Raw genomic sequence first — 113,823 nt, 5'->3', positions numbered from 1 at the left:
CTGACCCCGGGGTCGGGGCCGGGGCCGATATCGACACCGGGACCGGGGCCGGGGCCGGATCCGCGGCAGGCAGCTCCTCCACTTACGACCTCGATTCGCTGACTCTCGGTTCGCTCTCTGCCGGTGGCCGCCGGCCCGGCCTCACCGGTCCGCGTTCGCGGCCTTCACCAGCGCGTCCTTGGTGACCGCGCCGGCGTACCCCTTGCCGTCGTCCGTGATCAGCACGTTCACCAGACGTGTCGAGAAGACCGTGCCGGAGCCGAACTTGCCGCTCACCTCGTCGCCGAAGGAGCCCAGGAGGCCGTCGAGGTCGCCGTTGCCGGAGGTCTCCGTCGGCAGGCCCTCGGCGCCGGTGTCGAACGCGGCGATGGAGCTCCAGCCCTCGCCGATCGCCTTCATGCCCTCCAGTCCTCCGCCGAACTCCTCGTCCGGCTCGGACTGCCGCCCGTCGCCGTGGGCCTTGCCGTACCCCGCCTCGATGTCGTCCGCCTCGGTCACCTTCGCGCCCTTGGGGGGCGTGAAGTCGAAGGTGGCGGCGCTCGGCGCGGAGAAGTCGACCTCGGTGAAGCCCGCGTCGACGACGGCCGCGCCGCCACCCGCCGGGGTGAGGGTGAACTTCAGCGGCAGCCCCGTCTCCGCGTCGACGGCGACCGATATCGCGCCGACCGTCGAGTCGGCCTGCTTCGGCTCGATGAGCAGCTTGTACGCGTCGCGCCCGGCGACCTGCGCGGTCCCGTCCACGGTGACGGAGGTCGTGTCGTCGACCGCCTTCAGCGCCTCCTCGGCCAGTTCCTCGGGCGTGGCCGGTACATTCTCGGGCACGGTCCCGGACTTCCGGTCCGCGCCGTCCTCCGCCTCCGCGCCGGTCTCCACGCGGTCCTTCGCGCTGTCTTCCGTGCCGTCCGCCGCACCGGTCGCGTGGAACACCTCGTTCGACCCGCTGTCGTACGCCCACACGTCGTCACCGTTGTGGATCACGCTGTACTCGGCGGCCTCGTCCAGCAGCGACAGCTTCTGCTTGTCGGGCCCGTCGGCCGCGACCCGCAGCGTGTGCGTGCCACTGGCGAGTTCGGTCAGCCGGGCGGACGGATCGGCGGAGGACCCGCCCTCGCCGCCGGTTGCGCCGCCCACCCCGAGGCCGCTCGCCAGGCCGTCCAGGTCCGGCAGTCCCAGATCGGTGCTGATCTTCACCGTGCCGGAGAGCTGCTGGACGTCCGAAGCGGCGATCTTCTCGATGAGCTCCTGGGCGCTGACCGACGGCAGGTCCGGGTCGCCGGATCCGGCGAACGCCGGGACGAGGCCTATGGTCGCGGCCGCCACGCCCACCACCGTGACCGGAACGACGTACCGCGCGGCCTTGCGCCGTCCACCGCGCGCCTTCTCTCCGGCCTCTCCGGTCCCTCCGGCCTCTCCGGTCGTCGCGTTCTCGTCGGATTTGAACGGTGCCATGTGTGCCTTACCTCCGTAGTAGGCGGCGGCCAGGTCGTCGCATTCGCACTCGTCGTCCACGCGTCGTCGCCCACGCGTCGTCGTCCACCCCGAGCCGCCATTCTCACCTGAACCGGTGAGGGGTGGCGTTCTCCATCTGACCAAATCGGCCAGCCGGACGCGTCAGACCGCGGGATCAATTCCACGTACTGCTGAGGGATGACACAGGCAAGCGGCGCCCTCCCCGCCCCGTAGGGGTCGCGGGGAGGACGCCGCGTACGCCGTTCTGGTGGGCATGTCGTAGGCCACGCCCCGTTTCTGCCGTCCGCTCCGGCAGACGTTCTTGACTGTCTGTTCCGAACCGCCTCTTCCGGCCGACCCTCCGGCCGACCCTTCCGCGTGCCTCTTCCGATCAGCGGTCCGGTCAGCGGTCCGGTCAGCGGTCCGGTCAGCGGTCCGGTCAGCGGTCCGGACCCTAACCGGCGCGGTGCACCACCGCGTCGCACAGCTGCACGAGCGCGCCCTTGGCCTCGCAGTCCGGCAGCGGCGCCAGCGTGGCCCGCGCCTCCTCCGCGTACCGCACGGTGTCCTGGCGGGCCTGATCGAGCGCGGGGTGCACCCGCAGCCGGGCCAGCACCTCGGCGTGGCGCTCGTCGTCGGACAGATCGCCGTCCAGCAGCTCGCACAGCTCGACGTCCTCGGCCGCCCCCAGCCGCGCGGCCCGCTCCCGCAGCCGCAGCACCGGCATCGTGGGGACGCCCTCCCGCAGATCGGTGCCCGGGGTCTTCCCGGACTCGTGCGAGTCGGAGGAGATGTCCAGTACGTCGTCCGCCAGCTGGAACGCGATGCCCAACCGTTCCCCGTACTGCGTCAGCACGTCCACGACCGTCTCGTCGGCGCCGGACATCATCGCCCCGAACCGCCCGGAGACGGCCACCAGCGAACCGGTCTTCCCGCCGAGGACGTCCAGGTAGTGCTCGATCGGGTCCCGTCCGTCGCGCGGGCCGGCGGTCTCCAGGATCTGCCCGGTGACCAGCCGCTCGAACGCCTCCGCCTGGACCCGGACCGCCTCGGGCCCCAGGTCGGCCAGGATGTGCGAGGCCCGGGCGAACAGGAAGTCCCCGGTCAGTACGGCGATGGAGTTGCCCCAGCGGGCGTTGGCGCTGGGCACCCCGCGCCGTACGTCGGCCTCGTCCATCACATCGTCGTGGTACAACGTGGCCAGATGGGTCAGCTCGACCACCACGGCGGACGGCACGACACCCGGCGCGTGCGGGTCACCGAACTGCGCCGCGAGCATTACGAGCAGTGGCCGGAACCGCTTCCCGCCCGCCCGCAGCAGGTGCTGCGCGGCCTCCTGAATGAAGGGGACCTCGCTCTTCGTGGCTTCGAGCAAACCTTCCTCGACAGCCGCCAACCCGGCCTGGACATCGGCTTCCAGAGCCTGGTCCCGCACGCTCAGCCCGAACGGCTCGACGACGGTCACGAGGGGTCTCCTGTCTGCTGACGTCTACTGACGGTCACACGGTCGGTCACGGTCTCAAGGTCGATGACATAGTTTGTCGATCTGTCGCTGCCATCACCCGAGTCAGCGTATCCGGTCACCTTTCGATCACCGCGAGCGCCCACCGGTCCACACCGGTCCCCGCCGGGCGGTATCGGGACGGACCCACCATGTTCCTGATCAGCTGATACGTGCGGACATTCCTCGGCCCGCGGGTAGCCGCCCCGCCCACGCCGACCGGACCCGGGTGACCGCCGCCTACCCACCGGGGAGACGGATGAGGAACCCGATTGAGGACCGGACAAGGACGAGATAAGGACCGGACGAGGTACCGGATACGGGTACCCGGCCCGACTCGGGGATCACATCTCTCTCCATTCCCCGTCATCTTCGTCCGGAATTCGCCGCTGAAGCGTTCGCGCGAAACGCATCGAAGGTCATCCGTGAGCCGCACCGCGAAATGCTTCTCGCAGAATGCGCCATGGAATGCCCGCGAGAGATCCAATGCACGAAATCCAGAAGGCAGTACTCACGCAGACGCCACAGGAATCACTGCGCTCATTCGCCTCACCAGCATCAGTCACCGCATGTGAGTCACCGGCATCGGCATCCCTTGATCATTAGTTGCCCGAAATGCCCAATTGGTGTCCATAATTCCCTTCACCCCATACACGCCGTGAAATACGTCACACGACTCCACTCCCGGCCGCTCCCCTCACTGCCGCCATTTCCCCTTTGCGGACGGCAAGTTGAAGGCGCCTGCCCACTTATTCCGACGCCGCACTGCCCCTGAATCACTGCGTCGAACGGACGTCCACCCCGCATTCGGCCTTGTTCCCGGCATGTGCTCTCGCATACGTTCGCGTCGATCCGGACGGAACGCCGAATCCTGCCGCCGACCGGAATCACCATCGACCGACCCACCCATGCAGGCAGGAGCGGGGGACCCAGGTAAGCCGCCGGTCCGCATTACGGACCGGCTCGGGGTGAAGCCGCGTACAGCACTCGTCACTCGTCGTTCATCACTCGTCGAGCGGTGCCATGCACGGCCGGGCACCTTTCCGCCCGAACCCGACAGCTCACCTCGCAGGCGTCGGAGAGGAAATACACCATGCCTGCACGTGGCAAGCACCGCCGCCCCAGAACCAATCCGCTCACCCGAGGCGTCGTCGCCGCCGGAACCGGCACGGCCGCTCTCGCCCTCCCGATCGTGGGCGCGACGAGCGCGAGCGCCGCACAGCCGGCCCAGGCCGCCACCCAGGCCGCGTCCCAGGTCAAGGCCCTCACGTACACCGTGGTCACGGGTGACACGCTCGCCGGGATCGCGGACGAGTACGACACCAGCGGCGGCTGGCGTCAGCTCTACGAGGACAACCGCGAGGCGGTCGGGAACGACCCGGGGCTGATCCGCCCGGGCCTGAAACTCACCGTCACCGCGCCGGAGACTGCGGGAACGAAGACGCAGACAGCGGAGACGGCGACGGCGGAGACGGGAACGGCGGTGACGGAGACGGAGACGGCAGACGCGGCGGCCGAAACGGCCACGCAGCCGTCGGACCAGTCCGCGGCCTCCTCGAGCTCCTCCACCCCCGCTTCCGGTAGCCCCGCTTCCAGTAGCCCCGCTTCCGCCACCGCCGCCTCCGTCACCACATACGCCGACAACCTCGACGGCTGGATCCGCGAAGCCCTGGACATCATGGGACAGAACGGAATTCCGGGGACGTACGACGGCATTCACCGCAACATCATGCGTGAGTCGTCCGGCAACCCGCAGGCCGTCAACAACTGGGACTCCAACGCCGCGGCGGGCACCCCGTCCAAGGGCCTGCTCCAGGTCATCGACCCGACCTTCGCCGCGTACCACGTGCCGGGCACGGCGTACGACCCGTACGACCCGGTCGCGAACATCGTGGCGGCCTGCAACTACGCGGCCGCGCGGTACGGCTCGATCGACAACGTCTTCGGCGCGTACTGATCGCCCTGAACCCCCTGATCGTCCTGATCGTCCGCTGACTGTCGTCCGGCCGGACCGATCGCCAGGAGCGGCGCTCGGCCGACGCTCACCCCGGGAACAGCCTCTCCAGCACCACGGCGATCCCGTCCTCCTCGTTGGACAGGGTCACCTCGTCGGCGACGGCCCTGAGCTCGGAGTGGGCGTTGGCCATGGCCACCCCGTACGCGGACCAGGCGAACATGGGTATGTCGTTCGGCATGTCACCGAAGGCGATGGTCTGCGCCGGGCTCAGTCCGAGCCGCTGCGCGGCCATGTCAAGGCCTGTCGCCTTCGTGACGCCATATGGCTGAAGTTCGACGGTTCCGGGCCCCGACATGGTGACTGTCGCCAGGGAACCGACCACGCGGCGGGCCGCCGCCGCCAACTCGTCGTCGGAGAGCCTGGCGTGGCGGAGCAGCACCTTGCTGATGGGTTCGCGCCACAGGTCGTCGCGTCCCCGCACCGGTACCGAGGGAAGGTGCGGGTGCGGCATCCGGTAGCCCGGCTCTATGAGGGTGCGGCCGTCCACCCCGTCCTGGTCGACGGCCGCGTACACCTGCCCGACCTCCGCTTCTATCTTCTCCAGCGCGGTCCCCGCGAGGTCCCTGTCCAGGGTGACGGACCAGAGCAGCCGGTCCGCGCCGATGTCGTACAGCTGTGCGCCCTGCCCGCACACCGCGAGCCCCGTGCTGCCGAGTGTGCGCAGCAGGGGGCGTACGCGGGGCGCGGGCCGGCCGGTCACGACCAGGTGCCGTGCGCCGGAGGCCATGGCGTCCGCCAGGGCCGAGCGCGTCCTGCCGGAGAGTGAGTCGTCGCCGCGGAGCAGCGTCCCGTCCAGGTCAGTGGCGATGAGGGCGTACACGGTGCGCGGCGTCATGATCAGAGAATACGGACCGGTAGGGCTCAACCGTCCGGCGTGAACCAGACGACGTCGGCCGCCCCGGACACGCCAACGCCCGCGCGCGGGGAGGGCAGTTGTCGTGTCGCCCTCCGTACGTGCCGCCCCTCGTACGTGCCGCCCCTCGTACGTGTCGCCCCTCGTACGTGTCGCCCCTCGTACGTGTCGATCACCCGTGGGCCGCCGCCAGGTGCCCGACCAGCCGCCGCGAGGCGAACTCCGTACCGCACACGAAGCGCATCACCGGCCCGTACGACGCCGCCGCAGGCAGCCCGGTGAAGTACAGCCCGGGTACCGATGAGCGGTACCCGGCCCCGAGCTTCGGCGTCCCCCGGCTCACCGCCAGCTCCGTACGCAGCTCATGGCCGAGGAAGCCCATCGCCGCGAGGTCCACCCGGTAGCCCGTGGCGGCGATCACGTGGTCGGCCGCCAGTTCCTCCGTACGGCCCTCGTGGGTGCGCACCGCCAGCACGGGCCGCCCGTCGATGGCGCCCGCGCGGACGATCCGCTCCACCTCCCGGACCTCCACCATTCCCTCGAAGCGCTCGCGCAGCCACCAGGCGCCGAGCGGCCCGAGCACCCGGCGCACCAGGAAGTGACGGGCGCCGGCGGGCAGCCGGCGGTAGGGGTGCGGGTAGTAGCTGAGCGCCCACAGCGACCAGGCCCGGCCGAACGGCGACTCGGGCCGGAGCCGGGGCTGCCGCCACGGCGGCGCGCCGAAGGCCACCTTGCCGTGCCCGCGCGCCACCACCCGTACCCGCGCCCCGGCCTCCGCCGCCAGCACCGCCGTCTCCAGCGCGGACTGCCCGGCACCGACGACGAGCAGCTCCTTGCCCGCGAATTGGGACAGGTCGTGGTGCTGGGAGCTGTGCGAGAGCGGACCGGTGGGGGTGGGCCCGTCGGGCACCGCGCCCGCGAGTTCGGGCGGAAGGTGGGCGAGTCCGGACAGACCGGTCGCCACGACGACGGCCCGCGCCGTGAACGACTCCCCGGAGTCCAGTTTGAGTTCGAATCCCGCGCCGTCCGCCCCTTTGCCGCCCGCTCCCTTGCCACCCGCCCGCCGGTCCACGGACACGACCCGCACCCGCTCCAGCCCGGGCACCAGCCGCTGCTGGAACCACAGGCCGTAGTCGATGAACGTCTCCACGGGAATGATGTCCTCGTCCGTGACCAGCCGCGCCATGCCCGCCGCGTCGCAGTAGTCGGCGAGGGTGTGGCCGCCCTGCGGCGCGTCGATGCTGGAGGCGGCGGGCGTGGATTTGAGGAGCATTCCGGCGGGCATGTGGTCCCGCCAGCTCACCATGGGTTCACCGAAGACACGGGCCGGAATGCCGCGCCCCCGCAGATGGGCGGCGGTGGACAGCCCGAACGGCCCGGCGCCGATCACTGCAACCGGATGAATCACGAAGTCCCTCCCCGGAACACGATGTACCTACTTCGTGGTCGTACTGTGCTGTTGCTACTGGCGGCCCCGCCCCCGCTTGCCCGCCCCCGCTTCCCCGGTGGCCTTCCCTCTGCCCGCTGACGCGGCTTCGCCCTTTCCCCGACGCGGCCTCGCCCTCTTCCCGACGCGGCCTCGCCCTCTTCCTGACGCGGCCTCGCCTCACGGTGCCGCGGCTTCGCCCTACCGCTGGCGCGACTTCGCCCTCTCGCTAACGCGGCTTCGCGGTCGCGCCACGGCGGTTGGTCCGCCACAGCTGGTACAGATGCTTCACCCCCGGCCGTACGAAGCGCACGAGCATCATGAGGAACGGCCACAGATCGTCCCGCGCGAACCAGGCCAGTTCCGTACCGCTCGCACGAGCCGGAGCGTGCGGTGTCGTGTAGCCGCTGCGCCGGTAGGCGAGCAGCGCGGGCAGATCGATGTTCTCCACGACGTACCGGCGGCCGGTGAGCTGCTCCCCCTCCGGAACCGGCCGGCCGGTCAGATCGAGGTGCAGCGCACGGATGACGTCGATCCCCGACTCGTTCTCGAACAGCCGGAACTGCGCGCCCATCCGCGGATTGAAGTCGAGGAGCTTGTACTGCCCGTCCCTGCGGTCGAACCGCAGGTCGAGATCGACTACCCCGCTGAAGCCGATCTCCTTGATGAACCGCGTCGCGAGGTCCGCGAGTTCCGGATTGTCGACGATGTACGCGTTGGCGGTCATCCCCGCGTGCGGCGGCCACGACCGCACCTTGACCCCGGTGAACATGGCCAGCGGCGCCGACTCCGCGTCGAAGTACGCGTGCACGACCCAGTCCTCGGCGTCCTCCCGCGGCAGATACTCCTGGAGGATCACGCCGGGCCGCTCGCCCCACTCCCGCGCCAGCCGGAGCAGCCCCTCCCGGCACTCGATCCGGGTGGTGCCGTTCACCGCGGGACGCTTCCGCCGTACGAAGGCCTCCCGGTTCTTGGCCACCACCGGGAATCTCGCGGTCGCGGCGAACCGCTCGACATCCTCGTACGCTCTGGGGAAGAAGGCCGCGGGGCTGGCGATGCCGTGTTTCACGCACAGATCGTGCAGTCCCTCCTTGCTGGCGAGGCGGCGCGGCAGTCCGGGTTCCACCCGCGGGAAGAGGAACTGCCCCTCCAGTTCCGCCTGGTGCTCGGCGATGAGCACGGCGGCCTCCTCGTCGGTCGGGATGAGCACCGTCGGGCGCCCGATTCTCCGCCCGATCCGCAGCAGTCCCGCCACCAGCCGTTCGGGCGCCTCCGTGCCGGTGGTCGGCCAGACGAAGGCGCGTTTCAGGTACCGGGAGACGGCGGCGGGCGTCCAGCGGTCCTCGGTGATGGCGTACACCGGCACGCCGAGCCGCCCGAGGCTGCGGATGGCGCCCACTCCGCCGTGGTGCAGCGGATAGTTCCCGAACTTCACGATCAGTCCGGGCACGCCCCGGTCGACGTCGAACGACACACTTGAACCACGCCCACGCACGGGTCCCCCCTACTTGGCCCCCTGAGCCCCCTGACAGACCCGGACCCGCCCCGTCCGCGTCCCCCCAAAGGACGCTAAGCCGGAACTTCCCGTTCCGACCAAGCCGTATTAGGACATTGCGAACTCTTTAGACAATGCATGTCCACCCTGGCTGCCCACCTCCCATGCGTCTCGCCCGCCCCTGCCCGGATCCGTCCCCTCGCCGTAACGTGTGCCGCGACCACCACGGCCACACGGACAGCACGGAAAGCGAGGCACCACCCGATGCCCCCCTTCGATGTCCCCGAGGGCGATCCCTTCGGTCCGCACAATCTCCCGTACGGCGTGTTCTCCCTGCCCGGATCCGGCTCGGAGTCGGGCTCCGGCTCCGAGTCGGGCTCTGACCCCGATTCCAGCTTCGAGTCGGGCTCTGACCTCGATCCCGGCTCCGGCTCCAGCTCCGGCTCCGGCTCCAGCTCCAGCTCCAGCTCCAGCTCCAGCTCCAGCTCCCGGAGGATCGGCGTCCGCTTGGGCGACCACGTACTCGACGCGGGCGCCGCGGCCCGCGCCCTCGCCTCCCCCTACGCCCCTCTCCTCTCCCGGCCCACCCTCAACCCCCTCCTCGCCGCCGGCCGCACCACCTGGTCCGACGTCCGCCGTGCCCTCACCACCTGGGTGACGGTCCCCTCCCACCAGGAGACGATCGCGCCCTTCCTGCACCCGCTGTCCTCCGTGACCCTCCACCTCCCCTTCGAGGTGGCGGACTACGTCGACTTCTACGCATCCGAGAATCACGCCCGGAACGTCGGCCAGATCTTCCGCCCGGACTCCGCCGACCCCCTCACCCCCAACTGGAAGCACCTTCCGATCGGTTACCACGGCCGGTCCGGCACGGTGGTGGTCTCCGGCACGGACGTCGTACGTCCCTCGGGCCAGCGCAAGGCCCCCACCGACCCGGCCCCCGTCTTCGGCCCCTCCGTCCGCCTGGACATCGAGGCGGAGGTCGGCTTCGTGGTCGGCGCCCCCTCCCCCATGGGCACCCCGGTCCCCCTCTCCTCCTTCCGCGACCACGTCTTCGGCCTGTGCCTGCTGAACGACTGGTCGGCGCGGGACATCCAGGCCTGGGAGTACGTCCCCCTCGGCCCCTTCCTCGGCAAGTCCTTCGCCACCTCCGTATCGGCGTGGATCACTCCCCTGGACGCCCTGGAGGACGCCCGGGTCCGCCCGCCGGAGCGCACCCATCCCCTCCTCCCCTATCTGGACGACTCCGCCGAGGACGAGGACCCGTACGGCTACGACCTGCGCATCTCGGTGGCGGTCAACGGCCACGTCGTCTCCGAGCCGCCGTTCTCCACGATGTACTGGACGGCCGCGCAGCAGCTCGCCCACATGACGGTCAACGGCGCCTCCCTGCGTACGGGCGACCTGTACGGCTCCGGCACCGTCAGCGGCCCGTCGGAACGGGAGCGTGGCTCCCTCCTGGAACTCACCTGGAACGGCCGCGACCCCCTGGAGCTCCCCGACGGCAAGCGCTCCTTCCTGGAGGACGGCGACGAGGTGACCCTCACCGCGTGGGCGCCGGGACCGCACGGCACCCGCGTGGGACTGGGCGAGGTGCGGGGGAGGGTGCTCACGGGAGCTTGACCGCACTGGCACGCACTGTCACTCACCGGCGGGCGCAGGCATTCACCGGCGGGCACGGGCACTCATCGGCGGGCACGGGCACTCACCGGCGGGCACTGGCACATCTAGCCCCTCGTACCGGGGAAACCGCAGGTCAGCGACATAGCTGACGACGCGGCAGGTGGCGCAACACTTCGGCAACACACCATTCCCTACCGCATCGGTATGGTTCCGGGCATGCCTTCCGAACGCATCCGAGAACACGCCGGACAGGGCGCGACCACCGTCGCCGCCCACCGGCGGCGGCTGCGCGCGGACCGGGCCAGGCAGCTCGCCGACCTCCTGCGCCACCAGCTGCTGACCGGCGGCTTCCCGGACGGCGCCCTCCCCCACGAGGCGGCCATCGGGGCCGACTACGGCGCCTCCCGCAACACCGTCCGCCAGGCCCTCGACCTGCTGCGCGCCGAGGGCCTGGTGGAGCGCCAGCCCGGCGTCGGCACGGTCGTCGTCGCCCGGAAGTATCCCCACGGCCTCGACCGCCTGATGGGGCTCGCGGAGACCCTGCACGAGCACGGCCGGGTCACCAACGAGGTCCGCACGATGGGCCCCGTGCCCGCCCCCGTACCGGTGGCCGACCGCCTCCGGCTCCCGGTCGGCTCCGACGTCCTCTACATCGAACGCCTGCGCCGCCTGAACGGCCTCCCCCTGTCCCTGGACCTCACCTACATCCCTCTCGACATCGGCACCGCGCTCCTGGAGGCCGACCTGGAGAGCACCGACGTCTTCCGCCTCCTGGAGGCCACCACCGGGCAGGCCCTCGGGCACGCGGAGATCACCCTGGAGGCCGTGAACGCGGACGCACACTCCGCCGCCGTCCTCCAGGCCCCGCGAGGAGCGGCCGTCCTGATGCTGGAACGGCTCACCCATCTCGCCGACGGCCGCCCCGTGGACCTCGAGTTCATCCGCTTCCGCGGCGACCGCATCACGATGAGCGGCCTGCTGCGCCGCCGTTCGCTGTAGCCACCAGCCCTCGCTCCCGCACGAGTTCTCGATCTCGCCCCAGCCCTCACTCCCGCCCCAGTTCTCGCCCTCGCCCTCACCCTCGCCCTCGCCTGCGCACCTTCCTGGAGACAGTCATGCCCTTGGCGCCCCAGCGGGCCGACGTGCCCGTGACCATCGACGAGTCGAAGTGCATCGACGGCTGCACGCTCTGTGTGGACATGTGCCCGCTGGACTCCCTCGCCATCGACGAGAGCAACGGCAAGGCGTACATGCACGTCGACGAGTGCTGGTACTGCGGCCCGTGCGCGGCCCGCTGTCCCACCGGAGCCGTCACGGTCAACATGCCCTATCTGCTCCGGTGAGAGGCCTCGACGATCATGAAACGCACCGCAGTCGCCGTGTCCGCCGTCGCTCTGCTCCTGCCGCTGGCGGGCTGCGGCGGCAGCGCCGAGGCCGGTGACGGCTCCACCGTCACCGTCACCGTCGGCTATCAGTCGAAGACCATCAACACCGTCACGGCAGGCACCCTGCTCCGCTCCCTCGGCTCCTTCGAGAAGCAGCTGAACGCCCTCGACGACGGCATCACCTACAAGGTGAACTGGCAGGACTACGCCACCGGCGCCCCCATCACCGCCCAGATGACCGCCGGGAAGATCGACATCGGCTCGATGGGCGACTTCCCGCTCCTGCTCAACGCGGCCCGTGGCAAGCAGCTCAACCAGCCCACGCGCCTGGTCTCGGTCACCGGCTACAACCTGCGCGGCGGCCTCAACACCATCGTCACCGCCCCGGACTCGGCCCTCGCCGACCTCGAGGACCTGCGCGGCAAGAAGGTCTCCACGAGCGTCGGCTCGGCGGCCGACGGCACCCTCGTACGGGCTCTCCAGCGCGCCGGCCTGGACCCGGAGAAGGACATCGAGAAGCTGAACCAGCAGCCCGCGGTGGGTGCTTCGGCGCTCTCGGCGGGCAGCGCGGACGCGCTCTCGCAGTTCGTCGCGTGGCCCGGACTGCTCGCGTACCAGGGCAAGGCGAAGGCGCTGTACGACGGCGCGGAGCTGGACCTGCCGACGTTCCACGGCGTCACGGTGCGCGAGGACTTCGCGAAGCGGCGCCCGGCCGTGCTCGACGCCTTCCTGAAGGCCCAGGCGGAGGCCACCGACTACCTCGGCGAGCACCCCGTGGCCGCCGCCGAGAGGGTCGCCGACGCCACCGGCCTGCCCTCCGAGGTGGTCTACCTCTACAACGGCGCCCACGGCATCGCCACCTTCGACCCGGCCGTCAAACCGCAGCTCGTCGCCGCCCTGAAGGAGGACGTCCCGATCCTGAAGGCGGCGAAGCTGACCGGGGACGTCGACGTGGACGCCTTCGTCGACGACCAGTACGTGAAGAAGGCCCTGGGCGCGGAGTACGCCGAGCGCCTCTCCTCGGCCCCGCCGACGGCCGCGAGCGAGGTCTGGCCGAAGGGCGCCGACGAGACCCGTACGTTCAAGACGCCCGCCGAGCTCCTGACGTACGTCGCGCGGCACAAGGACGGCGTCCGCGCCGCCTACGTCCCCGACGCCACCACCGGCACCCTCTGGTTCGCCGACAAGGCGGTGTGGGTGGCGGACGGTGAACAGCTCCTCCCCTTCCTCACGACGGCGACCGCCGAGGCGTACGTCGCCGGGCACGGCGGCGCCCGGGTCATCACGTACGACGAGGCGCTGGAGCGCGCGTCATGAACCGCCGGAGCGTCATGAGCCGGTACGCGCTGCGGGTCACCTCGATCGCGGCCGCCCTCGGCCTCTGGCAGTTGCTGACCAGCGCGAACGTGGACCTGTGGCTGCGCTTCTCGCAGTTCCCGACCGTCACCGACGTGGCCCGCGCCTTCGCCGGCCGCCTGGCCGGCGACGACTACTGGACGGACCTCACCGACAGCCTGACCCGCATCCTCACGGGCTTCCTGCTGGCGGCGGTGCTGGGCGTGGCCACGGGTGTGCTGGTGGCCCGCTCCCGCCTCGCCGAGGACCTCCTCGGCACGGTCCTGGAGGTCGTCCGCCCGATCCCGGCCATCGCCCTAGTCCCCGTGGCGATCCTCCTCTTCCCCGACAACGAACAGGGCATCGTCTTCATCACCTGCACCGCCGCGTTCTTCCCGGTGCTGGTCTCCACCCGGCACGCGGTCCGGGCGCTGACCCCGGTGTGGGAGGAGGCGGTGCGGACCATGGGCGGCGGCCGGTGGCGGATCCTCGGCTCGGTCGTGCTGCCGGGCGCGCTGCCGGGCATCTTCGGCGGCCTGTCCGTCGGCATCGGCGTCTCGTGGATCTGTGTGATCTCCGCCGAGATGATCTCCGGCCAGTACGGCGTCGGCTACCGCACCTGGCAGGACTACACGGTCGTCGACTACCCGGGCGTCTTCGTCGGCATGGTGACGATCGGGGTACTGGGCTGGCTGACGTCCACCGCCGTGGAACTGGCCGGACGCAGGCTGACCCGCTGGCTGCCGCGCACGTCGTACGTCGCCGGGGTGCGGCCGCCACGGGGGGAGCGCGGCGCCGCCGCTCGCACCCCCGTACCGGCAGGCTCCCGGGCCGAGGAGGAGGTACCGAAGACCCATGACCAGTTCGTCTGACGTTCGATCACTGTCCCGATCGGGTGCCGGTCTCGCCCTGCGCGGCGTCACTCTCGGGCGCCCGGGCGCGCCGGTGCTGGACGGAGTGGACCTCGACGTGGCTCCCGGCGAGATCATCACCGTCGTCGGCCCCTCCGGGTGCGGCAAGTCGACCCTGCTGCGCACGCTGGCCGGGCTGCTGACTCCCCTCGGCGGGGAGGTCATCGAGGACGGTCGCCCCCTGGCGGGTCCCGCCGCCGACCGCGCCCTGATCTTCCAGGAGGACGCCCTCCTGCCCTGGCGCACCCTGCGCGCCAACGTCGAACTCCCGCTGGCCATCCGTGGCGTGCCGCGCTCCGAACGCCGTGCACAGGCCGAGGAATGGCTGGCCCGCGTCGGCCTCGCCGAACACGCCCGCCACCTGCCGCACCGCGTCTCCGGGGGACAGCGCCAGCGCGCGCAACTGGCCCGCGCTCTCGCCGCACGCCCCCGCGCGGTCCTGATGGACGAACCCTTCGGCGCCCTCGACGCCCAGACCCGCGCCGGCATGCAGGACCTGCTGGTGCAGGTGTTGCGGGGCACCGGGGCGACGGTCGTCTTCGTCACCCACGACGTGGACGAGGCCCTGTTCCTCGGCGACCGAGTGGCCCTCCTCGGTGACGGCCACCTCCTCGCCGTACGCGACGTGCCCCGCCCACGCGACCGCACGGCACACGACGACCCGGCGCGCGTGACGCTGCGCCGCGCCGTCCTCGCATCCCTCGGCACCTGATCCTCCCTCGGCACCTGACCCTCCAACGGCACCTGACCCTCCATCGGCACCTGAAAGGCACCCCGGTGACCACCCCTGTGCAGATCCCCGCCCTCAGCGACGCCGAGGAACTCACCTGCGACGTCCTCGTCATCGGCGGCGGCACCGCCGGCACGATGGCGGCACTGACCGCCGCCGAGCACGGCGCGAACGTGCTCCTGCTGGAGAAGGCCCACGTCCGCCACTCCGGCGCGCTCGCCATGGGCATGGACGGCGTCAACAACGCGGTCATCCCCGGCCGTGCCGAACCCGACGACTACGTCGCCGAGATCACCCGCGCCAACGACGGCATCGTCGACCAGTCCACCGTCCGCCAGACCGCGACCCGCGGCTTCGCCATGGTGCAGCGGCTGGAGTCGTACGGCGTGAAGTTCGAGAAGGACGAGCACGGCGAGTACGCGGTGCGCCAGGTGCACCGTTCCGGCTCCTACGTGCTGCCGATGCCGGAGGGCAAGGACGTCAAGAAGGTCCTGTACCGGCAGCTGCGGCGCCGGGAGATGCGAGAGCGGATCCGCATCGAGAACCGGGTGATGCCGGTGCGCGTGCTGACGACGGAGGGCCGTGCCGTGGGGGCGGCGGGCCTCAACACCCGCACGGGACAGTTCGTCCAGGTCCGCGCGGGCGCGGTGATCCTGGCGACCGGCGCCTGCGGCCGCCTCGGCCTGCCCGCGTCGGGCTACCTCTACGGCACGTACGAGAACCCGACCAACGCGGGCGACGGCTACGCGATGGCCTACCACGCGGGCGCCGAACTGACCGGCATCGAATGCTTCCAGATCAACCCGCTGATCAAGGACTACAACGGTCCGGCCTGCGCCTACGTCGCCAACCCCTTCGGCGGCTACCAGGTCAACCGGCACGGTGAACGCTTCGTCGACTCCGACTACTGGTCGGGCCAGATGATGGCGGAGTTCGCGGCGGAGGTGGCGAGCGACCGGGGCCCGGTCTACCTGAAACTGAGCCACCTCCCCGAGGAGTCGATCTCGGCCCTGGAGTCGATCCTGCACTCCACGGAGCGCCCGACCCGCGGCACCTTCCACTCCGGCCGCGGTCACGACTACCGCACCCATGACATCGAGATGCACATCTCCGAGATCGGCCTCTGCGGCGGCCACTCGGCCTCGGGCGTCCGGGTCGACGACCACGCCCGCACGACCGTCCCCCGCCTGTACGCCGCCGGCGACCTGGCCTGCGTACCGCACAACTACATGATCGGCGCCTTCGTCTTCGGCGACCTGGCGGGCGCGGACGCGGCCCAGTACCGGGCGTACGAGGGCGAGTTGCCCCATGACCAGCTCCGGGACGCCCACGACCTGATCTACCGCCCCCTGCGCAACCCCGACGGCCCCCCGCAGCCCCAGGTCGAGTACAAACTCCGCCGCTTCGTGAACGACTACGTGGCCCCGCCGAAGTCCGGCGCCCGCCTCTCCCTGGCGCTGGAGCACTTCGAGCGGATGCGGGACGAGATCGCGGGCATGGGCGCCCGCACCCCGCACGAACTGATGCGCTGTGCCGAGGTCACCTTCATCCGCGACTGCGCCGAATTGGCGGCCCGCTCCTCCCTCACCCGCACGGAGTCCCGCTGGGGCCTCTACCACGACCGCGTCGACCACCCCCACCGCGACGACACCACCTGGTTCCACCACCTCGACCTCCGCAAGTCCCCGTCCGGCGCGATGGAGTTCACGGCCCGCCCCGTCGCTCCGTACCTGGTCCCGGTCGAGGGCTTCGCCCCGGTCGGCGGGCTGTCCCGTCCCCTTGGCGAGATCCACGCGGAGGACGTGGCGACGGCGGGGAGGCGGGAGGTGGCTCCGGTGGCGGAGCGGTTGGTGGGGGCGGGGAGTGCGGTGGGGGCAGGAAGTGCGGTGGGCGCGGGGAGCGCGGTGGGCACGGGGAGGGGGAGCGACGGCTCGGGGAGGGGGCCCCTCCCCCTCCCCGACCCCACCCCTGAGCCTTCCGCCGAGAACCTCTCGGCCCGCCTCCTCGAACTCGTCGCCCTCGCCGAGGAGCAGCCCGGCCTCGACGCACTGCAGCCCTACTTGACCGACCCCGCGCCCACCGTCCGGCGCGAAGCCGTCGCCGTTCTCACGGAGACCCTGCCGACCGGCACGGGCCCCGCCCTGGCCGCCGCGCTCCGCGACCCCCAGGGCGACGTGCGTGCCGCCGCCGCGGCCTCCCTGCGCGAACTGGTCGAGACGCTGCCGCCCGACACGGCCCTGCGCGATGGCCTCGCCGATGCCTTGTCGGAGGCCGATCCCGTGGTCCGCGCCGCCGCGCTGGACGTGCTGCGCGCCCTGCGCCTGGGCGATGCCGACCTGTTCGCCTGCTCCCTCACCGACCCCGACATCACCGTCCGTATCGAGGCGGTGCGTGCCCTTGTCTCGGTCGACGCGGCCCAACAGCTGGCGCGTGCGGCGGACGACCCGTCCCGCGAGGTCCGCGTCACGGTGGCGAAGGCCCTGGCCACGGTCGCCTCCGGGGCTGCCGAGCGGACCGCGCTGCACCGGCTCACCGAGGACACCGACCCCTTGGTGCGCGGTGCCGCGTTCGGGGCGCTGGCCACCACCGGTTGCCCGGAGCCGCTGAGCGCTCAGGCCGTCGCCGCGCTGGACGATCCGGCCTGGCAGGTCCGTGCGGGCGCCGCCACCGCACTGTCCGCCGCCAGGAAGGAGAGTGCCGTACCCGCCCTCACCAAGGCCCTCACCGACGCCAACGCCGACGTCCGCAAGGCAGCCGTCCTGGCCCTGACCCGGCACGCCGCCGACGCGGACGCCCGCACGGCCCTCACCACGGCCACCAAGGACTCCGACGCGGACGTCAGGGCCTATGCGACACGTGCCCTATGACCACGGCCTGACCACGCGACCCCCTACGCCCAGTCGTCCGGCTCGGGTTCCGGCTCCGTGTCCGGCCAGTCGAAGCCGACGTCCGCCCCGACGTCCGCGCCGACGTCCGCGCCGCTCGCCGAACCGTCGGAGCCGGCCGGGGCGGGAGTCCCGCCCAGGTCCGGAGACCCACCCAAGGAGGCAAGCACCCCCAGCACCCCCTCCCCGTACGTCGCCAGCTTCTTCTCGCCGACTCCGGTGATGCTCCCCAGCTCGGCCACGGATGTGGGCCGTATGGTCGCGATCTCGCGGAGCGTCGCGTCGTGGAAGATGACGTACGCGGGAACGCCCTGTTCCCGGGCCCGCTCACCCCGCCACGAGCGCAGTGCCTCGAACACCGGCACGAGCTCGGGCGCCAGCTCGGCCGCCACCGCGCCCTTCGCCTTCCGCTCGCCGCCCCGGCCGGCCGAGGACGACTTCGCGGCGGCGACCCGCTTGGCCGGCTCCTTCCGCAGCGGCACCTCGCGCTCCCGCCGCAGGACCGTCCCGCTCTCCTCGGTGAGCACCAGCGTCCCGTACTCGCCCTCGACGGCGAGCAGCCCCTGTGCCAGTAGCTGCCGGGCGACGCCCCGCCACTCGGCCTCCGACAGCTCCTCGCCGATGCCGAACACGGACAGCTGGTCGTGGTCGAACTGGATCACCTTGGCGGTGCGCCGGCCGAGCAGGATGTCGACGATCTGCCCGGCACCGAACTTCTGGCCCCGCTCCCGCTTCAGCCGCACCACCGTGGACAGCAGCTTCTGGGCGGCGACCGTGCCGTCCCAGGTCTCCGGCGGGGTCAGGCACGTGTCGCAGTTGCCGCAGCCGCCGGCGCCCGGCTCCTGGCCGAAGTAGGCGAGAAGCTGCCCGCGACGGCACTGGGCCGTCTCGCACAGCGCCAGCATCGCGTCCAGGTGAGCGGCGGCCCGGCGGCGGAACGCCTCGTCGCCCTCGCCCGTCTGGATCATCTTCCGCTGTTGGACCACGTCCTGCAGCCCGTACGCCATCCATGCCGTCGACGGCAGCCCGTCCCGGCCCGCGCGGCCCGTCTCCTGGTAGTAGCCCTCCACCGACTTCGGCAGGTCGAGGTGGGCGACGAACCGTACGTCCGGCTTGTCGATGCCCATGCCGAAGGCGATGGTCGCCACGACGACCAGGCCCTCCTCGCGCAGGAACCGCGACTGGTGGGCCGCGCGCGTTCCCGCGTCCAGGCCCGCGTGGTACGGCACCGCCTCGATGCCGTTGCGGGTGAGGAACTCGGCCGTCTTCTCCACCGAGTTCCGCGACAGGCAGTACACGATGCCCGCGTCGCCCGCGTGCTCCTCGCGCAGAAAGGAGAGGAGCTGCTTCTTGGGATCGGCCTTCGGAACTATCCGGTACTGGATGTTGGGCCGGTCGAAGCTCGCCTCGAAGTGGCGGGCCTGCGGCATGCCCAGCCGCTCGGTGATCTCCCGGTGGGTGGTGCGCGTGGCGGTGGCGGTGAGCGCGATCCGCGGTACGTCCGGCCAGCGCTCGCCCAGCAGCGACAGTGCCAGGTAGTCGGGGCGGAAGTCGTGGCCCCACTGCGACACGCAGTGCGCCTCGTCGATCGCGAAGACGGAGATCTTGCCGCGCGCGAGCAGGTCGAGCGTGCCTTCCAGGCGCAGCCGCTCCGGCGCCAGGTACAGCAGGTCCAGCTCGCCCGCCAGGAACTGGGCCTCCACCACGCGCCGCTCGTCGAAGTCCTGCGTGGAGTTGATGAAGCCGGCGCTCACACCCAGCGCCCGCAGCGCGTCCACCTGGTCCTGCATGAGCGCGATGAGCGGGGAGACCACGATGCCCGTACCCGGTCTGACGAGCGCCGGGATCTGGTAGCAGAGCGACTTCCCGCCGCCGGTCGGCATGAGCACGACGGCGTCGCCGCCGGCCACCACATGCTCGATGATCTCTTCCTGCTGGCCGCGGAACGCCTGGTACCCGAAGACACGGTGCAGCGTGGCGAGTGCCTCGCTGTCGCCGTGGTCCGGCATCCCGCCAGCCACGCCCGCTCCGGCCGGTTCCGCCGTCGCGTCGATTCCGGTCATCACACCTAGTCCGCTCATAGTCCCGTCCCCCGTACGTCGTGGTCGTTCGTGGCTCCTCGACCACTGCATCCACGATAGGGGCCCGGACTGACAGGCAAGGAGTTATCCACAGGCTGGCCGCCGTGGAACCGGAGCACCTCGTCAAAGACCCGGCACTCGTTCACACGTACGCGCGAGACCTGCCCGTTTCCGGCCGATAGTCTGAAGTGACCGGCGAGACTCCGTCCCATGGGAGCACTCATGAGCGTCGAACCCAAGACGTCCACACCCACCTGGCCAAGCCCACCGGAGGGCGGCTGGACCGCCGACGACCTGGATCAGCTTCCGAATCTGCCTCCGCACACGGAACTGATCGACGGGAGCCTGGTCTTCGTGAGTCCGCAGACTCTTTTCCACTCACGCGCTGTCACCTTCTTCGAGTGGCAGCTCGAATCGCTGGCCCCCGAGGAGTTCGAGGTCATCCGCGAATTCACCATCGACATCGACCGGCAGAACCGGCCCGAGCCGGATGTGGTCGTGGTGCGTGGTGACGTGGTGGACGATCCGGAGCAGACCCGCTTCCCGGCCGAAGCCGTCCTGCTCGCCGTCGAGGTCGTCTCCCCGGACTCCGTCTCGCGGGACCGGGAGACCAAGCCGCACAAGTACGCGCGAGCAGGCATTCCCCACTACTGGCGGGTCGAGAACGAGAAGGGCCTCGCCGTGGTGCACGCTTTCGAGCTGGAACCGACCACCGGCGCCTACACCAGCGTCGGAATCTTCCGGGAGCGCATGAAGGTCGCTGCCCCGTTCCCCGTCGACCTCGACCTCACCGGCATCAGGACACGGCGCGAGCGCAGCCAGTAGTTCTCGATGGCCCGCAGACAGCCGACGGCCCGGCCCCCTCTCCCAAGGGACCGGGCCGTCGTTCCCCCCACGAAGGGGGCGTCAGCGGACGAAAACGCCCGCCTGGCTCGCGAGGTCCAGGAAGTACTGCGGCGCCACGCCCAGCACCACCGTGACCGCGACACCGACGGCGATCGCCGTCGTGGTCAGCGGCGACGGCACGGCGACCGTCGGGCCCTCGGGCCGCGGCTCGCTGAAGAACATGAGCACGATCACGCGGATGTAGAAGAACGCCGCGATGGCCGACGAGATCACACCGATCACGACGATCGCGCCCGCGCCGCCCTCGGCCGCCGCCTTGAACACGGCGAACTTCCCGGCGAACCCGGACGTCAGCGGAATGCCCGCGAAGGCCAGCAGGAAAACGGCGAACACCGCCGCCACCAGCGGTGACCTGCGCCCCAGCCCCGCCCACTTCGACAGGTGCGTCGCCTCCCCGCCCGCGTCCCGCACCAGCGTGACCACCGCGAAGGCGCCGATCGTCACGAACGAGTACGCGCCCAGATAGAACAGCACCGAAGACACACCCTCCGGCGAGGCCGCGATCACACCGGCGAGGATGAAGCCCGCGTGCGCGATCGACGAGTACGCCAGCAGCCGCTTGATGTCGGTCTGGGTGATCGCGACGATCGCGCCGGCCAGCATCGTGACGATCGCCACGGCCCACATCACCGGCCGCCAGTCCCAGCGCAGACCCGGCAGGACCACGTACAGCACACGCAGCAGCGCGCCGAACGCCGCCACCTTCGTCGCCGCCGCCATGAAGCCGGTGACCGGGGTCGGCGCGCCCTGGTACACATCCGGCGTCCACATGTGGAACGGCACCGCGCCCACCTTGAACAGCAGGCCCATCACCAGCATCGCGGTGCCGACGAGCAGCAGCGCGTCGTTGCCCATGGTGTCGGCGAGCGCCGGGGTCACGTTCTGCACGGTGCCGTCGACGACCTGGGCGATCGTCGCGTACGACACGGAGCCCGCGTACCCGTACAGCAGCGCGATACCGAACAGGGTGAACGCGGAGGCGAAGGCGCCCAGCAGGAAGTACTTGACCGCGGCCTCCTGCGACACGAGCCGCTTGCGGCGGGCCAGGGCGCACAGCAGATACAGCGGGAGTGAGAGCACTTCCAGGGCGATGAACAAGGTCAGCAGGTCATTGGCCGCTGGGAAGATCAGCATGCCGCCGATCGCGAAGAGCAGCAGCGGGAACACCTCGGTGGTGGTGAACCCGGCCTTGACCGCGGCCTTCTCGCTGTCGCTGCCCGGCACGGAGGCTGCCTGCGCGGCGAACGAGTCGACCCGGTTGCCGTGGGCCACCGGGTCGAGCCGCCGCTCGGCGAAGGTGAACACGCCGAGCAGTCCGGCGAGGAGAATGGTGCCCTGCAGGAACAGGGCCGGTCCGTCGACGGCGATCGCGCCCATCGCCGCGATGCCCGCCTTCGTGGTGGCGTAGCCGCCGGCCGCGAGGCCGACGACCGCGGCGAAGGCGGCGGCCAGGGCGACGGCGGACAGGAACACCTGGGCGTAGTAGCGGGACCTGCGCGGCACGAAGGCCTCGATCAGGATTCCGAGGATCGCCGCGCCGATGACGATCAGGGTGGGCGACAGCTGCCCGTACTCGATCTTCGGCGCGTCGATCTTCTCGATCGGGTCGGCCGCCATTGTCCACAGGCTGTGGACGGCTGATGCGCTCACTTGGCCGCCTCCACCTCGGGCTGGGGGTCCTTCTTCTGGACGTCGGACATGGTCTGCTTCACCGCGGGGTTGACGATGTCGGTGACCGGCTTCGGGTAGACGCCCAGGAGAATCAGCAGGGCGATCAGCGGGGCGACGACGACGAGCTCCCGGATTCGCAGGTCCGGCATCTTTGCCACCTCGGGCTTCACCGGACCCGTCATCGTCCTCTGGTAGAGAACGAGGACGTACAGCGCGGCGAGCACGATGCCGAAGGTGGCGATGATCCCGACCGCCGGATAGCGCGCGAACGTGCCGACCAGGACCAGGAACTCACTCACGAACGGCGCGAGCCCCGGCAGCGACAGCGTCGCCAGGCCGCCGATCAGGAAGGTGCCGGCGAGCACCGGGGCCACCTTCTGCACGCCCCCGTAGTCGGCGATGAGCCGGGAGCCGCGCCGCGAGATCAGAAAGCCCGCCACCAGCATCAGGGCGGCCGTCGAGATCCCGTGGTTGACCATGTAGAGCGTGGCGCCCGACTGGCCCTGGCTGGTCATCGCGAAGATGCCGAGGATGATGAAGCCGAAGTGCGAGATCGACGCGTACGCCACCAGCCGCTTGATGTCACGCTGGCCGACGGCGAGCAGTGCCCCGTAGATGATGCTGATCAGTGCGAGGACGAGGATCGCGGGCGTCGCCCACTTCGACGCCTCCGGGAACAGCCCGAGGCAGAAGCGCAGCATGGCGAACGTGCCCACCTTGTCGACGACCGCCGTGATCAGCACGGCGACCGGGGCTGTGGCTTCCCCCATGGCGTTGGGCAGCCAGGTGTGCAGCGGCCATAGGGGCGCCTTCACCGCGAAGGCGAAGAAGAAGCCGAGGAACAGCCAGCGCTCGGTGTTGGTCGCCATGTCGAGGGAGCCGTTGGCGCGGGCCTCGGCGATCTCGGTGAGGGAGAAGTTGCCCGCGACCACGTACAGGCCGATGACCGCGGCCAGCATGATGAGTCCGCCGGCGAGGTTGTAGAGCAGGAACTTCACGGCCGCGTACGACCGCTGCGTGGCCGCCGTCTCCTCGCCGTGCTCGTGGGCACGGTCCCCGAAGCCGCCGATGAGGAAGTACATCGGGATGAGCATGGCTTCGAAGAAGATGTAGAAGAGGAAGACGTCGGTGGCCTCGAAGGAGATGATCACCATCGCCTCGACGGCCAGGATCAGGGCGAAGAAGCCCTGCGTCGGCCGCCAGCGCTTGTGCCCCGTCTCCAGGGGGTCGGCGTCGTGCCAGCCCGCGAGGATGATGAACGGGATCAGCAGCGCGGTGAGCGCGATCAGCGCCACCGCGATGCCGTCCACGCCCAGCTCGTACCGCACCCCGAAGTCCGCGATCCAGGAGTGCGACTCGGTGAGCTGGTAGCGGTCGCCGTCCGGGTCGTAGCGCACGAGCACGGTCACCGCGAGCGCGAGCGTGCCCAGCGAGACGAGCAGCGCCAGCCACTTGGCGGCGGTGCGCCGCGCGGCCGGTACGGCGGCCGTGGCGATCGCCCCGAGGGCCGGGAGCACCGCCGTCGCTGTCAGGAGGGGAAAGGACATCGGTATCAGACCGCCCTCATCAGCAGGGTCGCGGCGATGAGGACCGCCGCACCGCCGAACATCGAGACCGCGTAACTGCGCGCGTAGCCGTTCTGCAGCTTGCGCAGCCGTCCGGAGAGGCCGCCGACCGAGGCCGCCGTGCCATTGACGACGCCGTCGACCAGGGTGTGGTCGACGTACACCAGGGAGCGCGTCAGGTGCTCGCCGCCGCGGACCAGGACGACGTGGTTGAAGTCGTCCTGGAGGAGGTCGCGCCGGGCCGCCCGGGTGAGCAGCGATCCGCGCGGGGCGACGGCGGGAACGGGACGGCGCCCGTAGTGGAGGTAGGCGAGCCCCGCGCCGAGGACGAGCACCGCCACCGTGGAGAGAGTGATCGTCAGCGCGCTGACCGGGGGGTGCCCGTGCTTGTGCCCGGTGACGGGCTCCAGCCAGTGCACGAACCGGTCACCGATGCCGAAGAACGCGCCCGCGAACACCGACCCGAAGGCCAGCACGATCATGGGGATCGTCATGGACCTGGGCGACTCGTGCGGGTGGGGCTCGGCGTGGGCACCCTGGTGCTCGGCGGCGGGCTCCACGTCCGGCTGGTCCGGGGAGGCCGTGGGCCGGCTCCGCCAGCGCTCCTCCCCGAAGAAGGTCATCAGCATCACGCGCGTCATGTAGTACGCCGTGATGGCCGCGCCCAGCAGGGCCACGCCGCCGAGGATCCAGCCCTCGGTGCCGCCCTTGGCGAAGGCCGCCTCGATGATCTTGTCCTTGGAGAAGAAGCCGGACAGGCCGGGGAAGCCGATGATGGCGAGGTAGCCGAGACCGAAGGTGACGAAGGTGACCGGCATGTACTTGCGCAGGCCGCCGTACTTGCGCATGTCGACCTCGTCGTTCATGCCGTGCATGACCGATCCGGCGCCGAGGAACAGCCCGGCCTTGAAGAAGCCGTGCGTCACCAGGTGCATGATCGCGAAGACGTAGCCGATGGGGCCGAGGCCCGCGGCCAGCACCATGTAGCCGATCTGCGACATGGTCGATCCGGCGAGGGCCTTCTTGATGTCGTCCTTCGCACAACCGACGATCGCACCGAAGAGGAGTGTGACCGCGCCGACCACGGTGGTGACCAGTTGTGCGTCCGGGGCGAGGTTGAAGATGTCCGCGGAGCGGACGATCAGGTAGACGCCCGCGGTCACCATGGTCGCGGCGTGGATGAGGGCCGAGACCGGGGTCGGGCCCTCCATCGCGTCACCGAGCCAGGACTGCAGCGGCACCTGGGCCGACTTGCCGCAGGCGGCGAGCAGCAGCATCAGGGCGATGGCGGTCAGCTTGCCCTCGCTCGTCTCCCCGGCGCTCTCCAGCACCGGCCCGAAGGCGAAGGTGCCGAAGGTGGTGAACATCAGCATGATCGCGATGGACAGGCCCATGTCGCCGACGCGGTTGACCAGGAAGGCCTTCTTCGCGGCGGTCGCGGCGCTGGGCTTGTGCTGCCAGAAGCCGATGAGCAGGTACGAGGCGAGACCGACGCCCTCCCAGCCGACGTACAGAAGCAGGTAGTTGTCGGCGAGGACGAGCAGCAGCATCGCCGCCAGGAACAGGTTGAGATAGCCGAAGAAGCGGCGCCGGCGCTCGTCGTGCTCCATGTACCCGATCGAGTACAGGTGGATGAGCGTGCCGACGCCGGTGATGAGCAGGACGAACGTCATCGACAGCTGGTCGAGCTGGAAAGCGATGTCCGCCTGGAAGCCCTCGACGGGAATCCAGCTGAACAGGTGCTGCCCGATCTCGCGGGCCTCCGCGTCCTTGCCGAGCATGTCGGCGAAGAGGACGGCGCCGATGACGAAGGAGACGGCGGCGAGGACCGTGCCGATCCAGTGCCCGACGGCGTCCAGCCGCCGGCCGCCGCACAGCAGGACGGCCGCTCCGAGCAGGGGCGCCGCCACCAGCAGCGCAATCAGGTTCTCCACGATTCTTCCGACCCCTTACAGCTTCATCAGGCTGGCGTCGTCGACCGAGGCCGAGTGGCGGGAACGGAACAGCGACACGATGATCGCGAGCCCGACCACGACCTCCGCCGCGGCGACGACCATCACGAAGAAGGCGATGATCTGGCCGTCGAGGTTGCCGTGCATCCGGGAGAAGGCGACGAGCGCGAGGTTGCAGGCGTTGAGCATCAGCTCGACGCACATGAACAGCACGATCGCGTTCCGCCTGATCAGTACGCCGGTGGCGCCGATCGTGAACAGCAGGGCGGCGAGATAGAGGTAGTTCACGGGATTCACTTCGACGCCTCCCCGCTCCTCGTGCGCTCCAGGCGTGCTGCGGAGCGCTGTTCCAGGGCCTTGAGGTCGTTCAGCGCCTCGGCCGACACGTCCCGGATCTGCCCGCGCTCCCGCAGCGTCCTGTTGACGGTGAGCTCGGACGGGGTGCCGTCCGGCAGCAGGCCCGCGATGTCCACCGCGTTGTGCCGGGCGTACACACCGGGCGCGGGCAGCGGCGGCAGGTGCTTGCCCTCGCGGACGCGCTGCTCGGCCAGTTCGCGCTGGGTCTTCGCGCGTTCGGTGCGCTCGCGGTGGGTGAGCACCATGGCGCCGACCGAGGCCGTGATGAGCAGGGCGCCGGTGAGTTCGAAGGCGAAGACGTACTTGGTGAAGAGGAGCTGGGCGAGTCCCTCGACGTTGCCGCCCGCGTTGGCCTGGCCGAGGCCGCTGAACTCGGTCAGCGAGGCGTTGCCGATACCGGCGACCAGCAGGATGCCGAAGCCGAGTCCGCACAGCAGGGCCAGCCAGCGCTGGCCCTTGATGGTCTCCTTCAGGGAGTCCGCCGCGGTGACGCCGACGAGCATCACCACGAACAGGAACAGCATCATGATCGCGCCGGTGTAGACGACGATCTGCACGACGCCCAGGAAGTAGGCCCCGTTGGCGAGGTAGAAGACCGCCAGGATGATCATGGTTCCGGCGAGGCAGAGCGCGCTGTGCACGGCCTTCTTCATGAAGACGGTGCACAGGGCGCCGATCACGGCGACCGTGCCGAGCACCCAGAACTGCACGGCCTCGCCCGTGGAGGTGGTGTAGGCGGCGAGCTGAGTCGTCGCCTCCACCGAAGTCGTCGGCGTCATCGGCGGATCACCTTCTCCGACGCGGGCTCGTCCTCGCCGAAGGTGGAGGCGGCCTCCTGCGGGACCTCGCCCTTGGAGAGGGCCACCTGGCGCTCCGTGCCCTCCGCCGCCTGCGTGACCAGTCCCCGGTAGTAGTCCTGCTCGTCCGTGCCGGGGTAGATGGCGTGCGGCGTGTCGACCATGCCCTCGTCGAGGCCGGCGAGCAGCTGCTCCTTGGTGTAGATGAGGTTGGCTCGGCTGGAGTCCGCCAGCTCGAACTCGTTGGTCATCGTCAGCGCGCGCGTGGGGCACGCCTCGATGCACAGGCCGCACAGGATGCAGCGGGCGTAGTTGATCTGGTAGACGCGGCCGTACCGCTCGCCCGGCGAGTAGCGCTCCTCGTCCGTGTTGTCCGCGCCCTCCACGTAGATGGCGTCCGCGGGGCACGCCCAGGCGCACAGCTCGCAGCCGACGCACTTCTCCAGGCCGTCCGGATGGCGGTTGAGCTGGTGCCGGCCGTGGAACCGGGGAGCGGTGGTCTTCTGCTGCTCCGGGTACTGCTCGGTCAGCCGCTTCTTGAACATGGCCTTGAAGGTCACGCCGAAGCCGGCGACGGGGTTCTGGAAACCCGGCTTGGTCTCCTTGGGCTCATCAGCCATCGGACGCCTCCCTCCCCTTCGAGATTCCGTCACTGTCAGTATCGGACCCACCACTGACAATCAGCTCCCGCTCCCGGCGCGGCCGCCTGCGCGGCACCGGCGGCAGGGTCTGCCCGGGCAGTGGCGGTACGGGGAATCCACCGGCCATGGGGTCGAAGGCGGCGGGCCCGGCAGGCTCGTCCGCCGCTTCGCCCCGGCCGCGGAACATGTCCGCCACGAACGAGAGCAGCAGCAGGGCGAGGACACCCGCGCCGACGTACAGGGCGATGTCGGTGAAGTCGTAGTTCTCGTTGCGCAGGGTCCGGACGGTCGCCACGAGCATCAGCCAGACCACGGAGACCGGAATGAGGACCTTCCAGCCGAGCTTCATCAGCTGGTCGTAGCGCACGCGCGGAAGCGTGCCGCGCAGCCAGATGAAGAAGAACAGCAGCAGCTGCACCTTGACCGTGAACCAGAGCATCGGCCACCAGCCCTGGTTGGCGCCCTCCCAGAAGGTGCTGACCGGCCACGGGGCCCGCCAGCCCCCCAGGAAGAGCGTCACCGACACGGCCGAGACCGTCACCATGTTCACGTACTCGGCGAGCATGAACATCGCGAACTTGATGGACGAGTACTCGGTGTTGAAGCCGCCGACCAGGTCGCCCTCGGACTCCGGCATGTCGAAGGGGGCGCGGTTGGTCTCGCCCACCATGGTCACGATGTAGATCAGGAAGGAGAGCGGCAGCAGGACGATGTACCAGCGGTCCGCCTGCGCCTCGACGATCGCCGACGTCGACATCGACCCCGAGTAGAGGAAGACGGAGGCGAAGGCGGCACCCATGGCGATCTCGTACGAGATCATCTGCGCGCAGGAGCGCAGACCACCGAGCAGCGGGTACGTCGATCCGGAGCTCCAGCCGGCCAGCACGATGCCGTAGATGCCGACCGAGGCGACCGCGAGGATGTACAGCATCGCGATCGGCAGGTCGGTGAGCTGCATCGTGGTGCGCGTGCCGAAGATCGAGACCTGGTTGTCGGCCGGTCCGAAGGGGATCACCGCGATCGCCATGAAGGCCGGGATGGCCGCGACGATCGGCGCGAGGACGTAGACCACCTTGTCCGCGCGCTTGACGATGACGTCTTCCTTGAGCATCAGCTTGATGCCGTCGGCGAGCGACTGGAGCATGCCCCAGGGGCCGTGCCGGTTGGGGCCGATGCGCAGCTGCATCCAGGCGACGACCTTGCGCTCCCACACGATGGAGAACAGCACGGTCACCATCAGGAAGGCGAAGCAGAACACCGCCTTGATCGCGACCAGCCACCAAGGGTCGCGGCCGAACATGGAGAGGTCTTCGGCGGCGAGGTACGGGCTCATGTCCTCGAGGTACGGGCTCATGCCTCCACCTCCTGGGGGGCCTCGGGGGCGAGGGCCGCCGGGCCGATGCGGACGAGTGCGCCGGGCAGCGCCCCGGTGTCGGAGGCGACGCCTGTCCCGGCGGAGTTCAGCGGCAGCCAGACCACACGGTCGGGCATGTCCGTGATCTGCAAGGGGAGTGCGACCGACCCTCCTGGGCCGCTCACCGCCAGGACGTCGCCGTCCTTGACGCCCGCCTCGGCGGCCGTGGCGGCGGACACGCGCGCGCGTGCCGCGTGCCGTGTCCCCGCGAGCGCCTCGTCACCGTCCTGGAGCCGGCCCTGGTCGAGCAGCAACCGGTGCCCGGCCAGGACGGCCTCCCCGGCCGCCGGACGCGGCAACTGTCCGGCGGACTCCATGGGTTCGGTGGCCCGCGGCCCGTCCCATGTCCCGAGCCGGTCCAGCTCCGCGCGCGTGGTGCGCAGGTCGGGCAGTCCGAGGTGGACGTCCATGGCGTCGGCCAGCATCTGCAGGACCCGCCCGTCGGTGGGCGCGAGGCGGCGCGTCATCTGGTCGGGCTTGAGCGCGGCCTCGAAGGAACGCGCGCGGCCCTCCCAGTTCAGGAAGGTGCCCGCCTTCTCGGCGGCCGCGGCGACCGGCAGGATCACGTCGGCGTGCTCGGTGACCTCGCTGGGCCGCAGCTCCAGCGACACCAGGAAGCCGACCTCGGAGAGTGCCGCACGCGCGCGTGCCGGGTCGGGCAGGTCGGCGACCTCCACGCCCGCCACCAGCAGGGCCCGCAGCTCACCGCCCGCGGCGGCCTCGACGATCTCGCCGGTGTCCCTGCCGTAGCGGTGCGGGAGACCGGCGACGCCCCAGGCGGCGGCGACCTCGTCCCGCGCGCGCGGGTCGGTGGCCGGACGGCCGCCCGGCAGCAGGGCCGGCAGCGCGCCCGCCTCGACGGCGCCGCGTTCCCCGGCCCTGCGGGGGATCCACACCAGCTGGGCGCCGGTCGCGGCCGCGGCCCGTACGGCGGCGGTCAGTCCGCCCGCCACAGCCGCCAGCCGCTCACCGACGACGATCACCGCGCCCTCGGCGCGCAGCGCCTCGGCGGCCTTCGCCCCGTCCTCGTCCAGTCCGAACCGGCTCGCGAGGGCGTCCAGCCACTCCGGCTCGGTACCGGGCGCGGCGGGCAGCAGCGTGCCGCCGGCCTTCTCAAGGCCCCGGGTCGCGTACGTGGCCAGCGAGTACACCCTCTGTCCGTGCTTGCGCCAGGCCTTGCGCAGCCGCAGGAAGACGCCGGGCGCCTCCTCCTCGGCCTCGAAGCCGGCCAGCAGGACGGCGGGCGCCTGCTCCAGAGCGGTGTACGTGACGCCCGTACCGTCGAGGTCACGTCCGCGTCCGGCGACCTTCGCCGCCAGGAACTCGGCCTCCTCGGCGCTGTGCACGCGCGCGCGGAAGTCGATGTCGTTGGTGTCGAGCGCCACGCGCGCGAACTTGCTGTACGCGTAGGCGTCCTCGACGGTCAGGCGGCCGCCGGTCAGCACACCCGCGCGGCCACGGGCGGCCAGCAGCCCCTGGGCCGCGGCCTCCAGTGCCTCCGGCCAGGAGGCGGGCCGCAGGACGCCTTCGTCGTCACGTACGAGGGGAGTCGTCAGCCGGTCGGGGCGCTGCGCGTACCGGAACGCGAAGCGTCCCTTGTCGCAGATCCACTCCTCGTTGACCTCGGGGTCGTCGGCGGCGAGCCGCCGCATGACCTTGCCGCGCCGGTGGTCCGTACGCGTCGCACAGCCTCCCGAGCAGTGCTCGCACACCGACGGCGACGAGACGAGGTCGAAGGGGCGGGAGCGAAAGCGGTACGCCGCCGAGGTCAGCGCGCCGACCGGGCAGATCTGGATGGTGTTGCCGGAGAAATAGGACTCGAAGGGATCGCCCTCACCGGTGCCGACCTGCTGGAGCGCGCCCCGCTCGATCAGCTCGATCATCGGGTCGCCCGCGACCTGGTTGGAGAAGCGGGTGCAGCGGGCGCACAGCACGCACCGCTCACGGTCGAGCAGCACCTGTGCGGAGATCGGCACCGGCTTCTCGTAGGTCCGCTTCTTGCCCTCGAAGCGCGACTCGGCGTTGCCGTGCGACATCGCCTGGTTCTGCAGCGGGCACTCGCCGCCCTTGTCGCAGACGGGGCAGTCCAGCGGGTGGTTGATGAGCAGCAGCTCCATCACACCGTGCTGGGCCTTCTCCGCGACGGGAGAGGTGAGGTGCGTCTTGACGACCATCCCGTCCGTGCAGGTGATCGTGCAGGACGCCATGGGCTTGCGCTGGCCCTCCACCTCGACGATGCACTGCCGGCAGGCGCCGGCCGGGTCGAGGAGGGGGTGGTCGCAGAAGCGGGGGATCTCGATGCCGAGCTGTTCGGCGGCCCGGATGACCAGGGTGCCCTTGGGCACGCTGATCTCGACGCCGTCGATGGTCAGTGTGACGAGATCCTCCGGCGGGACCGCCGCCTGACCGCCCCCGGAGGGAGCGCTCGTCGTCACAGTCATGCGTTCACCTCCGTACGGTGGTCGGCCCAGGCTGTCGACCTGGCCGGGTCGAAGGGGCAGCCGCGGCCCGTGATGTGCTCCTCGTACTCCTCGCGGAAGTACTTCAGGGAGGAGAAGATCGGCGAGGCCGCGCCGTCGCCGAGGGCGCAGAAGGACTTGCCGTTGATGTTGTCGGCGATGTCGTTGAGCTTGTCGAGGTCGCTCATGGCGCCCTTGCCGGCCTCGATGTCGCGCAGCAACTGGACCAGCCAGTAGGTGCCTTCCCGGCAGGGTGTGCACTTGCCGCAGGACTCGTGGGCGTAGAACTCGGTCCAGCGCGTCACCGCCCGCACCACGCAAGTGGTCTCGTCGAAGCACTGCAGGGCCTTGGTGCCGAGCATGGAGCCCGCGGCGCCGACGCCCTCGTAGTCGAGGGGCACGTCGAGGTGCTCGTCGGTGAACATGGGCGTCGAGGAGCCGCCGGGCGTCCAGAACTTCAGGCGGTGGCCGGGCCGCATGCCGCCGCTCATGTCGAGGAGCTGGCGCAGCGTGATGCCGAGCGGGGCCTCGTACTGGCCGGGACTGGCGACGTGGCCGCTGAGCGAGTACAGCGTGAAGCCCGGGGACTTCTCGCTGCCCATCGACCTGAACCATTCCTTGCCGTTTTTCAGGATGGCGGGAACCGACGCGATCGACTCGACGTTGTTCACCACAGTCGGGCACGCGTAGAGGCCCGCGACGGCAGGGAAAGGGGGACGGAGCCGCGGTTGACCACGGCGGCCTTCGAGCGAGTCCAGCAGCGCGGTCTCCTCACCGCAGATGTACGCGCCCGCGCCCGCGTGCACGGTGAGTTCGAGGTCGAGTCCGCTGCCCAGGATGTTCTTGCCGAGGTAGCCCGCCGCGTAGGCCTCACGGACGGCCGAGTGCAACCGCCGCAGCACGGGCACGACTTCACCGCGCAGATAGATGAAGGCATGCGAAGACCTGATGGCATAGCAGGCGATGACGATGCCCTCGATGAGGCTATGCGGGTTCGCGAAGAGGAGCGGAATGTCCTTGCACGTTCCGGGCTCCGATTCGTCGGCGTTGACAACTAGATAGTGCGGTTTTCCATCCCCCTGGGGAATGAACTGCCACTTCATTCCCGTGGGGAAGCCGGCGCCGCCGCGGCCGCGCAGCCCGGAGTCCTTGACGTACGCGATGAGGTCGTCCGGAGTCATCGCGAGCGCCTTGCGGAGGCCCTCGTACCCCTCGTGCCTCTGATAGACATCCAGCGTCCAGGACCTGTCCTCGTCCCAGAAGGCCGACAGCACGGGTGCGAGCAGCTTCTCCGGGCTGGGGTCCTTGATCTCGGTCGCCACGGTCATCACTCCCCCTCCTCGGCGGTCGGTCCGGCGGGGTGGGCCGGGTCGGAGGCCGATGTGTCCTGCGGCGCGTCGTGCGAGCTCAGGTGCTCGGACGGCGACGGGTCGTGCGGTGCCGTGTCCCTCGGCGCCGCGCCGCCCTGTGCCCCGTCGTGCGCCTCGTCGTGGGGTCCGCCGTCGCGCGGATGCACCACGCGCGCGGCCTCGCCCTTGGCGAGCCGGAGGCCGATCAGGGAAGCGGGTCCCGCGCTCCCGGATGCCTCCACCGCCCCCTCGCGCTCGTCGGGGAAGCCCGCCAGGATCCGGGCGGTCTCCTTGAACGTGCACAGGGGGGCGCCGCGGGTGGGCTCGACCGGCACACCCGCGCGCAGGTCGTCGACGAGCTGCTTGGCGCTCCGCACGGTCTGGTTGTCGAAGAACTCCCAGTTGACCATCACGACCGGCGCGAAGTCGCAGGCCGCGTTGCACTCGATGTGCTCCAGGGTGACCTTGCCGTCGTCGGTGGTCCCGCCGTTGCCGACGCCCAGGTGGTCCTGGAGCGCCTCGAAGATGGCGTCGCCGCCCATCACCGCGCACAGGGTGTTGGTGCAGACGCCCACCTGGTAGTCGCCGGAGGGCCCCCGGCGGTACATGGTGTAGAAGGTCGCGACCGCGGTGACCTCGGCCGTGGTCAGGCCGAGCACGTCGGCACAGAACTGCATGCCGGTGCGGGTGACATGGCCCTCCTCCGACTGCACGAGGTGCAGCAGCGGGAGCAGGGCCGAGCGGGAGTCGGGGTAACGGGCGACGATCTCGCGCGCGTCCTGCTCCAGCCGCGCTCGGACGTCGTCCGGGTAGTCGGGCGCGGGCAGCTGGGGCATGCCCAGACTGACACCTTCGGGGGTGGTGGTCACCGGTCGACGCCTCCCATCACGGGGTCGATGGACGCGACGGCGACGATGACGTCGGCGACCTGGCCGCCCTCGCACATCGCCGCCATGGTCTGCAGGTTGGTGAAGGACGGGTCGCGGAAGTGGACCCGGAAGGGGCGGGTGCCTCCGTCGGACACGACGTGCACCCCGAGCTCGCCCTTGGGCGACTCGACCGCCGCGTACACCTGTCCCGGCGGGACGCGGAAGCCCTCGGTCACCAGCTTGAAGTGGTGGATCAGGGCCTCCATGGAGGTGCCCATGATGGTCTTGATGTGGTCCAGGGAGTTGCCCAGTCCGTCCGGTCCCAGGGCGAGCTGGGCGGGCCAGGCGATCTTCTTGTCGGCGACCATGACCGGGCCGGGGGCGAGCCGGTCCAGGCACTGCTCGATGATCCTGAGCGACTGGCGCATCTCCTCCAGGCGGATCAGGAAGCGACCGTACGCGTCACAGGTGTCTGCGGTCGGGACGTCGAAGTCGTACGTCTCGTAGCCGCAGTACGGCTGCGCCTTGCGCAGGTCGTGCGGGAGACCGGCCGAGCGGAGGATGGGGCCGGTGGCGCCCAGCGCCATGCAGCCGGCCAGGTCTAGGTAGCCGATGTCCTGCATACGGCCCTTGAAGATGGGGTTCCCGGTCGCGAGCTTGTCGTACTCGGGCAGGTTCTTCTTCATCTTCTTCACGAACTCGCGGATCTGGTCCACCGCGCCGGGCGGCAGGTCCTGGGCGAGTCCGCCGGGCCGGACGAACGCGTGGTTCATTCGCAGGCCGGTGATCAGCTCGAAGACGTCGAGAACGAGTTCACGATCGCGGAAGCCGTAGATCATGATCGTGGTGGCGCCCAGCTCCATACCGCCGGTGGCGACGCACACCAGGTGGGAGGAGAGCCGGTTCAGCTCCATCAGCAGGACACGGATGACGCTGGCCCGGTCCGGCACCTGGTCCTCGATGCCGAGGAGCCGCTCGACGGCGAGGCAGTACGCCGTCTCGTTGAAAAACGGCGTCAGGTAGTCCATGCGGGTCACGAAGGTGGTGCCCTGGGTCCAGGTGCGGTACTCGAGGTTCTTCTCGATGCCGGTGTGGAGGTAGCCGATGCCGCAGCGGGCCTCGGTGACCGTCTCGCCCTCGATCTCCAGGATGAGGCGGAGCACGCCGTGCGTGGACGGGTGCTGCGGGCCCATGTTGACGATCAGGCGCTCGTCGTCGGCCTTCGCCGCGGACTCGACGACCTCGTCCCAGTCGCCGCCGGTGACCGTGTAGACGGTGCCTTCGGTGGTCTCGCGGGTTCCCGCCGCGGAAGAAGCGGACGAAGGGGTCTGCGTGCTCATGAGTACGACCTCCGCTGGTCCGGAGCCGGGATCTGGGCGCCCTTGTACTCGACGGGGATGCCGCCGAGGGGGTAGTCCTTGCGCTGCGGGAAGCCCTGCCAGTCGTCCGGCATCATGATCCGCGTCAGCGCCGGGTGACCGTCGAAGACGATGCCGAAGAAGTCGTACGTCTCGCGCTCGTGCCAGTCGTTCGTCGGGTAGACGGGGACGAGCGACGGGATGTGCGGGTCGGCGTCGGGGGCGGAGACTTCGAGCCGGATCAGCCGGTTGTGGGTGATCGAGCGCAGGTGGTACACGGCGTGCAGCTCGCGGCCCTTGTCGCCGGGGTAGTGGACGCCGCTCACCCCCGTGCAGAGCTCGAAGCGCAGCGCCGGGTCGTCGCGGAGGGTCCGGGCCACGCGGACCAGGTGCTCGCGTTCGATGTGGAAGGTGATCTCGCCACGGTCGACGACCGTCTTGTCGATGGCGTTCTCCGGGACGAGTCCCTGTTCCTCCAGGGCGCCCTCGAGTTCGTCGGCGACCTCGTCGAACCAGCCGCCGTAGGGGCGGGAGGACGGGCCGGGGAGCCGGATGGAGCGGACCAGGCCGCCGTAGCCGGAGGTGTCGCCGCCGTTGTTCGCGCCGAACATGCCGCGCTGGACACGGATCTCCTCGCCCTGGTCGCCGCGCTGGCCGGGGAGGTTGGCCGCGCCCAGGTCCTTCTCCGGGTTGGCCCCCTCGTCGGAGCCGCTCCTGCCGCTCTTGCCGCCGTTGCCGTTCGCGTCGCTCACCGCAGCAGCCCCTTCATCTCGATGGTGGGGAGCGCCTTGAGCGCGGCCTCCTCGGCCTCGCGGGCCGCTTCCTCGGCGTTCACGCCGAGCTTGGAGTTCTGGATCTTGTGGTGCAGCTTGAGGATGGCGTCCATCAGCATCTCGGGCCGCGGGGGGCAGCCGGGGAGGTAGATGTCGACGGGGACGATGTGGTCGACGCCCTGGACGATGGCGTAGTTGTTGAACATGCCGCCCGAGGACGCGCAGACCCCCATGGAGATCACCCACTTGGGGTTCGGCATCTGGTCGTAGACCTGCCGCAGCACCGGCGCCATCTTCTGGCTGACCCGGCCGGCGACGATCATGAGGTCCGCCTGGCGCGGTGAGCCGCGGAAGACCTCCATGCCGAAGCGGGCCAGGTCGTAGCGTCCCGCGCCCGTGGTCATCATCTCGATGGCACAGCAGGCGAGGCCGAAGGTGGCGGGGAACACGGACGCCTTGCGCACCCAGCCCGCGGCCTGCTCGACGGTGGTCAGCAGGAATCCGCTCGGCAGCTTTTCTTCGAGTCCCATGTCCTAAAGGCCCCTCAGTCCCATTCCAGGCCGCCGCGCCGCCATACGTACGCGTACGCGACGAAGACGGTGAGCACGAAGAGCAGCATCTCCACGAGCCCGAAAACACCCAGGGCGTCGAAGGAGACGGCCCAGGGGTAGAGGAAGACGATCTCGATGTCGAAGACGATGAAGAGCATCGCCGTCAGGTAGTACTTGATGGGGAAGCGCCCGCCACCGGCCGGCGTGGGGGTCGGCTCGATACCGCACTCGTAGGCCTCGACCTTGGCCCGGTTGTAGCGCTTCGGGCCGATCAGCGTGGCCATGATCACGGAGAAGATCGCAAAGCCTGCCCCGAGGGCTCCCAGTACGAGGATGGGCGCATACGCGTTCACCGCTCCTCGCTCCTCTCAGTCGGCACTGACTGCTGGCGGAAGGTTGAACCCGCCCACCCGCCCCGGCCGTCCCTCGACCCCCGTGTGTACCGGCGAAGATCGCGAACATGTGAAGCAGGTCACAAGCCCAACTGCCCCGCATCTTATGCCTGCGGGTCTGTGATCTGCGACACGGGGTACGCCAACGACTTTGTGATCTCCACCACCTGACGAAGGATCATGAAGTCGGATGAGCGGTGAGGTTCGCACGTGAAGCATCCGAATGATCACCAGCCGTGATATTCCGGCCTGTCGTGGCTGGTCATCGACGGTTGGAGGGGTGCGTCTCAATATCAAGAAGGTTCCGCTGCATGCAAATTCGCGCTGGACGGCGCGGGCTGATAGTGCGCGGTGTTCACACCGTGGGGAGAGTACGGGAGCGGATGTGAATGCGTGCGCGCGTTCACGAGCGCCGAAACTCGTGATTCCGCGCGGGGACGCGCCCCTGGCGGTAACCGTTCCGTGACCTACACCACACCGTCGGCCGCGCCCCGGAAACCGGGCTTGGCCACACGGCGCAAGCAGTGGTAAGCGCAGAGCAATTCGGGCGTAATGATGAAAACCCATGATCACAGGCTTGATCACTCGTGTCCGCAATGCCCGTTAGAGCGTCAATGAGGGGCGACACGCCCGGGGTTCGACGACCGTTTGAACAACTGTGGCGGACCACACGTTTCTTGAAGGTATGGAGGAGCCCCTGGTACCGCTTGTACCCATGTCCCACACCGCTCACATACGCAGCCACCGGAAGCCCCGCCGTGGCGCGTCGAAGATGGCGATGCGCGCCGGGGTCGCCGGTGGCATCCTCGGCACCGTGGCAGTGGCCGGAGCGTCCGCGTCGGCGAACGCCGCGGAGCCCGTGACCCAGACGCTCGAACTTCCCACGCTCACGGCGGACCTGGCGGCGCAGGTCGCCGAGTCCGCGGAGGCCACGCAGCAGGCCGCGGCCACCTATGAGCTGCAGGCCGAACGTGACGCGGCCGCCGCCGCGGCCGCCAAGCAGGCCAAGGCCGACCTCGCGGAGGCCAAGCAGAAGGCCGAGGCCAAGAAGAAGGCCGAGGCAGAGGCAGAGCGGAAGGCGGCCGCGGAGCGTGCCGCACGCTCCGCGGAGCGGACCGAGCTCACCTCGGCCTCGGCTTCCGCCTCGACCGAGGCCTCCGCGCCGGCCGGCGGCAGCGTGGCGACCGTCATCGGCTTCCTCAAGGCACAGCTCGGCGACGCCTACGTGATGGGCGCCTCCGGCCCCAACGCCTGGGACTGCTCCAGCCTCGTGCAGGCCGCCTTCCGGGAGGCCGGCGTGGACCTCCCCCGGGTCTCGCAGGACCAGTCGATGATGGGCACCGATGTCTCGCTGTCCAGCCTGGCGGTCGGCGACATCCTCTACTGGGGCGGCAAGGGCTCCGCGTACCACGTGGGCGTCTACATCGGGAACGGCCAGTACCTCGACGCCGCGAACCCGTCCAAGGGCGTCGTCATCCAGGACCTGTCCGGCTACCCGGCCTCGGGTGCGGTGCGGGTGCTCTGACAGCGCGCCTCAGACGGCCCCGACGGCCCCCTGTGACAACGGCTCGTGGCCGCCGCCCCGCGGGGCGGCGGCCACGAGCCGTCTCGGCCGGTTCCGTCCCGGCCGTCCGCGTCAGGCCTTCGGGGCCACCTTGCTCAGGCCGTTGATGATGCGGTCCATCGCGTCGCCGCCCGTGGGGTCCGTCAGGTTCGCGAGCATCTTCAGCGTGAACTTCATCAGCAGGGGGTGGGTGAGGCCCCGTTCGGTCGCGATCTTCATGATCTTCGGGTTGCCGATGAGCTTCACGAAGGCGCGGCCCAGGGTGTAGTAGCCGCCGTAGGTGTCCTTCAGGACGCGGGGGTAGCGCTGGAGGGCCATCTCGCGCTGGGCGGGGGTGGCCCGGGCGTGGGCCTGGACGATGACGTCCGCGGCGATCTGGCCGGACTCCATGGCGTAGGCGATGCCCTCACCGTTGAAGGGGTTGACCAGGCCGCCCGCGTCGCCGACCAGCAGCAGTCCCTTGGTGTAGTGCGGCTGGCGGTTGAAGGCCATGGGCAGGGCCGCGCCGCGGATCGGCATCGTCATGTTCTCCGGGGTGTACCCCCAGTCCTCCGGCATGGACGCGCACCAGGCCTTGAGGACCTCGCGCCAGTCCAGTTCCTTGAAGGAGGCGGAGGTGTTGAGCACGCCGAGGCCGACGTTCGAGGTGCCGTCGCCCATGCCGAACACCCAGCCGTAGCCGGGCAGCAGGCGGTCCTCGCCCGGCCCGCGGCGGTCCCACAGCTCCAGCCAGGACTCCAGGTAGTCGTCGTCGTGGCGGGGGGACGTGAAGTACGTACGGACCGCGACGCCCATGGGGCGGTCCTCGCGGCGGTGCAGGCCCATCGCCAGGGACAGGCGCGAGGAGTTGCCGTCCGCGGCCACCACCAGCGGCGCGTGGAAGGTGACCTCCCGCTTCTCACCGGACTCGGCGTCGCCGAGCTTGGCGTGGACGCCCGTGATGCGGCCGGTGCGGTCGTCGACGATCGGGGCGCCGACATTGCACCGCTCGTACAGCCGGGCGCCCGCCTTCTGCGCCTGCCGGGCCAGCTGCTCGTCGAAGTCGTCGCGCTTGCGGACCAGCCCGTAGTCCGGGAAGGAGGCGAGATCCGGCCAGTCGAGCTGGAGGCGGACACCGCCGGCGATGATGCGGAGGCCCTTGTTGCGGAGCCAGCCCGCCTCCTCGGAGATGTCGATGCCCATGGCCACGAGCTGTTTGGTGGCGCGGGGCGTCAGGCCGTCACCGCAGACCTTCTCGCGCGGGAAGGCGGTCTTCTCCAGCAGCAGGACGTCCAGTCCGGCCTTGGCCAGGTAGTACGCGGTGGTGGAACCGGCTGGCCCGGCCCCGACGACGATCACATCGGCGGTGTGTTCGGTAAGGGGCTGGGGCTCGGTCACGGCGGCATCTCCCCAAGACTAGAAATGTGGGTGCCGGGGGGCACGGGACATGGGCAGTCTATGCAGCGGTATTGATCACCCCGCCGAAGGGCTGTCCCTGTGAACCGAGATCTCCCCGGTGTACGTCTGCGTGTCCCCACCGACGAGGACGCCGTGGCCTGGCACCGGATCTTCGACCACCCCGAGGTCATGGAGTTCCACGGCGGCCGGTCCGCCGAGCTGTCCGTCTACGAGGAGCTGACCGCCCGCCAGCGCCGCCACGACGCCGAGCACGGCTTCTGCTTCTGGAGCATGCTCGACGAGGAGGGCCGGGTCATCGGCTTCACCGGTGCCCAGCCGTGGCCGCACGACTGGGGCGCGCAGGGCGAGATAGAGATCGGCTGGCGGCTCGCCCGGCCGTACTGGGGCAAGGGGTACGTCACCGCCGCCGCCCTCGAGACGCTGGACCGGCTGCGCGGGGCGGGAGTTCCGAGCGTCATCGCCATGGTCCTCGCCGACAACGAGCGCTCGATCGCCGTGACGCGTCGTCTCGGCATGGAGCTGGAGGAGGTCTTCACGACGCCCGCCTCCCGGCGGACGGGGCACCGCTACCGACTCGTCCTGTGACACTCGGTGACTGTCGGCCGAGAATGAACACGCACCGCTTCCGGCATCCGCCCCCACACGGTTACCCTGCCAGTACCGCTGGGGGTGACATCTGTGCGTATACCACCCAATACACCCGAAGTGCGTGTACCGCGGCTCGTCGGTCTGATGGCCATGGACGCACGCGCGACGGCCGAGGCACGAGGGGTACGGCTGGCCGCGCCCGACCGGCCCGACTTCCCCTCGGCCACCGTCGAGACCGCCGTCGACTACGTCGTACGCCAGTACCCGCGGCCGGGGACCGAGATCCCGCGCGGGGCGGTGGTCACCGTGTGGTTCGAGCACGGCGAGGGTGAGGGCGGCGGGGGCGCGGGGGTGCGCGAACCGCGCCGCACCGGTCCGCCGCCGGGCGGGCTCCGCCGCGAACTGGACGAACCGGGCGATGCGTTCCCCGTCTCGCCTGTCTTGCGCTAGCAGGCAGCCTCAGCGGGCGGCTGGGCCGCCTTGAAGCCCCGGTGCAGCGCCACCACGCCGCCCGTGAGGTTCCGCCAGGCCACCTTCTCCCAGCCGGCCGCACGCAGCCGCCCGGCCAGGGCGGGCTGGTCGGGCCAGTCGCGGATCGACTCGGCGAGGTAGACGTACGCGTCGGGGTTGGACGACACCGCCCGCGCCACCGGGGGCAGCGCACGCATCAGGTACTCGGTGTAGACGGTGCGGAACGGCGTCCACGTCGGGTGTGAGAACTCGCAGATCACGACCCGTCCGCCGGGCCTGGTCACCCGGAGCATCTCGCGCAGCGCGGCATCCGTGTCCTGCACGTTCCGCAGCCCGAAGGAGATGGTCACCGCGTCGAAGGTGTCGTCCCTGAACGGCAGCCGCGTCGCGTCGCCCGCCGTGAACGGCAGCCAGGACTCGCGCTGCTTGCCCACCCGGAGCATGCCGAGGGAGAAGTCGCACGGGACGACGTACGCGCCCGACCGGGCGAAGGGCAGCGACGAGGTCCCCGTACCGGCGGCGAGGTCCAGCACCTTCTGCGCGGGCCGCGCGTCGACCGCCCGCGCGACCTCCTTGCGCCATCTGCGGTCCTGGCCGAGGGAGAGCACGTCGTTGGTGAGGTCGTACCGTTCCGCCACGTGGTCGAACATCGAGGCGACTTCGTGCGGCTGCTTGTTCAGGGAGGCGCGGGTCACCGGCCCATTGTGGCAGTCCGGGATACGGCGGTACGGGCCGGGCACACCCGAAGCGCCCGGCCCGTACGGCACCCGCGGTGATCCGGAGGTGACCGTGGCAGCGGCCGTCACGGCGGCCGTCACGGCAACAGCCTCGGTCTCCGCTTCGCCGCCACGTCCTCCACCCATCCGCACAGCAGCACGAAGGCCCCGATCAGCACCCAGCCGACGCCGAACATGAACCACTGGCTGCCCAGCGGCAGGTACTTCTCGAACGCGGGCACCTTCCAGAACTGGTCGATCAGCGGGACGGCCAGGATCAGCGCGATCTCGTGCCACAGGTAGACCGTCACCGCGCGCGCGTTGAAGACCGTCACGATCCGGTCGAGCCTCCGGAAGCGGGCCAGCCACGCGAAGTCGACCGAGAACCGCTCCTTGGCGTACATCAGCAGCGTCACGAACCCGGCCGAGAAGAACGCCTGGGCGAGCGGGACCTCGTCGAGGTCGTACGTACCGAACTCGGCCTGGTGCGAGAAGGCGAACCAGGAGCCGAACACCAGCGCCGCGAGCGAGCCGACGACCACCGGGCCGGGCCTGAGCCGGCGCAGGACCCCGTCGCGGTGGGCGAAGCCCAGGACCCAGCAGAACAGGAAGATCGCCAGGTCGGTGAGCGTGGAGCCGAACCGGTCGTCCGGCGGTGCCCACAGGAAGTGGAAGACCGTGACCGGCACGAGGGACAGCAGCAGCACCGGCACGGGGGCCAGCCGGAACAGCTTCAGCAGCAGCGGCGAGAGCAGGACGAACCACAGGTACGTGCGCAGGTACCAGACGACCTCCCAGGCCTGCTCGCCCCACGCGTTGCCCGGCGGGTCGCCGAGCGGCACCACCCAGTAGACGATCTGCCAGCCCGGCATCCAGTCGTGGACCAGCATGGCGACGACCACGAAGACGCCCCAGAACCAGAACGGGGGCAGCAGCCGCCGCACCCGGCTGCGCAGCACCTTGGCCGCGGGACGCTCCAGGGACTTGGCCATCAGGGTGCCGGCCAGGGCGAACATGATCCCCATGGAGGGGAAGACCATGCCCGCCCAGGCCCAGCCGAAGGTGTGGTACGTGACGACGCGGACGAGGGCGACGGCGCGCAGCGCGTCGAAGTAGCGGTCGCGTCCGCCGGCCCGCCCACCCCGCGAAGGCGGTGCGCCGCCGTCCGGCACCACGCGCGGAAGCCGAGCGGTGTCGGCGACGTCGCCGGGCGGTCGGGGCACCTGGGGCCGGCCACCGACAGCGGCCCCCCTGCGATGCGACCCCATCAGCTCGCCCCCGCCGGCGTACCGACCTCACCCGTGCGCTTCAGCTTCTGCCAGCGCAGCCGGCCGCCGGTCAGGGCCGTGACGCAGGAGTGGATCAGGACCAGGTACATCATCTGCCGGTAGGCGAGCTGCTGGAGCGGCAGCATCAGCAGGTACCGGTACTTCTCCTTGTCCAGCTTGAACGCGTAGCCGGCGCAGACGAGCTGGACACCGAGCACCGCCAGCCAGGCGAGCAGCGACGCCTTGAAGTCGACGAAGATCATGGCGTACGCCGTGAAGACGTCGATCAGCGGGGCGCAGACCGGCGTGACGATCTGGAAGATCACCACCAGCGGCATGCCGACGCGGCCGAAGCGTCCCGAGGGGCCCTTGTCCGTGAGGGACTTCCGGTGCTTCCACAGCGCCTGCATGGTCCCGTACGACCAGCGGTAGCGCTGCGACCAGAGCTGCTTGAGCGAGCCGGGCGCCTCCGTCCAGGCGCGGGCGTGCTCCTGGTAGACGACCCGCCAGCCCTCGCGGTGCATGGCGATGGTGATGTCGGTGTCCTCGGCGAGGGTGTCCTCGCTCATGCCGCCGACCTGGAGCACCGCGTCCCGGCGGAACGCGCCGATCGCGCCCGGGATGGTGGGCATGCAGCGCAGCAGGTCGTACATCCGGCGGTCGAGGTTGAAGCCCATCACGTACTCGATGTGCTGCCAGGCGCCGATCATGGTGTTGCGGTTGCCGACCTTGGCGTTGCCCGCGACCGCGCCGACCCCGGGGTCGGCGAAGGGCTGCACGAGCTGGCGTACGGTGTCGGGCTCGAAGACCGTGTCGCCGTCCATCATCACGACGATGTCGTGGCTGGCGTTGCGGACGCCGTTGTTGAGGGCGGCGGGCTTGCCCGCGTTCTCCTGGCGGATGACCCGGACGTTCGTCAGGCCGAGCGAGTCGGCCGCGGCTCGCGCGATCTCGGAGGTGCCGTCCGACGAGCCGTCGTCCACGACGATGATCTCGATCGAATGGGTGCTCTTCGCCAGCGACTCGAGGGTGTTGGCGATGCACTCCTTCTCGTTGTACGCGGGCACGATCACCGTCACCGGGCGGGTGACCGGCGGTCCCCAGCTGAACCGGCGTTTGTTGCGCTTGCGGTAGTGGCGGCGGGCGAGGACCAGCATCATCCCGAAGCGGCCGATGACGGCGACACCCACGACGACGAGCCCGGCCGAGAGCGCCGGTACGACCCGCTCGGCGACCCATACGGCGGCGACGAGGGCCTTGCCCTCGTAGAGGGTGGTGCCGGTGGCGGTGCGGTGGGCGGCCTGAAGGGCGGAGGTGCTGTTCTGGCCACTGCTCTGTTCACCGCTCTGGCCGCCGCTCTGGCCGCCGCTCTGGCCGCCGCTCTGCTGCGCCGGAGCAGCGGGCTGCTGCCCCGCCGATGCTCCACCGGCCGCCTGCTGTCCCTGCTGCTGCCCCTGCTGTTCGCTGCTCTCCTCCATCGCACCGCTGATGGTGGTGAAGGTGTAGCCCTTCGCCCGCATCTTCTCGATGTACGTGCCGAGCGCCTTCACGGTCTGCGAGCGGTCGCCGCCCGCGTCGTGCATGAGGACCGACGCGCCCTCGCCGTCCTCGGGAGTGGCCCACTTGATGATCTTCGAGACGCCGGGCTTCTTCCAGTCGTCGCTGTCGGTGTCGATGAAGACGCTGGTGTAGCCCTCCTCGCCGAGCTTCTGGTAGACGGGCCAGCTGTAGTTGTCGATGGCGTCCATCTCGGAGGAGTACGGCGCGCGGAACAGCGTGGTCGTGATGCCGGCCGCGCCCGCGAGCGCGAGCTGCGTCTGCTCTATCTCACGGGTGATGCGGGCGTCGCTCTGGTACGACAGGTCCACGTGCGTGAAGGTGTGGATGCCGATCTCGTGGCCCTGGTCGACCATGTCGTCCACGATGTCGGGGTAGCGCGAGACCATCGAGCCGACCAGGAAGAAGGTCGCCGGGACGTCGTACTTCTCCAGGACCTTGAGGATCTCGGGCGTCCAGGTCGGGTTGGGGCCGTCGTCGAAGGTGAGCGCGATCGTCTTGTCGGGCACGGACTGGGTCACCGCCTGCCCGCCGCGGAAGCTCAGGATGGGGCCGCCCTCGAGGACGTCGTCGGGTACGTCACTGGAGCTGGCCCCGGAGCGGACGCGCTGGTCGCCGCCGACCTCGGCGCGCAGATAGCCGTCGAGGAGCATCACGCTGGTCAGCGCGAGCAGAAGCAGCAGGGCGAGGATGACTCGGGGTTTCTGCAGCGCCGCCGCCTTGCCGCGGGCCCGCTCGATCTTGGAGGGGGCGCGCCGGCGGCGGCGTGGAGGCGTCGTCGTGGTCATGTGTGTGGCTGCGTTCCGGTCAGTCGGCGTCGGCAAAAGCGGAGACGGATGCGGATGCGGATGCGGAAGGGGACGGAACAGCGGGGGCGCCCGAGGGCGGAGTACCGTTCGGGGCTCCGGAGGGCGCACCCGACGGGGCTCCGGAGGGGGCTCCGGAGGGGGCGACGCCGCCCTGCGGCTGCGCGCCGCCCGGCGCTCCGGCCTGCCCTCCGCCGTCACCGAAGGGGAACAGCTCGGACGGGGACGAGGAGATGCCCCAGCCCATGAAGGCCAGGCCGAGCACGACGGCGTAGCCGACGCAGACGAGACCCATGAGCATGCCGATCCGGCGCAGCCACTTGGCCCTGCGCCCGGAGTTGTCGACGAACACAGGGCCCTCCGCGGACCCGGCGGCCCGGCCGCGTTTACGGCGTCGGCCGCGCACCGGCGCGGCGGCGGAGGCGGCCTCGGGTGCGTGGTTTTCGATGACGGACTCGGATTGCATTCCCCGGATGTTAGAGATCCTTTATGTGGCCGAATCCCGGAATTACTTGTGAGTCATCCGTGAGGAACTCCGCAGCCTGTCTCTTTCCTTAGAGATTCAAAGATTGCAGGTGAGCGCCCCGCCTCGCCCGAACGCCCGGTATCTTCCGCTTCCCGTGGCGGAGTTGTCCGTTTGATGCCGGCTTTCCCATGAGAATGCTGTGCGCATCCGATCTTCGTTTGGCACAGCCGGGTGTGGTTCATTTCGGCTGCGGAAACGAACTTTGTTTCCTTCCTGAGACAGAAATCACGAGCGATCGCAGCAATGAGATCGATCACGAGAGCGGGTGCATGCGCAATGAGGAGTTTCCTGAAGCCGGCCGCCGGGCTCGTCTGCCTGGTGGCGCTGGCCTGCGCGGGCTGCTCCGCGGACACGGACGGCGACGGCTCCTCCTCCGGCTCGTCGACCGCACAGGCCCAGCCGGACCCCGGCGGTACGGGCAGCACCGGCACCCCCGAGTCGTCGTCGACGGCGTACGCGCCCTATGTGAGCGCCACGACGGCCTACGACCTGGACTCGGCGGGCTCGGCGTCCGCGTACAACCTGGCCTTCGTGATCGCGGACGGCGACGACTGCACGCCCACCTGGGGCGGTACGGCGGCGATCGACGACTCGGCCGTGACGTCCCGGATCTCGGCGCTCACGGATTCGGGGGCGACGGTGCGGGTGTCGTTCGGCGGGGCGTCGGGGACGGAGCTCGCCGAGGCCTGCGGCAGCGCGTCGGAGCTCGCCGAGGCGTACGGGCAGGCGCTGGACGCGGCCGGGGCGAGCGCGGCGGACTTCGACGTCGAGGGCGACGCGCTGACGGACTCCGACTCGATCGACCTGCGCTCGGAGGCGATAGCGCTGCTCCAGGAGGAACGGTCCGACCTCTCGGTGTCGTTCACCCTCCCCGTCATGCCCTCCGGCCTGGACGACGACAGCGTGGCCCTGCTGGAGTCCGCGAACAACCACTCCGTGCAGGTCTCCACGGTCAACATCATGACCATGAACTACGGCAGCACGTACGACGGTGACATGGGCGACTACGCGGAGACGTCCGCCCGGGCCGCCCACGACCAGCTCGCGGACGTCTTCGGGCTGTCGGACGAGGGCGCCTGGCACGGTCTGGCCCTCACCTCGATGATCGGCGAGAACGACGTGGACAACGAGACGTTCACGCTTCAGGACGCCGCGCAGGTACGGCAGTTCGCCGAAAAGAAGGGCATCGCCTGGGTGTCGATGTGGGCGTCCTTCCGCGACCGGCAGTGCGACAGCGACTCCGCCACGGACGACGCGTCCACCGACTGCAGCGGGGTGGAGCAGGAGGACGGGGCGTTCGCGGAGGCGTTCTCCGGCTGAGGCAGCCGCATCCGGGACGGAGGCGGCTCACCGCCTCCGGTGCACCAGCCGTCCCGCGCACACCGTGGCGAGACAGGCACCGGCCGCGTCGAACACGGCGAGATCGGCGCGCCCGCCCGGGACGACGGCCGTGGGCCGCGCCCGCCGGAGGACCACCACGTCGTTCCGCTCGGCGGCCGCCCGCAGTTCGGGCGTGCCCGCGTACTCCTCCAGCACCGCGACGGCACCCGACTTGAGCACCGCGTGAATGCGTTCACGCGGTGTCGGCGCGTCCGGGAGCGGGCCGTCGTGGACGCGGGCGGGCCCCAGGGTGCCCGGCCAGCGCCGTACGCGGGCGCTCGGGTAGAGCTTCAGCAGCTCGGCCAGCGTGCCCACGGCGGCCACCTGGCCGCCCTCCACGGCGACGGCGCCCTCCTTGAGGGGCTTGTCGTCGTCCCAGGCGTGCCGCAGCTCGTCCGCGGCATGGATCGTCAGCACGTCTCTAGTGAGCGTCCAGTAAGCGATACGGCGCGCTAGTTGGTGGCGATCAGCTTCAGCTCGGGGTGGGCCGTGCCGCCCTCGATGGCCGTGGACGAGATGTGGGAGACCACGCGGTCGTCGACGGGGTCGTTCGCCGGGTCGTCGTGGACGACGAGGTGCTCGTACGTCGTGGACCGCTGGGCGGGGACGCGCCCGGCCTTGCGGATCAGGTCGATGAGCTCCAGCCGGTTGGAGCGGTGCTTGGCGCCGGCGGAGGACACGACGTTCTCCTCCAGCATGACCGAGCCGAGGTCGTCCGCGCCGTAGTGCATGGAGAGCTGGCCGATCTCCTTGCCGGTGGTCAGCCAGGAGCCCTGGATGTGCGCCACGTTGTCCAGGAAGATCCGGGCGATGGCGATCATGCGCAGGTACTCGAAGATGGTGGCCTGCGTACGGCCCTTGAGGTGGTTGTTCTCGGGCTGGTACGTGTACGGGATGAAGGCGCGGAAGCCGCCCGTCCGGTCCTGTACGTCGCGGATCATGCGCAGGTGCTCGATGCGCTCGGCGTTGGTCTCGCCGGTGCCCATGAGCATGGTGGAGGTGGACTCCACGCCCAGGTTGTGCGCGGTCTCCATGATCTCCAGCCAGCGCTCGCCGCTCTCCTTCAGCGGGGCGATCGCCTTGCGCGGCCGCTCGGGCAGCAGCTCGGCGCCGGCGCCGGCGAAGGAGTCGAGGCCGGCCGCGTGGATGCGCTGGATCGCCTCCTCCACGCTCACCTTGGAGATCCGGGCCATGTGCTCGACCTCGGAGGCGCCGAGGGAGTGGATGACCAGCTGCGGGAAGGCCTGCTTGATGGCGGAGAAGTGCTGCTCGTAGTACTCGACGCCGAAGTCCGGGTGGTGCCCGCCCTGGAACATGATCTGCGTACCGCCGAGCTCGACGGTCTCCGCGCAGCGGCGCAGGATGTCCTCCAGGTCCCGCGTCCAGCCCTTCTTGGTGTCCTTGGGCGCGGCGTAGAAGGCGCAGAACTTGCACGCCGTCACGCAGACGTTCGTGTAGTTGATGTTCCGCTCGATGATGTACGTGGCGATGTGCTCGGTGCCCGCGTACTTCCGCCTCCGTACGGCGTCGGCGGCGGCGCCCAGCGCGTGCAGCGGGGCGTCGCGGTACAGGTCGAGGGCCTCTTCTGGGGTGATCCGCCCACCGGCGGCGGCGCGGTCGAGGACGGACTGGAGGTCGGCCTTCTCGGTCACCGGGGTCCCTTTCAGGTGGGTGTGGGCGGTCCAGGCCAGCGTACGCCAGCACCTCGAACCACCCGACGCCAGCCTGCGGAGGACACCGCACCTGTGGACGACACCGGCCGCCCCGCACGTCAGGCCGCGTACGCCCCGAGCAGCATCGCCACGTACGCGCCCGCGATCAGGGACGGCCCGAGCGGGTACGCCGTCCTCCGGCCGATCCTGCGCGCGACGACGAGCGCCAGCCCGTACAGCCCGCCGAAGAGGAACCCCGCCAACGTCCCCAGCGCCACGGTTCCCCACCCGTACCACCCGAGCACGGCACCGAGCCCGAGTGCGAGCTTCACGTCGCCGAAACCCAGGCCGTTGGGGTCGACGAGGAAGAACAGGAAGTACGCACCGCCGAGCACCACCGCCCCGAGCACCGCCGTGAGCCACTCCCCCGCGTGCCCGGGGACGAGGGCCGCCCCTCCCAGCAGCACCACCGCGGCCCCGGCCAGCGGCAGCGTCAGCACGTCCGGCAGCCGGTGCACCCGCAGGTCGACGAGGCCCAGCAGGACGGCGACCGGCGCGAGCGCCAGCCAGACGGCCAGCTCGGGGCGGGGGCCGGTGGCGGCGGCGAGAGTGGCGCATATCAGCGCGGTCACGAGGGCCACGGCGGCCGTGCTCGGCCCGTAGCGGGTGCCGTCCGCGCACCGGGCCGGTCCGAGCCAGCCGCCCGCGGGGCCGGTGATCGGATGCCCGGCGGGGCACGTGTCCCGCCAGCTCTCCTCCGGCTCGACCGCGAAGCGGTGGGCGGGCCGTGGCACGAGCACGCCCGCCGCACCGCCCCAGAGGGCGGCGACGGCGGTCAGCAGCGGCTCGTTCATCCGCGTCACAGTACCGATCGTCGTGCTCTCACGTCCCGTCCCAGCGCCACTCCGTTCGCCGGGGCAGCCCGGGGAGGGCGGTGCGGCCCGTGCTCCACAACAGGGTGTCGGACGGTCCGTGCCCCACGGGAGCGTCCGGGAAAAGGCGTGTCAGGACGGCCGCGGCGAGAGCGTCGGGCGGTGACCAGGCCGGACCGAGGGCGCGGGTGATGTCGTAGGTGTGGAGGGTCAGTTCGGTGATTCCCATGGCGGCGAACCCGGCGGCGTCGGAGTGACCCCACGGGTGCCAGGCACGTACCTCGGCGGCCGTGTCCCGGACCGTGGAGGTGAGGAGGGCGGCGGCGATACGCAGTCCCTCCAGGCAGTCCGGTACGGGGGCCTGAGGGTCGAGCGAGGCGAAGAGGGTGATGTAACGGTCGGTCGGGCGGGCGATGAGCAGGCCGGCGTAGCCCGTCAGCCCGAGGGCGAGATGGTCGAGGGTCTGGCGGCACGTCCAGTCGAGGCCGTGGGCGCGGCGCGACCAGTCCCGGTCGTCGGCCCCCTCGGCTGCCTCCAGAAGAGCGGCCAGACAGTCGTCGGTGGCGGCCCTCAGCAGGTCCGTCCAGGACACGGTGGGCGAGGAGGGCGGCGGGACCGGCGCGAGGCGGGCGTGGCCGGCCGGCGTCGCGGTCACTTGTCCTCCGCCGGGCTCTTCAGGACCTCGATCAGGCTGGCGTAACTGTCGGAGCCGTGGCCCGCGGCCCGCGCCCGCAGCATGGCGGCCTTCAAAAGTTCGGGCAGCGCGTTGTCGACGCCCCGGGCCGCCGCGGCGTGGATGAGATGCTCGATGGCCGCGATCTGTACGTCCACGGTGGCGTCGTCGCCCGGGTAGCGGCCGGCGTCCACCTGGGCCGCGTACCTGGTCAGGAACCCCGTCACGGCGGCGGTCAGCCAGCGGATCGCGACCGGCGTGAACTCCGTGGCGGGCGTCTTCTCCGCGCCGACCAGCGCGGTGCCGTGCAGCCAGCCGGTCATGGTGGACCACATCAGGCCGAGGAGCGCGGTGTCGTAGAGGGAGGCCAGACCGGGGTCGGTGCCCAGGTACAGGGGGTCGCCCAGCGCCGCGAGCGTCGGGCGGTGGGCGTCGAAGACGCTCCGCGAGCCGCTGTACAGGAACATCATCTCGGGGCTGCCGACGCCGGGCGGGGTGGTCATGACGGCGCCGTCGAGGTAGTCGGCGCCGTGCGACCGGGCCCACGCGGCGGCCTCGTGCGCCTGTTCCGGGGAGCCCGAGGTCAGGTTGACCAGGGTCCTGCCCGCCAGGGCGTCGGCGACGGGGTCGAGGACGGTGTGCAGGGCGTCGTAATCCAGTACGCAGGCGATGACGAGCGGGCTCGCCTCGATCGCCTCGCGGGGCGTCGCGGCCGGGCGGGCGCCCTGGTCGACCAGCGGCCCGGCCTTGCCCGCGGAACGGTTCCACACCGTCACCGGATGGCCCCGGTCCAGCAGCGCGGCGGCCAGCGCCGAGCCCATCGAGCCCAGTCCGACGACGGTGACGGCCTGCTGTTCTGCGTTCATGCCACATCTCCTTCCGCACGCCCGCACTTGACGGGTGATCACGTACCGCCCACGCTCGCAGCGCGCGGCGGACGGGAGAAGTGACACCGGTGACGGCCTCCACCAAATTCCTGCCATACCCTTCGGGGCATGAGCGCCGGTTCCGTGGCCGTGGTCGTGACCGAGGAGATGATCGGGGTCCCCTCCTGGGACCTGTACGAACTGAGCATCCCGTGCACCGTCTTCGGCAAGCCGCAGCCCGATCTGGCCGACCCCTGGTACGACCTGCGGCTGTGCGGGACCGGCGAGCGGGCGCCGGACGGTACGGCGGCGAACACCGGGCTCGTGCTCCGGACCCCCTACGGGCTCGACGATCTCGTCGGCGCCGACACGGTCATCGTGCCCTCGGTGCCCGACGCGTGCGTGGACGAGGGACAGCCGCTGCCGCCGGAACTGATCACGGCCCTGCGCCGCGCCTACGACGCGGGCGCCCGCATGGTCTCCCTGTGCACCGGCGCCTTCGCCCTCGCCGAGGCGGGCCTGCTCGACGGACGCCGCGCCACCGCCCACTGGATGCACACCGCCCAACTGGCCGAGCGTTACCCGAAGGTGCAGGTCGACGCGTCCGTCCTGTACGTCGACGACGGCGACGTGCTCACCAGCGCCGGACTGACCGCCGGCCTCGACCTGTGCCTGCACCTGGTACGCCGCGACCTCGGCGCGCACGTCGCCAACCAGCTGGCCCGCCGGATGGTGGTGCCCGCCCACCGGCCGGGCGGCCAGGCCCAGTTCATCGAGTCGTCCGTGCCCGCCAGGGACGACGAGGGCCTGGCTCCCGTACTCGACTGGGCCCGGGCCCGCCTGGACCGTCCGCTGACGATCGCGGACCTGGCGGGGCGGGCCGCGATGAGCCCGCGCACGTTCTACCGCCGGCTCCAGGCGGCCACCGGCACGACGCCCCTCCGGTGGCTCCTGGAGCAGCGCCTGGCACTGGCCCGGGAGCTGCTGGAGTCGACGGATCTCCCGGTGGAGAAGATCGGGGAGCTCAGCGGTCTCGGCACGGCGAACAACGTCCGCCATCACTTCCTGAAGCACATCGGGGTGTCGCCGAGCGACTACCGACGGGCCTTTCCTACCGCTCCTTGACGAAGGAGCCCATCCCGCGCGTGGTGATGATGAGGCCCTCTTCGCGGAGGGCGGCGGTGGCTTTGCGGACGGTCTCGCGGGCCACGCCGAACTCTGACTCGAGCTTCACCTCGGAGATCAGTCCGCGCACCGGGTATTCACCGCTGGCGATTCGCTGCCGAACCACTTCGGCGATCTGCTGCCACTTGGGCCTGGTCGGATCGAATTCGAACACAGGTGAACTGTACGTACGGCCCAGCAGGAAGTCATAGAGGCCCACCTCCCCCTGTCTCCCCCCATATGGGTAGACAGGGCCGGACACGCGGCTCTACGGTTCTCATGACAGACCCCGGCGACGGATTGCGGCCGTCCCGGGGCGTGGCCAACGCTGCTCAAGGAGCGCCGACATGCCGGACCTTATCGTCCAACTCCTGACCTGGGTACTGAACCTCTGCCTGCCTCGCCCGCGCGGACGGCACCGCGCCGGACACCTGCCCGCCCCGCCTGCGTTCCTCGTCCCGCCCCCGCCGCCCCGTTTCACCGAGCGACTCGACGGGAGCGCGTCCGCCCTCGTGCGCCCCTACGTCCTCACCGTGGATGCCTGGGCATGACCCGCCGCCCCCTGCGCATGTGCGTCCGCTGCGGCTGCACCACCGACAGCCCCGTCCTGGTCCACGAGGTCCACGCCGCCACCGGCCCCGGCTTCAACGTCTACGCCTGTCCCGAGTGCGCTCCGCACTACCCGCCCCAGCAGGATCCGCTGGAGTCATTCGACCTTTGACATCCGCGCCTCCGGATCCCCCGCCTCCGCGTTGTCCGACACGTACGTCAGGTCGTCGCCGACGGGGGTGAAGGTCACCGTGTGCTCGCCGTCGGTGCACACGGAGCGGTCGTTCTCGCTGCCGACGCCGGACGCGACGAGCCGCCGCTCCGTGACCTTCTTCAGGATCAGTACGTCCTCGCAGACGCCGCCGATGGGGTCGGTCTGCCGCAGCGTCCCGACCTCCTCCCCCACGGCGACCTGGCCGAGCGTGACGCGGAAGGTGCCCATGGGCAGCGTGCCGGACAGGGCGAAGCCCTTGCCCTCCCAGGTCCCGAGGTACCGCTCCGGTACCGCGCCCGCGGAAGGGCTCGCCGTCGGGGCGCTCGCGGTCGGAGCGGTCGCCGCAGGAGGGTTCGCCTGATCGCTGCCGCCACCTGCCCCGTCGTCGTCGCTGCCGCCCCGCAGAAGGCCGGGCACGAAGGCCAGGCCCAAGGTCACTGCGGCACACGCCCCCGCGACCGCGAGGGCGACCGTGCAGCTCACCTTGCGCCCGCGTCCGTTCGCCCCCGGGACGGACGTGGCCGCCACGCTGACCGAGACCTTGCCCGCACCCTGCTCCCGCGGTTCCGGCGACATGACCGGCGGCGGCCCGAACACCCCGGCGGCCATGGGAGACCCGCCCTCCACCGACACCCTGCTGAACTCCACCGGCCCCGACCCCCGCGTCTCCACGGCCTCCAGGTTCAGCAGCTGTACGGCGCTCCGGCCCATCCGCTCCACCAGCGGGCCCGGCAGCCACCCGGCCGACACCGCGCGGGCCGCGCCCTCGGGGGCCAGCAGCCGGGCGACCTCACCGGGGCCGGGTCTCTCCCCCGGCTCCTTCCGCAGGCACCGTTCCACCAGCTCCCGTAACCCGCCCTCCAGCGAGCCGAGCTCCGGCTCCTCGTGCACCACCTTGTACAGCAGCGCGGCCGACGAGTCCCCCGGGAAGGGCGGCTCGCCCGTCGCCGCGTACGCCAGGACCGCGCCGAGGGAGAACACGTCCGCCGCGCCGGTGACGCCCTTGCCGAGGATCTGCTCGGGGGACATGTAGCCGGGCGAGCCGATCGAGACGCCCGTCGAGGTGAGGGACGCGGTGCCGTCCGTGGCCCGGGCGATCCCGAAGTCGATCAGCACCGGGCCGTCCACGGTCAGCAGGACGTTCGACGGCTTCACGTCCCGGTGCACCAGCCCCAGCGCGTGCACCGCCGAGAGCGCCTCCGCGAGGCCCGCCCCCAGGACGCGTACCGAGTGGGGCGGGAGCGGTCCGTGGTCCGCCACCGCGCTCGTCAGCGAGGGGCCGGCCGCGTACGCCGTCGCCACCCAGGGCACCGGCGCCTCCGGGTCCGCGTCCAGCACGGGCGCCGTCCACGCGCCGCCCACCCGGCGCGCGGCCTCGACCTCACGTCTGAAACGCGCCCGGAACTCGTCGTCCAGCGCGAAATGCGGATGGACGATCTTCACGGCGACGGTACGGCCGCCCGCGCTGCGCCCCAGGTACACGCGGCCCATCCCGCCCGAGCCGAGCCGGCCGAGCAGCCGGTAGGACCCCACGACCGTGGGTTCGCCGGCCTCCAAAGGCTGCATGGCGCCCACCCCTCCCCCGTCCGTCCGGACACCAGGACTGCCAGCAGGGTAGTGCGGGGCCGAATTCCGTCGCTCCGGAACAGCAGGCGAACAGCGGGGCGGGAGCACGCGGAATTCGGGGAGAATTCAGCATTCCGCCATGGACGCGGCCGCTACGGCCGCAGCAGCTCCACCTTCACGTCCGCCGGGAAACCGGTCGTCGGGCCCACCCGGCGCGCGAACTCGCTCACCGCGTCCAGCTGCGGCGGCCCGAAACGGAAATCGAGGGTGGTGAAGTACCGCTCCAGGACGGTCTCGTCGAAGGCCTCCCAGCGGGCGGCCTGCTCCGCGACCTTGTCGACCTCCACCAGGGACAGGTCGCGCGAGGCCAGGAACGCCTCGTGCACCTTCCTGGTGACCTCCGGCTCCCGCTCGGCGTACTCCCGGCGGGCCGCCCAGACGGCGAAGACGAACGGCAGGCCCGTCCACTCCTTCCACAAGGCGCCCAGGTCGTGCACCTGGAGGCCGTACTTCGGTCCGTCGATCATGTTGGCGCGCAGTGCCGCGTCACCGATGAGGACGGCGGCCTCGGCCTCCTGCATCATCAGCGCGAGGTCCGGCGGGCAGGTGTAGTACGACGGGCTGACGCCGATGTGCTCCGCGAGCAGCAGCTGCGCGAGCCGTACGGACGTGCGCGAGGTCGAGCCGAGGGCGACGCGGGCGCCGTCGAGCTGGTCCAGGGGCACCTTGGAGACGATCACGCAGGACATCACCGGGCCGTCGCAGCCGACCGCGATGTCCGGGAAGGCGACCAGATCGTCCGCGTGCCTGAGGAACTCGACGAGCGTGATCGGCCCGATGTCGAGGTCGCCCTGCACCAGCTTCTCGCTGAGCTTCTCCGGGGTGTCCTTCGTGAGCTCGAAGTCGAGGAGCGTTCCGGTACGCGCGAGCCCCCAGTACAGGGGCATGCAGTTCAGGAACTGGATGTGGCCGACGCGCGGCCGGGTGCGAGAATTGTCCACATCGCGAGGCTAGCCCCCATGGGGTACGGTGCACTTTGCAGGGTGGCTTTGGTGGCGCAAACCGGTGATTTTGCGGCGTGGCACCGCCTCCTTGCCGGTCACGGTCGCTATGGCACACGCCGTCACGAAGAGATCGACACGGGAGATCACCGTGTCAATCCAGCCTCGGAGACGTTCAAACGTCCGGGTGACGTGATCTTGACCTCTATTGCTTTCGGGTGCCCGCGTGCTAGGCTCGCCGCAAGTTGCAGTTTGGTTTCCCTTGCAGTACAGAGCCTGCGGAGCATGTGACCGCGGGCTCTCGTCGTTTTCAGACGCCGCACGTTTTTACGCTTGCAGGTTCTGGAGCAGGGCAACCCTTTGGGCCCAAGGAGGGCTTATGGCTACCGGAACCGTGAAGTGGTTCAACGCCGAAAAGGGCTTTGGTTTCATCGCCCAGGAAGGCGGCGGCCCCGACGTCTTCGTCCACTACTCCGCGATCAACGCGAGCGGCTTCCGCTCCCTCGAGGAGAACCAGCAGGTGACCTTCGACGTGACGCAGGGCCCGAAGGGCCCGCAGGCGGAGAACGTCACTCCCGTCTGAGCCTTCGCGGACCGCAGCCTCGCGCTGTGAGCCCCGTGCTCTGATCCGGAACCGATAGCAGTACCCAAGGAGCCCCGCGCCGTCCGGCAGCGGGGCTCCTGCCTGCTCTCGTCCCGCGCGAGGCGGTGTCGTCCGCCGCCGCCTCGCGCGGGACGCGCGCAGCGGCTCACCCTCGACGGCCGGGCACCCCCAAGCCGTGCCCAGGTACCCGGGTGCCGAGCGCCAGCGCCTCCAGGACCCGGCGCGTCAGCGGCTTCGGGGCGAGATCCGGTTCGAGGCCCTGGCCGCGCAGGAGGACCGTCAGTGAGGCCTGGACGACCTCGGCGCCCTCGGGTGCCACCCGTTCGGACACCTCGAACCACTCCATCGGCTCACTCCCCCGCAGCGACCAGCGTTCCAGCCGCACCCTGTGGTGATCCAGCCGTACGCCGCTCCAGCGCTGGGTGAGCACCGGTCCGAGGACGGCGAGGTCGCCCGGGCCGACGCGTACGTCGGCGCACTCGGCGAGGAAGGCCCGCTGCCGGCCGGAGAACGCCGTGGCCGGCGGTGCGCCGCCGGAGGTGACCGCCTCCACCGCCGTACGGCCGCAGTCACAGGCGAAGGAGGCCGCGAGGACGCGGTTCTCCCCCGACCAGTCGCCGCCCAGGCGCAGCGAGTCCGGGCCCTGCGCCCGGAAACCCAGCCAGTGTTCGGTGATGCGGGAGGTACGGCACGGCCGCAGCACGGCCGTGGCGTCCCCTCCCCCGCCTCGCCCACTCCCCACCCGGAGCCGCAGTGTCACCCCCGCGTCCATCAGCGGCAGTCCGGGCGTGGTCCGGGAGTGGGCGAGGGTCCCTGGGGTGTACGGGAAGTGCGTGACCGCCTCGCAGAAGTAGACGCGGCGCCGCGCTCCCCCGTGGTCCGGCGCCAGCGTCCTGAGCGCGGCGGCCGCGTCCGTGCCCGAGAACGTCACCCGGATCTCGACCGAGTCGAGCCGTGGCCGGTTCCCCGGGTCCGCGAACATCTGCCGTCCCCCTCGTCCGCCGCGATCTGCTTCTTCCCGTACACCGTGCCTCGTGCACCGGTGCCGTTCCACCGGTCCGCCGGTCGCTTCCCCCGGTTCCGCCGTCTCCCGCTGCCGCCGGATCCGCCGGTCCCTCACGACCTCCGAGGCATCCATGGAAGCCCCCCGGGGGTGGGGGGCGCTTCGGGGAAATCCCTATACCTGGGGACGGCCGGCGGCCCCGCGCCCGGCCGTCCGTACCGCCCCGGGCCGCCCGATTCCGTCCGTGTGCGCGCTTCTTGCCCGCTGCGGCGAGGGGCATGATGGGGAGCGGGCGGGTCGGCGCCAGGGGGTGACACATGCTGGAGCGAACTCCCGGAGCGGGCGACGGAACGGAACCCGGCAAGGGCGGGGGGACCGGCGGAACCGGCCGCTGCGGTGCGGGCCGGTGCGGCTCCGGGGGGCTCGTCGGCCGGGACCGCGAACGGCGGCTGATGGACGACCTGCTGGTCGCGGGCGGTGCGGGCGGGGCCGCGCTGCTGCTGTGGGGAGAGCCCGGCATCGGCAAGACGGCACTGCTGGACTACGCGGCGGGGCAGGCGGCCGGCCGCGGGGACCGCACCGTGCTGCGGGTCCGCGGCATCGAGACGGAGACCGTCCTGCCGTTCGCCACGCTGGGCGACCTCCTCACGCCCTTTTCGTCCCGTTTCAGGGATCTCCCGGGGGCGCAGCGGGCCGCCCTGGAGTCCTCCCTCGCGCTCGGCGGCGGCACCGACGACCCGCCCGGCAACCCGTACGCGGTCTGCATGGGCGCCCTGAACGCGCTCGCGGCCCTGGGCGACGAACGGCCCGTGGTGGTCCTCGTCGACGACCTGCACTGGGTGGACCCGTCCTCCCAGCGGGTCCTGCTGTTCGTCGCGCGCCGGCTGTCCAGCGAGCGGGTCGCCCTGGCCCTGAGCTCCCGCGAGGACCACGGCGAGTCGGGCACCCGCCGCAGCATCCCGGCGGTGGAGATCGGCGGGCTGGCCCCCGAGGACTGCGCGGCCCTGGTGCGCCTCGTGGACCGCGAGGTCAGCCCGGACGTGCTAGCCGAACTCTGCCGGATCAGCGGCGGCAACCCGCTGGCCCTGCGCCAGCTCGCCGCCGGTCTGTCGGAGGAGCAGGCACGCGGCGAGGAGCCGCTGCTCGACCCGCCGTCCCTCGGCCGCCACCTGGAGCGCGCCTGGGCGGCCCGGATCGACGGACTCCCCGAGACCGCCCGCCGCGCCCTGGTCGTGCTGGCCGCCAGCCGCTCCAAGGCCACCGGACCGCTGCGCAAGGCGCTGGAGGCGGCCGGGCTCTCCCTCGACGCGTTCTCGGCCGCCGAGGAGGACGGCCTGATCACGGCCGTGCCCGAGGGCCTGGACTTCCACCACCCGGTCCTGCGCCCGCTGGTCCTCGGCCGGGCCCCGCTCGCCCACCGCCTCGCCGCGTTCCAGGCGCTCGCCGAGGTCAGTACGGGCCCGCTGCACGCCTGGTACCGGGCGTCGGCGAGCGCGGGCCCCGACGAGCAGGCGGCGACGGCCCTCGCCGAGGCGGCACAGGAGGCCAGGCGGCGCAGCGCGTTCGCCGAGGCGGCGCTGGCCTGGCGCCGGGCCGCCGACCTCACCCCCGATCCCGCCTGCCGCGCCTGCCGCCTGCACCGCGCCGCCTCGGACGCGCTGCTCAGCGGGCTGCCGTCCGGCCCGCAGTGGTGCGAGGAGGCCCTGCGCATCACCACCGATCCGGTGATGCGGGCGGACATCCAGGGCCTGCTGGGCCGGATGTGCATGTGGAAGGGCGAGCCCGGCAGGGCGTACGGCCTGCTGCTGGACGCGGCGGAGGCCGTCCGCGGCGACGACCCCGTCCGCGCCTGCATGCTGCTCGCCGAGGCGACGGGTCCGGCCCGCCTCCTCGACGGCCATGTCCCGGCGGCGGTGCGCGTGGCCGAGGAGGCCCTGGCCCTGGCCCCGCCGGACGGCCCCGGACACTGGCACAGCCTCTCCGTCCTCGGTGCGGCGCTCATCCTGGAGGGCCGCACGGCGCAGGGCAGGGCGATGCTGGAGGCCGCCGACCGGCACGGCTCGGGCGACCCGGTGCGCGACCAGCAGGTGTACGCGCTGGCGGGCCAGGCGTGGAGCCGGGTGGAGGAGTTCGCCCGCGGACGCCGCCTGCTGACCACGGCCGTGGAGTCGGCCCGGCGGCAGAGCGCGGTGGGCGTGCTGAGCCACACGCTCGCCGTGCGGGGCGAGCTGGAGACCCGTATCGGCCAGTGGGCCTCCGCCGCCGGTGACCTCACCGAGGCCCTGCGCTGGGCGGAGGAGCTGGGCCAGCTGACGACCGTGAGCTACACGCTCTACGGCCTGGGACGGCTGGCGGCGCTGCGCGGCGACCGGGTCGCGTGCGAGGACCACGTGGCCCGCGCGCGCCGGGAGTGCGGGGCGTACGGCATCGGCTGCCAGGAGTTCCATCTGACGGCGGTGCTCGGCCTGTCGGCCCTCGCGTACGGGGAGCACGAGGCGGCCGCGGACCAGCTGGAGCAGACCCTCGCGCTCGCCCTGGAGCAGGGCGTCGGCAACCCGGAGGCCGTGCCGTTCGCCGCGGACCTGGCGGAGGCGCACATCCGCGCCGGTCATGACGCTCGGGCCGCGCAGGTGGTGGCCTGGCTGGAGGAGCGGGCCCGGGAGACGGACCTGGCCTCGGCCCATGCGGCCGCGGCGCGCTGCCGTGGCCTGATCGCCCCGGATCCCGAGGAGGCGGAGGCCTGTTTCGCCGCGGCCCTCGACGCCCACCAGCGCACGACGGGCCCCTTCGAGCTGGCGCGCACACTGCTGTGCGAGGCGGAGGTGCTGCGCCGGCACCGCCGTCCGGGAGCCGCCCGGGCCCCGCTCGTCTCCGCCCTGGCCGGCTTCGAGCGGCTCGGCGCGATGCCGTGGGCGCGGCGCGCGGCGAGCGAGCTGGCGGCCGCGGGCGGCATACCGGCGGCCCGGACGGCACCGGATCCGGGCGGGGCGCTGGACCGGCTCACCCCGCAGGAGTTCCAGGTGTCCCGGGCGGTGGCCCGGGGCCTGAACAACACGGAGGCCGCGGCCTCGCTCTTCGTCTCCCGCAAGACGGTGGAGGCGCATCTGACCCGTATCTACCGCAAGCTCCAGGTGCGGTCCCGGACGGACCTGACCCGGCTGCTGACGGCGGCGGACCTGCTGGACTGAGCCGGGGCCCGGTCGGTGGGACGCCCGGGACAGGGTGGAAAGGGGTGGATCGGTCAGGACACGGCGGAAACGCTCACGGGCGGGGACGGAGCAGGATCGGGGGAATGTCCCCCCGGACGACGTCGGCGGCGAGCTCGCCCAGTCTGCGCTGCCGGCTGCGGGCATGGCGGCGCAGCCGGTCGAACGCCTCGTCGAGGGGTATCCGCGCGCATGCCGACAGGACTCCCTTGGCCTGTTCGATCACGACCCGGCTGTCCAGCGCGGACCGCAGCTGGACGATGAGGGCGGACTGGTCCCACAGCAGCTTGCGGTGCAGCAGGCCGATCGTGGCGGCCGTGGCGAGCAGCTGCGCGCACCGTATGCCCTGCGCTCCGGGCGTTCCGTGCACTCCATTCACTTCATTCGCTCCGCCCGCTCCGTCCACTCCGTCCACTCCGTCCACTCCGTTCGAACAGCCCGAGCCATCCGAACCCTCCGTACGTCGGTCCGGCGGAACGGTGGTCATCAGGTCGAGGGTGCCGATCATCCGGTCGTCCCACCGCATGGGCACGGCGGCGACGGCGGTGAAGCCGGCGCGGACCGCGAGCGATGCGAAACGGGGCCAGCGGACGGCTCCTTCGGCCAGGTCGGTGAACCCGACGGGGGACCTGCCGCCGGCGCAGTCCGGACCGGGTCCCTCCTGCCAGTCGAGCTGGGCCTGCTCCAGTGCCTCGGTGACCCGGTCGGACGCGGTGGCCACGGCCGCCCGTCCCCGGCCGTCCAGCAGGGTGACACCAGCCGCCCTGACGGGCAGCAGCTCGCAGACCCGGTCGGTGAGGTGGCGCAGGAACTTGACGGTGTCGAAATCCTCCAGCGGCGGAGCGGTCAGGCCGAGGACGGTTTCGGCGACCTTCAGGTCGCGTTCGGTGATGGCCATGGCTGCGGACTCGTCCATCGAATGACGGAGGTGGCGTGTCGTCGTACGGACCGGCATCTACTCGCACATGCTCCCGGCACTCCACCCTTCGTGCGGCCATCAAGGTCGTCCATCGGGCAGACAATAGGCCCCAACTCGTACGCGCATGAGCCGCTGAGCACCCGCGGTGAGCCGAAAAACGCGATGGATCCCGCGCGGGGCACCATCGAGGACTACGGTCGACTCGACGCTTCGACCCACGGCCCCCACCCGGCCCCCTGGGCTTTCCGGGCTTCCTGCGGGCCAGCCCGCACTTCCCGCGGGCCTTCTCATCGGCACACCGGCAAGAGAACGACATGACACAGGCATCGGCTCTCCGTGCCCGGTCCGCCCGGCCGGTCCTCTTCCGCACCATGGAGCTGGAGGAGGTCAGGTCCACGATCGAGCAGAACTTCTACTCCCTCACCGTCGACCGGCTGCAGCCGGCGACCGAGATCAATGGCAGCATCGCGGTCACCAGCCTGGGCGGGGTCACGGTCGGCGCCTTCTCCTTCGGCGCGGATCTGCTCATGCGGTTCGGCGAACTGCCGGCCTACCACGTCGACGTACCGCTGAGCGGAACGCTGGACTGGCACCAGGGGCGCCACGACCCGCTGCGGGCCACCGCGGACCGGGCCGCGGTCTTCCAGCCGAGCCGTGACACGACGCTGGACCGCTGGAGCGGCGACTGCCGTCTCCTGGCGGTCAAGATCGAGCGAGTCACCCTGGAGGCCCAGCTGGAACAGCTGCTGGACGTGCCGGTCCGGACTCCCCTGGAGCTCGCTCCCACCATGGACATCTCCCGCGGTCCGGGGCTCACCTGGCTGCGACTGGCCACGCTGCTGGCCGGTGACGCGCACACGCCCGGCGGGCTGGCCCAGCAGGAGCTGGTCGCCGGCCGACTGCACGACGCTCTGGTGACCGGGCTGCTGCTGGCGGCGGACCACCCCTACCGGGAGACGCTGGCGCGGCCGGTCCCGCCCTGCCGCCCGGCCCCGGTCAAGCGCGCGGTCGACGCCATGGAGGCGCACCCGGAACGCCCGTACACCGCGTCGTCGCTCGCCGCGGTCTCGGGTGTCAGCGTCCGGCGGCTGCAGGAGGGTTTCCGGCAGCATCTGGGGATGTCGCCGATGAGTTATCTGCGCCGGGTACGGCTGATCCGCGCCCACGAGGAGCTGCGCTGGAGCGAGCCCGGCCGGGTCACCGTCTCCGATGTCGCCTACCGCTGGGGCTTCACCCACCGGAGCCGGTTCGCCGCCGCCTACCGGCGGCGCTACGGCGTCCCGCCCTCCACCACGCTCCTCCACGCCCCCTGAGCGCCCCAGGCCGGGCCGGGACGAGCCGGATGCCTACCGCGCGTACAGGCCCTCGATCACGTCCGCGAAGTCGCGTGCGACGGCGGCGCGGCGGATCTTCATGGACGGGGTCAGATGGCCCGACTCCTCCGTGAGGTCGGCGGGGAGGACGGCGAACCTGCGGATCGACTCCGGGCGGGACACCAGCTTGTTCGCCTCGTCGACCGCGCGCTGGAGCACGGCCAGCAGCTCCTCGTCGTCCGCGACGAGCTCCGGCGGCACCGGGTGCTTGCCGTTCATCCGGCGCCAGTGGTTGACGCCCTCGGCGTCGAGGGTGAACAGACAGCCGATGTACGGGCGGCCGTCGCCGACGACCATGCACTGGGAGATCAGCGGATGGGCGCGCAGCCAGTTCTCCAGGGGTGCCGGGGCCACACTCTTGCCGCCCGCCGTGATCAGCATCTCCTTCTTGCGGCCGGTGATGGTGAGGTAGCCCTCGTCGTCCAGATGCCCGAGGTCCCCGGTCGGGAGCCAGCCGTCACGGGTCGCCGGGACCATGCCGCCGGCCTGCGGGTCCCAGTAGCCGCGCAGCACCTGCCCGCCGGACACCAGGATCTCGCCGTCCGCCGCGAGCCGTATCCGGGTGCCGGGCAGGGGCCAGCCCACCGTGCCGAGGCGCGGCGCGAGCGGGGGTGTGACCGTGGCGGCGGCGGTGCACTCGGTGAGGCCGTAGCCCTCGTAGATGTCGATGCCGGCCCCGGCGTAGAAGGCGGCGAGGCGCCGGCCCAGCGGGGAGCCGCCGGAGACGATGTGGCGGAGCCGGCCGCCCATGGCGCCCCGGATGCGGCGGTAGACGAGCGAGTCGTAGAAGGTGCGGGCCGTCTTCAGACCGGCGTTCGGGCCGTCGCCGGTGCCCAGCCGGCGCGCCTCCACGGCCTCGCCGTAGCGCCGGGCCACGCCCGCCGCCCGGTCGAACGCCGTGGTCCGGCGGGCCGCCTCGGCCTTGGCGCGGGCGACGTTGTACACCTTTTCCAGCATGTACGGGATGGCCAGCAGGGCCGTCGGCCGGAAGCTCGCCAGGTCCGCCATGAGGTCCTCGGCGGTCAGGCTCGGCGCGTGGCCGAGCCGTACCCGCGCCCGGACGCAGGCGATGGCCACCATGCGGCCGAAGACGTGGGACAGGGGCAGGAAGAGGAGGATCGCCGCCTCCTCCTTCGTCCGCGCCTTGAACACCGGGTAGAGCAGCTCGATGGCGTTGTCGACCTCGGCGAAGAAGTTGCCGTGCGTGAGGGCGCAGCCCCGGGGGCGGCCGGTGGTGCCGGAGGTGTAGATGACGGTGGCGAGCGAGTCGGGGCCGAGCACACCGCGCCGTACGTCCACCTCCTGGTCGGGCACGTGCGTGCCGGCCTCGGCAAGGGCGTCCACATGGTTCTTCTCGATCACCCATACATGCCGCAGGTCGGGCAGGCGCGGCAGTTCCGGGCCGATGGCGGCGGCCTGCGCGGCGGTCTCGGTGACGAGGACGACCGCGCCGGTGTCCTGGAGGATCCAGCGGATCTGGAAGACGGAGGACGTCGGATAGACGGGCACGGTCACCAGGCCGGCCGCCCACGCGGCGAAGTCCAGCAGCGTCCACTCGTACGTCGTACGGGCCAGGACGGCGATCCGGTCGCCCGGCGTCAGCCCTTCCGCGATCAGCCCCTTGGCGACCGCCAGCACCTGGGCCGCGAACTCGGCGGCCGTCACGTCCGTCCAGCGGCCGTCGTCCCCCCGGCGGCTGAGGACGGCCCTGCCGGGCTCGGCCCCCGCGTTCTCGAAGGGCAGGTCGGCGAGCGAGCCGTGCGTGACCGGCGCGGCCAGGGGCGGCACGTACGCCTCCCGCACCACGCCGTCCAGCCGCCGGAGCTCGGGCGCCACGAGAACCGGTGCGGAGTCGTCGTACATGGCCGAGGTGACCGGCGGGACGGAGGACTGGACGGGCGACGGTCCGGAGGACGGATACGCGGAGGAAGAGGACGAAGGCATGAGGGACACGAGCGACTCCTGTGGCGTGCGGTGACGCGGTGCTCTTCCGCACGGCGTACGGGCCTTGGGGTGCGGGCCGCTGCGCCGGCGGGGTCCGGCGGCGGCCGCCGCACTCGGGGCGGGGGGATCATCACCGGTCAGGACCGGATCGTACGGCTGCCTCGTGAGGGTGCTGTGGGTGTTCGGCGGGGTTACGGCACCGGAGGTGTGCAAGATCGGCGGCCGCTGCGGCCGGAATCGCCGCCGGTGGCGGTATGGTGAACGATTCTCAGCTTCGCCGGGCTTCCGGCGGTCGTGCGGGACCCTCGCGCCCCACGGGGCCCCGCACAACCCTCTCGCGCCGTCACGGTCCGTGCGCCCTCCCGACGACGGGGACCGTGCGCCGGGTCTCCGGGTACCCCCTGCCTACGCGTCAAAACCGGGCCCGCACGCGGCAGTTCACGGCCGTTCCAGGATCGCCGTCACACCCTGCCCTCCGGCCGCACAGACCGAGATCAGTCCGCGGCCCGGCGCGTCCCGTTCGGCCAGCAGCCCGGCCAGGGTCGCGACGATACGGGCGCCCGTCGCCGCGAAGGGGTGCCCGGTGGCGAGGGAGGACCCCGCCACGTTGAGGCGGGCGCGGTCCACGGGGGCGAGGCCGCGCTGCTCCCAGGCCGCGAGGGTGGCGAGCACCTGGGACGCGAACGCCTCGTGGATCTCGACGAGGTCGAAGTCCTCGATGCCGAGTCCCGCCCGCTCCAGCATGCGCGGAACGGCGTACGCCGGTGCCATCAGCAGGCCGTCCGCACCACCCGCGACATCACCGCCCGGGCCCGCGAAGTCGACCGCGGCCGTCTCGTACGCGGTCAGGAAGGCGAGCGGCGCAAGGCCCCGCGCCTCGGCCCACTCCTCGCTCGCCAGCAGCACGGTCGCCGCGCCGTCCGTCAGGGGCGTCGAGTTGCCCGCCGTCATGGTCGGCCCGGGACCATCCAGCCCGAACACCGGCTTCAGCGCGGCGAGTTTCCGCACGGTCGAGTCCGGCCGCAGGTTCTGGTCCCGGTCGAGGCCGCGGAAGGGCACGACCAGGTGCCGGAGGAAGCCGCGTTCGTACGCCGCCGCCAGCCGCTGGTGGCTGGCGGCGGCGAGCTCGTCCTGCGCCTCGCGGGTGATGCCCCACGCCCGCGCCGTGACGGCCGCGTGCTCGCCCATCGACAGGCCGGTGCGGGGCTCGGCGTTGCGCGGGATGTCGGGGACCAGGTGGGAGGGGCGGATCCGCGCCAGCGCCTTCAGCCGGGCGCCGGTCGTCCTGGCCCGCCGGGCCTCCAGGAGGATGCGGCGCAGCCGGTCGTTGACGCCGAGGGGCGCGTCGCTCGCCGTGTCGGCGCCGCCCGCGACGGCCGACTCGGTCTGCCCGAGAGCGATCTTGTTGGCGGCGGCGATCACGGCCTGGAGCCCGGTGCCGCAGGCCTGCTGGACGTCGTACGCGGCGGTGCGCGGATCGAGCTTCGAGCCGAGGACGGTCTCGCGGGCGAGGTTGAAGTCCCGGCTGTGCTTCAGCACCGCCCCGGCCACGAACTCGCCGACCGCGCCCGGCTCTCCGAGCCCGTACCGCTCGGCCAGGCCGTCCAGCGCCGCGGTCAGCATCTCCTGGTTGGACGCGGTGGCGTACGGCCCGTCGGAGCGGGCGAAGGGGATACGGACGCCGCCGATCACCGCGACGCGGCGGGTGGTCAGTGCGGCGGGGCTGACCGGCTTCCGTGAACTCATCTCGACCTTCTCCTGCCCGGCGACTACTCGGCGACGTAGGATTACCTCGGGTAACCTTACTTCGGAGTAATGTACCGACCGAGCCGGGAGCAGCACCATGGCCGACCGCTACTTGCGTTTCACGGGCACCGCGCCCGGCCGTTTCCTGGCCCGCCGGCTCGGGCTCCCCCAGCCCGCCGCGCTGCACCGCTGGTCACCGGAACGGCCGGTGCTGGACGGGCCGTTGCTGCACCTGACGGCGGGCGAGCCGGGGCTGCGCGGCCTGGCCGGCGTCCTCGCGGGCACGGGACTCAAGGTGCTCGACGCGGCCGGGTCCGCGAGCCGTCCCGCCGCCGTCGTCCTCGACGCCACCGGTGTCACCACCGTCGAGGCCCTCGCCGAGGTGCACGCGGCCCTCCACCCCGTCGTACGGTCCGTCGCCGACAGCGGCCGCGTGGTCGTGCTGGGCACCCGGCCCGACCCGGACGACCACCGGCAGGCGGCCGTCCAGCAGGCGCTGGAGGGCTTCGTGCGGTCCCTCGGCAAGGAGATCGGCCGCGGGCGCACCGTCACCCTCGTCCGGACGGCGGGCGTCGGAACGGCGGGCGTCCGCACGGCGGGAGGCGCAGCCTCCGCCGTCGCCGCCGAATCGACCCTGCGCTTCCTGCTCTCGCCCAGGTCGGCGTACGTCAGCGGCCAGGTCGTCGACGTCGGGCAGGCCGACGTCACGGCGCCCGACGACTGGGAGCGCCCCCTCGCCGGGCGCACCGCCCTGGTCACCGGCGCGGCCCGCGGCATCGGCGCGGCGGTGGCGGAGACGCTGGCGCGGGACGGCGCGCGGGTGGTGTGCCTGGACGTCCCCGCGGCCGAGACCGACCTCGCCGCCGTGGCCGGGCAGTTGGACGGTACGGCCCTCGCCCTCGACATCACCGCCCCCGACGCGGGCGAGCGCATCGTCGCCGCCGTCCCCGGCGGGCTGGACGTCCTCGTCCACAACGCGGGCATCACCCGCGACCGCCGGCTCGCCAACATGGCCGCGGACCGGTGGAGTTCCGTCCTCGACGTCAACCTGGCGAGCGTGCTGCGCACGACCGACGCGCTGCTCGCCGCCAAGGCCCTGAACTCCGGCGGCCGGATCGTCGCCACCGCCTCGATCGCCGGGATCGCGGGCAACACCGGCCAGACCAACTACGCGGCCAGCAAGGCGGGCATCGTCGGCCTGGTCCGCTCGCTCGCCCCGCGCGCCCTCGCCGAGCACGGTGTCACCGTCAACGCGGTCGCGCCCGGCTTCATCGAGACGAAGATGACGGCGGCCGTCCCGCTGTTCATCCGGGAGGCGGGCCGCCGGATGAACTCCCTGGGCCAGGGCGGCCTGCCCGTCGACGTGGCGGAGACGACGGCCTGGCTCGCGCACCCGGCGTCGGGCGCGGTCAACGGCCAGGTCGTACGGGTGTGCGGCCAGAGTCTGCTGGGGGCGTGAGCGATGACCGTCCCCACCGATGCCACGGTGCTCGCCTCCTCCCCCGCGCTCGCGCCGCTGCTCGCGCGCGGGGCCCTGCTCTCCCCCTTCAGGCGCCCCCGCCCCGACGCCGGCTTCCCGCGCGCCCGGCTGGTCCTGCCCGGCGTACGCGCCGACCGGGCGCGCCTCGCCGCGTACGAGCGGGTGTGCGGGTTCCCGGCCGGGGACGGCACGCTGCCGGTCACGTACCCGCACGTCCTGGGCTTCCCGCCGGCCATGGCGCTGATGAGCCGCCGGGACTTCCCGCTCCCCCTGCTCGGCCTGGTCCACACGTCCATCGAGATCGAGCGGCACCGTTCCCTGGCGGCCTCCGGGACGTACGAGCTCACCGTGCACATCGCCGGACTGGTGCCGCACCGGCGCGGCACCGAGGCGACGGTGGTGACCGAGGTACGGGCGGACGGCGGCCTCGTCTGGGAGTCGCGCAGCACGTATCTGGCCCGCCACCGGACCACCGCTCCCCCGCCCGGGCGGAGCACGCCCCCGTCCCCCGGCCTGCCGCCCGCCGTCACGGAGTGGCGGCTGCCCGGCGGCCTCGGGCGGCGCTACGGCGCGGCCTCCGGTGACCGCAACCCCATCCACCTGCACCCGCTCACGGCCCGCCTCTTCGGATTCCCCCGGGCCATCGCGCACGGCATGTGGACGGTGGCGCGCTGTCTCGCCGAGCACGGCACTCCGGAGGCGGCGTTCGTCCGCGCGGAGTTCCGGGCACCGGTACCGCTGCCGGCGACGGTGACGTACGCGGCGGACGGCACGCGCTTCGCGCTGCTCGGCGGCGGCGAGCGGCAGCGGCTGCACGTCCTCGGAGAAGTACGCCGGCTGAACGGCTGAACGGCTGAACGGCGAGGGTCTACCCGGCCGGTACGGCCTCCGCCCCGCTCGGCGCCGCCCAGGGACGGCCCCCCATCAGCTCGCCGAGACCGGCCCACGCGAAGTTCATCAGCGTCGCCGCCGCCTGCCGGGCCGTGACGCCCGGGGTGGCGTTGGCCCAGGCGGCCAGCGACTCGGCGGCGCCGACGAGGGCCTCGGCGAGCCCGGCGACCTCGCGCTCCGGCAGGGACGGATCGCGGCGGGCCTCCCGCGCGGCGACCACGATCACCTCGGTGACGAACGCGACCATGTCCGCCCGCAGCGCGGCCACCTCGGCCGCGAACGGCTCACCGTGCGTACGGGCCTGGAGGTGCAGCACCGTCCATCCGTCGGGGTGCTGCGCGGTGTGCGTGAAGAAGGCCGTGAGCCCTTCCCAGAGCTGGCGGTCGGCGGGCAGCCCGGGGTGCACCCCCGCCCGTACGGCCGTGGTCAGCGCCTTGGCCTCGCGGCGGATGCAGGCGATGAAGAGGTCTTCCTTCGAGTTCAGGTACAGATACACCAACGGCTTGGACACGCCCGCCAGTTCGGCGATCTCGTCCATCGACGCGGCTCGGTACCCGCGCTGCCCGAAGGTCCGCACGGCCGCGTCCAGCATCTGCTGCTCCCGCACGGCCCGCGGCATCCGTTTGCTCTTCACGGCACCCATGGGGACAGATTACGAGCACACGGAGGCGTGGGACGGACTCCGCTCACACCGGAGCGGCTGAAAGCAGCCGTCGGCAGTCGCCGGAGACCGTCGGCCGGCTACGAGGCCTGACCCTGAGCCGCCTGGCCCGTCGACCGGGCGGCGTCGTCCGCCACGTCCTCCTGGCTGCGGTTGGCCTCGAGGTTGGCCTTGGCCCGGTCGACGCGCTGGACGATCTGCACGGAGGCCCGGTCACGCTCCTTGCGCAGCACCACGAAGCTGATCGGCGCGGAGAGCACCAGGGCCAGCAGGAGCATCCAGACGCCGTTGGAGGCGCCGAGTCCGCGGGGGACGACACCGGCGTAGACGAGACCCCAGACGACCACGAAGCAGCCCACGAAGATACCGAGGCGCATCAGTGTGTAGCGGAGCATCTCAATCCACTCTTCCGTTCGGAACCTGGCCAAAGGGGCACTGTCCAGTGAACCACGGCGCCCCCGCGATCTCTCAGGGGGGCTGGCCGAGGGCCGACCCGGGGGCTGGCCGAGGGCCGACCCGGGGCTAGCCGAGGGGCAGCAGCATGAAGATGTCGTCGCGGTCGTCCCCCGGCGCGACCCGGATCGCCCCGGGCACCCGCCCGACCTCCTTGTACCCGCAGGACCCGTAGAACCGCTCCAGCCCCAGCCCGCCCCGGCAGGTGAGCCGGATGGCCTCGATCCCCTCGAAGCCCCGCGCGGCGTCCGCGGCGGCCGCGAGCAGGTCCCGCCCGTATCCCTTGCCCTGGTGCGCGGGGTGCACCATCACGGTGTACAGCCACACCCAGTGCGTCATCAGGCGGTGCGTGTTGAAGGTGAAGAACGCGGTGGCGGCCACGTTCCCGTCCGCGTCGAACCCGACGAGCAGCCGGGCACGCCCCTCGGCCATCGCCACGAAGTGCTTCACCAGCTCGGGCCGGATCACCTCCGGGTCGACCGGCGGCACGAATCCCACAGCGCCCCCGGCGTTGGACACATCGGCCCACAGCCGGAGGATGCCGTCGCGCAGTGCGGGTGTGACGGGCGGGTCCAACTGAAACGTAAGGGACATAAAACGACCGTACGCATTACACAGGACCCGCCACAAATCAAGCCCACGGATCGGACAGAACCGGTCTCACACGCGCATCGGCTGCGGCGACTCCCGGCGGGCAGGGTCCGGACCGTCGTACTCGCGGATGATCTCGTACCGGGTGTTCCGCTCCACCGGCCGGAACCCGGCGTCGCGGATCAGCTCCAGCAGGTCCTCGCGGGTCAGCTTGTTGGGCGTGCCGTAGTTGTCCGCGTCGTGCGTGATCTTGTACTCGACGACCGAGCCGTCCATGTCGTCGGCGCCGTGCTGCAGCGCGAGCTGCGCGGTCTGGACACCGTGCATGACCCAGAAGACCTTCACGTGCGGCACGTTGTCGAACAGCAGCCGCGACACGGCGAAGGTCTTCAGCGCCTCGGCCCCGGTCGCCATCTGCGTCCGCGCCTGCAGCCGGTTCCGGACCTTCCCGTCCTTCATGTCCACGAAGTCGTGCTGGTAGCGCAGCGGGATGAAGACCTGGAAACCGCCGGTCTCGTCCTGGAGCTCACGCAGCCGCAGCACGTGGTCCACGCGGTGGCGGGGCTCCTCGATGTGGCCGTACAGCATCGTGCACGGGGTCTTCAGCCCCTTCTCGTGCGCGAGGCGGTGGATCCGGGACCAGTCCTCCCAGTGGGTGCGGTGGTCCACGATGTGCTGCCGGACCTCCCAGTCGAAGATCTCGGCACCACCGCCGGTGAGGGATTCCAGACCCGCGTCGATGAGCTCGTCGAGGATCTCGGAGGCGCTCATCCCGGAGATCGTCTCGAAATGGTGGATCTCCGTCGCCGTGAACGCCTTCAGCGAGACGTCCGGCAGGGCGGCCTTCAGCTCGCGCAGCGACCGCGGGTAGTAACGCCACGGCAGGTTCGGGTGCAGCCCGTTGACGATGTGGAGCTCGGTGAGGTTCTCGCCCTCCATCGCCTTGGCGAGCCGGACCGCCTCCTCGATGCGCATCGTGTAGGCGTCCTTCTCCCCCGGCTTGCGCTGGAAGGAGCAGTACGCGCACGAGGCCGTGCACACATTGGTCATGTTCAGATGCCGGTTGACATTGAAATGAACGACGTCGCCGTTCTTCCGCGTCCGCACCTCGTGGGCGAGGCCGCCGAGCCAGGCCAGGTCGTCCGACTCGTACAGCGCGATGCCGTCCTCGCGGGTCAGCCGCTCACCGGCCCGGACCTTGTCCTCCAGCTCGCGCTTGAGCCCGACGTCCATGCTCACACCTTTCTCCGAACAGACTTCCCCACCGTACTCCCCGCCTGCCGACTGCTTGCTTACTGCACCTCTTCGGGCAGCTCCCCCACCCGGTTCTCCCACTTGGTGGAGAGCACGACGGTGGTGCGGGTCCGCGACACCCCCTTCGTGCCGGACAGCCGCCGGATGGTCTTCTCCAGCCCGTCCACGTCCGACACCCGCACCTTGAGCATGAACGAGTCGTCGCCCGCGATGAACCAGCAGTCCTCGATCTCGTTGAGGTCCTTCAGCCGGGCGGCCACGTCCTCGTGGTCGGCGGCGTCGGAGAGCGAGATGCCGATGAGGGCGGTCACGCCGAGGCCGAGCGAGGCGGCGTCGACGGTGGCGCGATAGCCGGTGATGACGCCGGCGGCCTCCAGCCGGTTGATGCGGTCGGTGACGCTGGGCCCGGAGAGGCCGACGAGGCGGCCGAGCTCCGCGTAGGAGGCGCGGCCGTTCTCCCTGAGGGCCTGGATGAGCTGCCTGTCCACCGCGTCCATTGCGATCGGTTGCCTTCCGCTGAAGAGGTTCGAAGTCTTACGAAGTCCTGCGAGGTGTTTCGAATGTTGCCGGAGTGGGTCGGGGAGCTCGGGAGCTCGGGAGCTCGGAAATTATGGAGGGGCCGGCAACTCAGCTCGTACGGGAGCCCCCGCCCAGCTCCCCCCGCCACCGCCGGTACAGGCCGTGCTCGACGCCCGCCGCGTCCAGCACCCGCCCGGCGACGAAGTCCACCAGGTCCTGGATGTGGGTGGCGCCCGCGTAGAACGCGGGCGAGGCTGGCAGCACCACGGCCCCGGCCTCGTCGAGGGCGACGAGCTGCTTGAGCGTCTGCCCGTTCAGCGGAGTCTCCCGAACGGCGACGACCAGCGGGCGGCGCTCCTTGAGGGTGACGCTCGCGGCGCGCTGCAGCAGGTCCTTGCTGAGCCCGAGGGCGACCCCGGCGACACAGGCGGTGGAGGCGGGCACGATCAGCATGCCCTTGGCGGGGTACGACCCGGAGGACGGGCCGGCGGCGAGATCCCCGGCGCTCCAGTGCCGTACGTCGTCGATACGCAGGTCATGGAAGGCGTCCGGCTTCCCGTCGGCCCCGCGCGCGAGCCACTCCCGCAGATCGTCCCGCCAGTGCGCGTCCCGGAACGAGATCCCCGTCTCGTCGAGCAGCGTGAGCCGCGAGGCCCGGCTGACGACCAGATCGACGCTCTCCCCGGCATCCAGCAGCCCACGCAGCACCGCAGCGGCATACGGCGTACCGGACGCGCCGGAAACCCCCACGATCCAAGGCCGACGCTGCGATTCCCCTGCGTTCACGTACTCGAGCCTACCGGCGTGCTGTGGCGGGCTCAGGACCGGTGGGGCGCCTTCGGGTCCACGGGCAGTGAGCCGGTGTCCAGCCGGAGCTTGCCGAGCGGGGAGTCGACGGTGAGGTCGGCGCCTCGGCTTCGACGGCGTTCCTGAGGAGGTGAGCTGTTCTGCCGTGGTGCGGCGTGACCGGACTCGGCCAGGATGTCCCCTTCGGCCATTTCCGCCCGGAAGCCGGGCAGTGTCCCGTCGAGGCGGGCGAGGTGGGTGTGCAGGCGTCGACTCATGGGCGTGGACCGTGGGCAGACCCGTCGGGCCCCGTACGAGCGAGTCCCACAGGCCCACTCGTACGGGGTACTGCCGATACAACCGTTGACGCCGGGATCATCCGGCTCGCTACTCCACATCCGTTGTGCGACAACGCAGGCGGAGATACTCCACGACGCCGGCCGATCAGGTTCCGGTGGAAGATGACGTGGTGGGCGAGAACGCGGCCCGCTCGGCGGCGAGGTGACGAGGTGACGAGCTTCGGCCCCCGCGCTGCTGTGCGGCGCGGGGGCCGCAGGGGTGCCGCTCCCACACAGGTCACTGGATTCCGGTGGCTCCGGTCACCATGCGTGGATGACCGGCGCGTCGGATCCGTGCCGCCGCCATGCCTCGTTGAGGCGCGCGAGCCGGCCCGCGGCGGCGATGCCGCACAGGGACGCGACCCTGCCGTCGCTCACCTCGAACGCCACGGCGCCCACGACCCGTTCCTCGATCACGGCGACGACGGCCGGGGAGCCGTTGACCAGCGCGATGTGGAACACGGGCGAGCCACCGGCCAGCCGCCGCTTCGCCGGAGTGGGCTTGAAGCCGGCCCGCACGTAGGAGGCGACCCGCTCGCGCGTCGTGTACCGCAGCAGCCGCCTGCCCAGTCCGGCGCCGTCCGAGACCGCCGTCACGTCGTCGGTGAGCAGCGCCACCAGCCGTTCGGTGCGCCCCGACACGGCGGCGGCGAGGAACTCCTCGACGACCCGGCGCGCGGACGCGGGGTCCACCTCGCCGCCGCGGCGGCGCTCGGCGGCGACCCGGATCCGGGCCCGGTGGACATGCTGCTGGCTCGCGGACTCGGTGATGTCGAGGATCTGGGCGATCTCTGCGTGGCTGTACGAGAAGGCCTCACGCAGGACGTAGACGGCCCGCTCGACCGGCGAGAGGCGCTCCAGGAGGGTCAGTACGGCCAAGGACACCGATTCGCGCTGCTCGAAGGTGTCGGCCGGGCCGAGCATCGGGTCGCCTTCCAGGAGCGGCTCGGGCAGCCAGGCACCGGCCGCTCGCTCGTGGCGCGCCTGCGCCGAGCGGAGCCGGTCGAGGCAGAGATGGGTGACGACCTTGGTCAGCCACGCTTCCGGCACCTCGATGCGTTCGCGGTCCGCGGCCTGCCAGCGCAGGAACGTGTCCTGCACGGCGTCCTCGGCGTCGGCGGCCGAGCCGAGCAGCCGGTACGCCAGCGAGGCCAGCCGGCCCCGGCTGGCCTCGAACCGATCGATGGCTGCACCGTCCATACGGAGCAGCCTATGCGGCGGCCCTCACACCGGCCCGGTCGGGCGCGGTGGCCAGGCGGCGCCGGCGCTTCGGCATGCCGAAGGTCGGGTGGGCGATGCCCCACCCGGCCCCCTTGAGCACGCCCGACTTGATCCCCGCGGCGGGCCGGCCGCCCAGGTACCAGGACTTCGACCGGGCGTCCCCGTCCACCATCTGGATGATCGCGTCCCGCCGCCCGAGGCTGATGTGGTTGCCGAAGTACGTCAGCCCGGTGGTCGGGACCGTGCTGCCCGTCAGGCGCGCGATGATCGCGGCGGTCGCCTGCATGTTGGTGACGCCGGCCGAGGCGCAGGACATCGGCAGCGGCCGGCCGTTGTCGCCGATCGCGTAGGCGCAGTCACCGGCGGCGTAGACGTCCGGGTGCGAGACCGAGCGCATGGTGCGGTCGACGGCGATCTGGCCGGTCCCGGCGACCTCCAGGCCGCTGGCGGCCGCGATGGGGTGCACGGCGAACCCGGCCGACCACACGGTCACGTCGGCCGGGATGGACGTACCGTCGGCGGCGATCGCCCGGGTCGGCTCGACGGCTTCGACGGCGGTGTGCTCGTGGACGGTGATGCCGAGGCGGTCGAAGGCCTGGCGCAGGTGGCGGCGGGCCTTCGGGGAGAGCCAGGCGCCCGGCTCCCCGCGGGCGGCGAGCGCGACCGAGAGGTCGGGCCGGGCCTCGGCGAACTCGGTAGCGGTCTCGATGCCGGTCAGCCCCTCACCGACGACCAGTACGGTGCCGCCCTCGCCCAGGCCGGCCAGGCGCTCGCGCAGCCGCAGCGCCGAGGACCGGCCGGTCACGTCGAAGGCGTACTCGGCCACGCCGGGGACGCCATGGTGGGCGACGGAGCTGCCGAGCGCGTAGAGAAGCGTGTCGTACGCGAGCTCGCCGTCGCCGTCCTCACCGGTCACCGCGACAGCCCTGCGCTCGGGGTCGACGCCGGTGACGCGCGCCAGGCGCAGCCGCACCCCGGTGCCCGCGAAGACGTCGGCGAGCTTGCGCGAGGGGAGGTCCTGACCGATCGCGAGCTGATGGAGCCGCATCCGCTCGACGAAGTCCGGCTCGGCGTTGACGACGGTGATCTCGGTGTCGGCGGGGGAGAGCCGGCGGGCCAGGTTCCCGGCGGCGAAAGCCCCGGCGTATCCGGCGCCGAGGACGACGATGCGGTGCTTCATGGCGATGCTCCTGTCTCGTTCGCTTGCCCCTTGAACGGGACGGCGCACCGATTGCTGACAGGAACCGGGTGTGACGCGGGTCACCACGCCGAGGCGAGCGGCTGAGCGCCTCCGACAGGCGCTTGGGCCTGCCTTGGCCGGGAAGCCGAAACGGGGCGTCGGCCGATCACGGATCGTCGGCTTCCGGCAGATCCGAACGCGCGCTCGTGCTCGCTGAGGTCAGCCGGTGCGGCGGGAGCGGGCCAGCGCCAGCCACCCGAGGACCGCGGCGATCAGCCCCAGGAGCAGGGCCGCAGCGCCTGCGACCACTCCGTTCCCGGTGCCGGGACCACCGTCGGCGACGGCCAGATCCAGCGCGCCACCGACCACGGCGATCAGCCCCGCCACCAGGGCCGTGATCGCCCCCTTCGTCCCACCGTCGCCGCTACGGCGGACCGAGCGGGCCAGAGCCAGCCGGCCGATGACCACGCCGGCCAGCGCCAGCAGCGCGGCCGCGGTTGCCCAGAATCGCGCGGCGGTCAGGGAGTACGCACCGGCCTCGGACGACTGGGTAAAGACGTGCGCGGCCGCCGGTGCGGCAAGGCCGAGGCCTCCGAGCAGGGCGGCTGCGGCTGCGGCTCCGGCTGCGGCAAGCAGACGACGGACAGACATCGGGATGCTCCTTCTCTTCCTGCGACTGGATGCCGCCTGAGCATGTCTGCCGGACCCACCCCCAGTCGTCCGGCGAACGGAGACACTTCGCGCTGCCGCCGATGCCGCATCCGGCTGCCACGGACGCCGCAGGCGCCGCGAAGGTACTGCGTGCGCAGTAGCCGGCCGCTCGTCCACGAGGGGGGTCCGCGCGCGGCGGCAGCCAGCTAGGGTGCGCGCATGAGTGCAGGTGAGGCCGGTGTCCGGGACCGCGCCGGAGACTGGGTCATCGCTGTCGGCGTGGCGACGGCGCTGCTGGTCACCGGGCTGTCCGAGCAGCACTCCGCCACGAGCCTCGACCTGCTCGGCTACGCGCTGCTGGCGGCCGGCGGCCTGGTGCTGGCTGCGCGCCGCCGGGCTCCGGTCGCCGTACTGGCCGTCGCCGGGCTGTGCGCGGTGGGTTACCAGGCGGCCGGTTTCGACGTGCCTGCTGTCGCCTACCTGTTCGCGGTGTACGCAGCCGTACGGGCGGGACACCGCACCATCACGGTGGCAGCGAGCGTGACCATGCTGGCGGCTCTCCCCCTCGCAGCCCTGGCCTCGGGCCTGCACGACACGGGTGAGGCGTTCGCGCGAGCCCGAGGCGCCCTCGAGATCGCCTGGCTGATCGCGGCGGGCGCCGCGGGGGAAGCGCTGCGGCAGGCCGAGCGGCGGGCGGACGAGGCCGAGCGCACCAGGGAGGAGACCGCGCGGCGCCGCGCCGACGAGGAGCGGCTGCGCATCGCGCGGGAGCTGCACGATTCCCTCACTCACCAGATCTCGGTCATCAAGGTGCAGTCCGAGGTCGCCGTCCACGTGGCCCGCAGGCGTGGCGAACGGGTGCCCGAGGCCCTGCTGGCGATCCAGGAGGCCGGACGTGAGGCGACCCGGGAACTGCGCGCGACCCTGGAGGCGCTCCGCGACGACGACACGACGCCGCCGCGCGGGCTCGACCACGTCCCGGAACTGGTGGAACGAGCGAGTAAGACCGGCCTGGAGGCGACGCTGACGATCGAGGGACGGCGGCACGACGTGCCGACCGCGGTGGGACGGACCGTCTACCGGATCGTCCAGGAGTCGCTGACCAACATCGCCCGGCACGCGGAGGCCGGCACGGCGTCGGTCCGGATCGACTGCCGTCCGGACGTTCTCGCGGTACGCATCGACGACGACGGCAAGGCGACGCCGGACACTGCGCCGGAGCCCGGCGTCGGGCTGCTGGGCATGCGCGAACGCGTCACCGCCCTCGGCGGCCGACTGCGGGCGGAACCGCGCGGCGAGGGCGGCTTCACCGTCCAGGCCGAACTCCCCCTGGACCGCACGTCATGATCCGTGTCCTGCTGGTCGACGACCAGCCGCTCATTCGCAGCGGATTCCGCGCGCTCCTCGACCTCGAGGACGACATCGAGGTGGTGGCCGAGGCCGCCGACGGCAGCGAGGGCCTGGAGCTCGCCAGAGAGCACCTGCCCGACGTCGCGCTCGTCGACATCCAGATGCCGGTCGTCGACGGCATCGACCTGACCCGGCGCATCGCCGCGGACCCGGCGCTGGCCGGGGTACACGTCGTCATCCTGACCAACTACGGCCTGGACGCGTACGTCTTCGACGCGCTACGCGCCGGCGCCGCCGGGTTCCTGGTGAAGGACGTCGTGCCGGAAGACTTTCTGCACGCCGTACGCGTCGCCGCGCGCGGCGACGCCCTGCTCGCACCGTCGATCACCCGCAAGCTGATCAACCAGTACGTCGCCCAGCCGCTCCCCACCGGCACCGGCACCGGCACGGGGCTGGAAGAGCTGACCAGCCGCGAACGCGAGGCCGTCGTGCTGGTCGCGCAAGGCCTGTCCAACGAGGAGATCGCGGGCCGTCTGGTGATCAGCCCGCTGACCGCGAAAACCCACATCAACCGAGCCATGACCAAGCTCCATGCCCGTGACCGCGCCCAACTCGTGGTCGTCGCCTACGAATCCGGCCTGGTGACCCCACGCAACGCCTGATGTCTCCGTATGCCGAAGTGCGGTACGCCGCGTAGCCGTCAACACCATCCGCCGGGCCGTCCGGGAACTCCGCGACCGGGAACTCGTCATAACGGTCCCGGTCAAGGGCACCTTCATCCGCGCCGAACAGCCGCCCACGGACACACCGGAGAACGAGAGCGCCGACTGACGGCTCCGGATGGTTCGTTCCACCGCGCCTCACCTCTGCGGTGCGCCACCATGGCGAGGTGAGCGATCTGCCTCGCTACGCATACGTGAAGCTTGCGGACGCCATCGCCGACGACATCCAGTCCGGGAAGCCGGCGCAAGGAGCTGCTCTCCCGGGTGATCATGCCGCCCGAGGGCATCTGCGAGGGTCGCAGCCATATGCCCGTTTCGATCAGCTCGCGTCGCGGATGATCGGGGCTGCCGGAGCCGCGACTGTGCCGAGGGCCAGCGTCGCGGTGGCTGTCAGAGCGGCGGACAGGTGGTCCGGGGGCATGAGGATGACCGACCACGGCTGGGCCTGACCGTTGCCGCCCGAGTTGCCGATGAGCATCATCGTGATCACCCATGCGACGGGGGTGATGGCGGCCGCCTGATGACCCGCTATCCGGCGGGCGCACAGCATCAGTCCGACCAGGAACGCGGTGTTGCGGCCGGCGGTGTTCGCCGTCGGGGTGTCGAGGAGCACGGTGACGGCGTACGCCACGGCCACCGCGGCAAAGGCGGTGATCAGGATCAGTGCCTGGTCGAACCGGGGGACGGGACGACTGCCCGAGGCCTCGGCGGCGGGAAGCCTGCTGCTGAGGGAGAACGCGAGCCCTATGCAGGTCAGGAGCGGGGCGAAGAGAACCAGAGGCCGGGCGGTGTCGCTGCCCAGGGAAGGGAGATCGACCAGCGTGTCCCCGGCCGCCGCGGTCAGCGTGGCGTACGCCACGAGAGCCGCGGCAAGGACCGGGATCCGTCGCGTTGTCAGCCACAGGCGCATCGGATCACCCTTCCGTCCCGGAGGCGGCCGGCATGGTCTCCGGAGCGGGCTTGCACTGCTGGAGCAACGTGACGTTTCGCGTGTACCAGGACAACTGCTTGTCGGGCGAAAGCTTCGTTTCCCTGTTCACCACGGACATCACCCGGGGGTCGGCGGCCAGCTTCTGGCTGTACTGGCTTCCGATCTCCTCGGCGCTCATACCGGCCTTGACCATGAGCCAGGCCGCGAGCGTTCCCGCATGACCGGTGCGGGCGTCGGACTTGGTGGGACACGGCGGGATCATCGGCAGCGCCGACGCGGCGATGCTCGCCCGCACATCCACGTCGCTCATGTCCCGATGGAGGAACAGCCGCCACGTCCGCGCATCGGTGTCGGCCGCCTCGGAGACGAACGCGAGCTCCTCCGGCGGCTCCAGGCCCGCGTCGACGAGGCGCGGCACGATCTCCCTCGCGGAGGCGTCCAGCTGGTCCAGGCTGCCGGCCGCTTCCTTGGGGACGCAGATTCTGGGGGAGTCGCCGGCGCACACGGGCGGATCGGTACGGGCGCGCAGCGGCGGGTCACCGTCCCAGTCACGCACGGGATAGACGGCCGAGACGGTGAACACGCTCAGGCAGATCAGGGACGCGGCAGCCGCGGCGCCGACGCGCACGAGGCGGGTGCGACGCCACCGGGCGATCTCCGCGCTGACCAGGACAGCCGCCAGGAAACCCGTGGCCAGCACCATCGGTACGGCGAGCGCCACCGGGTGCATGGTGATGGTGACGTCTCCGTACGGGGCGGCGAGCCATCCGGTGAGTTCCCGCAGCCACATCGGGTCGACGACCGTGACCGGCATCACCAGGCACAGATAGTCGACCACCAGGATCAGCGGTGTGGCCAGGATCCGTGGCAGCAGCATCCCGAGCCCGTAACCGAGGACCGTGTGGACGGTGATGAGGTACCCGGCCATGGCCAGCACGCCCAGGTGCGGCCAGTCATGTGCGGCGCCGGTCTCCATACGTACGGTCAGCAGGCACACCGCGACCCCCGCCACCCCCAGCAGAACCACGGGCCACAGCGTGCCGATCGCGATCGCGTACCGGCCGCGCACGGGCGCCAGCCGGTGGACACCCGCCCTTCTCATGCGCCCGGCCTCCCAGGCCGCGAAGGCGGCGCAGGCGGGAGCGTAGAAGGGGAGGGTGTGCCCGACCAGAGCGGTGTTGCCGGCCCAGTAGGCCGGCTCGTTCGCCGCCTCGTGGCTGGTGACCAGCCACACCCACGCAAGGACCAGAGGAGCGATCCACACGACGCTGGTGGTGCGCAGGGCTGTCCCTATGCGCATGCCGCATCCTCCTGGACGGTGGCGTAGTAGGCGGCCTCCGCGATGCGGCCCGGCGCGGTGCCCGACGGGGCCAGGGCGAGGAAGTCGCGTACCGCACCGGCATAGCGGATGACCCCGCCGTTCAGGACGACGACGTGGTCGTAGGTGTCCTCCAGGTCCGCGACGTCGTGGGTGGAGAGCAGCACGTGCTGGTCGAGGCCGCCGAGGATCTCGTGGAAGACGCGTCGCTGGCGCGGGTCCATGCCGGCGGTCGGCTCGTCGAGCAGCAGGACTTCGGCCTGGTGCACCAGGGACTGGGCGACGCCGACCCGGCGCTGCTGCCCGCCGGACATCCGGCGTACCTTCTGGTCGGCCATGTCGGCGAGTTCGACGCGCTCGAGAGCTCCGAGCGAGGCGTCCCAGGCGTCCCGGCGGTTCATGCCTTTCAGCCAGCCGACATAGGCCACTTGTTCGCGGGCGGTCAGCCGGGGAACCGATTCGATGTGCTGGGGCAGCCATGCGATACGCCGGCGGTACTCGGCGAGGTCGCCGCGCCGGTCGGTCCTGCGTCTGCCGTAGGCGACGGTGCCGGTCTGCGGCCTCAGCACGGAGGCGGCCAGGGACAGGACCGTCGACTTGCCGGCGCCGTTGGGGCCGAGGAACACGGTCCGGCCGGGCGGGAAGGCGAAGGTGAGGTCCCGGATGACCGGACTGCGGCGACGATAGCCGAACGCGGCCGCGTGGAAGCCGATGGGCATGGTGCGCGCTCTCTGACGGTGGGGGAAGCCCGCACCGGTTCGGTGCGGGCCCTGATCTGCTTCAGATCACCACATGTGCACGCGGGTGACGCTGAGCGTCGGACCGCTGCCGGCACCGTTCGTGCTCCCGTTGACCGACTTGATCTTGAAGAAGAGGTCGTCGCCCTTCTTCCCGGTCCACTCTCCGTGGGACTGGCCTCCGTCGAAGCAGGCGGTGAAGGTCTTCGTGTCCCAGTACTCGTTCGGACTGGTGTAGTTGAAGTTGATCAGCTGAACCGAGGTCGACTCATCGACGTACCCGTGATCCGGGGTTCTGCAGTTGTAGAAGTCGATGATCGTGGGGGCCGACGCGATGTCGGTCATGCTGGACTCAAAGCCGGGCCGCACGCCCGAGAGGTAGCTGTCGATGGCCCGAACCGAGAACCCTTCCTGCTTACCCCCCAAGGCATCCTCGGCGAACGCCGTAGGCGCGGCGACGAGCGGCAGCAGGGAGGCACATGCCGCAACCGCCGCAGCCTTGGGCATACTGAGAGAAGAACGCATGGATCACTCCTGATGTGAAGGCGTTCGCGAGGCCGGATCGGCCTCGCCGTCCCCTTCGGGATTACGGCCCGGAGGGGACGGTCAAGCTTCACGTGCGGTCCAGACCACGTGGAAGATCATCCTGTTGAACGTGATCGTTCCGTGACCAACTCCAGGCAAAGAACGCGTGATTGTGCAGTTTCGTAACAGGAAATTTTCGATCAAGCGTCGAGCCTGCAGGTGCCCTGGTGCTGAGCTTGGTGGACGCGTCGGCACTCCTGTTCGAGACGGAATGCACAGTAAGGCATCGGTTTCGCCCTTGCCGTAGTGCAGGCGCGGGACTTGAGAATGGCTTCAGCTCCGGCAAGGCCGCCCGCTCCGCTCGGGCATCGGTGATGTCGAGGCGGCGGCCGATGAGGCCGCGGCCGGCTACGGCCGGGCGGGGCGGGGCCGCTGAGCCTCGCGGCTTGGGCAAGCGGTGGCCCGGGCTTGAGCACGGGCCGAGGGTGAACTGGTGAGAAGTCGCTTGAGCCGGGTGTACCGAACCAGCGCCACCTCGTCGGCCTCGCCGAGCAGGACCGCCCCCTCCAACGGCGACCAGTTCGGCCCGCAACGCCTCCGCCTTCTCGGAGTACGGGCTGTCGAGCCCGAACAGCTCCGCCAGCGCGGCGTCGTCCCCGCTGCCGTACACGCCACCCGGCATAAGAACCGTCCGGCCGCGTGAGGTCGAGCGGGGCGTCCCGAGCACCGTGGAACGACGAACTCCATGTGCGCGACCCGCCCGCGTGCCCGGAGTACGAACCCTCTAGACCGTCAGCCCCCGCACCAGCAGATCCAGCAGCGCACACACGAACAGCGCGATCCCGATGAACCCGTTGACGCTGAAGAACGCCCGGTTCAGCCGCGACAGGTCGTTCGAGCGCACGATGCTGTGCTCGTACACGAACGCGCCCGCGACGATCAGCAGGCCCAGCCAGAAGAACACGCCCGCGTCCGTCGCCAGCGCGAACCACACGAACAGCGCCGTGGTGACGGCGTGGCAGACGCGGGCGCCCCAGATGGCGGCCGGGATGCCGAAGCGGGCCGGGACGGACTTCACGCCGATCTCGCGGTCGGTCTCGACGTCCTGGCAGGCGTAGATCAGGTCGAAGCCGCCGATCCAGACGCCGACCGCGAGGCCGAGGATCACGGCCTCCCAGGACCACTCGCCGGTGATGGCGAGCCAGCCGCCGATCGGGCCCATGGCCTGGGCGAGGCCGAGGATGGCCTGGGGGAAGTTCGTGAACCGCTTGCCGTAGGGGTAGACCACCATCGGGATCACCGCGACGGGGGCCAGGGCCAGGCAGAGCGGGTTGAGGAGCGCGGCGGCGGCCAGGAAGACGACGACCGCGACCAGCGCGCCCGTCCAGGCGTGCCGGACCGACATCGCGCCCGTGACCAGCTCACGGTGAGCCGTACGCGGGTTCCTCGCGTCGATCTCGCGGTCGATGATCCGGTTGGCCGCCATCGCGAACGTGCGCAGGCCGACCATCGCGACGGTGACGAGGAGCAGGTCCAGCCAGTGGATGCTCTCGTCCACCGTGAACATGGCCGTCAGCGCCGCGATGTACGCGAACGGCAGCGCGAACACCGAGTGCTCGATCATCACCAGGCGCAGGAACGCCTTGGTGCGGCCCGGCTGGGGGATGGCGGCGGATGCCGAGGTCACAGGCCGTACTCCTTCCAGCGGCGGTCGACCAGCGCCGCCGTCTCCGGGTCGGACAGCACCATCTCGGGCCAGCCGCCGTCGCGCGTGTAGCCCTCCTCGGGCCATTTGCGCGTGGCGTCGATGCCCGCCTTGCCGCCCCAGAACTGCTGGTACGAGGCGTGGTCCAGGTGGTCGACCGGGCCCTCGACCACGGTCAGGTCACGGGCGTAGTCGGTGTTGCCGAGCGCCCGCCAGGCCACCTCGTGCAGGTCGTGGACGTCGCAGTCGGAGTCCACGACCACGATGAGCTTGGTGAGGGACATCATGTGGGCGCCCCAGATGGCGTGCATCACCTTCTGGGCGTGCTTGGGGTACTTCTTGTCGATCGAGACGATCGCGCAGTTGTGGAAGCCGCCGGCCTCGGGGAGGTGGTAGTCCACGATGTCCGGCACGATGATCTTGAGGAGCGGGAGGAAGAAGCGCTCCGTCGCCCGGCCCAGCGGGCCGTCCTCCGTCGGCGGCCGGCCGACCACGATCGACTGGAGCAGCGGGCGCTTCCGCATCGTCACGCAGTCGATCTTCAGGGCCGGGAAGGGCTCCTGCGGGGTGTAGAAGCCCGTGTGGTCGCCGAAGGGGCCTTCCGGGAGCATCTCCCCCGGCTCCAGCCAGCCCTCCAGGACCACCTCCGCGTTGGCCGGGACCTGGAGCGGGACCGTCTTGCAGTCCACCATCTCGATCCGCTTGCCCGCGAGGAAGCCCGCGAAGAGGTACTCGTCGATGTCGCCGGGGAGGGGGGCCGTGGAGGCGTACGTCACGGCGGGCGGGCAGCCGAAGGCGATCGCGACCGGGAGGCGCTCACCGCGCCGCGCGGCGACCTGGTAGTGGTTCCGGCTGTCCTTGTGGATCTGCCAGTGCATACCGATGGTGCGCTTGTCGTGGCGCTGGAGGCGGTAGAGGCCCAGGTTGCGGATGCCCGACTCGGGGTCCTTGGTGTGGGTCAGGCCCAGGTTGAAGAAGGAGCCGCCGTCCTCGGGCCAGGTGAAGAGCGCGGGCAGCGCCTCCAGGTCCACGTCGTCGCCCTGGAGGACCACCTCCTGCACGGGCGCGTTCTCCGCCTTGACCTTCTTCGGCGGTACGTGGGTCATCGAGCCGAGCTTCCCGAAGGCCTCGCGGACGCCGACGAACCCGTGCGGCAGCTCCGGCTTGAGCAGGCCGCCGATCCTGTCGGTGATGTCCGCGTACGACTTCAGGCCGAGCGCCTTCAGCAGGCGCCGGTCGGTGCCGTAGACGTTCATGGCCAGCGGCATCGACGAGCCCTTCACGTTCTCGAAGAGCAACGCGGGGCCGCCGGCCTTGTTGACCCGGTCGGTGATCTCGCCGACCTCCAGATGGGGATCGACCTCCGCCTTGACGCGCTTGAGGTCGCCTTCCCGATCGAGAGCCCGGAGGAACGAGCGAAGATCGTCATAAGCCATGCGTTCCAGTATCCGATACGCACTACTCTGGACCTGTCACCGGGGGGCCGGACCGCCGCCCGCCCCGGTCCTTACGACCGTGACTGTGCAAGGGGACCGACACATGCTCCGGGTGCTGATGATCCTGGTGCCGCTGGCACTGAGCATCTACGCGTTCATCGACTGCATCACCACCCAGGAGAAGGATGTCCGGCACATCCCCAAGCCCCTGTGGGCCATCCTCATCCTGCTGTTCCCGCTCGTCGGCTCGATCTCCTGGCTGATCGTGGGCCGCGACCGCGCCAGTGCCTCCGGCCGTATCGGCGGCGGGGGCGCCCGCAGGTCCGGCGGCGGCTGGGTCGCCCCGGACGACAACCCCGACTTCCTCAAGTCCCTCGAGGACGAGCGCAAGAAAGACGGGGACAGCAGGGACGAGGACAGGGACGGAGACAAGAAGGACGATCCCAAGGACTGACCCGCGCGCGTGAGGTGTGCGAGCTCACGCCCGCCGCGCGCGCAGATCCTCGAGCCGGTTCAGGTCGTCCCGTACCGACTCCCGGTCCTCGTCCGTCAGCCGGTCGACGGTGGCAGCGCGGCCTCGGCGAGCGCAGACGCCTTCCCCTCGTCATCACCCAGGCGGTCGGCAACGTCCGCCCGCAGCGCGAAGAGGCGGAACAGCTGCACGGCCTTGGGCCGCTCGTCCTCCAGCCGCAGCACCCGGTCGGGCACCCTCGCCGCCGCCTTCGGGTCGTCCTTCGAGTCCGCGAAGAGGGCCGCCTGGTGCAGGGCCCGGGCGAAGGTCCCCTCGGGCGCGGGCCGGTGGTCGTGGTGGTCGCTGACGGGCTGCCCGTCCCGGATGCAGTTGCCCCCCGGGTCGGTCATCAGGAACTGGCGCACGCCGTGCGAGGTGTCCTTGAGCGCGCCCAGCCGGGGCAGACCGCGGGTCGGGACCTTCCCGTACGCCTCCTTGAGGCCGGCCCGGAACGCCGCGTACAGCGCGTCGACGACGTCGGTGCGGACGTAGCAGGTGCTGTACGACTCCGTCGGGGAGCCGGACGGCCGTACGCGGGACTGATTTCTCCGGGGTCCACGTGGACAAGGCGCATACCCATCACCATGCCGATGCGGTCGCTGGGGTAGATGTGCGTGCCGGTGTGCAAGGCGCGCAGGATGCCCAGGACCTCTTCGCCACCGATCAGGCCCTGCGGGTCGTCTGTGGCACGGAGCGGGATCTCCCAGACGGTCAGCTCGTCCGGTGTGCCGGCGCTTTCCGTACCGGTGACGATGCGGATTGCCTCGGTGGGGGGCGGCGGGGGCAGTACACCCCGGATGAACGCGTCACCGGGGAGCGGGGCATGGATGTGGTGGAGCAGCAAGCGGGTGATCTCCGCTTGCTGCTCCGCGATGTCTTCACGGGCGAGGGTCACTGCTCACTACCGACCCAGGTCGCTGTTGCCGACACAGGTGGGAATCATCCTGCCGTCCCAGTCCTCCTGCTACCGATGGAAACCTCCCCCTGGCACGGGGCGGGGAAGCCGCACGCGTACCTCACGCGTGCGGCGGCGTAGCGCGTCCGCCGCCGTCGCGGCTCCGTGCGCCGTTGCCCCGGCCCACCCCGCCGAGCACAGTGGGGGCATGGATCAGGCAGAGGACCGGCTCCGGCTCGCCACCGCTCTCGCCGAGGCCCGTGCCGGGCTCGCCGAGGGCGGTGTCCCGATCGGTGCGGCCCTCTACGACGCGGACGGTGCTCTCCTCGGGCGCGGCCGCAACCGCCGCGTCCAGGACGGTGATCCGTCCCTGCACGCCGAGACGGCCGCGTTCCGTGCGGCGGGCCGCCGGCGCACGTACCACGGCACGACCATGGTCACCACCCTCTCGCCGTGCTGGTACTGCTCCGGGCTCGTCCGGCAGTTCGGCATCTCCCGCGTGGTGATCGGCGAGGCGGCCACCTTCCGCGGCGGGCACGAGTGGCTCGCCGAGCACAGCGTCGAGGTCGTCGTCCTGGACGATCCCGGATGCACCGCCCTGATGCGCGACTTCGTCATCACCCACCCGGACCTGTGGAACGAGGACATCGGTGCCATCGATGAATAGCTCGAACAGCCACCGCATACCCACCATCGACCTCACCCCCTGGCTGGCCGGCGACGCCCGGACCCGCGCGGACATCGCCCGCACCGTCGACGAGGCCCTCCGGACCGCCGGGTTCCTCCTGGTCAGCGGCCACGGCGTGGACCCGTCCCTGCGCACCCGTATCCGTACGGCCGCCCGCGCCTTCTTCACCCTGCCCGCCGAGGTCAAGCAGGCGTACGCGGCGAAGGTCGGCGGGCGCGGATGGCTCGGGCCGGGCGCCGAGGCGAACGGCTACGCGGAGGGCACCGAGACCCCGCCGGACCTCAAGGAGTCGCTGACCTTCGCGACGCACGAGCCGTTCGACGACCCGGCCGTCGACGCCGAGTGGTACGCGCCCAACGTCTGGCCCTCCGAGACCCCCGGGCTCCGGCCGCTCTGCGAGGAGTACCTGGCCCGCATGGCCGAACTGGAGAACCACCTGCTCTCCCTGCTCGGCGAGGCACTGGGCCTGGAGCCCGACTTCTTCACCCGCCACATGAGCCACCCGACGTACGGCTTCAACATCAACTGGTATCCGGGGCGGGACGTGATCGGCGAGCCGCAGCCGGGGCAGTACCGCATCGGCCCGCACACCGATTTCGGCACGCTCACGATCCTCGACCGGCAGAGCGGCAGGGGCGGCCTCCAGGTATTCACCGACGAGGGCGGCTGGGACGACGCCCCGTACGACCCGGACGCCTTCACCGTCAACGTCGGTGACCTGCTGGCCCGGTGGACCGGTGACCGGTGGCAGTCCGGACGCCACCGGGTCCTGCCCCCGCCGGCCGACGCACCCGCCGAAGAGCTGATGTCGCTGGTCTACTTCGGCGAGTGCACCCCCGGCACGCTCGTCGAGTCCGTGCCCGCGCCGGTCGGCCGGGTCGCGTACGAGCCGGTGGACTCGCATGTGTACCTGCGCGGGAAGCTGGACTCGATCACGGTCCACTGACAGCGGGCCGGAGCGCCGGCGGCCGGTACGCGCTACTGGGCGCCGAGCAGCTGGAGGATGTGGTTGACCGCGTCGAGGACCGGCTGGCCGATCGCGCCGACCGTCGCCGCGATCCCGGCGACGGCCATCAGGGCGCGGTGCCGGTCCTGCGGCGGGACGGTGGCGTCGGCGGTGACGGCGGGGAGGGAGTCGTCGAGGGCCTGGGCGCTGGCGGACGGGAGCCGGCCGCGGAGGTCGTCGATCAGCCGGCGGAGCTCCTGGACGGCCTCCTGGAGCTCCGGGGACGCGGCCGCGGTGTCCGCGGCCGCCCACTGGTTCTTGACGATGCCGGTGTTGTGCGTGCCGCCGTGCATGTTCACGTTGTCGCCGAAGTAGTAGGTGTCGCCGCTCATCGGTTCGCCACTCCCACGTTGCCCGTGCCGCCGTACATGTTGACGTTGTCCCCGTAGTAGTAGTGCCTGGGGTTGAGCGTGATGCTCTCCACCTTCACCTGGAACTCCGCCTCGGGGTGCTCTATCGCGTGGGTGATGGTGCCGACCAGCCGGTCCAGGTGACGCGGGTCGCTGCTGGTGACCATCGCGATGGACGGGCCAGACGTCTCGACGGCCAGGACGTACTGGGACTGCGCCGTGAGCACGGCCATCAGCTCGACGAGGGAGAGGATCAGCGCGGCTATGGCGCCGACCCACACGAACGAGACGATGTTGCTCGCCGTGTCCTGGTCGGCGAGGGCCGTCATACCGCCGATGACCGTCAGGGCCAGGGCCACCGACAGGACGATGGCCACGTTCTTGAGGAAGCGGATCGTGGCGTCCTTGCGCCGGGGGTGCAGGGTGAAGGTGTACACCCGCGCGATGTTGTGCAGCGGATAGGCGGCCGTGCCCACCCACAGCAGCCGTTTGCTGACCTTCAGCTCGACGGTGCTCCCGGACAGCGGCGGGGACGGGGGCGCGGCAGGCAGCGGCGGAACGCCCTGCGCCGGAGCGGGCGGGGCGCCGGACGGTGGGCCCCACGCCGCGCCCTGGTTCTCTCTCTGCGGGTCGCCCGCCGGTTCCGTCGACTGCATCCGCATCCCCCGAGATGTACGTGTTCATGTCATTACTGTGTGACACCCATTAGTGCGGGAACAGGGTGCGAGCGCAAGCGCTATTCGTCCCTCGGCCCCCGATCGGCTCTGCCGGGCGCTCACAGACCTGGCCCGGAGCGAGCCCCCGTTCCTACACTGCTGTCGACGCACCACACCAGCCGGGACAGGAGCGCGGGCCCGCCGGGCGCGGCGACGAGCGCGGTCCCGGCCGCTCCGGGAGGAGGCGTGGTGGGCACAGGCCTGCACGGCCGAGGGGCGTTGTTCGACACCGAGCCGCCGGGGCTCGCCGCGCGGCTCACCGGTCTGCGGCCGTACCAGCACATCTCCTCGCCGTTCGAGCACCCGCGGGAACCCCCGTTCGTGGTGTTCGCCGGCGTCCGGGGCATCGGGAAGAGCGCGGTGCTCCAGGAGCTGCGGGCCGCGTACAAGGGGCACACACCCGTCGCGCTGATCGACGGTGAGGAGGCCCAGTTCGACCGGCCGCCCCCGCACCGGCCCGCGCACGAGTGGGCGCCGGTGTCGCAGGCCGTGCTGACGATCGCCGAGCAGCTCGCGGAGCCGGTGACGGGTGCCGGGCGGATCCACTTCCCCCGGCTGGCCTCGGGACTGATCGCCGTCGCGGCCGGGGACTGGAGCGACCGGGACCTGCCGCGGATCCGGGAGGAGGCCGAGCGGATCCTGCTGCTGAACGGCACCGGATCGGGAGTCGCCGGATTCGCGGGGCGGTGGGTCGGCAAGGTGGTGGCCAAGATGGTCTCCGCCACCTCGACGGGCACCGGTTCCGTGGTCGAGCCGGTCATCGAGGCGACCTGGGAGGCGGTCGGCGAGGGCCTGTCGGCGACGCACCGGCGGCTGCGCCGGGGCGCGAGCTGGTACCAGGGCTACCCGAACGCGGGCGGCAACCCGAAGCTGGGCCTCATCCTGCTCTCCGGCCACTCCCGGTCGGGCGGCGACCCGCGCACGCACGCCGAGCGGTATCTCGTACGGGCCCTGCTGGCCGACCTCCAGGACGCGTACGCGGGCGTCGTACGGCGCACGCGCCGCCTCGGGCGGCCTGTGGTCCTGATCGACAACGTGCAGGAGCCCGCCGTGTGCCGGCTGATGGAGTCGGTGCTGCGGGATCGTGCCGGGGGCAGGGCCGACCAGGTGGTCTTCTTCGCCGCGCTGCGCCGCCACCGGCACCCCGCGCTGCGCCACGCCGTACGCCGGACGCTGCCCGAGGTGGCCGGGAACAGCGGCTGGCAGCCGGCCGCCACCCCGTCCACCCGGGCCCTGCTGGTCGCGCTGCCGCCGCTCACCGCCGACAACACGCTGCACCTGGTGGACGCCGCCTGCCCGGGGCTGCCCCTGCCGCCCCACCTCCCTCGCGCCATCCAACGGCTGACCGGCGGCAACCCCCTCGGCGTCACGCTGACCGCCGCCTCGGCCCGGCAGAACCTGCCCCGGGGGAGCACCTCGCTCGGCGCGCTGCTCACGGCCGACGTCCAGCTGCGCGAGGACCACGACCAGCGCCCCGCCTACCGGGAGATACTCGACCGGCTGGTCCCCGGTGACCGGCTGGACGAGCTGACCGTGCTCGCCGCGGCCCACGACCGCGACTCCGCGTTCACCCTCGCCAAAGCGCTGCTGCCGGCGGACTTCGGCGCGCCGGACGTGCTCGGCCTGCAGGCGCGGCTCGCCGAGGAGGGGCACCCGGCGGCGCCCGGCCACTTCGTCGGCGACCCGTTCGTACGGACCCTGCTGCTGCTCCGGCTGCACCACCAGGACCCCGGCCACCGGACGTGGCGGGCGGCCCACCGCACGCTGATCGACCACTACGGCGACGCCGAGGACCACGTCCGCTACCGCGTGTACCACGAACTCTCGCTGGGCGACGTGGACCTGGCGGTCTCCCGGCTGCGCGACGCCTTCCACCGGCTGCACACCCGCAGCTGGCTGTCGGCGCTGGTCTACGTCGCGTCCGCGCCGTACCACCCCGCGCACGCCCCCGGGGGCCGGTCCGCCGGCGACCCGTCGTACGACGACCGGGCCGCTGTCGCCCTCGGCCACACCGACGCCGCCCAGCTCCCGCCGCAGGGCGTGGACGCGGCACTGCATCTGCGGGTGCGGCGGCTGCTGTACGCGGTCTGGCAGCTGACCGATCCGCTGGTACTGCCGGACGCGAAGGTCACCGAGCGGCTGCGGTGGGAGCTGGAGCAGCTGTCCGACCAGCGGTCCGCGGGCACCGAACTGCTCTGGCACGCCTCCCGCGACTGGCCCGAGGACGCGCTCGCGGGACGCCCGCTGCGCGTGCCGGGCGGCGACGCGGGGGGCGCCTGACGGCGCGGGCCTGCACCGCGGCCGTGAGCACCGGAACACCGGAACACCGGAAGCACCGGAAGCACCGGAAGCACCGGAAGCACCGGGCGAGGACAAGATCGGGGGCACAGGATGCCGAGTCGGGTGGTGTGGCTGCGGGAGCACGTCTGGGAGATCCGGTTCCGCCGGTACCTCGCGCTGGTGGCCGCCCTCGCCCTGGTGGCGGCGGGCGTCTGGGCGGGGACGATCCTGACGGAGGAGGACCGGTCGTGCGCGGCGGGGGTCGTCCTGCCCGAGGGCGGCGACGAGTGCGTGGGCGTGGCGACGGAGAGGTACGCCTTCGGGCAGCGGGCGTTCACCGGGATCGCAGACGCCATCGACCGGGAGAACCGTGCACTGGGGACGGGCGCGCAGGTCACCGTGGCGGTTCTCGAGCCCTTCACCGCGCGCGACCGCGAGACCGTGGGGGACGTCCTGCACGAACTGCAGGGCGCCTACCTGGCCCAGCGCCAGGCCAACGACGGGCCCTACAAGCCCCGCGTCCGTGTGCTGCTCGCCAACACCGGCGCGAACGGCGCGTACTGGCGGTACACGGTCGACCGGCTGGCGGGCATGACCGGGGCGCCCCACCACCTGCGGGCGGTGACCGGCATCGGGAGCAGCACCGACGCCAACAAGGCCGCCGTCAAGGCGCTGACCGCGCGGGGCATCCCGGTCGTCGGCACCGCCATCACCGCCGACGACCTCGCCAACGGCCGGCCCGGCGCGGCGGACGAGGAGCCCTACCCCGGGCTCGCCCGGGTCGCCCCCACCAACACGGACCTGGCCCGTGCCCTCACCTCGTTCACGCAGGTCCCGCCGGAGCGGGCGTACCTGGTGTACGACAAGCCGGGCGACCCCTACACCCGCACGCTCCAGACCTCGTTCGAGGAGCTGATCTCGGGGTCGCCGTACGCGCCGGCGACGTTCACGCCCCCCGCGGACCGCGCCCAGGAGGGTCTCACGGCCAACACCTTCCGGCAGATCAGCTACACGCTCTGCGGGACGCGGCCGGCCACGGACACCATTCTGTTCGCGGGTCGGCGCACCCAGCTGCGTCAGTTCATCAACGCGCTGGGCCAGCACTGCGGAGGCCGTACGTTCACTCTGCTCACCGGGGACGAGGGCGCGTACCTCACCAGCGATCCCCAGCTGGACGCCACCGCGCTGGACAACCTGACCGTGCGCTACACGGCGCTCGCCCACCCCGACGCGTGGACCACGGTCGGCGCGCCCGGCCGGGGCGGCTCGCCGTCGGCCGCGCGGGAACTGGAGGAGGCGGTGGCGGCGGAGGAGGAGCTGTTCGGCGAGGACGCCCTGGACGACGGCCAGCTGACCGTCGCGTACGACGCCATGACCCTGGCCGTCCACGGCATCCGCGAGGCCACACCGGAGAACAGCGGGATCCCGCCGCTCGCACAGGTGCGGACCGTGTGGCCGCACCTCAACGGGCCGCGGCTGCGGGTGAACGGCGCGAGCGGCTGGATCTGCCTGGACAACCACGGCAACCCGTACGACAAGGCCGTACCGGTCGTGGAACTCACCGAGCGGCGCGGCACCCGCTTCCTGGGCATCGCCTGGCCCGAGGGACGGCCCCCGGAGAAGGAGTGCGTGCCGTCACCGGACGACTCCTGAGCTCCTGAGCGCCGGGGGCCGCCGCTCTCCGGGAACCGCCCGCCCTACGGGCGCTGCCCCGCCTCGTCGACGACGGCCCGGTGCAGGACGGCCGTGTTGCTGGTGACGGTGCCTTCCTTCACGTCCGAGTAGTCCTCGGTGGCCACGCTGCGCTCGCCGAGGAACTCATGGGTCTCCTTGTCGAAGATCCACTCGTCGCGGGTGGGGTTGTCGGGGTCGTCACGGGTGATCGCGACTCCCTTGCGGCCGGCCGCGTCGACCGCGTTCTCGACGACGGTCACGCCCGGAATCCGCGCGACGGCCCGGTAGAGCGCCGCGCTCTGCTCAGGCGGCACGATCGCGTCCCGGATCAGATCGTTGACCAGCACGAACATGGCCTGGTTGGTCTCCTGGCCGCTGTACTTCGGAGCGGTCTCGCGCAGCCAGTCGTACATCTCGTCGGGGTCGGTGGGCAGCGTGGCCAGGTGCCGGTAGTTGGTGCTGACCTCGTAGCCGGCCTGTCCGGGCCGCGGATCGGTCTCCGTCTTCCACTGGCCGCGCCCCGTCTCCCGGACCAGTCCCACGCGGGTGCCGTCGACCGAGTGCCAGGTCTCCAGCCGGTGCAACGGCGGGATCTTCGTCTTCTCGCCCTCCTCGTACTGGGCCCAGGAGACCTTGCTGTCCACGTAGACGAACTGGTCGTCGCGGATGTCGCCGTAACCGTCCTGGTGCTCGGCCGCCAGCGCGATGTCCTCCAGCAGCGCGACCGTCGCCCGGCTGGGCGGCCGGGTGCTCGTGCCGCCGTCGCCGGAGGACGGCAGGAGGACGACGGTGACGACGGCCGCCGTCGCGACGGCGGCCGCGGCGAGCGCGGGCCGCAGCCACTTGCCGCGGGTGGCGGGGGCGGGCGCGGAGTCGTCCTGCCGGATCTCTGACATCAGATGCTCCTTGAGCAGTCGGTGACGGCCCGGCGGAAGTTCTTCCTCGGGGAGTTCCGGGAGTTCCGGGAGATCCGGAAGCTCCGGGAGTTCCGGGGAGCGGTTCATCGGTTTCCCTCCCTCAGGGGCCTGACCGCGGTGGTGCGGTCACCTCTGCTCTGTCCGCGCCCGGCGGACGGTTCCATATGTTTCGCGAGCTTTGCCCGTGCGCGCGAGAGCCGGGACCGTACGGTGCCCACGGGCACCCCGAGCGCCTCCGCCGCCGCCGCGTAGCCGAGCCCGGACCACACGCACAGGGCCAGCACCTCGCGCTCGGCGCGCCGCAGCCTCGCCAGCGCGGTCCGTACGAGGGCGAGCTGCGCCGCGTCGTCCAGGCGGCCGGCGATCTCGTCGGCGAAGTCGTGCACGGCCTCGTCGCGCGGGAGACGCGCCATCGCGGCCGCGTGTCTGCGGGCCGCGCGCCGGGTGTTGCGGGAGACGTTGGTGGCGATGCCGAGCAGCCAGGGCCGCAGCGAGCCGCCCTCCTCGTCGACCCGGCCGCGCAGCCGCCAGGCGTCCAGGAAGGTCAGCGAGACGACGTCCTCGGCGGCCGACCGGTCCCCCGTCAGGCGGAAGGCATGGTTGTAGACGGAGCGCGCGTACGCGTCGAAGAGCTCGCCGAAGGCGTCGTGGTCCCCCGTGCGCACGCGTCTCCGCAGATTCGTGTCCACGCCCGGTATCTGTCCGTACGGCGAAGGCCGGTTCCCGGGACGTGACTCAGGTCACGCGGGAACCGGCCTTCGCCGAGGAACTCCGGACGGTCAGACGTCCGCGTACGAGTGCTTGCCGGAGACGAAGATGTTGACGCCGTAGTAGTTGAACAGCCAGCAGCCGAAGGCGATCAGCGCGATGTACGCCGCCTTGCGGCCCTTCCAGCCTGCCGTGGCGCGGGCGTGCAGATAGCCGGCGTAGGCGACCCAGGTGATGAAGGACCAGACCTCCTTGGGGTCCCAGCCCCAGTAGCGGCCCCAGGCGTCGCCCGCCCAGATGGCACCCGCGATGATCGTGAACGTCCACAGCGGGAAGACCGCGGCGTTGACGCGGTAGGAGAACTTGTCGAGGGAGGCCGCGGCGGGCAGCCGCTCCAGCACGGACGTGGCGAAGCGGCCCGGCGTGCCGCCGCTCATCAGCTTGTTCTCGTAGGAGTCCTTGAACAGGTACAGGACCGTGGTCATGGCGCCCACGTAGAACACGGCACCGCAGAAGATGGCGGTGGAGACGTGGATGTACAGCCAGTACGAGTGGAGCGCGGGGACCAGCTGGTCGCTCTCGGTGTACAGGACGGTGACGGCGAGACCGAGGTCGAGCAGGACCGTGGTGATCAGGATGAGGCCGAGCCAGCGGACGTTCTTCTTCAGGGCCAGCAGCGTCAGGTACACACCGACGGCGACCGTGGAGAAGGTGATGTTGAACTCGTACATGTTGCCCCACGGCGCCCGCTGCACCGACAGGGCGCGCGCGAGCACACCGGCGAACTCGACGAGGAAGGCCAGCACGGTGAGGGACACGGCGATCCGGCCGTAGAGGTCGCCCTTCTCGTCACCGCCGTGCGCACCGGGGCCGTCCGGCACGTCCCGGGCGCCGGTCGCGGACCGGACGACGACCTGCGGCCGCTCCAGTACGGCGGTGCCGCCGGCCTGCTTGACGGTGATCGCGGGCGCGTCCGCCTTCTTCCCGGCGCCGGCGGTCAGCGCGGCGGCCGTACGGCCGACCTTGCTGCGGCTGCCGAAGAGCCACTCGGCGATGTACGCGAAGAAGGCCAGCGTGTAGACGACCATCGCGGAGTGGATCAGCACGTCGCTGTACTTGGCGAGCTGCTCGTTGGTCGCGGCGGCCAGCTCGGTCACGCCGGACAGATCTGTCACGGCGGCCAGCTCGGTTGCGGCGGCAAGGGTCACTGCTTGTCAGCCCCTTCGGCGGAGACGACTTGAGGGTCGGGGGTGGAGGTGTCGGCGCTCGGCTCCTCGGTGGGCTGGGCGTCGGACGGGTCGGGGTCCTGGTCCTGTGTGCGTTCCGGCGGGGCGTCGGGTGCGGTCGGTGCCGCGTCGTACACCACCGCCGCGAGCCGGCCCAGCTCCTCCGGCACCTTGGCGGACTCGCTGCGGCCGAGGCCCGCCATCTCGACGACCGTCACCCCGTCGGCGCCGCGGACGGCCCGCACCCAGACCCGGCGGCGCTGGATGAACAGGGAGCCGGCGAGACCGCCGATGGCCGCTATGGCGCCGAGGAGCGCCCAGCCGCTGCCGGGCTGCTCGGTGACCTGGAAGCCGGCCCACTCCTTGATCTCCTTCTCGAAGGTGATCGAGCCGGCGCCGTCCGGGAGCTGCATGGTCTCACCGGGCGCGAGCCGCTCGGTGAGCAGCTCGCCGTCGGAGTCCTCGAACTTCTCCAGCTTCCTGGTGTCGAGCTGGTAGACGTTCTGCGCGATGCCCGAGTCCACGCCGACGTCCCCGTGGTACGCGCTCAGCGCCAGCCGCGGATTCAGGAGCGCGGGGAACTGGGACAGCATCGTGCCCTGGCCCTCGCCCGCGAAGGACGGTACGAAGAAGGCGTTGAAGCCGAGCTGCTCCCGCTCGCCGTCGGCGTTCCGGTAGCCGTCCAGGACCTTGATCGCTCCGGAGGAGGTCACGTTGCTGTCCTGGGGCAGCAGCGGCACGGCGCCCTTGTAGACGACCTTCCCCTTGCCGTCCCGCACGGTGACGACGGGCGCGTACCCGTGGCTGACCAGGTAGACCTTCGAGTCGCCGATCTTCAGCGGCTCGTTCACCTTGATGGTGGTCCTCTTCTCCTCGCCGTCGGCGCCCACGCTGTAGGTCACGTCCGCCTCGTAGGTGCGCGGGGTGCCCTTGTTGGGACCGGAGACCTCGTAGGTGCCCTTGAACTCCTTCAGGTCGAAGCTGAAGGGCTCCAGGTCGTGGTCGATCGAGAAGAGGCTGCCGGACTTGAAGTCGTCGTACTGGGTGATCGTGTTGGCGAAGCCGTCGCCCTCGACCACGAGCTTGTTGCCCTCGGACTTGTAGAGCTGGCCCCAGGCGAAGGCGACCAGCATCACGATCAGGGCGATGTGGAAGAGGAGGTTGCCCGCCTCGCGCAGATAGCCCTTCTCGGCCGCCACGGCGTCGCCCGCGACATGGGCCCGGAAGCGATGCTGCTTCAGCACCCTCAGCGCGACCTCGCGGACCTGCTCCGGCTCGGCCCCGGTGCGCCAGGTGGTGTACGCGGGCAGCCGGGTCAGCCGCTTCGGGGCGCCCGGCGGACGGCCCCGCAGCTGGCCCACGAACTGCCAGGTGCGCGGCACGATGCAGCCGATGAGAGAGACGAACAGCAGGATGTAGATCGCCGAGAACCACACCGAGCTGTACACGTGGAACAGCCCGAGCTTCTCGTAGATCGGCCCGAGGGTCTCGTGCCGGTCCATGAAGTCGGCGACCTTGGTCGCGTCCGTGCCCGACTGCGGGATCAGCGAGCCCGGGATCGCCCCGAGCGACAGCAGGAAGAGCAGGAGCAGCGCGACCCGCATCGAGGTCAGCTGCCGCCAGAACCAGCGGGCCCAGCCGATGACGCCCAGCGAGGGCAGGTTCGGCGCCTCCTCGCGGGGCGCGGTGGAGAGCTGGGAGCCGGCGGCGCCGAGGTCGTCGGCGCTTTCCTTCTCCGTGCCCTTGGTGTCAGTGGTACTCATGGATCAGATCCCCACCGAGAAGCCGTTCGACCAGACCTGCATCTCCTGCACGAGGCGGTCCCACGCCCCGGTCAGCAGCAGCAGTCCGGTCACGATCATCATGACGCCCCCGATGCGCAGCACCCATACGTAATGCCGCTTGACCCAGCCGAAGGCACCGAGCGCCTTGCGCAGGGCGACCGCGGTGAGGACGAAGGGCACACCCAGGCCCAGACAGTACGCGACCGTGAGCAGCGCGCCACGACCGGCACTCGCCTCGCTGGAGGAGAGCGCCAGCACGGAGGCGAGGGTCGGGCCGATGCAGGGCGTCCAGCCGATGCCGAACAGCGCGCCCAGCAGCGGGGCGCCGACCAGGCCGGTCGCGGGCTTCCGGTGGAAGCGGAACTCCCGCTGGGTGAGCCAGGGCATCAGCCCCATGAAGAAGACACCCATGAGGATCATGAGCACCCCGAGCGTCTTCGACAGGACGGACTGGTGCTCCTGGAGCGTCGCGCCGAAGTAGCCGAACAGCGCCCCGCTGGAGACGAACACGGCGGTGAAGCCGAGCACGAAGAGGGACGCGCCCATGACCATCCGCCCGCGCCGGGCCTCGGCCAGGTCGGTGCCGGTGACCCCGGTGACGTACGACAGATAGCCGGGCACGAGCGGCAGGACGCACGGGGAGAAGAACGAGACGAGGCCGCCGAGCAGGGCGATCGGCAGGGCGAGCAGCAGGGCGCCGCTCATCACCGTCTCGTTCTGGCCCGTGAGCGACGCGGCCAGCGTGGACACCGCTGTCACGTCACTTCTCCGCCAGGACCGGGTCGATCATCTTGCGCAGCTTCTCCTCGGTCAGTGCCTGGAGGGAGCGCGCGGCGACCTTGCCGTCCCGGTCGATGACGAGCGTGGAGGGGATCGCCTTCGGGTTGAGCGTGCCCTTCTCGAAGCGCAGCATCAGCTTGCCGGTCGGGTCGTACAGGCTCGGGAAAGTGACCCCGTAGTCCTTCTCGAAGGCCTTGGCCGGGCTGGTGCTGGTGTCGCGGGTGTTGATGCCGACGAACTGCACGCCCTGGTCGGCGAGGTCCTTCGAGACGGTGACGAGGTTGGGCGCCTCGGCGCGGCACGGCGCGCACCAGGAGCCCCACACGTTCAGGACGACGACCTTGCCCTTGTACTCCGAGAAGACGTCGAGCTTCTCGCCCTCCAGGGTCTCGCCGGAGAGGTCGGGGGCGGCGGTGCGCTCCGACTTCTTCACGGTGGCGATGCCCTCGGAACTGGTGATGAAGCCGGTGCCGCCGCCTCCGCCGGAGGTCCCCGAACCGCACGCGGACACGGCGAGCGCGAGCACGGCGGCCCCGGCCGCGAGCAGTGCGGTGCGGCTGCGGCGGCTGCGGCTCGTACGGGCCTGGCGGGTGCGGTTCGCGCGCTGGGGAGCGCGGGCACGGCTGGCGGCACTCATGTGAAAAGTTTCGCATGCCCGTTTAGGGAATCTTCCGCACCCCCCTGAAGGGCACGGAAGCCCATTTCAGGCCGCCTCCCCCGGGTTCCGGTCCGCGCGGCTCCCCGACCGCTGTCCGGTGGCCTCCGCGAGGAACCGCTTCCAGCCCCCGGCCGGGCTCTCCCCCACTCCCAGCGACCGCAGCCGCTCCAGCACGTCCGGCCGCTGTACGTCGAGCCAGTCCGTGAACTGCCGGAACGACACCAGCCGCACGTCACCGCCCTTCTCCCGCTCCCGGGCCATGTGCTTCAGGGCCTCCTCCACGGCGTCCATGTAGATGCCGCCGTTCCACTCCTCGAAGTGATTGCCGACGAAGAAGGGCGCCCGGTTCGTCTCGTACGCCCGCCGGAAGCCGGCGATGTAGGCCTCGGTGGCCTGCCGGCGCCAGGCCGGGTAGTTGGCGGGCGGGGCCTGGGTGGAGTTCAGGGACTGGTTGGCGAGCATGTTGTAGTCCATCGAGAGCACCTCGAAGGAGCGCCCGGGAAAGGGGACGGCCTGCAACGGCAGGTCCCAGATCCCCTGCTTCCTGTCCGGCCACACCTGGAGCCCGCCGGGCGAGGAGGCGTCGTACCGCCAGCCCAGCTCGCGCGCGGTGGGCAGCAGGTTGTCCTGGCCGAGCAGGCACGGCGTCCGGCCGCCGACGAGTTCCTTGTCGTAGTCGAAGGGCAGCGGATCGAGGTCGTCGAAGCCCGTGTTGGTCCGCCACTCCTTCACGAAGGACTTGGCCTGGTCTATCTCGCTGCGCCACTGCTTCGGCGTCCAGTGGGCGACCGAGCCGTGTCCGTCGCCGCAGAAGTGGCCGTTGAAGTGGGTGCCTATCTCGTGGCCGTCGAGCCAGGCCCGGCGCAGGTTGGTGAGCGTCGTCCTGATGTGGGCGTCGGTGAGGTAGCCGATGTCGGAGGCGCCGGGCGCGTTGTTCGGCGGGAGGTACGCGCGCTTCTTCGACTCGGGCAGCAGATACAGCCCCGACAGGAAGAACGTCATGTGGGCGCCGTGGTCCTCGGCCGCCTTCAGGAAGCGCGGGAAGAGACCGTTGCCGACGTCTCCGGCGCCGTCCCAGGAGAACACCACGAACTGCGGCGGGGTCTCGCCGGGCTCCAGCGGCCGGGGCTTCTCGGGCTGGCGGGGCTGGGGTCCGGTGTCGGCGGTGGACCCGTCCCCGAGCGGCTTGGCCCGGACGGGCTCACGGCCGCTCCCGTTCTTCGCTCCCCCGTTCCCGGACCCGCTCCGCTCCTGCTGCCGGTCCCGCACACCGGTACCGCAGCCGGCGAGCCCCAGAGCGGTGACAGCCCCGGCGCCGAGCCCGAGCATTCCCCTTCTGCTGATGTGGCTGCTGGTGTGACGCATTGCATCCCCCTTGGTCGTACGCCGTCCCCCGTGGCCGAAAGGACACCAATGGAGAGGGCGCCACGAGGGACGAAGTTCCGCCAGTGCGGGGATTATTTCCCGACCTTTACAGAGAAACGCTTAGATGCCGCTTGTGTACGCTTTGTAACGAGGCGTACGCCGGGGGCGCGGCCGTAGACACGCCCAAAGGGGGCGATGCGCCCGGTAAGGGGCGCATGCCCGGTAAGGGGGCGCAGCCCCTTAGGGGCGCGGGGAACTGCGCGAGCAACCACAACAAACCCGCAGCCGCCCTACAACATCAACCCGGCACCCCTACCGCGCCCCCACCCGACCCAGCGGAGCGCTCACGCTCCGAAGGCCTTGTCCTTCCCCTTCACCGGCTTCGCCCCCGCCAGCAGATGCGCCGGCACCAGATCACGGGCGGGCTCGCTGTACCCCACGGACACGATCTTGTCGTCCTGGTACGTGAACGTGGTCAGCGACGCGAGCGTGCACTGCCGCCTGCGCGGGTCGTGCCACAGCCGCCGGCGCTCGACGTGCGACCGCACGATCCAGATCGGCAGCTGGTGGCTGACCACGACGGCCTCGTGCCCCCGGGCCGCGTCCTTCGCCGCGTCCAGCGCGGCCATCATCCGTATGACCTGGTCGGCGTAGGGCTCGCCCCAGGACGGGCGGAACGGGTTGGTCAGGTGCTTCCAGTTCCCGGGCCGCCGCAGCGCGCCGTCGCCGACGCCGAAGGTCTTGCCCTGGAAGACGTTGTCGGCCTCGATCAGCCGCTCGTCGGTCGCGAGGTCGAGACCGTGCGCCTTGGCGATCGGGGTCGCCGTCTCCTGGGCTCGCTCCAGCGGGGACGCCGCGACGTATGTGACGTCCCGGGAGGACAGGTGCTCGGCGACCCGGTCGGCCATACGGCGACCGAGGTCGGAGAGGTGGTAGCCGGGCAGGCGGCCGTAGAGGATGCCGTCGGGGTTGGCGACCTCTCCGTGCCGCATCAGGTGGACGACGGTGACGTCACTCATGCTGCCGTGGCCTCCGCCGCTGCCCGCGCCGCCGCCGGGAGGGCGTCGGCGATCCGCTGGACCGCGCGCTCGTCGTGCGCGGTGGACACGAACCACACCTCGAACGACGACGGCGGCAGGTAGACGCCCTGCGACAGCATCGAGTGGAAGAAGGCGTTGAAGCGGAAGGTGTCCTGCGCCTTGGCGTCGTCGTAGTTGCGCACCGGGCGGTCGGTGAAGAAGACGGAGAACATGTTGGAGGCCGTCTGCAGCGTGTGCGCCACGCCCTCCTTGGTGAGCGCCTCCGAGACCAGCGCCTGGATCTGCTGGGAGACGGCGTCGAGCTTGGTGTACGCCGCGTCGTCCAGCAGCCGCAGCTGGGTGAGGCCGGCGGCGGTCGCGACCGGGTTCCCGGAGAGCGTGCCGGCCTGGTAGACGGGACCGGCGGGCGCGAGGTGGGCCATCACGTCGGCACGGCCGCCGAAGGCCGCGGCCGGGAAGCCGCCGCCCATCACCTTGCCGAAGGTCATCAGGTCGGGGCGCACCCCGTCGACCCCGAACCACCCGGCGCGGCTGGTCCGGAAGCCCGTCATGACCTCGTCGGAGATGTAGAGCGCGCCGTTCGCGGCGCAGGCGTCCTTCAGCCCCTGGTTGAAGCCGGGCAGCGGCGGTACGACGCCCATGTTGCCGGGCGAGGCCTCGGTGATGACGCAGGCGATCTCGCCGGGGTGGGCGGCGAAGGCGGCGTGCACGGCGTCGAGGTCGTTGTACGGCAGCACGATGGTGTCGCCGGCCTGGGCACCGGTGACGCCCGGGGTGTCGGGCAGCGCGAAGGTCGCGACCCCGCTGCCGGCCGACGCGAGCAGCGCGTCGACGTGCCCGTGGTAGCACCCGGCGAACTTGATCACCTTGGACCGCCGGGTGAACCCGCGGGCCAGCCGGATGGCGGACATGGTGGCCTCGGTACCGCTCGAAACGAGCCGCACCCGGTCGAGGGGCTCGACGCGGGCGACCATCTCCTCGGCGAGCGCGACCTCGCCCTCGGCGGGCGTACCGAAGGAGGTGCCGCGTGCGACGGCCTCCTGCACGGCCGCGACGACCTCCGGGTGGGTGTGCCCGAGGATCATGGGTCCCCACGAGCACACGAGGTCGACGTACTCGCGGCCGTCGGCGTCGGTCAGATAGGGACCGGTACCGGACACCATGAACCGGGGCGTACCGCCCACGGCGCCGAAGGCGCGCACCGGAGAGTTCACGCCGCCGGGCGTCACGGCCGCCGCGCGCTCGAAGAGATTCTGCGAAACTGGGGCATCGAACGGATAGCTCACACAAGCCATGGTGTCAGAGGCTTGGGGAATCCCGCGGACTGGTGTTTCCACGCACGTTTCGGCGCGTGACCGCGGGGGAGGTCAACTGACACGATGATCGGGTTGCGCAGCGGGGGCCACGCCTCCTAGAAAAGCAGTCGGGTGGAGATATGCATCGCGGTGGCGGACTGGGCGAGGGGACCGATGACCTCGGTCCGCGGCGTGCCCGGCGGGGAAGGCACCGGCGCGAGGCGGAGGAATCGACCGAGACACGGGGCGAGGCGCGGCAGAAATCGCCGGGTCCGCAGACATCCCCCGGTCCTCAGGCATCGCCCGGATCGCCCGGTCCTCAGGCATCGCCGGGCCCTCAGACATCGTCAGGTCCCCTCCCCTCGTCAGGTTCCCAGGGCGCACCGTTCCCCCAGGGCCCCGTGGCCCCGCAGGGCTCCGTGGCTCCGCAGGGCCCCGTGGCCCCGCAGGGCTCCTCGGTACCGTCGGGTCCCGTGCCTCCGGCACCGCCGCATCCCGCCGCTCCGCAGCAGGGCGGCACTGATCCTGAGCGAATCGACCTTGCGGGCCGTATGGACGGTATGGACCGTATGGATCAGACCGGCAGGACCAACCGCGCGGGCCGGAAGGGACGGGCGGACCGGAGGGGCCGAGCGGACCGTGTCGACCGCATCGACCCGGCGGACCGCATCGCCGACCGGCTCCGGGCAGGGAGCAGGAATGGTGGTCGGGTGGGGGTGACGTACAAGTACTTCGGCGCGCCGGACGGCGCGACGGCGGCCCGCGTCCCGATCTCGATGCGGCCCGAGGAACTCGGCGGCGACGAGCTCGGCATGAACGGCATGTTCACCAAGATCAAGCCGGAGACGATGGCGGCCATGGTGCTGACCGGCATCGAAGGCGTGCCGCTGCACAAGGTGCCCCCGCTGGAACTGGTGGTCCTCCACCCCGACTACGCGGTCGTGAAGCTCCCCATGACGGTCGTCGACCCGCTCCGCGGCATCGGCGAGGAGGCGGTCGGCGCGGCGGCCTTCATCTGGTCCACGGTCCCGGACCGCGGCGGCCCCCGCGACGCGTTCAACGTGTACCAACTGCTCCACGAGTGGCAGGACTTCAGTCACCGGCTGCACGAGGCGGGGCATCAGCCGTACTGCCTGGTGTGGCCCTGACCTGGCTCCCGACGTCCCCGCCCGCTCTCGCCCGCTGCCGTCACTGACCTATCTTGGCGCGCATGCAGTCATACACGATCGGCCAGGCGGCACGGCTGCTCGGCGTGAGTCCGGACACCGCGCGGCGGTGGGCGGACGCGGGCCGGGTGGCCACCCATCGCGACGAGGGCGGGAGGCGGCTCATCGACGGGAAGGACCTGGCCGCCTTCTCCGTGGAGCTCGCCAAGGGCGGGAGCGGTGAGGAGGACGTCTCTTACACGTCGGTCCGCAACGCCTTCCCCGGCATCGTCATCGCGGTCAAGCTCGGCGATGTCGCCGCACAGGTGGAGATCCAGGCCGGCCCGCACCGGCTGGTGTCGCTGCTCACGCGGGAGGCCGTGGAGGAACTGGGACTGGAGGTCGGCATGGAGGCCACCGCCCGGGTGAAGTCGACGAACGTGCACATCGACCGCGTGTGAGCGGAGCCGCCTCCACGGTCGTTCCCTCCCGTGCGAACGCACATGCCAAGACGCGGAGCGGAACAGCACGCTGATGCGATGATCCAGGAGACTTTTCCCTCGCAGTTGCGTCAGAATCATCGACGTGTGCACTCGTAGCGCCAGAGGGAGCCAACCCGTGATGACCCGTTCCGCGCGTCGGACCCGCCGGACGCTTCAGGTGACCGGTGCGGGCGCCGCCGCGCTGCTGGCCCTGAGCGCCTGTTCCTCCTCCGGCTCCGACGACTCCTCGTCCGGCTCCTCGTCCGGCTCGTCGTCCGGCTCCTCGGACGAGCTGTCCGGCGAGGTGACCGTCTTCGCCGCCGCCTCGCTGAAGGAGAGCTTCACGACGCTGGGCGAGGAGTTCGAGAAGGCCCACCCGGGTACGAAGGTCACCTTCAGCTTCGGCGGCAGCGACACCCTCGCCGCGAGCATCACCGGTGGCGCGCCGGCCGATGTGTTCGCCTCGGCCAGCCCCGGGACGATGCAGGTCGTCACCGACGCGGGGGACGCCGCCGGCACGCCCGCCACCTTCGTGCGCAACCAGCTGGAGATCGCCACCCTGCCGGGCAACCCGGACGGCATCTCCTCCCTGAAGGACCTCACCGAGTCCGGTCTGAAGGTCGTGCTGTGCGCCGAGGAGGTGCCGTGCGGTGCCGCCGCTCGGAAGGCCCTCGAGGCCGGCGGCATCGAGCTCACACCGGTCTCCTACGAGCAGGACGTCAAGTCCGCCCTCAACAAGGTGGTGCTGAAGGAGGCCGACGCCGCGGTCGTCTACAAGACCGATGTGGAGGCGGCGGGTGACAAGGTGGAGGGCGTGGACTTCCCCGAGGCCGCCGACGCCGTCAACGACTACCCCATCGCCCTGCTGAAGGACGCGCGGAACGCCGACGCGGCGAAGGCGTTCGTCGAACTGGTGCGGTCCGCCGAAGGCCAGGAGGTCCTCACCGAGGCCGGGTTCCGCAAGCCGTGACGTCCCCGCCGCCGGGCAGGACCGACCCCCGTACGGGCTCCCGCGCGGGCCTTCGTACGGGCTCCCGCACGGGCCTTCGCGCGCGTGGGGACCGGCGACACCGCGTCCGCGGCGGTGCCCCGCTCCCCCTCCTCCTGCCCGCGCTGGTCGCCCTGGCGTTCCTGGTCCTCCCGCTCGTCGCCCTGCTGGTCCGGGCCCCCTGGCGCAGCATGCCCGACCTGCTGACCAGTGCCGAGGTCTGGCAGGCGCTGCGGCTGTCCCTGGTCTGCGCGACGGCGGCGACCGCGGTGAGTCTGGTGCTCGGGGTGCCGCTGGCCTGGCTGCTGGCCCGGGTCGAGTTCCCGGGGCGCGGCCTGGTCCGGGCGCTGGTCACCCTGCCGCTGGTGCTGCCCCCGGTGGTCGGCGGCGTGGCCCTGCTGATGGCGCTGGGCCGCAACGGGGTCGTCGGGCAGTGGCTGGACTCCTGGTTCGGGATCACGCTGCCGTTCACCATGACCGGAGTCGTGATCGCCGAGACGTTCGTGGCGATGCCGTTCCTGGTCATCAGCGTGGAGGGCACGCTGCGCGCGGCCGACCGCCGTTACGAGGAGGCGGCCACGACGCTGGGCGCCTCCCGCTTCACCGCGTTCCGCCGGGTCACCCTGCCGCTCATCGCCCCCGGCATCGCGGCCGGTGCCGTACTGGCGTGGGCGCGGGCGCTCGGCGAGTTCGGCGCGACGATCACCTTCGCCGGCAACTTCCCCGGCCGTACCCAGACCATGCCCCTCGCCGTCTACCTCGCCCTCCAGAACGACCCGGAGACCGCCATCGCCCTCGGCCTGGTCCTGCTGGCCGTGTCGATCGCGGTGCTGGCCGGGCTGCGCGACCGCTGGATGACCGCCTCGTGAACGACGCCGGGAAGTCCACGCGGAACAGAGCCGGTGCCCCCGCCCCGACCGGTGAGGGGCTCGACGCACGGCTGGTCGTCGAGCGCGGCGCCTTCCGCCTCGACGTGGCCCTGACCGCGGCGCCGGGTGACGTCGTGGCGCTCCTCGGCCCCAACGGCGCCGGCAAGACGACCGCCCTGCGCGCCCTCGCCGGACTCGTCCCGCTCACCGACGGCCATCTCCGCCTCGACGGCGCGGAGCTGGACCGTACGCCGCCGGAGTCCCGCCCGGTCGGCGTCGTCTTCCAGGACTACCTGCTCTTCCCCCATCTGTCCGCTCTGGACAACGTCGCCTTCGGCCCCCGCTGCCACGGCGCGACCAAGGCGGAGGCGCGTGCCCAGGCCGCCGCGTGGCTGGAGCGCATGGGACTCACCGACCACGCCGGCGCCAAGCCCCGCCGCCTCTCCGGCGGCCAGGCCCAGCGCGTCGCCCTCGCCCGCGCCCTGGCCACCCACCCGCGCCTGCTCCTCCTCGACGAGCCGCTGGCCGCCCTGGACGCCCGGACCCGCCTCGACGTCCGCGCCCAGCTCCGCCACCACCTGGCCGAGTTCGAGGCGGTCGCCGTCCTCGTCACACACGACCCGCTGGACGCCATGGTGCTGGCCGACCGTCTCGTCGTCGTCGAGAACGGCCGCGCCGTCCAGGAGGGCACCCCCTCCGACATCGCCCGCCGCCCCCGCACCGACTACATCGCCCACCTGGTCGGCCTCAACCTGTACCGGGGCCGGGCCGAGGGCCACACGGTCCACGTCGACGGCGGCGCCTCGATCACGACGAGCGAGGACCTCACCGGCCCGGTCTTCGTCGCCTTCCCGCCCGGCGCGGTCACCCTCCACCGGGACCGCCCCACCGGGTCCAGCGCCCGCAACCTCTGGCGCTGCGAGGTCACCGGCCTGGAGACCCACGGCGACCAGATCCGCACCGCGCTGACCGGCGACCTGCCCCTGGCCGCCGATCTGACCACGGTCGCCGCGGCCGAACTGGGTCTCCGCCCCGGAGCGACCGTCTGGGCCACGGTCAAGGCCGCCCAGACGCACGCTTACCCCGCCTGACGTCGTTTCCGCGCCGGAAGCGGGGGTACTCGGCGGCGGCCCTGACCACGTCGGCCCCGCCCGGCCGGTACCGCCCCGCCGACCGCCTTGGAGTCCTCGATGCCCCCCTCACCCCCTGGTGCCGGCGGACCGCTGAGCGGCCGTTCGCTGGTCGGCGGTCTGCTGGTCGGGCTCGGGGTGGCGGCGTTCGTGGACGAGACCGTCTTCCACCAGCTGCTGCACTGGCATCACTTCTACGACAGGTCGACCTCCGACGTGGGCCTGGTCTCGGACGGCTTCTTCCACGCGGGCAGCTGGCTGGCGACGGTGGCGGGACTGTTCCTCTACGCCGACCTGCGGCGCCGCGGCGGTCTGCTGCGGCCGGCCTGGTGGTCGGGCGTGTGCCTCGGCATCGGCGGCTTCCAGCTGTACGACGGGACGATCCAGCACAAGGTGCTGCGCCTGCACCAGATCCGTTACGGCGTCGATCCGGCGCCGTACGACTGGACCTGGAACGTAATCGCCGTACTGTTCCTGGCCGCCGGGGCGGCACTGTGGCTGCGGGCGCGCCGCGCCCGGGCGAAAGCCCACGCGGGCGGCGCCCGGCCATGACCGCCGCCGTCGCCGCCGTCGCCGTCTCCGCCGCCCTGTGCTGCGCGCTGTACACGTACGCCGCCGGCCTGCTGCGGCGGCGCGGTGACACGTGGGCACGGGGCCGGGACGCCGTCTGCTGGCTGGGCGGGGCCGTGCTGGTCTGCTCGGTCGCGGTGCCCTGGGGGTCGTACCTGCCCCCGTTCACCGCGCACACGGTCGCGCACCTCGGCGCGGGCATGGTGGCCCCGCTCCTGGTCGTGCTGGCCCGGCCGGTCACACTGGCCCTGCGGACCGTACCCGTCGCGGTGCGGCGCGGGCTGGTGGCGCTGACGGGCACGGGGGCGGTGCGCTTCCTCGTCCTCCCGCCGGTCGCGGCCGTCATCGACGTCGGCGGGCTGTGGCTGCTGTACCGGGCCCCGCTGCCGGCCGGCGTGCACCACAGTCCGTTGCTGTACGCGCACCTCTTCACCGCCGGGACGCTGTTCGCGTTCTCGGTGCTGGCCCTGGACCCGCTGCGGCACCGCCCCGGGCTCCCGCTGCGCGCCGGGACCCTCCTCGCCGCCGCCGCGGCCCACTCCGTACTCGCCAGGAGTCTGTGGGCCGCCGGTCCGCCCGGCACGGCGTACACGGCGGCGGACCTGCACCTGGCGTCGCAGCTCATGTACTACGGCGGGGACCTGGTCGAGATCGCGGCGGCGGTGGTGATGGCGCACCAGTGGTACCGGGCCGAGGGGCGCGCCCTGTACCGGTACCGGCGCAGAACACCGTCCCCGGTCACGGCCCCGGTCACGGCCCCGGTCCCACCGCCTCCGCCCGCACCGTGAACCCGATGATCGCTCCCCCTCCGTCGCGCCGCTCGGCGAAGGGCGCGCCCCCGTGCGCCTCGGCGACCTCCCGCACGATCGACAGGCCCAGGCCCGAACCGGGCAGGCTGCGGGCGGTGGTGGCGCGGTAGAAACGGTCGAAGACACGGGTCAGGTCATCCTCGGCGAGGCCGGGACCCCGGTCGCGCACCTCGACGCGGACGGTCGCGGTCCCCGTTCCGGCCCCTGTCCCGGTCCCGCTTCCGGTGCCACTGCTGTCATTCGGCGGGCCGTCCGCGATGCCCGTCACCGGCCCAGCCCCTGCCCCCTCCCTCGCTCCCGCTCCCGTTCCCACCCCCGTCACCACGATCTCTATCGTCCCGGACCCCCCGCGATCGAACTTCGCCGCGTTCTCCACCAGGTTCGACACCGCCCGCTGCAGCGCGCCCGCCCGGCCCCGCACCGTGGTGTCCCCGGACGCCCGCAGCACGATCTCCCGGCCGGTCCGGCGGCGGGCGTGGGCCGCCACGTCCACCGCCAGATCGGCGAGGTCGACCCGCTGCACGGGCTCGGTGCCGGACTGGCCGGCCGCCAGGTCCACCAGCTCGTTCACCAGGTCGGTCAGTTCGCGGGCCTCCTCGGCCAGGTCGGCGACCAGTTCCTCGCGGACGGAGGCGGGGAACCGGTCGATGCGGCGCAGCAGCGAGATGTTGGTGCGCAGGGAGGTGAGCGGGGTGCGCAGTTCGTGGCCCGCGTCCTGGACCAGCCGGCGCTGGTCCTCCTCCGACCGGGCGAGGCGGAGCAGCATCCGGTCGAAGGAGCGGCCGAGGCGGGCCACCTCGTCGCGGCCGGTGACGGGCACCTGGATGGCGAGCTGCCCGGTGCGGGCGACGTCCTCCGCCGCACCGGCGAGCCGCACCAGGCGCCGGGTGAGGCGACGGCCCAGCCACCAGCCGAACAGTCCGGCCGACACGACGACCGCCGAGACCAGGAGCACGGTGCGCTGCTGGAGCTCCCTCAGCAGGTCCTCCGTGTCGCTGAACTCCTGCGCCACCTGGACGGCCCCCCGCCCGTCGCCGAGGGACACGGTGGCCACCCGGTAGAGATCGTCGCCGTGGGCCACCTCGTCGTGCTGGGCCACCCGGCCCGCGACCACGGCGACGGACGTACGGCGGTCCATGGAGCGCACGGGCAGGGCCGGGCTGCCCTCCTCGACGACCTCACCGCCGGGGCCGAGCACCTGGACGACCGTACGGCCCGTGCCCATCAGCTCGTCACGTGGTCCGCCCAGGTCGGAGGAGGTGTAGTCGGCGGGGCCGAGCTCCTCCTCCCGTACCTGCCGGCGCAGGTCGTGCACCACACCGGCGAACACGGTCTGCTCGTCGACCCGGACCAGGCGGGCCGCCGCGCTGTAGCCGATGGAGCCGACGAGCACGGTCACGACGGCCGCGACGGCGGCGAAGGACACCGTGAAGGTGGCCCGGAGGGAGGAGATCCGGGGCCGCCGGCCCAGCCGCACTCAGTCCTCCCTCAGCACGTACCCCACGCCGCGCACCGTGTGGATCAGCGCCGGTGCCCCCGGCTCATCGAGCTTGCGCCGCAGATAGCCCACGTAGACGGCGAGGTTCTTGGATCCGGGGCCGAAGTCGTAGCCCCAGATCCGGTCATAGATCGTGGTGTGGTCGAGGACGATCCCGGCATGGCGGACGAGCAGTTCGAGGAGGTCGAACTCGGTCCGGGTCAGCTCCAGTTCCCGCGTCCCGCGCCAGGCCCGCCGGGCGTGGGTGTCCATGCGCACTCCCGCCGCGGTGAGGAGGCCGCCCCCGCCCGCGTCACCGGGCGACCGCCGGGGCACGTCACCCGAAGACCGCCGGGACACCTCACCCGACGGCGGCCGGGGCGCGTCACCGGAGGGCCAGGGGGCGTCCGGGTTGCCCGTTCGGCGCAGCAGAGCCCTCAGACGGGCGAACACCTCCTCCACGTCGAACGGCTTGACCACGTAGTCGTCCGCTCCGGCGTCCAGACCGGCGATCCGGTCGGCCGTCTCCACGAGCGCGGTGAGCATCAGGATCGGTGTCCGGTTTCCTTCGGCCCGCAGGGCGCGGCATACCTGGAGCCCGTCGATGCCCGGCATCATCACATCCAGGACGAGCACGTCGGGCGGCGTCCGGTGGGCCCGGGCGAGCGCCTCCACACCGTCGGCCACGGCCGTGACCTCGTAACCCTCCAAGGTCAACGCGCGTTCCAGGGCATGTCGGATGGCGCGGTCGTCCTCGGCGAGCAGCACAGTCTGGGGCACCTCACCAGTCTGCCAAGACGCCGGCCCCGAACCACTTGGCGGAGACGGGCGGGAGCGGGCTTCTTACCCCTCTCTCACCGGTTCCGGGCGAGGTGCTCACCCCGCCGCGCCACCGTGTCCGGTATGCCGGGTCGTACGGCCGAGCGATCGTACGGCCGGGCGGCCGGGACCGAGGTTACGCCGGAAGGCCGAAGGGGTCGTATGAAGCGCAGGCACTGGAGCGGGCAGGACGGGTACGCGACCCGTATGCAGCCCGAGGAGCCGACGAACGGCGCACCGCACGACGACGAGCCGGAGCGGACCACCGCCTCACCGCGTACGACCCCACCGCATACGACCCCACCGCATACGAGCCCACCGCATACGACGCACCACCCGAGGACCGGCCCGACCGACGGTCGGCGTGCCCCGGCGAAGGCCCGGCGCATGAGGATCGTGTTCCTGCTGCACAACGCGTACGCCATCGGCGGCACCGTCCGCACCACGCTCAACCTGGCGTCGGCGCTGGCGGACCGGCACGACGTGGAGATCGTGTCGATGGCGCGGCACCGGGACGTGCCGCGCTTCGCCGTCGACCCGCGGATCGGGCTCGTCCCCATGGTGGATCTGCGGCCGGGCAGCGCGGACACGGCCGATCCCGCGTACGGCCGGCCGGCCGTCGACTTCCCCGCCGAGGACAAGCGCCACCACCAGTACAGCCGCCTCACCGACCTGCGGGTCCGCGCCTATCTGTCCGCCTGCCGCGCGGACGTCGTCATCGGCACCCGGCCCGGCCTCAACGTGTACGTCGCCCGCTTCGCGCCCCGCCGCGCGCTGCGCATCGGCCAGGAGCACCTGCGCCACGACGCGCACGACGAGCGGCTGCGCAAGGTGCTCGCCCGGCACTACCGCGCCCTGGACGCGGTGGTGACGACGACCGAGGCGGACGCCCGGGTGTACCGGGCGCGGATGACGCTGCCGGGGGTACGGGTGCTGTCGGTGCCGAACATCGTGCCCGCGGTCGGCGTGCCCCCGTCCGGCCTCACCGCCCCCGTGATCGCCGCGGCCGGCCGGCTGGCCCGCGGCAAGCGTTTCGACCTGCTGCTGGAGGCGTTCGCCCGGGTCGCGGCGAAGGAGCCGGACTGGGAGCTGCGCATCTACGGCGGCGGCAGGCAGAAGGAACGCCTGGAGGGCCTGATCGAGGGCATGGGCCTGACCGGCCGGGCCCGCCTGATGGGGCCGCGCACCCCGATCGAGACGGAGTTCGCTCAGGCGTCGCTGGTGGTCAGCGCCTCGGACGCGGAGTCGTTCGGGATGACGCTGGTGGAGGCGATGCGCTGCGGGGTGCCCGTCGTCAGCACGGACTGCCCGCTCGGGCCCGCCGAGATCATCACGGACGGCGTCGACGGCCGTCTCGTCCCCGTCGGCGACGCCGGCGCCCTCGCCGACGCGATGCTGGAGCTGATCGCGGACGGCGGGACCCGGCGGGCGATGGGCGAGGCGGCCCTGCGGAGCACCCACCGCTACGACCCCGCCCCGATCCTCGCCCGCTACGAACTGCTCTTCGCGGAGCTGCGCGCCACCCGCCGCCGCCGGGGGTGGGTGCGCGAGAGGGCCCGTGCGAGGGCCTGGCTCCGGCGCCGCACCCGGCTGGTACGGCGCCGGGTGCGGGCGTGGCGCGGCGGCGCCGCGAGCCGGCCGGTCTGAACCGTCACGGCCTCAGCGCCGCGAGCTGCTGCTCGAAGGGGACCACGGGCGGAAGGCCCGACCCGTGAGCGGACGCTGCTCCCGGCCCGGGCGCCGGCGCTATGTCGTCCCCGTACCCGGGCGTGGCCGGCGTCTCCGGCTCGTGCGGGGTCCCGGCCGCGGGCCCCGCCTCGGACACGGACGCGCCCCGGTGGCCGCCCAGCAGCCCCGCGAGCTCCCCGGCCGCCCGTTCGATCCGCTCGGCGAGCCCCTCCGCGCCCCAGTCCTCCGAGGCCGCGTAGACGGCTGTGGGGACGGTCGTCGCCCGCAGGTACGCGAACAGCGGGCGCAGCGCGTGCTCCAGGACCAGCGAGTGCCGGGCGGAGCCGCCGGTGGCCGCGAGGAGCACCGGCTTGCCGATCAGGGCGTCCTTGTCGAGCACGTCGAAGAACGACTTGAACAGCCCGCTGTAGGAGGCGGAGAACACCGGCGTGACCACGATCAGACCGTCCGCCGCCCGCACGGCGTCCAGCGCGGGGGCCAGGTTCGGGCCCGGGAAGCCGTTGGTGAAGTTGTGTGCGATCTCGACGGCCAGGTCGCGCAGTTCCACGACCTGGAGGCCGGCGTCGGCGGGGACGCGTGCGGTGGTCGCGGCGGCCAGCCGGTCGGCCAGCAGCCGGGTGGACGAGGGCACGCTCAGCCCCGCCGAGACGACGACGAGCTTCATGCGGTACGCACCTCCCGGCCCGAGTCCGTGGTCTCCTTCTCCCTGGCCGCGGCGACCCGCGACCCGTGCGTGGGCGCGTCCGGCACGTTCGCCGGGCGCCCCTTCGCGAACTCCTCGCGCAGCACCGGCACGACCTCCTCGCCGAGGATGTCGAGCTGCTCCAGCACG

At 71.5% G+C, this 113,823-nt stretch carries 105 protein-coding genes and 1 riboswitch (1 of these 106 running past the window's edge); of the genes, 36 read left to right on the top strand and 69 right to left on the bottom strand.

Annotation, left to right across the window (positions count from 1 at the left end; all coding sequences use genetic code 11):
• Nucleotides 1-141: 141 nt before the first annotated feature.
• Nucleotides 142-1,449, bottom strand: a complete 1,308-nt coding sequence (locus tag IE242_RS19400) for a LolA family protein (RefSeq protein ID WP_189860945.1) — start codon at nt 1,447-1,449, stop codon at nt 142-144.
• A 454-nt stretch (nt 1,450-1,903) separates the two neighbouring features.
• Nucleotides 1,904-2,914, bottom strand: a complete 1,011-nt coding sequence (locus IE242_RS19395; protein WP_189860944.1) for a polyprenyl synthetase family protein — start codon at nt 2,912-2,914, stop codon at nt 1,904-1,906.
• Between the two features lie 920 nt (nt 2,915-3,834).
• A riboswitch (cyclic di-AMP (ydaO/yuaA leader) is annotated at nt 3,835-4,040 on the top strand.
• A 3-nt stretch (nt 4,041-4,043) separates the two neighbouring features.
• On the opposite strand from IE242_RS19395, the gene IE242_RS19390 reads away from it, so the two are divergent.
• On the top strand, nt 4,044-4,907 hold the full coding sequence (locus tag IE242_RS19390; protein WP_189860942.1) for a LysM peptidoglycan-binding domain-containing protein: 864 nt from the start codon (nt 4,044-4,046) through the stop codon (nt 4,905-4,907).
• Between the two features lie 85 nt (nt 4,908-4,992).
• Here IE242_RS19390 and IE242_RS19385 read toward each other — a convergent pair whose 3' ends face one another.
• From IE242_RS19385 to IE242_RS19375, 3 genes are all read right to left on the bottom strand, one after another.
• Nucleotides 4,993-5,802, bottom strand: coding sequence for an HAD family hydrolase (locus tag IE242_RS19385; protein WP_189860940.1), 810 nt, complete (start codon nt 5,800-5,802; stop codon nt 4,993-4,995).
• Between the two features lie 190 nt (nt 5,803-5,992).
• Nucleotides 5,993-7,228: an FAD-dependent oxidoreductase gene (locus IE242_RS19380; RefSeq protein WP_189860937.1), complete on the bottom strand. Its 1,236-nt coding sequence runs from the start codon at nt 7,226-7,228 to the stop codon at nt 5,993-5,995.
• 247 nt (nt 7,229-7,475) lie between these two features.
• Nucleotides 7,476-8,720 carry a carboxylate--amine ligase gene (locus tag IE242_RS19375; RefSeq protein ID WP_189860936.1) on the bottom strand — a complete coding sequence of 415 codons (1,245 nt, stop codon included), beginning with the start codon at nt 8,718-8,720 and terminating at the stop codon, nt 7,476-7,478.
• 285 nt (nt 8,721-9,005) lie between these two features.
• Between IE242_RS19375 and fahA the strand changes: the two genes are divergently transcribed.
• The 7 genes from fahA to IE242_RS19340 all read left to right on the top strand — a co-directional run bounded on the left by fahA (nt 9,006) and on the right by IE242_RS19340 (nt 17,592).
• Nucleotides 9,006-10,364 (top strand): fumarylacetoacetase, encoded by a 1,359-nt coding sequence (gene fahA, locus IE242_RS19370; RefSeq protein ID WP_229859134.1) that lies wholly within the window; start codon nt 9,006-9,008, stop codon nt 10,362-10,364.
• A 216-nt stretch (nt 10,365-10,580) separates the two neighbouring features.
• The gene (locus tag IE242_RS19365) at nt 10,581-11,363 is read left to right on the top strand and encodes a GntR family transcriptional regulator (RefSeq protein WP_189860934.1); all 783 of its coding nucleotides are present in this window, start codon (nt 10,581-10,583) and stop codon (nt 11,361-11,363) included.
• Between the two features lie 116 nt (nt 11,364-11,479).
• A complete protein-coding gene (locus tag IE242_RS19360; protein ID WP_010986276.1) occupies nt 11,480-11,707 on the top strand; it encodes a 4Fe-4S dicluster domain-containing protein in 228 nt (75 codons plus the stop codon).
• 15 nt (nt 11,708-11,722) lie between these two features.
• A complete protein-coding gene (locus IE242_RS19355) occupies nt 11,723-13,066 on the top strand; it encodes an ABC transporter substrate-binding protein (protein ID WP_189860932.1) in 1,344 nt (447 codons plus the stop codon).
• A 14-nt stretch (nt 13,067-13,080) separates the two neighbouring features.
• Nucleotides 13,081-13,956 (top strand): ABC transporter permease, encoded by an 876-nt coding sequence (locus IE242_RS19350; RefSeq protein ID WP_189861262.1) that lies wholly within the window; start codon nt 13,081-13,083, stop codon nt 13,954-13,956.
• A complete protein-coding gene (locus IE242_RS19345) occupies nt 13,940-14,707 on the top strand; it encodes an ABC transporter ATP-binding protein (RefSeq protein ID WP_189860930.1) in 768 nt (255 codons plus the stop codon). Before IE242_RS19350 ends, IE242_RS19345 begins: the two co-directional genes overlap by 17 nt.
• A gap of 65 nt (nt 14,708-14,772) precedes the next feature.
• The gene (locus IE242_RS19340; protein WP_189860928.1) at nt 14,773-17,592 is read left to right on the top strand and encodes a fumarate reductase/succinate dehydrogenase flavoprotein subunit; all 2,820 of its coding nucleotides are present in this window, start codon (nt 14,773-14,775) and stop codon (nt 17,590-17,592) included.
• A gap of 23 nt (nt 17,593-17,615) precedes the next feature.
• Here the strand turns inward: IE242_RS19340 and recQ are convergent, their stop codons facing one another.
• On the bottom strand, nt 17,616-19,619 hold the full coding sequence (gene recQ, locus IE242_RS19335) for a DNA helicase RecQ (protein WP_229859169.1): 2,004 nt from the start codon (nt 19,617-19,619) through the stop codon (nt 17,616-17,618).
• 294 nt (nt 19,620-19,913) lie between these two features.
• On the opposite strand from recQ, the gene IE242_RS19330 reads away from it, so the two are divergent.
• Nucleotides 19,914-20,516, top strand: coding sequence for a Uma2 family endonuclease (locus IE242_RS19330; RefSeq protein WP_189860924.1), 603 nt, complete (start codon nt 19,914-19,916; stop codon nt 20,514-20,516).
• 81 nt (nt 20,517-20,597) lie between these two features.
• Here IE242_RS19330 and nuoN read toward each other — a convergent pair whose 3' ends face one another.
• From nuoN to IE242_RS19260, 14 genes are read right to left on the bottom strand one after another with little or no spacing between them, the layout of a single operon-like run.
• Nucleotides 20,598-22,247 carry an NADH-quinone oxidoreductase subunit NuoN gene (gene nuoN / locus IE242_RS19325; protein ID WP_189860922.1) on the bottom strand — a complete coding sequence of 550 codons (1,650 nt, stop codon included), beginning with the start codon at nt 22,245-22,247 and terminating at the stop codon, nt 20,598-20,600.
• A complete protein-coding gene (locus tag IE242_RS19320; RefSeq protein ID WP_189860920.1) occupies nt 22,244-23,815 on the bottom strand; it encodes an NADH-quinone oxidoreductase subunit M in 1,572 nt (523 codons plus the stop codon). The genes nuoN and IE242_RS19320 overlap by 4 nt, the downstream gene beginning before the upstream one ends.
• Nucleotides 23,816-23,820: 5 nt before the next feature.
• Nucleotides 23,821-25,767: an NADH-quinone oxidoreductase subunit L gene (gene nuoL / locus IE242_RS19315; protein ID WP_189860918.1), complete on the bottom strand. Its 1,947-nt coding sequence runs from the start codon at nt 25,765-25,767 to the stop codon at nt 23,821-23,823.
• A 15-nt stretch (nt 25,768-25,782) separates the two neighbouring features.
• Nucleotides 25,783-26,082 (bottom strand): NADH-quinone oxidoreductase subunit NuoK, encoded by a 300-nt coding sequence (nuoK, locus tag IE242_RS19310; protein ID WP_189860916.1) that lies wholly within the window; start codon nt 26,080-26,082, stop codon nt 25,783-25,785.
• Entirely contained in the window at nt 26,079-26,921 is an 843-nt protein-coding gene (locus IE242_RS19305) for an NADH-quinone oxidoreductase subunit J (protein ID WP_189860914.1), read from the bottom strand. Before IE242_RS19305 ends, nuoK begins: the two co-directional genes overlap by 4 nt.
• On the bottom strand, nt 26,918-27,559 hold the full coding sequence (gene nuoI, locus IE242_RS19300) for an NADH-quinone oxidoreductase subunit NuoI (protein ID WP_189860912.1): 642 nt from the start codon (nt 27,557-27,559) through the stop codon (nt 26,918-26,920). Before nuoI ends, IE242_RS19305 begins: the two co-directional genes overlap by 4 nt.
• A complete protein-coding gene (gene nuoH / locus IE242_RS19295; RefSeq protein ID WP_189861260.1) occupies nt 27,552-28,913 on the bottom strand; it encodes an NADH-quinone oxidoreductase subunit NuoH in 1,362 nt (453 codons plus the stop codon). The genes nuoI and nuoH overlap by 8 nt, the downstream gene beginning before the upstream one ends.
• Before the next feature lie 17 nt (nt 28,914-28,930).
• Entirely contained in the window at nt 28,931-31,435 is a 2,505-nt protein-coding gene (locus IE242_RS19290) for an NADH-quinone oxidoreductase subunit G (RefSeq protein WP_189860910.1), read from the bottom strand.
• Entirely contained in the window at nt 31,432-32,784 is a 1,353-nt protein-coding gene (gene nuoF / locus IE242_RS19285; protein WP_189860908.1) for an NADH-quinone oxidoreductase subunit NuoF, read from the bottom strand. The genes IE242_RS19290 and nuoF overlap by 4 nt, the downstream gene beginning before the upstream one ends.
• Nucleotides 32,781-33,638 carry an NADH-quinone oxidoreductase subunit NuoE gene (gene nuoE / locus IE242_RS19280; protein WP_189860907.1) on the bottom strand — a complete coding sequence of 286 codons (858 nt, stop codon included), beginning with the start codon at nt 33,636-33,638 and terminating at the stop codon, nt 32,781-32,783. The genes nuoF and nuoE overlap by 4 nt, the downstream gene beginning before the upstream one ends.
• Before the next feature lie 29 nt (nt 33,639-33,667).
• Nucleotides 33,668-35,011, bottom strand: a complete 1,344-nt coding sequence (locus IE242_RS19275) for an NADH-quinone oxidoreductase subunit D (protein ID WP_189860905.1) — start codon at nt 35,009-35,011, stop codon at nt 33,668-33,670.
• Nucleotides 35,008-35,781: an NADH-quinone oxidoreductase subunit C gene (locus IE242_RS19270; protein ID WP_189860903.1), complete on the bottom strand. Its 774-nt coding sequence runs from the start codon at nt 35,779-35,781 to the stop codon at nt 35,008-35,010. The genes IE242_RS19275 and IE242_RS19270 overlap by 4 nt, the downstream gene beginning before the upstream one ends.
• On the bottom strand, nt 35,778-36,332 hold the full coding sequence (locus tag IE242_RS19265) for a NuoB/complex I 20 kDa subunit family protein (protein WP_055635348.1): 555 nt from the start codon (nt 36,330-36,332) through the stop codon (nt 35,778-35,780). The genes IE242_RS19270 and IE242_RS19265 overlap by 4 nt, the downstream gene beginning before the upstream one ends.
• A gap of 14 nt (nt 36,333-36,346) precedes the next feature.
• A complete protein-coding gene (locus IE242_RS19260; protein ID WP_189860901.1) occupies nt 36,347-36,706 on the bottom strand; it encodes an NADH-quinone oxidoreductase subunit A in 360 nt (119 codons plus the stop codon).
• A 724-nt stretch (nt 36,707-37,430) separates the two neighbouring features.
• On the opposite strand from IE242_RS19260, the gene IE242_RS19255 reads away from it, so the two are divergent.
• On the top strand, nt 37,431-38,270 hold the full coding sequence (locus tag IE242_RS19255) for a C40 family peptidase (protein WP_189860899.1): 840 nt from the start codon (nt 37,431-37,433) through the stop codon (nt 38,268-38,270).
• Between the two features lie 111 nt (nt 38,271-38,381).
• On the opposite strand, the gene IE242_RS19250 is transcribed toward IE242_RS19255, so the two are convergent.
• A complete protein-coding gene (locus IE242_RS19250; RefSeq protein ID WP_189860897.1) occupies nt 38,382-39,686 on the bottom strand; it encodes a geranylgeranyl reductase family protein in 1,305 nt (434 codons plus the stop codon).
• Between the two features lie 99 nt (nt 39,687-39,785).
• On the opposite strand from IE242_RS19250, the gene IE242_RS19245 reads away from it, so the two are divergent.
• Nucleotides 39,786-40,292: a GNAT family N-acetyltransferase gene (locus tag IE242_RS19245; protein ID WP_189860895.1), complete on the top strand. Its 507-nt coding sequence runs from the start codon at nt 39,786-39,788 to the stop codon at nt 40,290-40,292.
• A 120-nt stretch (nt 40,293-40,412) separates the two neighbouring features.
• On the top strand, nt 40,413-40,745 hold the full coding sequence (locus IE242_RS19240; RefSeq protein WP_373299539.1) for a PASTA domain-containing protein: 333 nt from the start codon (nt 40,413-40,415) through the stop codon (nt 40,743-40,745).
• On the opposite strand, the gene IE242_RS19235 is transcribed toward IE242_RS19240, so the two are convergent.
• From IE242_RS19235 to IE242_RS19220, 4 genes are all read right to left on the bottom strand, one after another.
• Nucleotides 40,742-41,461, bottom strand: a complete 720-nt coding sequence (locus tag IE242_RS19235) for a demethylmenaquinone methyltransferase (RefSeq protein ID WP_189860891.1) — start codon at nt 41,459-41,461, stop codon at nt 40,742-40,744. The two genes, IE242_RS19240 and IE242_RS19235, sit on opposite strands and share 4 nt — an antisense overlap.
• 119 nt (nt 41,462-41,580) lie before the next feature.
• Entirely contained in the window at nt 41,581-42,750 is a 1,170-nt protein-coding gene (locus IE242_RS19230) for an acyltransferase family protein (RefSeq protein ID WP_189860889.1), read from the bottom strand.
• On the bottom strand, nt 42,750-45,095 hold the full coding sequence (locus IE242_RS19225) for a bifunctional polysaccharide deacetylase/glycosyltransferase family 2 protein (RefSeq protein ID WP_189860887.1): 2,346 nt from the start codon (nt 45,093-45,095) through the stop codon (nt 42,750-42,752). The genes IE242_RS19230 and IE242_RS19225 overlap by 1 nt, the downstream gene beginning before the upstream one ends.
• Before the next feature lie 19 nt (nt 45,096-45,114).
• Complete coding sequence (locus tag IE242_RS19220; protein WP_189860885.1) at nt 45,115-45,579, bottom strand: hypothetical protein; 465 nt, start codon at nt 45,577-45,579, stop codon at nt 45,115-45,117.
• A gap of 336 nt (nt 45,580-45,915) precedes the next feature.
• Between IE242_RS19220 and IE242_RS19215 the strand changes: the two genes are divergently transcribed.
• Complete coding sequence (locus IE242_RS19215; protein ID WP_189860883.1) at nt 45,916-46,959, top strand: chitinase; 1,044 nt, start codon at nt 45,916-45,918, stop codon at nt 46,957-46,959.
• Between the two features lie 27 nt (nt 46,960-46,986).
• On the opposite strand, the gene IE242_RS19210 is transcribed toward IE242_RS19215, so the two are convergent.
• The 5 genes from IE242_RS19210 to IE242_RS19190 form a co-directional block, all read right to left on the bottom strand.
• Entirely contained in the window at nt 46,987-47,436 is a 450-nt protein-coding gene (locus tag IE242_RS19210; RefSeq protein WP_189860881.1) for an imidazolonepropionase-like domain-containing protein, read from the bottom strand.
• A 35-nt stretch (nt 47,437-47,471) separates the two neighbouring features.
• Nucleotides 47,472-48,671, bottom strand: coding sequence for a cyclic dehypoxanthinyl futalosine synthase (mqnC, locus tag IE242_RS19205; RefSeq protein ID WP_189860879.1), 1,200 nt, complete (start codon nt 48,669-48,671; stop codon nt 47,472-47,474).
• A 119-nt stretch (nt 48,672-48,790) separates the two neighbouring features.
• Nucleotides 48,791-49,525, bottom strand: a complete 735-nt coding sequence (locus IE242_RS19200) for a prepilin peptidase (RefSeq protein WP_189860877.1) — start codon at nt 49,523-49,525, stop codon at nt 48,791-48,793.
• A gap of 28 nt (nt 49,526-49,553) precedes the next feature.
• Nucleotides 49,554-50,135: a DinB family protein gene (locus tag IE242_RS19195; protein ID WP_189861258.1), complete on the bottom strand. Its 582-nt coding sequence runs from the start codon at nt 50,133-50,135 to the stop codon at nt 49,554-49,556.
• Between the two features lie 59 nt (nt 50,136-50,194).
• On the bottom strand, nt 50,195-51,082 hold the full coding sequence (locus tag IE242_RS19190; RefSeq protein WP_189860875.1) for an NAD(P)-dependent oxidoreductase: 888 nt from the start codon (nt 51,080-51,082) through the stop codon (nt 50,195-50,197).
• A gap of 150 nt (nt 51,083-51,232) precedes the next feature.
• On the opposite strand from IE242_RS19190, the gene IE242_RS19185 reads away from it, so the two are divergent.
• Nucleotides 51,233-52,207 carry a GlxA family transcriptional regulator gene (locus tag IE242_RS19185; RefSeq protein WP_444545834.1) on the top strand — a complete coding sequence of 325 codons (975 nt, stop codon included), beginning with the start codon at nt 51,233-51,235 and terminating at the stop codon, nt 52,205-52,207.
• Here IE242_RS19185 and IE242_RS19180 read toward each other — a convergent pair.
• Complete coding sequence (locus IE242_RS19180) at nt 52,194-52,466, bottom strand: GntR family transcriptional regulator (protein WP_373299538.1); 273 nt, start codon at nt 52,464-52,466, stop codon at nt 52,194-52,196. The genes IE242_RS19185 and IE242_RS19180 overlap by 14 nt on opposite strands.
• Nucleotides 52,467-52,593: 127 nt before the next feature.
• Between IE242_RS19180 and IE242_RS19175 the strand changes: the two genes are divergently transcribed.
• Both IE242_RS19175 and IE242_RS19170 read left to right on the top strand, forming a co-directional pair.
• A complete protein-coding gene (locus IE242_RS19175; protein ID WP_189860871.1) occupies nt 52,594-52,797 on the top strand; it encodes a hypothetical protein in 204 nt (67 codons plus the stop codon).
• On the top strand, nt 52,794-52,967 hold the full coding sequence (locus tag IE242_RS19170; protein ID WP_189861298.1) for a hypothetical protein: 174 nt from the start codon (nt 52,794-52,796) through the stop codon (nt 52,965-52,967). The genes IE242_RS19175 and IE242_RS19170 overlap by 4 nt, the downstream gene beginning before the upstream one ends.
• On the opposite strand, the gene IE242_RS19165 is transcribed toward IE242_RS19170, so the two are convergent.
• Together IE242_RS19165 and IE242_RS19160 are read right to left on the bottom strand one after the other, a co-directional pair.
• The gene (locus tag IE242_RS19165; protein ID WP_189860869.1) at nt 52,953-54,575 is read right to left on the bottom strand and encodes a serine/threonine-protein kinase; all 1,623 of its coding nucleotides are present in this window, start codon (nt 54,573-54,575) and stop codon (nt 52,953-52,955) included. The genes IE242_RS19170 and IE242_RS19165 overlap by 15 nt on opposite strands.
• Nucleotides 54,576-54,727: 152 nt before the next feature.
• Nucleotides 54,728-55,576 (bottom strand): menaquinone biosynthetic enzyme MqnA/MqnD family protein, encoded by an 849-nt coding sequence (locus IE242_RS19160; RefSeq protein WP_189860867.1) that lies wholly within the window; start codon nt 55,574-55,576, stop codon nt 54,728-54,730.
• A gap of 379 nt (nt 55,577-55,955) precedes the next feature.
• On the opposite strand from IE242_RS19160, the gene IE242_RS19155 reads away from it, so the two are divergent.
• Nucleotides 55,956-56,159 carry a cold-shock protein gene (locus IE242_RS19155; RefSeq protein WP_189860865.1) on the top strand — a complete coding sequence of 68 codons (204 nt, stop codon included), beginning with the start codon at nt 55,956-55,958 and terminating at the stop codon, nt 56,157-56,159.
• Nucleotides 56,160-56,325: 166 nt separating this feature from the next.
• On the opposite strand, the gene IE242_RS19150 is transcribed toward IE242_RS19155, so the two are convergent.
• Nucleotides 56,326-57,162, bottom strand: coding sequence for a hypothetical protein (locus IE242_RS19150; RefSeq protein ID WP_189860863.1), 837 nt, complete (start codon nt 57,160-57,162; stop codon nt 56,326-56,328).
• A gap of 338 nt (nt 57,163-57,500) precedes the next feature.
• Between IE242_RS19150 and IE242_RS19145 the strand changes: the two genes are divergently transcribed.
• Complete coding sequence (locus IE242_RS19145) at nt 57,501-60,371, top strand: AAA family ATPase (RefSeq protein WP_189860861.1); 2,871 nt, start codon at nt 57,501-57,503, stop codon at nt 60,369-60,371.
• Nucleotides 60,372-60,444: 73 nt separating this feature from the next.
• On the opposite strand, the gene IE242_RS37790 is transcribed toward IE242_RS19145, so the two are convergent.
• Entirely contained in the window at nt 60,445-61,305 is an 861-nt protein-coding gene (locus tag IE242_RS37790) for a GAF and ANTAR domain-containing protein (RefSeq protein ID WP_229859130.1), read from the bottom strand.
• 317 nt (nt 61,306-61,622) lie between these two features.
• On the opposite strand from IE242_RS37790, the gene IE242_RS19135 reads away from it, so the two are divergent.
• Nucleotides 61,623-62,621, top strand: coding sequence for an AraC family transcriptional regulator (locus IE242_RS19135; protein ID WP_189860859.1), 999 nt, complete (start codon nt 61,623-61,625; stop codon nt 62,619-62,621).
• A gap of 33 nt (nt 62,622-62,654) precedes the next feature.
• Here IE242_RS19135 and IE242_RS19130 read toward each other — a convergent pair whose 3' ends face one another.
• On the bottom strand, nt 62,655-64,544 hold the full coding sequence (locus tag IE242_RS19130) for an AMP-dependent synthetase/ligase (RefSeq protein ID WP_229859166.1): 1,890 nt from the start codon (nt 64,542-64,544) through the stop codon (nt 62,655-62,657).
• 519 nt (nt 64,545-65,063) lie between these two features.
• Entirely contained in the window at nt 65,064-66,371 is a 1,308-nt protein-coding gene (locus IE242_RS19125) for an acetyl-CoA C-acetyltransferase (protein WP_189860857.1), read from the bottom strand.
• 97 nt (nt 66,372-66,468) lie between these two features.
• On the opposite strand from IE242_RS19125, the gene IE242_RS19120 reads away from it, so the two are divergent.
• Together IE242_RS19120 and IE242_RS19115 are read left to right on the top strand one after the other, a co-directional pair.
• Complete coding sequence (locus IE242_RS19120; RefSeq protein ID WP_189860855.1) at nt 66,469-67,830, top strand: 3-oxoacyl-ACP reductase; 1,362 nt, start codon at nt 66,469-66,471, stop codon at nt 67,828-67,830.
• 3 nt (nt 67,831-67,833) lie between these two features.
• Nucleotides 67,834-68,700 carry a MaoC/PaaZ C-terminal domain-containing protein gene (locus IE242_RS19115; protein WP_189860853.1) on the top strand — a complete coding sequence of 289 codons (867 nt, stop codon included), beginning with the start codon at nt 67,834-67,836 and terminating at the stop codon, nt 68,698-68,700.
• Between the two features lie 19 nt (nt 68,701-68,719).
• On the opposite strand, the gene IE242_RS19110 is transcribed toward IE242_RS19115, so the two are convergent.
• From IE242_RS19110 to IE242_RS19065, 10 genes are all read right to left on the bottom strand, one after another.
• Nucleotides 68,720-69,385 (bottom strand): TetR/AcrR family transcriptional regulator, encoded by a 666-nt coding sequence (locus IE242_RS19110; RefSeq protein WP_189860851.1) that lies wholly within the window; start codon nt 69,383-69,385, stop codon nt 68,720-68,722.
• A 98-nt stretch (nt 69,386-69,483) separates the two neighbouring features.
• Nucleotides 69,484-69,798 (bottom strand): DUF4229 domain-containing protein, encoded by a 315-nt coding sequence (locus tag IE242_RS19105; protein ID WP_189860850.1) that lies wholly within the window; start codon nt 69,796-69,798, stop codon nt 69,484-69,486.
• A 127-nt stretch (nt 69,799-69,925) separates the two neighbouring features.
• Complete coding sequence (locus tag IE242_RS19100) at nt 69,926-70,450, bottom strand: GNAT family N-acetyltransferase (RefSeq protein ID WP_189860848.1); 525 nt, start codon at nt 70,448-70,450, stop codon at nt 69,926-69,928.
• 66 nt (nt 70,451-70,516) lie between these two features.
• Nucleotides 70,517-71,680 (bottom strand): aminofutalosine synthase MqnE, encoded by a 1,164-nt coding sequence (gene mqnE, locus IE242_RS19095; protein ID WP_189860846.1) that lies wholly within the window; start codon nt 71,678-71,680, stop codon nt 70,517-70,519.
• 59 nt (nt 71,681-71,739) lie between these two features.
• A complete protein-coding gene (locus IE242_RS19090) occupies nt 71,740-72,198 on the bottom strand; it encodes an Lrp/AsnC family transcriptional regulator (RefSeq protein ID WP_030572856.1) in 459 nt (152 codons plus the stop codon).
• A 130-nt stretch (nt 72,199-72,328) separates the two neighbouring features.
• On the bottom strand, nt 72,329-73,006 hold the full coding sequence (locus IE242_RS19085; RefSeq protein ID WP_189860844.1) for a UbiX family flavin prenyltransferase: 678 nt from the start codon (nt 73,004-73,006) through the stop codon (nt 72,329-72,331).
• A gap of 32 nt (nt 73,007-73,038) precedes the next feature.
• Nucleotides 73,039-73,284 carry a hypothetical protein gene (locus tag IE242_RS37785; protein WP_229859127.1) on the bottom strand — a complete coding sequence of 82 codons (246 nt, stop codon included), beginning with the start codon at nt 73,282-73,284 and terminating at the stop codon, nt 73,039-73,041.
• 321 nt (nt 73,285-73,605) lie between these two features.
• On the bottom strand, nt 73,606-74,544 hold the full coding sequence (locus IE242_RS19075; RefSeq protein WP_189860842.1) for a sigma-70 family RNA polymerase sigma factor: 939 nt from the start codon (nt 74,542-74,544) through the stop codon (nt 73,606-73,608).
• 10 nt (nt 74,545-74,554) lie between these two features.
• On the bottom strand, nt 74,555-75,745 hold the full coding sequence (locus IE242_RS19070; RefSeq protein ID WP_189860840.1) for an NAD(P)/FAD-dependent oxidoreductase: 1,191 nt from the start codon (nt 75,743-75,745) through the stop codon (nt 74,555-74,557).
• A gap of 219 nt (nt 75,746-75,964) precedes the next feature.
• Nucleotides 75,965-76,396: a DUF6223 family protein gene (locus tag IE242_RS19065; RefSeq protein WP_189860838.1), complete on the bottom strand. Its 432-nt coding sequence runs from the start codon at nt 76,394-76,396 to the stop codon at nt 75,965-75,967.
• A gap of 219 nt (nt 76,397-76,615) precedes the next feature.
• Here IE242_RS19065 and IE242_RS19060 point away from each other — a divergent pair, with 219 nt between their 5' ends.
• Complete coding sequence (locus IE242_RS19060; RefSeq protein WP_189860836.1) at nt 76,616-77,743, top strand: sensor histidine kinase; 1,128 nt, start codon at nt 76,616-76,618, stop codon at nt 77,741-77,743.
• Entirely contained in the window at nt 77,740-78,408 is a 669-nt protein-coding gene (locus IE242_RS19055) for a response regulator transcription factor (RefSeq protein WP_189860834.1), read from the top strand. Before IE242_RS19060 ends, IE242_RS19055 begins: the two co-directional genes overlap by 4 nt.
• 379 nt (nt 78,409-78,787) lie before the next feature.
• Here IE242_RS19055 and IE242_RS19050 read toward each other — a convergent pair whose 3' ends face one another.
• The 6 genes from IE242_RS19050 to IE242_RS19025 form a co-directional block, all read right to left on the bottom strand.
• A complete protein-coding gene (locus IE242_RS19050) occupies nt 78,788-79,378 on the bottom strand; it encodes a hypothetical protein (protein WP_189860833.1) in 591 nt (196 codons plus the stop codon).
• A gap of 4 nt (nt 79,379-79,382) precedes the next feature.
• A complete protein-coding gene (locus IE242_RS19045) occupies nt 79,383-80,699 on the bottom strand; it encodes a DUF7224 domain-containing protein (protein WP_189860831.1) in 1,317 nt (438 codons plus the stop codon).
• Nucleotides 80,690-81,436: an ABC transporter ATP-binding protein gene (locus tag IE242_RS19040; RefSeq protein ID WP_189860829.1), complete on the bottom strand. Its 747-nt coding sequence runs from the start codon at nt 81,434-81,436 to the stop codon at nt 80,690-80,692. The genes IE242_RS19045 and IE242_RS19040 overlap by 10 nt, the downstream gene beginning before the upstream one ends.
• A 66-nt stretch (nt 81,437-81,502) precedes the next feature.
• Nucleotides 81,503-81,979: a hypothetical protein gene (locus IE242_RS19035; RefSeq protein ID WP_189860827.1), complete on the bottom strand. Its 477-nt coding sequence runs from the start codon at nt 81,977-81,979 to the stop codon at nt 81,503-81,505.
• Nucleotides 81,980-82,763: 784 nt separating this feature from the next.
• A complete protein-coding gene (mqnP, locus tag IE242_RS19030) occupies nt 82,764-83,666 on the bottom strand; it encodes a menaquinone biosynthesis prenyltransferase MqnP (protein ID WP_189860825.1) in 903 nt (300 codons plus the stop codon).
• Entirely contained in the window at nt 83,663-85,120 is a 1,458-nt protein-coding gene (locus tag IE242_RS19025) for a menaquinone biosynthesis decarboxylase (RefSeq protein ID WP_189860823.1), read from the bottom strand. Before IE242_RS19025 ends, mqnP begins: the two co-directional genes overlap by 4 nt.
• A 103-nt stretch (nt 85,121-85,223) precedes the next feature.
• Here IE242_RS19025 and IE242_RS19020 point away from each other — a divergent pair, with 103 nt between their 5' ends.
• Nucleotides 85,224-85,574: a PLD nuclease N-terminal domain-containing protein gene (locus IE242_RS19020; protein WP_189860821.1), complete on the top strand. Its 351-nt coding sequence runs from the start codon at nt 85,224-85,226 to the stop codon at nt 85,572-85,574.
• 95 nt (nt 85,575-85,669) lie between these two features.
• Here the strand turns inward: IE242_RS19020 and IE242_RS39210 are convergent, their stop codons facing one another.
• The gene (locus IE242_RS39210) at nt 85,670-86,095 is read right to left on the bottom strand and encodes a DUF8817 family protein (RefSeq protein WP_506417249.1); all 426 of its coding nucleotides are present in this window, start codon (nt 86,093-86,095) and stop codon (nt 85,670-85,672) included.
• Nucleotides 86,096-86,734: 639 nt separating this feature from the next.
• Here IE242_RS39210 and IE242_RS19010 point away from each other — a divergent pair.
• Nucleotides 86,735-87,193, top strand: coding sequence for a nucleoside deaminase (locus tag IE242_RS19010; protein ID WP_189860817.1), 459 nt, complete (start codon nt 86,735-86,737; stop codon nt 87,191-87,193).
• Nucleotides 87,186-88,160 carry an isopenicillin N synthase family dioxygenase gene (locus IE242_RS19005; RefSeq protein WP_189860815.1) on the top strand — a complete coding sequence of 325 codons (975 nt, stop codon included), beginning with the start codon at nt 87,186-87,188 and terminating at the stop codon, nt 88,158-88,160. The genes IE242_RS19010 and IE242_RS19005 overlap by 8 nt, the downstream gene beginning before the upstream one ends.
• 32 nt (nt 88,161-88,192) lie before the next feature.
• On the opposite strand, the gene IE242_RS19000 is transcribed toward IE242_RS19005, so the two are convergent.
• On the bottom strand, nt 88,193-88,552 hold the full coding sequence (locus IE242_RS19000; protein ID WP_189860813.1) for a hypothetical protein: 360 nt from the start codon (nt 88,550-88,552) through the stop codon (nt 88,193-88,195).
• Nucleotides 88,549-89,226 (bottom strand): DUF6232 family protein, encoded by a 678-nt coding sequence (locus tag IE242_RS18995; RefSeq protein WP_308436768.1) that lies wholly within the window; start codon nt 89,224-89,226, stop codon nt 88,549-88,551. Before IE242_RS18995 ends, IE242_RS19000 begins: the two co-directional genes overlap by 4 nt.
• A gap of 249 nt (nt 89,227-89,475) precedes the next feature.
• Between IE242_RS18995 and IE242_RS18990 the strand changes: the two genes are divergently transcribed.
• Together IE242_RS18990 and IE242_RS18985 are read left to right on the top strand one after the other, a co-directional pair.
• Nucleotides 89,476-91,566 (top strand): hypothetical protein, encoded by a 2,091-nt coding sequence (locus tag IE242_RS18990; protein ID WP_189861249.1) that lies wholly within the window; start codon nt 89,476-89,478, stop codon nt 91,564-91,566.
• A 111-nt stretch (nt 91,567-91,677) separates the two neighbouring features.
• A complete protein-coding gene (locus IE242_RS18985; protein ID WP_189860811.1) occupies nt 91,678-93,219 on the top strand; it encodes an ABC transporter substrate-binding protein in 1,542 nt (513 codons plus the stop codon).
• 44 nt (nt 93,220-93,263) lie between these two features.
• On the opposite strand, the gene IE242_RS18980 is transcribed toward IE242_RS18985, so the two are convergent.
• The 9 genes from IE242_RS18980 to hemL form a co-directional block, all read right to left on the bottom strand.
• Complete coding sequence (locus IE242_RS18980; RefSeq protein ID WP_189860809.1) at nt 93,264-94,244, bottom strand: CU044_5270 family protein; 981 nt, start codon at nt 94,242-94,244, stop codon at nt 93,264-93,266.
• Entirely contained in the window at nt 94,241-94,846 is a 606-nt protein-coding gene (locus tag IE242_RS18975; protein ID WP_229859125.1) for an RNA polymerase sigma factor, read from the bottom strand. Before IE242_RS18975 ends, IE242_RS18980 begins: the two co-directional genes overlap by 4 nt.
• A gap of 90 nt (nt 94,847-94,936) precedes the next feature.
• Nucleotides 94,937-95,953, bottom strand: coding sequence for a c-type cytochrome biogenesis protein CcsB (ccsB, locus tag IE242_RS18970; protein ID WP_229859164.1), 1,017 nt, complete (start codon nt 95,951-95,953; stop codon nt 94,937-94,939).
• Nucleotides 95,954-96,069: 116 nt separating this feature from the next.
• Nucleotides 96,070-97,854, bottom strand: a complete 1,785-nt coding sequence (gene resB, locus IE242_RS18965) for a cytochrome c biogenesis protein ResB (protein WP_189860807.1) — start codon at nt 97,852-97,854, stop codon at nt 96,070-96,072.
• Nucleotides 97,855-97,857: 3 nt separating this feature from the next.
• The gene (locus IE242_RS18960) at nt 97,858-98,634 is read right to left on the bottom strand and encodes a cytochrome c biogenesis CcdA family protein (RefSeq protein WP_189860805.1); all 777 of its coding nucleotides are present in this window, start codon (nt 98,632-98,634) and stop codon (nt 97,858-97,860) included.
• 1 nt (nt 98,635) lies between these two features.
• Complete coding sequence (locus IE242_RS18955) at nt 98,636-99,292, bottom strand: TlpA family protein disulfide reductase (protein ID WP_189860802.1); 657 nt, start codon at nt 99,290-99,292, stop codon at nt 98,636-98,638.
• A 66-nt stretch (nt 99,293-99,358) separates the two neighbouring features.
• A complete protein-coding gene (locus IE242_RS18950) occupies nt 99,359-100,678 on the bottom strand; it encodes a polysaccharide deacetylase family protein (protein WP_189860800.1) in 1,320 nt (439 codons plus the stop codon).
• 344 nt (nt 100,679-101,022) lie between these two features.
• A complete protein-coding gene (locus IE242_RS18945) occupies nt 101,023-101,697 on the bottom strand; it encodes a histidine phosphatase family protein (RefSeq protein WP_189860798.1) in 675 nt (224 codons plus the stop codon).
• Nucleotides 101,694-103,013: a glutamate-1-semialdehyde 2,1-aminomutase gene (gene hemL, locus IE242_RS18940; RefSeq protein WP_189860796.1), complete on the bottom strand. Its 1,320-nt coding sequence runs from the start codon at nt 103,011-103,013 to the stop codon at nt 101,694-101,696. Before hemL ends, IE242_RS18945 begins: the two co-directional genes overlap by 4 nt.
• A 710-nt stretch (nt 103,014-103,723) precedes the next feature.
• On the opposite strand from hemL, the gene IE242_RS18935 reads away from it, so the two are divergent.
• The 7 genes from IE242_RS18935 to IE242_RS18905 all read left to right on the top strand — a co-directional run bounded on the left by IE242_RS18935 (nt 103,724) and on the right by IE242_RS18905 (nt 108,985).
• A complete protein-coding gene (locus IE242_RS18935) occupies nt 103,724-104,161 on the top strand; it encodes a hypothetical protein (RefSeq protein ID WP_003974483.1) in 438 nt (145 codons plus the stop codon).
• Between the two features lie 62 nt (nt 104,162-104,223).
• Complete coding sequence (locus IE242_RS18930; protein WP_189860794.1) at nt 104,224-104,619, top strand: TOBE domain-containing protein; 396 nt, start codon at nt 104,224-104,226, stop codon at nt 104,617-104,619.
• Nucleotides 104,620-104,779: 160 nt separating this feature from the next.
• On the top strand, nt 104,780-105,610 hold the full coding sequence (gene modA, locus IE242_RS18925; protein WP_189860792.1) for a molybdate ABC transporter substrate-binding protein: 831 nt from the start codon (nt 104,780-104,782) through the stop codon (nt 105,608-105,610).
• The gene (gene modB, locus IE242_RS18920) at nt 105,607-106,497 is read left to right on the top strand and encodes a molybdate ABC transporter permease subunit (RefSeq protein WP_189860790.1); all 891 of its coding nucleotides are present in this window, start codon (nt 105,607-105,609) and stop codon (nt 106,495-106,497) included. Before modA ends, modB begins: the two co-directional genes overlap by 4 nt.
• Nucleotides 106,494-107,588, top strand: coding sequence for an ABC transporter ATP-binding protein (locus IE242_RS18915; protein ID WP_189860782.1), 1,095 nt, complete (start codon nt 106,494-106,496; stop codon nt 107,586-107,588). Before modB ends, IE242_RS18915 begins: the two co-directional genes overlap by 4 nt.
• 99 nt (nt 107,589-107,687) lie before the next feature.
• Nucleotides 107,688-108,179 (top strand): DUF2243 domain-containing protein, encoded by a 492-nt coding sequence (locus IE242_RS18910; protein ID WP_189860781.1) that lies wholly within the window; start codon nt 107,688-107,690, stop codon nt 108,177-108,179.
• Nucleotides 108,176-108,985, top strand: coding sequence for a cytochrome c oxidase assembly protein (locus IE242_RS18905; RefSeq protein ID WP_189860779.1), 810 nt, complete (start codon nt 108,176-108,178; stop codon nt 108,983-108,985). Before IE242_RS18910 ends, IE242_RS18905 begins: the two co-directional genes overlap by 4 nt.
• Here IE242_RS18905 and IE242_RS18900 read toward each other — a convergent pair.
• Together IE242_RS18900 and IE242_RS18895 are read right to left on the bottom strand one after the other, a co-directional pair.
• The gene (locus IE242_RS18900; RefSeq protein ID WP_189860777.1) at nt 108,948-110,483 is read right to left on the bottom strand and encodes a sensor histidine kinase; all 1,536 of its coding nucleotides are present in this window, start codon (nt 110,481-110,483) and stop codon (nt 108,948-108,950) included. The two genes, IE242_RS18905 and IE242_RS18900, sit on opposite strands and share 38 nt — an antisense overlap.
• Nucleotides 110,484-111,263 carry a response regulator transcription factor gene (locus tag IE242_RS18895; protein ID WP_189860775.1) on the bottom strand — a complete coding sequence of 260 codons (780 nt, stop codon included), beginning with the start codon at nt 111,261-111,263 and terminating at the stop codon, nt 110,484-110,486.
• A gap of 426 nt (nt 111,264-111,689) precedes the next feature.
• On the opposite strand from IE242_RS18895, the gene IE242_RS18890 reads away from it, so the two are divergent.
• Complete coding sequence (locus IE242_RS18890; RefSeq protein WP_189860773.1) at nt 111,690-112,949, top strand: glycosyltransferase family 4 protein; 1,260 nt, start codon at nt 111,690-111,692, stop codon at nt 112,947-112,949.
• Nucleotides 112,950-112,953: 4 nt separating this feature from the next.
• Here the strand turns inward: IE242_RS18890 and IE242_RS18885 are convergent, their stop codons facing one another.
• Together IE242_RS18885 and IE242_RS18880 are read right to left on the bottom strand one after the other, a co-directional pair.
• The gene (locus tag IE242_RS18885) at nt 112,954-113,655 is read right to left on the bottom strand and encodes an FMN reductase (protein WP_189860771.1); all 702 of its coding nucleotides are present in this window, start codon (nt 113,653-113,655) and stop codon (nt 112,954-112,956) included.
• On the bottom strand, nt 113,652-113,823 hold the final stretch of the coding sequence (locus tag IE242_RS18880) for an LLM class flavin-dependent oxidoreductase (RefSeq protein ID WP_189861245.1). 944 nt of this gene lie beyond the right edge of the window; only the last 172 of its 1,116 coding nucleotides appear in the window; its start codon lies beyond the right edge, outside the window — the gene reads right to left on this strand; the stop codon is at nt 113,652-113,654. The genes IE242_RS18885 and IE242_RS18880 overlap by 4 nt, the downstream gene beginning before the upstream one ends.

The organism is Streptomyces poonensis (genome assembly GCF_014650915.1).
In the GTDB taxonomy this organism is placed as follows: Bacteria; Actinomycetota; Actinomycetes; order Streptomycetales; family Streptomycetaceae; genus Streptomyces; species Streptomyces poonensis.
Note: the sequence above shows the minus strand (reverse complement) of the source record. Positions and strands in the feature narration are given on the sequence as shown.

Excerpts from the sequence above, each read along its gene's own strand:
- IE242_RS19400 (WP_189860945.1), bottom strand. The coding sequence starts at position 1,449 with ATGGCACCGTTCAAATCCGACGAGAACGCGACGACCGGAGAGGCCGGA.
- IE242_RS19390 (WP_189860942.1), top strand. The coding sequence starts at position 4,044 with ATGCCTGCACGTGGCAAGCACCGCCGCCCCAGAACCAATCCGCTCACC.
- IE242_RS19385 (WP_189860940.1), bottom strand. The coding sequence starts at position 5,802 with ATGACGCCGCGCACCGTGTACGCCCTCATCGCCACTGACCTGGACGGG.
- fahA (WP_229859134.1), top strand. The coding sequence starts at position 9,006 with ATGCCCCCCTTCGATGTCCCCGAGGGCGATCCCTTCGGTCCGCACAAT.
- IE242_RS19365 (WP_189860934.1), top strand. The coding sequence starts at position 10,581 with ATGCCTTCCGAACGCATCCGAGAACACGCCGGACAGGGCGCGACCACC.
- IE242_RS19360 (WP_010986276.1), top strand. The coding sequence starts at position 11,480 with ATGCCCTTGGCGCCCCAGCGGGCCGACGTGCCCGTGACCATCGACGAG.
- IE242_RS19355 (WP_189860932.1), top strand. The coding sequence starts at position 11,723 with ATGAAACGCACCGCAGTCGCCGTGTCCGCCGTCGCTCTGCTCCTGCCG.
- IE242_RS19350 (WP_189861262.1), top strand. The coding sequence starts at position 13,081 with ATGAGCCGGTACGCGCTGCGGGTCACCTCGATCGCGGCCGCCCTCGGC.
- IE242_RS19345 (WP_189860930.1), top strand. The coding sequence starts at position 13,940 with ATGACCAGTTCGTCTGACGTTCGATCACTGTCCCGATCGGGTGCCGGT.
- recQ (WP_229859169.1), bottom strand. The coding sequence starts at position 19,619 with ATGCCGGACCACGGCGACAGCGAGGCACTCGCCACGCTGCACCGTGTC.
- IE242_RS19330 (WP_189860924.1), top strand. The coding sequence starts at position 19,914 with ATGAGCGTCGAACCCAAGACGTCCACACCCACCTGGCCAAGCCCACCG.
- IE242_RS19320 (WP_189860920.1), bottom strand. The coding sequence starts at position 23,815 with ATGTCCTTTCCCCTCCTGACAGCGACGGCGGTGCTCCCGGCCCTCGGG.
- IE242_RS19305 (WP_189860914.1), bottom strand. The coding sequence starts at position 26,921 with ATGACGCCGACGACTTCGGTGGAGGCGACGACTCAGCTCGCCGCCTAC.
- nuoI (WP_189860912.1), bottom strand. The coding sequence starts at position 27,559 with ATGGCTGATGAGCCCAAGGAGACCAAGCCGGGTTTCCAGAACCCCGTC.
- nuoH (WP_189861260.1), bottom strand. The coding sequence starts at position 28,913 with ATGAGCCCGTACCTCGCCGCCGAAGACCTCTCCATGTTCGGCCGCGAC.
- IE242_RS19290 (WP_189860910.1), bottom strand. The coding sequence starts at position 31,435 with ATGACTGTGACGACGAGCGCTCCCTCCGGGGGCGGTCAGGCGGCGGTC.
- nuoE (WP_189860907.1), bottom strand. The coding sequence starts at position 33,638 with ATGCCCCAGCTGCCCGCGCCCGACTACCCGGACGACGTCCGAGCGCGG.
- IE242_RS19275 (WP_189860905.1), bottom strand. The coding sequence starts at position 35,011 with ATGAGCACGCAGACCCCTTCGTCCGCTTCTTCCGCGGCGGGAACCCGC.
- IE242_RS19265 (WP_055635348.1), bottom strand. The coding sequence starts at position 36,332 with ATGGGACTCGAAGAAAAGCTGCCGAGCGGATTCCTGCTGACCACCGTC.
- IE242_RS19255 (WP_189860899.1), top strand. The coding sequence starts at position 37,431 with ATGGAGGAGCCCCTGGTACCGCTTGTACCCATGTCCCACACCGCTCAC.
- IE242_RS19230 (WP_189860889.1), bottom strand. The coding sequence starts at position 42,750 with ATGGGGTCGCATCGCAGGGGGGCCGCTGTCGGTGGCCGGCCCCAGGTG.
- IE242_RS19225 (WP_189860887.1), bottom strand. The coding sequence starts at position 45,095 with ATGACCACGACGACGCCTCCACGCCGCCGCCGGCGCGCCCCCTCCAAG.
- IE242_RS19220 (WP_189860885.1), bottom strand. The coding sequence starts at position 45,579 with ATGCAATCCGAGTCCGTCATCGAAAACCACGCACCCGAGGCCGCCTCC.
- IE242_RS19215 (WP_189860883.1), top strand. The coding sequence starts at position 45,916 with ATGAGGAGTTTCCTGAAGCCGGCCGCCGGGCTCGTCTGCCTGGTGGCG.
- IE242_RS19200 (WP_189860877.1), bottom strand. The coding sequence starts at position 49,525 with ATGAACGAGCCGCTGCTGACCGCCGTCGCCGCCCTCTGGGGCGGTGCG.
- IE242_RS19190 (WP_189860875.1), bottom strand. The coding sequence starts at position 51,082 with ATGAACGCAGAACAGCAGGCCGTCACCGTCGTCGGACTGGGCTCGATG.
- IE242_RS19175 (WP_189860871.1), top strand. The coding sequence starts at position 52,594 with ATGCCGGACCTTATCGTCCAACTCCTGACCTGGGTACTGAACCTCTGC.
- IE242_RS19170 (WP_189861298.1), top strand. The coding sequence starts at position 52,794 with ATGACCCGCCGCCCCCTGCGCATGTGCGTCCGCTGCGGCTGCACCACC.
- IE242_RS19165 (WP_189860869.1), bottom strand. The coding sequence starts at position 54,575 with ATGCAGCCTTTGGAGGCCGGCGAACCCACGGTCGTGGGGTCCTACCGG.
- IE242_RS19155 (WP_189860865.1), top strand. The coding sequence starts at position 55,956 with ATGGCTACCGGAACCGTGAAGTGGTTCAACGCCGAAAAGGGCTTTGGT.
- IE242_RS19150 (WP_189860863.1), bottom strand. The coding sequence starts at position 57,162 with ATGTTCGCGGACCCGGGGAACCGGCCACGGCTCGACTCGGTCGAGATC.
- IE242_RS19145 (WP_189860861.1), top strand. The coding sequence starts at position 57,501 with ATGCTGGAGCGAACTCCCGGAGCGGGCGACGGAACGGAACCCGGCAAG.
- IE242_RS37790 (WP_229859130.1), bottom strand. The coding sequence starts at position 61,305 with ATGGACGAGTCCGCAGCCATGGCCATCACCGAACGCGACCTGAAGGTC.
- IE242_RS19135 (WP_189860859.1), top strand. The coding sequence starts at position 61,623 with ATGACACAGGCATCGGCTCTCCGTGCCCGGTCCGCCCGGCCGGTCCTC.
- IE242_RS19130 (WP_229859166.1), bottom strand. The coding sequence starts at position 64,544 with ATGTACGACGACTCCGCACCGGTTCTCGTGGCGCCCGAGCTCCGGCGG.
- IE242_RS19125 (WP_189860857.1), bottom strand. The coding sequence starts at position 66,371 with ATGAGTTCACGGAAGCCGGTCAGCCCCGCCGCACTGACCACCCGCCGC.
- IE242_RS19120 (WP_189860855.1), top strand. The coding sequence starts at position 66,469 with ATGGCCGACCGCTACTTGCGTTTCACGGGCACCGCGCCCGGCCGTTTC.
- IE242_RS19115 (WP_189860853.1), top strand. The coding sequence starts at position 67,834 with ATGACCGTCCCCACCGATGCCACGGTGCTCGCCTCCTCCCCCGCGCTC.
- IE242_RS19110 (WP_189860851.1), bottom strand. The coding sequence starts at position 69,385 with ATGGGTGCCGTGAAGAGCAAACGGATGCCGCGGGCCGTGCGGGAGCAG.
- IE242_RS19105 (WP_189860850.1), bottom strand. The coding sequence starts at position 69,798 with ATGCTCCGCTACACACTGATGCGCCTCGGTATCTTCGTGGGCTGCTTC.
- IE242_RS19100 (WP_189860848.1), bottom strand. The coding sequence starts at position 70,450 with ATGTCCCTTACGTTTCAGTTGGACCCGCCCGTCACACCCGCACTGCGC.
- mqnE (WP_189860846.1), bottom strand. The coding sequence starts at position 71,680 with ATGGACGTCGGGCTCAAGCGCGAGCTGGAGGACAAGGTCCGGGCCGGT.
- IE242_RS19090 (WP_030572856.1), bottom strand. The coding sequence starts at position 72,198 with ATGGACGCGGTGGACAGGCAGCTCATCCAGGCCCTCAGGGAGAACGGC.
- IE242_RS37785 (WP_229859127.1), bottom strand. The coding sequence starts at position 73,284 with ATGAGTCGACGCCTGCACACCCACCTCGCCCGCCTCGACGGGACACTG.
- IE242_RS19075 (WP_189860842.1), bottom strand. The coding sequence starts at position 74,544 with ATGGACGGTGCAGCCATCGATCGGTTCGAGGCCAGCCGGGGCCGGCTG.
- IE242_RS19070 (WP_189860840.1), bottom strand. The coding sequence starts at position 75,745 with ATGAAGCACCGCATCGTCGTCCTCGGCGCCGGATACGCCGGGGCTTTC.
- IE242_RS19065 (WP_189860838.1), bottom strand. The coding sequence starts at position 76,396 with ATGTCTGTCCGTCGTCTGCTTGCCGCAGCCGGAGCCGCAGCCGCAGCC.
- IE242_RS19060 (WP_189860836.1), top strand. The coding sequence starts at position 76,616 with ATGAGTGCAGGTGAGGCCGGTGTCCGGGACCGCGCCGGAGACTGGGTC.
- IE242_RS19055 (WP_189860834.1), top strand. The coding sequence starts at position 77,740 with ATGATCCGTGTCCTGCTGGTCGACGACCAGCCGCTCATTCGCAGCGGA.
- IE242_RS19050 (WP_189860833.1), bottom strand. The coding sequence starts at position 79,378 with ATGCGCCTGTGGCTGACAACGCGACGGATCCCGGTCCTTGCCGCGGCT.
- IE242_RS19045 (WP_189860831.1), bottom strand. The coding sequence starts at position 80,699 with ATGCGCATAGGGACAGCCCTGCGCACCACCAGCGTCGTGTGGATCGCT.
- IE242_RS19040 (WP_189860829.1), bottom strand. The coding sequence starts at position 81,436 with ATGCCCATCGGCTTCCACGCGGCCGCGTTCGGCTATCGTCGCCGCAGT.
- IE242_RS19035 (WP_189860827.1), bottom strand. The coding sequence starts at position 81,979 with ATGCGTTCTTCTCTCAGTATGCCCAAGGCTGCGGCGGTTGCGGCATGT.
- IE242_RS19025 (WP_189860823.1), bottom strand. The coding sequence starts at position 85,120 with ATGGCTTATGACGATCTTCGCTCGTTCCTCCGGGCTCTCGATCGGGAA.
- IE242_RS19020 (WP_189860821.1), top strand. The coding sequence starts at position 85,224 with ATGCTCCGGGTGCTGATGATCCTGGTGCCGCTGGCACTGAGCATCTAC.
- IE242_RS19010 (WP_189860817.1), top strand. The coding sequence starts at position 86,735 with ATGGATCAGGCAGAGGACCGGCTCCGGCTCGCCACCGCTCTCGCCGAG.
- IE242_RS19005 (WP_189860815.1), top strand. The coding sequence starts at position 87,186 with ATGAATAGCTCGAACAGCCACCGCATACCCACCATCGACCTCACCCCC.
- IE242_RS19000 (WP_189860813.1), bottom strand. The coding sequence starts at position 88,552 with ATGAGCGGCGACACCTACTACTTCGGCGACAACGTGAACATGCACGGC.
- IE242_RS18995 (WP_308436768.1), bottom strand. The coding sequence starts at position 89,226 with ATGCAGTCGACGGAACCGGCGGGCGACCCGCAGAGAGAGAACCAGGGC.
- IE242_RS18985 (WP_189860811.1), top strand. The coding sequence starts at position 91,678 with ATGCCGAGTCGGGTGGTGTGGCTGCGGGAGCACGTCTGGGAGATCCGG.
- IE242_RS18980 (WP_189860809.1), bottom strand. The coding sequence starts at position 94,244 with ATGAACCGCTCCCCGGAACTCCCGGAGCTTCCGGATCTCCCGGAACTC.
- ccsB (WP_229859164.1), bottom strand. The coding sequence starts at position 95,953 with ATGGTCGTCTACACGCTGGCCTTCTTCGCGTACATCGCCGAGTGGCTC.
- resB (WP_189860807.1), bottom strand. The coding sequence starts at position 97,854 with ATGAGTACCACTGACACCAAGGGCACGGAGAAGGAAAGCGCCGACGAC.
- IE242_RS18955 (WP_189860802.1), bottom strand. The coding sequence starts at position 99,292 with ATGAGTGCCGCCAGCCGTGCCCGCGCTCCCCAGCGCGCGAACCGCACC.
- IE242_RS18950 (WP_189860800.1), bottom strand. The coding sequence starts at position 100,678 with ATGCGTCACACCAGCAGCCACATCAGCAGAAGGGGAATGCTCGGGCTC.
- IE242_RS18945 (WP_189860798.1), bottom strand. The coding sequence starts at position 101,697 with ATGAGTGACGTCACCGTCGTCCACCTGATGCGGCACGGAGAGGTCGCC.
- hemL (WP_189860796.1), bottom strand. The coding sequence starts at position 103,013 with ATGGCTTGTGTGAGCTATCCGTTCGATGCCCCAGTTTCGCAGAATCTC.
- IE242_RS18930 (WP_189860794.1), top strand. The coding sequence starts at position 104,224 with ATGCAGTCATACACGATCGGCCAGGCGGCACGGCTGCTCGGCGTGAGT.
- modA (WP_189860792.1), top strand. The coding sequence starts at position 104,780 with ATGACCCGTTCCGCGCGTCGGACCCGCCGGACGCTTCAGGTGACCGGT.
- IE242_RS18910 (WP_189860781.1), top strand. The coding sequence starts at position 107,688 with ATGCCCCCCTCACCCCCTGGTGCCGGCGGACCGCTGAGCGGCCGTTCG.
- IE242_RS18905 (WP_189860779.1), top strand. The coding sequence starts at position 108,176 with ATGACCGCCGCCGTCGCCGCCGTCGCCGTCTCCGCCGCCCTGTGCTGC.
- IE242_RS18890 (WP_189860773.1), top strand. The coding sequence starts at position 111,690 with ATGAGGATCGTGTTCCTGCTGCACAACGCGTACGCCATCGGCGGCACC.
- IE242_RS18885 (WP_189860771.1), bottom strand. The coding sequence starts at position 113,655 with ATGAAGCTCGTCGTCGTCTCGGCGGGGCTGAGCGTGCCCTCGTCCACC.